The 98,057-nt window shown below is 37.5% G+C and carries 88 protein-coding genes, 1 tRNA gene and 1 other RNA gene (1 of these 90 cut by a window edge); 46 read left to right on the top strand and 44 right to left on the bottom strand.

Annotation, left to right across the window (positions count from 1 at the left end):
* A protein-coding gene (locus B154_RS0104830) for a hypothetical protein (RefSeq protein ID WP_018612194.1) crosses the window boundary here: on the bottom strand, positions 1–290 show its 5' portion. The gene continues 169 nt to the left of window position 1, outside the view; the window shows 290 of its 459 coding nt (coding positions 1–290); the start codon lies at positions 288–290; the stop codon falls past the left edge of the window.
* Positions 291–930: 640 nt separating this feature from the next.
* On the opposite strand from B154_RS0104830, the gene xth reads away from it, so the two are divergent.
* Both xth and B154_RS0104840 read left to right on the top strand, forming a co-directional pair.
* Complete coding sequence (gene xth / locus B154_RS0104835; RefSeq protein WP_018612195.1) at positions 931–1,707, top strand: exodeoxyribonuclease III; 777 nt, start codon at positions 931–933, stop codon at positions 1,705–1,707.
* A gap of 203 nt (positions 1,708–1,910) precedes the next feature.
* The gene (locus B154_RS0104840) at positions 1,911–3,212 is read left to right on the top strand and encodes an acetylxylan esterase (RefSeq protein ID WP_026259969.1); all 1,302 of its coding nucleotides are present in this window, start codon (positions 1,911–1,913) and stop codon (positions 3,210–3,212) included.
* A 549-nt stretch (positions 3,213–3,761) separates the two neighbouring features.
* Here the strand turns inward: B154_RS0104840 and B154_RS0104845 are convergent.
* Both B154_RS0104845 and B154_RS0104855 read right to left on the bottom strand, forming a co-directional pair.
* Positions 3,762–4,247 (bottom strand): BON domain-containing protein, encoded by a 486-nt coding sequence (locus B154_RS0104845; protein WP_018612197.1) that lies wholly within the window; start codon positions 4,245–4,247, stop codon positions 3,762–3,764.
* Positions 4,248–4,585: 338 nt separating this feature from the next.
* Positions 4,586–5,557: an ROK family protein gene (locus B154_RS0104855; RefSeq protein WP_018612199.1), complete on the bottom strand. Its 972-nt coding sequence runs from the start codon at positions 5,555–5,557 to the stop codon at positions 4,586–4,588.
* A 322-nt stretch (positions 5,558–5,879) separates the two neighbouring features.
* Between B154_RS0104855 and B154_RS0104860 the strand changes: the two genes are divergently transcribed.
* From B154_RS0104860 to B154_RS0104870, 3 genes are all read left to right on the top strand, one after another.
* Entirely contained in the window at positions 5,880–6,092 is a 213-nt protein-coding gene (locus tag B154_RS0104860) for a YgaP family membrane protein (protein WP_018612200.1), read from the top strand.
* Positions 6,093–6,325: 233 nt separating this feature from the next.
* Positions 6,326–6,547, top strand: a complete 222-nt coding sequence (locus B154_RS0104865) for a hypothetical protein (RefSeq protein ID WP_018612201.1) — start codon at positions 6,326–6,328, stop codon at positions 6,545–6,547.
* 95 nt (positions 6,548–6,642) lie between these two features.
* Positions 6,643–7,653: a metal-dependent hydrolase gene (locus tag B154_RS0104870; RefSeq protein WP_018612202.1), complete on the top strand. Its 1,011-nt coding sequence runs from the start codon at positions 6,643–6,645 to the stop codon at positions 7,651–7,653.
* A gap of 97 nt (positions 7,654–7,750) precedes the next feature.
* Here B154_RS0104870 and B154_RS0104875 read toward each other — a convergent pair whose 3' ends face one another.
* From B154_RS0104875 to B154_RS0104885, 3 genes are all read right to left on the bottom strand, one after another.
* The gene (locus tag B154_RS0104875; protein ID WP_018612203.1) at positions 7,751–8,200 is read right to left on the bottom strand and encodes a pyridoxamine 5'-phosphate oxidase family protein; all 450 of its coding nucleotides are present in this window, start codon (positions 8,198–8,200) and stop codon (positions 7,751–7,753) included.
* Positions 8,201–8,287: 87 nt separating this feature from the next.
* Positions 8,288–8,932, bottom strand: coding sequence for a dienelactone hydrolase family protein (locus tag B154_RS0104880; protein ID WP_018612204.1), 645 nt, complete (start codon positions 8,930–8,932; stop codon positions 8,288–8,290).
* A gap of 9 nt (positions 8,933–8,941) precedes the next feature.
* Positions 8,942–9,466, bottom strand: coding sequence for a YciE/YciF ferroxidase family protein (locus tag B154_RS0104885; RefSeq protein ID WP_018612205.1), 525 nt, complete (start codon positions 9,464–9,466; stop codon positions 8,942–8,944).
* A 246-nt stretch (positions 9,467–9,712) separates the two neighbouring features.
* Here B154_RS0104885 and B154_RS0104890 point away from each other — a divergent pair, with 246 nt between their 5' ends.
* The 4 genes from B154_RS0104890 (at position 9,713) to B154_RS0104905 (ending at position 12,646) form a co-directional block, all read left to right on the top strand.
* On the top strand, positions 9,713–11,050 hold the full coding sequence (locus tag B154_RS0104890) for an erythromycin esterase family protein (protein ID WP_018612206.1): 1,338 nt from the start codon (positions 9,713–9,715) through the stop codon (positions 11,048–11,050).
* Positions 11,051–11,153: 103 nt separating this feature from the next.
* Positions 11,154–11,336, top strand: a complete 183-nt coding sequence (locus B154_RS0104895) for a hypothetical protein (protein ID WP_018612207.1) — start codon at positions 11,154–11,156, stop codon at positions 11,334–11,336.
* A gap of 37 nt (positions 11,337–11,373) precedes the next feature.
* Entirely contained in the window at positions 11,374–11,838 is a 465-nt protein-coding gene (locus tag B154_RS0104900; RefSeq protein WP_018612208.1) for a YbhB/YbcL family Raf kinase inhibitor-like protein, read from the top strand.
* Positions 11,839–12,235: 397 nt separating this feature from the next.
* Positions 12,236–12,646, top strand: coding sequence for a hypothetical protein (locus tag B154_RS0104905; RefSeq protein ID WP_018612210.1), 411 nt, complete (start codon positions 12,236–12,238; stop codon positions 12,644–12,646).
* A gap of 104 nt (positions 12,647–12,750) precedes the next feature.
* Here the strand turns inward: B154_RS0104905 and B154_RS30545 are convergent, their stop codons facing one another.
* The 4 genes from B154_RS30545 to B154_RS0104925 all read right to left on the bottom strand — a co-directional run bounded on the left by B154_RS30545 (position 12,751) and on the right by B154_RS0104925 (position 16,612).
* Positions 12,751–13,368: a hypothetical protein gene (locus B154_RS30545; RefSeq protein WP_018612211.1), complete on the bottom strand. Its 618-nt coding sequence runs from the start codon at positions 13,366–13,368 to the stop codon at positions 12,751–12,753.
* Between the two features lie 32 nt (positions 13,369–13,400).
* Positions 13,401–14,576 (bottom strand): hypothetical protein, encoded by a 1,176-nt coding sequence (locus tag B154_RS0104915; protein WP_018612212.1) that lies wholly within the window; start codon positions 14,574–14,576, stop codon positions 13,401–13,403.
* A 127-nt stretch (positions 14,577–14,703) separates the two neighbouring features.
* Positions 14,704–15,249: a transporter gene (locus tag B154_RS0104920; RefSeq protein WP_018612213.1), complete on the bottom strand. Its 546-nt coding sequence runs from the start codon at positions 15,247–15,249 to the stop codon at positions 14,704–14,706.
* A 67-nt stretch (positions 15,250–15,316) separates the two neighbouring features.
* Complete coding sequence (locus tag B154_RS0104925; RefSeq protein WP_018612214.1) at positions 15,317–16,612, bottom strand: flavin monoamine oxidase family protein; 1,296 nt, start codon at positions 16,610–16,612, stop codon at positions 15,317–15,319.
* Positions 16,613–16,956: 344 nt separating this feature from the next.
* Between B154_RS0104925 and B154_RS0104930 the strand changes: the two genes are divergently transcribed.
* Both B154_RS0104930 and B154_RS0104935 read left to right on the top strand, forming a co-directional pair.
* Positions 16,957–17,964: an aldo/keto reductase gene (locus B154_RS0104930; protein WP_018612215.1), complete on the top strand. Its 1,008-nt coding sequence runs from the start codon at positions 16,957–16,959 to the stop codon at positions 17,962–17,964.
* A gap of 273 nt (positions 17,965–18,237) precedes the next feature.
* Positions 18,238–19,395, top strand: a complete 1,158-nt coding sequence (locus B154_RS0104935; RefSeq protein ID WP_018612216.1) for a sigma-54-dependent transcriptional regulator — start codon at positions 18,238–18,240, stop codon at positions 19,393–19,395.
* A 96-nt stretch (positions 19,396–19,491) separates the two neighbouring features.
* On the opposite strand, the gene B154_RS0104940 is transcribed toward B154_RS0104935, so the two are convergent.
* On the bottom strand, positions 19,492–20,367 hold the full coding sequence (locus tag B154_RS0104940) for a MerR family transcriptional regulator (protein WP_018612217.1): 876 nt from the start codon (positions 20,365–20,367) through the stop codon (positions 19,492–19,494).
* A gap of 305 nt (positions 20,368–20,672) precedes the next feature.
* Here B154_RS0104940 and lepB point away from each other — a divergent pair, with 305 nt between their 5' ends.
* From lepB to B154_RS0104960, 4 genes are all read left to right on the top strand, one after another.
* The gene (lepB, locus tag B154_RS0104945) at positions 20,673–22,178 is read left to right on the top strand and encodes a signal peptidase I (protein WP_018612218.1); all 1,506 of its coding nucleotides are present in this window, start codon (positions 20,673–20,675) and stop codon (positions 22,176–22,178) included.
* 73 nt (positions 22,179–22,251) lie between these two features.
* The gene (locus B154_RS0104950; protein WP_018612219.1) at positions 22,252–22,740 is read left to right on the top strand and encodes a cytidine deaminase; all 489 of its coding nucleotides are present in this window, start codon (positions 22,252–22,254) and stop codon (positions 22,738–22,740) included.
* A gap of 90 nt (positions 22,741–22,830) precedes the next feature.
* Complete coding sequence (locus B154_RS0104955) at positions 22,831–23,292, top strand: PA2169 family four-helix-bundle protein (protein WP_018612220.1); 462 nt, start codon at positions 22,831–22,833, stop codon at positions 23,290–23,292.
* Between the two features lie 430 nt (positions 23,293–23,722).
* Entirely contained in the window at positions 23,723–27,157 is a 3,435-nt protein-coding gene (locus B154_RS0104960; RefSeq protein ID WP_018612221.1) for a hypothetical protein, read from the top strand.
* 62 nt (positions 27,158–27,219) lie between these two features.
* Here B154_RS0104960 and B154_RS27730 read toward each other — a convergent pair whose 3' ends face one another.
* Positions 27,220–28,209, bottom strand: coding sequence for a hypothetical protein (locus B154_RS27730; protein ID WP_018612222.1), 990 nt, complete (start codon positions 28,207–28,209; stop codon positions 27,220–27,222).
* A 194-nt stretch (positions 28,210–28,403) separates the two neighbouring features.
* Between B154_RS27730 and B154_RS0104970 the strand changes: the two genes are divergently transcribed.
* Entirely contained in the window at positions 28,404–29,006 is a 603-nt protein-coding gene (locus B154_RS0104970) for a ribonuclease H-like domain-containing protein (RefSeq protein ID WP_245542554.1), read from the top strand.
* 184 nt (positions 29,007–29,190) lie between these two features.
* Here the strand turns inward: B154_RS0104970 and B154_RS0104975 are convergent, their stop codons facing one another.
* Both B154_RS0104975 and B154_RS0104980 read right to left on the bottom strand, forming a co-directional pair.
* Positions 29,191–30,210, bottom strand: a complete 1,020-nt coding sequence (locus B154_RS0104975) for an SDR family oxidoreductase (RefSeq protein WP_018612225.1) — start codon at positions 30,208–30,210, stop codon at positions 29,191–29,193.
* Between the two features lie 71 nt (positions 30,211–30,281).
* Entirely contained in the window at positions 30,282–30,530 is a 249-nt protein-coding gene (locus B154_RS0104980) for a hypothetical protein (RefSeq protein ID WP_018612226.1), read from the bottom strand.
* Positions 30,531–30,645: 115 nt separating this feature from the next.
* Between B154_RS0104980 and B154_RS0104985 the strand changes: the two genes are divergently transcribed.
* Positions 30,646–30,864, top strand: a complete 219-nt coding sequence (locus B154_RS0104985) for a hypervirulence associated TUDOR domain-containing protein (protein ID WP_018612227.1) — start codon at positions 30,646–30,648, stop codon at positions 30,862–30,864.
* A 192-nt stretch (positions 30,865–31,056) separates the two neighbouring features.
* On the opposite strand, the gene B154_RS0104990 is transcribed toward B154_RS0104985, so the two are convergent.
* A complete protein-coding gene (locus B154_RS0104990; protein WP_018612228.1) occupies positions 31,057–31,272 on the bottom strand; it encodes a hypothetical protein in 216 nt (71 codons plus the stop codon).
* Between the two features lie 360 nt (positions 31,273–31,632).
* On the opposite strand from B154_RS0104990, the gene B154_RS0104995 reads away from it, so the two are divergent.
* From B154_RS0104995 to rnpB, 5 genes are all read left to right on the top strand, one after another.
* On the top strand, positions 31,633–32,598 hold the full coding sequence (locus B154_RS0104995) for a polyprenyl synthetase family protein (protein WP_018612229.1): 966 nt from the start codon (positions 31,633–31,635) through the stop codon (positions 32,596–32,598).
* A 65-nt stretch (positions 32,599–32,663) separates the two neighbouring features.
* Positions 32,664–34,358 (top strand): amino acid permease, encoded by a 1,695-nt coding sequence (locus tag B154_RS0105000; RefSeq protein WP_018612230.1) that lies wholly within the window; start codon positions 32,664–32,666, stop codon positions 34,356–34,358.
* Positions 34,359–35,000, top strand: coding sequence for an HD domain-containing protein (locus tag B154_RS0105005; protein ID WP_018612231.1), 642 nt, complete (start codon positions 34,359–34,361; stop codon positions 34,998–35,000).
* 61 nt (positions 35,001–35,061) lie between these two features.
* Positions 35,062–36,087, top strand: a complete 1,026-nt coding sequence (locus B154_RS0105010; RefSeq protein ID WP_018612232.1) for a Smr/MutS family protein — start codon at positions 35,062–35,064, stop codon at positions 36,085–36,087.
* A 95-nt stretch (positions 36,088–36,182) separates the two neighbouring features.
* Positions 36,183–36,546, top strand: an RNA gene (gene rnpB, locus B154_RS30560) — RNase P RNA component class A.
* A 273-nt stretch (positions 36,547–36,819) separates the two neighbouring features.
* Here the strand turns inward: rnpB and B154_RS0105015 are convergent.
* On the bottom strand, positions 36,820–39,264 hold the full coding sequence (locus tag B154_RS0105015) for a sodium-translocating pyrophosphatase (RefSeq protein ID WP_018612233.1): 2,445 nt from the start codon (positions 39,262–39,264) through the stop codon (positions 36,820–36,822).
* A 111-nt stretch (positions 39,265–39,375) separates the two neighbouring features.
* On the bottom strand, positions 39,376–40,869 hold the full coding sequence (locus B154_RS0105020; protein ID WP_018612234.1) for a bifunctional ADP-dependent NAD(P)H-hydrate dehydratase/NAD(P)H-hydrate epimerase: 1,494 nt from the start codon (positions 40,867–40,869) through the stop codon (positions 39,376–39,378).
* Between the two features lie 228 nt (positions 40,870–41,097).
* On the opposite strand from B154_RS0105020, the gene B154_RS0105025 reads away from it, so the two are divergent.
* On the top strand, positions 41,098–41,583 hold the full coding sequence (locus B154_RS0105025; RefSeq protein WP_018612235.1) for a DinB family protein: 486 nt from the start codon (positions 41,098–41,100) through the stop codon (positions 41,581–41,583).
* 91 nt (positions 41,584–41,674) lie between these two features.
* Positions 41,675–41,851: a DUF6728 family protein gene (locus tag B154_RS32720; RefSeq protein ID WP_018612236.1), complete on the top strand. Its 177-nt coding sequence runs from the start codon at positions 41,675–41,677 to the stop codon at positions 41,849–41,851.
* Positions 41,852–41,964: 113 nt separating this feature from the next.
* Here the strand turns inward: B154_RS32720 and B154_RS0105035 are convergent, their stop codons facing one another.
* On the bottom strand, positions 41,965–43,032 hold the full coding sequence (locus B154_RS0105035) for a sodium:calcium antiporter (RefSeq protein ID WP_018612237.1): 1,068 nt from the start codon (positions 43,030–43,032) through the stop codon (positions 41,965–41,967).
* A 266-nt stretch (positions 43,033–43,298) separates the two neighbouring features.
* On the opposite strand from B154_RS0105035, the gene B154_RS0105040 reads away from it, so the two are divergent.
* Entirely contained in the window at positions 43,299–46,169 is a 2,871-nt protein-coding gene (locus tag B154_RS0105040) for a DEAD/DEAH box helicase (protein ID WP_018612238.1), read from the top strand.
* Between the two features lie 74 nt (positions 46,170–46,243).
* Here B154_RS0105040 and B154_RS0105045 read toward each other — a convergent pair whose 3' ends face one another.
* A complete protein-coding gene (locus tag B154_RS0105045; RefSeq protein ID WP_018612239.1) occupies positions 46,244–46,438 on the bottom strand; it encodes a hypothetical protein in 195 nt (64 codons plus the stop codon).
* Between the two features lie 288 nt (positions 46,439–46,726).
* Here B154_RS0105045 and B154_RS0105050 point away from each other — a divergent pair, with 288 nt between their 5' ends.
* Genes B154_RS0105050 through B154_RS0105060 form a run of 3 tightly spaced genes read left to right on the top strand, consistent with a single transcriptional unit; the run spans position 46,727 to position 50,520 of the window.
* Positions 46,727–47,578, top strand: a complete 852-nt coding sequence (locus B154_RS0105050; RefSeq protein WP_018612241.1) for a DUF1835 domain-containing protein — start codon at positions 46,727–46,729, stop codon at positions 47,576–47,578.
* A 29-nt stretch (positions 47,579–47,607) separates the two neighbouring features.
* On the top strand, positions 47,608–47,994 hold the full coding sequence (gene gloA2, locus B154_RS0105055; protein WP_018612242.1) for an SMU1112c/YaeR family gloxylase I-like metalloprotein: 387 nt from the start codon (positions 47,608–47,610) through the stop codon (positions 47,992–47,994).
* A gap of 15 nt (positions 47,995–48,009) precedes the next feature.
* Positions 48,010–50,520 carry a DNA gyrase/topoisomerase IV subunit A gene (locus tag B154_RS0105060; RefSeq protein WP_018612244.1) on the top strand — a complete coding sequence of 837 codons (2,511 nt, stop codon included), beginning with the start codon at positions 48,010–48,012 and terminating at the stop codon, positions 50,518–50,520.
* Positions 50,521–50,609: 89 nt separating this feature from the next.
* Here the strand turns inward: B154_RS0105060 and B154_RS0105065 are convergent, their stop codons facing one another.
* Entirely contained in the window at positions 50,610–51,122 is a 513-nt protein-coding gene (locus B154_RS0105065) for a DUF4251 domain-containing protein (protein WP_018612245.1), read from the bottom strand.
* Positions 51,123–51,361: 239 nt separating this feature from the next.
* Between B154_RS0105065 and B154_RS0105070 the strand changes: the two genes are divergently transcribed.
* The 8 genes from B154_RS0105070 (at position 51,362) to B154_RS0105105 (ending at position 60,767) form a co-directional block, all read left to right on the top strand.
* Positions 51,362–53,995, top strand: a complete 2,634-nt coding sequence (locus B154_RS0105070; RefSeq protein ID WP_018612246.1) for a DNA translocase FtsK — start codon at positions 51,362–51,364, stop codon at positions 53,993–53,995.
* Positions 53,996–54,320: 325 nt separating this feature from the next.
* Positions 54,321–54,953 (top strand): outer membrane lipoprotein periplasmic chaperone LolA1, encoded by a 633-nt coding sequence (gene lolA1, locus B154_RS0105075; protein WP_018612248.1) that lies wholly within the window; start codon positions 54,321–54,323, stop codon positions 54,951–54,953.
* A gap of 96 nt (positions 54,954–55,049) precedes the next feature.
* Positions 55,050–56,339, top strand: a complete 1,290-nt coding sequence (locus B154_RS0105080; RefSeq protein WP_018612249.1) for an aminopeptidase P family protein — start codon at positions 55,050–55,052, stop codon at positions 56,337–56,339.
* Positions 56,340–56,412: 73 nt separating this feature from the next.
* Complete coding sequence (locus B154_RS0105085) at positions 56,413–57,210, top strand: CDP-alcohol phosphatidyltransferase family protein (RefSeq protein ID WP_018612251.1); 798 nt, start codon at positions 56,413–56,415, stop codon at positions 57,208–57,210.
* Positions 57,211–57,379: 169 nt separating this feature from the next.
* Entirely contained in the window at positions 57,380–57,628 is a 249-nt protein-coding gene (gene purS, locus B154_RS0105090; protein ID WP_018612253.1) for a phosphoribosylformylglycinamidine synthase subunit PurS, read from the top strand.
* A 114-nt stretch (positions 57,629–57,742) separates the two neighbouring features.
* On the top strand, positions 57,743–58,408 hold the full coding sequence (rsmI, locus tag B154_RS0105095) for a 16S rRNA (cytidine(1402)-2'-O)-methyltransferase (protein ID WP_018612255.1): 666 nt from the start codon (positions 57,743–57,745) through the stop codon (positions 58,406–58,408).
* Positions 58,409–58,430: 22 nt separating this feature from the next.
* The gene (locus B154_RS0105100) at positions 58,431–58,874 is read left to right on the top strand and encodes a PepSY-like domain-containing protein (RefSeq protein ID WP_018612257.1); all 444 of its coding nucleotides are present in this window, start codon (positions 58,431–58,433) and stop codon (positions 58,872–58,874) included.
* A 33-nt stretch (positions 58,875–58,907) separates the two neighbouring features.
* Positions 58,908–60,767: a M1 family metallopeptidase gene (locus tag B154_RS0105105; RefSeq protein WP_018612259.1), complete on the top strand. Its 1,860-nt coding sequence runs from the start codon at positions 58,908–58,910 to the stop codon at positions 60,765–60,767.
* Positions 60,768–60,798: 31 nt separating this feature from the next.
* Here the strand turns inward: B154_RS0105105 and B154_RS0105110 are convergent, their stop codons facing one another.
* The 7 genes from B154_RS0105110 to B154_RS0105140 all read right to left on the bottom strand — a co-directional run bounded on the left by B154_RS0105110 (position 60,799) and on the right by B154_RS0105140 (position 67,969).
* Positions 60,799–61,533: an NAD(P)H-dependent oxidoreductase gene (locus B154_RS0105110; protein WP_018612262.1), complete on the bottom strand. Its 735-nt coding sequence runs from the start codon at positions 61,531–61,533 to the stop codon at positions 60,799–60,801.
* A gap of 108 nt (positions 61,534–61,641) precedes the next feature.
* On the bottom strand, positions 61,642–62,691 hold the full coding sequence (locus tag B154_RS0105115; protein WP_018612264.1) for an AI-2E family transporter: 1,050 nt from the start codon (positions 62,689–62,691) through the stop codon (positions 61,642–61,644).
* 152 nt (positions 62,692–62,843) lie between these two features.
* Positions 62,844–63,989, bottom strand: a complete 1,146-nt coding sequence (locus tag B154_RS0105120) for a hypothetical protein (RefSeq protein ID WP_018612266.1) — start codon at positions 63,987–63,989, stop codon at positions 62,844–62,846.
* On the bottom strand, positions 63,986–64,714 hold the full coding sequence (locus B154_RS0105125) for an ABC transporter ATP-binding protein (RefSeq protein ID WP_018612269.1): 729 nt from the start codon (positions 64,712–64,714) through the stop codon (positions 63,986–63,988). The genes B154_RS0105120 and B154_RS0105125 overlap by 4 nt, the downstream gene beginning before the upstream one ends.
* Before the next feature lie 10 nt (positions 64,715–64,724).
* A complete protein-coding gene (locus B154_RS0105130; protein WP_018612270.1) occupies positions 64,725–65,939 on the bottom strand; it encodes an ABC transporter permease in 1,215 nt (404 codons plus the stop codon).
* Positions 65,940–66,002: 63 nt separating this feature from the next.
* The gene (locus B154_RS0105135) at positions 66,003–67,220 is read right to left on the bottom strand and encodes an ABC transporter permease (protein WP_018612271.1); all 1,218 of its coding nucleotides are present in this window, start codon (positions 67,218–67,220) and stop codon (positions 66,003–66,005) included.
* 5 nt (positions 67,221–67,225) lie between these two features.
* Positions 67,226–67,969: an outer membrane lipoprotein-sorting protein gene (locus B154_RS0105140; RefSeq protein WP_018612272.1), complete on the bottom strand. Its 744-nt coding sequence runs from the start codon at positions 67,967–67,969 to the stop codon at positions 67,226–67,228.
* Between the two features lie 339 nt (positions 67,970–68,308).
* Here B154_RS0105140 and B154_RS30550 point away from each other — a divergent pair, with 339 nt between their 5' ends.
* On the top strand, positions 68,309–70,768 hold the full coding sequence (locus B154_RS30550) for an ATP-binding protein (protein WP_018612273.1): 2,460 nt from the start codon (positions 68,309–68,311) through the stop codon (positions 70,766–70,768).
* 299 nt (positions 70,769–71,067) lie between these two features.
* Complete coding sequence (locus B154_RS0105150) at positions 71,068–71,445, top strand: iron chaperone (protein WP_018612274.1); 378 nt, start codon at positions 71,068–71,070, stop codon at positions 71,443–71,445.
* A gap of 253 nt (positions 71,446–71,698) precedes the next feature.
* Here the strand turns inward: B154_RS0105150 and B154_RS0105155 are convergent, their stop codons facing one another.
* Together B154_RS0105155 and B154_RS0105160 are read right to left on the bottom strand one after the other, a co-directional pair.
* On the bottom strand, positions 71,699–72,052 hold the full coding sequence (locus tag B154_RS0105155) for a hypothetical protein (RefSeq protein WP_018612275.1): 354 nt from the start codon (positions 72,050–72,052) through the stop codon (positions 71,699–71,701).
* A 4-nt stretch (positions 72,053–72,056) separates the two neighbouring features.
* Positions 72,057–72,629: an RNA polymerase sigma factor gene (locus tag B154_RS0105160; RefSeq protein WP_026259979.1), complete on the bottom strand. Its 573-nt coding sequence runs from the start codon at positions 72,627–72,629 to the stop codon at positions 72,057–72,059.
* Positions 72,630–72,729: 100 nt separating this feature from the next.
* Here B154_RS0105160 and B154_RS0105165 point away from each other — a divergent pair, with 100 nt between their 5' ends.
* Positions 72,730–73,050 (top strand): hypothetical protein, encoded by a 321-nt coding sequence (locus tag B154_RS0105165; RefSeq protein ID WP_018612277.1) that lies wholly within the window; start codon positions 72,730–72,732, stop codon positions 73,048–73,050.
* Positions 73,051–73,112: 62 nt separating this feature from the next.
* On the opposite strand, the gene B154_RS0105170 is transcribed toward B154_RS0105165, so the two are convergent.
* On the bottom strand, positions 73,113–73,769 hold the full coding sequence (locus B154_RS0105170; RefSeq protein WP_018612278.1) for a cytochrome b/b6 domain-containing protein: 657 nt from the start codon (positions 73,767–73,769) through the stop codon (positions 73,113–73,115).
* 875 nt (positions 73,770–74,644) lie between these two features.
* On the opposite strand from B154_RS0105170, the gene B154_RS0105180 reads away from it, so the two are divergent.
* On the top strand, positions 74,645–75,889 hold the full coding sequence (locus B154_RS0105180) for a DUF4153 domain-containing protein (RefSeq protein ID WP_026259980.1): 1,245 nt from the start codon (positions 74,645–74,647) through the stop codon (positions 75,887–75,889).
* Positions 75,890–76,070: 181 nt separating this feature from the next.
* Positions 76,071–76,397, top strand: a complete 327-nt coding sequence (locus B154_RS0105185) for a hypothetical protein (protein ID WP_018612281.1) — start codon at positions 76,071–76,073, stop codon at positions 76,395–76,397.
* 88 nt (positions 76,398–76,485) lie between these two features.
* Here B154_RS0105185 and B154_RS0105190 read toward each other — a convergent pair whose 3' ends face one another.
* From B154_RS0105190 to B154_RS0105215, 6 genes are all read right to left on the bottom strand, one after another.
* Positions 76,486–76,674 (bottom strand): hypothetical protein, encoded by a 189-nt coding sequence (locus B154_RS0105190; protein ID WP_018612282.1) that lies wholly within the window; start codon positions 76,672–76,674, stop codon positions 76,486–76,488.
* A 59-nt stretch (positions 76,675–76,733) separates the two neighbouring features.
* Positions 76,734–79,007, bottom strand: coding sequence for a xanthine dehydrogenase family protein molybdopterin-binding subunit (locus B154_RS0105195; protein ID WP_018612283.1), 2,274 nt, complete (start codon positions 79,005–79,007; stop codon positions 76,734–76,736).
* Between the two features lie 18 nt (positions 79,008–79,025).
* Positions 79,026–79,481: a (2Fe-2S)-binding protein gene (locus tag B154_RS0105200; RefSeq protein WP_018612284.1), complete on the bottom strand. Its 456-nt coding sequence runs from the start codon at positions 79,479–79,481 to the stop codon at positions 79,026–79,028.
* Between the two features lie 91 nt (positions 79,482–79,572).
* Positions 79,573–79,959, bottom strand: coding sequence for a flavodoxin (locus B154_RS27740; protein WP_083934920.1), 387 nt, complete (start codon positions 79,957–79,959; stop codon positions 79,573–79,575).
* On the bottom strand, positions 79,937–80,338 hold the full coding sequence (locus tag B154_RS27745) for a putative quinol monooxygenase (protein WP_157580474.1): 402 nt from the start codon (positions 80,336–80,338) through the stop codon (positions 79,937–79,939). The genes B154_RS27740 and B154_RS27745 overlap by 23 nt, the downstream gene beginning before the upstream one ends.
* Before the next feature lie 19 nt (positions 80,339–80,357).
* Positions 80,358–81,209, bottom strand: coding sequence for an aldo/keto reductase (locus B154_RS0105215; protein ID WP_026259981.1), 852 nt, complete (start codon positions 81,207–81,209; stop codon positions 80,358–80,360).
* A gap of 154 nt (positions 81,210–81,363) precedes the next feature.
* Here B154_RS0105215 and B154_RS0105220 point away from each other — a divergent pair, with 154 nt between their 5' ends.
* Complete coding sequence (locus tag B154_RS0105220) at positions 81,364–82,263, top strand: helix-turn-helix domain-containing protein (RefSeq protein WP_018612288.1); 900 nt, start codon at positions 81,364–81,366, stop codon at positions 82,261–82,263.
* A 639-nt stretch (positions 82,264–82,902) separates the two neighbouring features.
* Here the strand turns inward: B154_RS0105220 and B154_RS0105225 are convergent.
* The 3 genes from B154_RS0105225 to B154_RS0105235 all read right to left on the bottom strand — a co-directional run bounded on the left by B154_RS0105225 (position 82,903) and on the right by B154_RS0105235 (position 84,193).
* On the bottom strand, positions 82,903–83,160 hold the full coding sequence (locus B154_RS0105225) for an NAD-dependent dehydratase (RefSeq protein WP_211217460.1): 258 nt from the start codon (positions 83,158–83,160) through the stop codon (positions 82,903–82,905).
* Positions 83,138–83,266: a hypothetical protein gene (locus tag B154_RS33580; protein ID WP_018612290.1), complete on the bottom strand. Its 129-nt coding sequence runs from the start codon at positions 83,264–83,266 to the stop codon at positions 83,138–83,140. Before B154_RS33580 ends, B154_RS0105225 begins: the two co-directional genes overlap by 23 nt.
* A gap of 84 nt (positions 83,267–83,350) precedes the next feature.
* Entirely contained in the window at positions 83,351–84,193 is an 843-nt protein-coding gene (locus B154_RS0105235; protein ID WP_018612291.1) for an SDR family oxidoreductase, read from the bottom strand.
* Positions 84,194–84,383: 190 nt separating this feature from the next.
* Between B154_RS0105235 and B154_RS0105245 the strand changes: the two genes are divergently transcribed.
* A complete protein-coding gene (locus B154_RS0105245; protein ID WP_018612293.1) occupies positions 84,384–85,283 on the top strand; it encodes a helix-turn-helix domain-containing protein in 900 nt (299 codons plus the stop codon).
* Positions 85,284–85,590: 307 nt separating this feature from the next.
* Here B154_RS0105245 and B154_RS0105250 read toward each other — a convergent pair.
* Both B154_RS0105250 and B154_RS0105255 read right to left on the bottom strand, forming a co-directional pair.
* Positions 85,591–85,663, bottom strand: a tRNA-Ala gene (locus B154_RS0105250).
* Between the two features lie 282 nt (positions 85,664–85,945).
* The gene (locus B154_RS0105255; protein ID WP_018612295.1) at positions 85,946–86,851 is read right to left on the bottom strand and encodes a sugar phosphate nucleotidyltransferase; all 906 of its coding nucleotides are present in this window, start codon (positions 86,849–86,851) and stop codon (positions 85,946–85,948) included.
* Between the two features lie 78 nt (positions 86,852–86,929).
* On the opposite strand from B154_RS0105255, the gene B154_RS0105260 reads away from it, so the two are divergent.
* Positions 86,930–87,835, top strand: a complete 906-nt coding sequence (locus tag B154_RS0105260) for a 1-aminocyclopropane-1-carboxylate deaminase/D-cysteine desulfhydrase (protein ID WP_018612296.1) — start codon at positions 86,930–86,932, stop codon at positions 87,833–87,835.
* Between the two features lie 43 nt (positions 87,836–87,878).
* Positions 87,879–88,718, top strand: a complete 840-nt coding sequence (locus B154_RS0105265; protein ID WP_018612298.1) for a hypothetical protein — start codon at positions 87,879–87,881, stop codon at positions 88,716–88,718.
* 123 nt (positions 88,719–88,841) lie between these two features.
* Here B154_RS0105265 and B154_RS0105270 read toward each other — a convergent pair whose 3' ends face one another.
* A complete protein-coding gene (locus B154_RS0105270; RefSeq protein ID WP_018612300.1) occupies positions 88,842–89,759 on the bottom strand; it encodes a sugar phosphate isomerase/epimerase family protein in 918 nt (305 codons plus the stop codon).
* Between the two features lie 350 nt (positions 89,760–90,109).
* Here B154_RS0105270 and B154_RS27750 point away from each other — a divergent pair, with 350 nt between their 5' ends.
* A complete protein-coding gene (locus B154_RS27750) occupies positions 90,110–91,660 on the top strand; it encodes an ADP-ribosylglycohydrolase family protein (RefSeq protein ID WP_051084279.1) in 1,551 nt (516 codons plus the stop codon).
* 45 nt (positions 91,661–91,705) lie between these two features.
* Here B154_RS27750 and B154_RS0105280 read toward each other — a convergent pair whose 3' ends face one another.
* The gene (locus tag B154_RS0105280; protein WP_018612305.1) at positions 91,706–93,283 is read right to left on the bottom strand and encodes a glycoside hydrolase; all 1,578 of its coding nucleotides are present in this window, start codon (positions 93,281–93,283) and stop codon (positions 91,706–91,708) included.
* Positions 93,284–93,536: 253 nt separating this feature from the next.
* A partial coding sequence (locus B154_RS30555; protein WP_051084280.1) for an Ig-like domain-containing protein occupies positions 93,537–98,057 on the bottom strand: 4,521 nt, incomplete at its 5' end.

Here is a 98,057-nt window from a genome sequence, read left to right on the forward strand (position 1 = left end):
TGATAACCTATACCTCCATAAAATTCAAAAGATTTAATCTTATATCCTACTCTTGGTTCAATTATTACTGGTATTGTAGGCTCTGTCATTTTGTTGTGTACCTTAAAGCTAAAAGGATAAATTACAAGATGTTCCCTTAGTTTCACAGCTACGAAAGCCTCACCAACACCGCAATTATAATTTGCATGACTGTAACCAGCAGTGATTGCTAATCCCAGAGGTACAACAGGGCAATTGTTTCTCTGCGCGAACGATAGTATCGGAAATAGGAGAATGAATATTGTTTTCATTTATTTTTTAATTGTATCCGTACGCTGCTTCCTGATCTGAAATAGCAATTTATCAAATGCTTACAGCCCACGCTATTGCCATAAATTTTATTATTCAAATATCTTATCGTAGGGCTTGGATCCTTTTCACTGCCAATTCCATCATTTTATTTAAAGAATTTTTCGGGCTTAGTACGATTTTGCCACCAGCTTACACAACCGTTTTTTGGAGTGGAGCAGGACGATAAGGTTATTAGAAGAATGAGGAAAAGTTTCATTGGAAAGTTCTGTTATAGATTAGGCTGAGGAGATGGATTAGAAAAGGTCTTTTGTTTCTGTTATAGACGAAACAATTTTCTTAATGGCTGCAAACAGTAGCTTTCTTACCACATCTGGCGTAACTAACAAGTATATTTAAGTAACAGTATTATTTATTAATCCGCTCAATTTCTAAATACTAAAAATGGAATTTATTGAGGATATTAAATTATCGTTGGTTTAAGTGTGTATGTAATATAAATTTAGCAGGGCAAATTTTTATGAGACAGGTATCAAGGAGTTTGTTTTTTTCAACATTCTAAAAGTGGAATAAATGTTGGACAAGCGACTAACAAAGACGAATTTCGCTTCACTAAAACTATAAAACCAGAAGCACTTTATTATGAAAATAGCTACCTACAACGTTAATGGAATTAATGGACGTCTCCCAGTGCTACTCCGATGGCTTGCTGAAACAACACCCGATGTCGTTTGCCTGCAGGAGCTAAAAGCGCCGCAGGAAAAGTTCCCTGAGAAAGCTATACAAGATGCCGGTTATCATGCCATCTGGCACGGCCAAAAAAGCTGGAACGGGGTTGCCATACTGGCACGTAACGAGCAGCCGCACGAAAGATGTAGGATACTTCCCGGTGACGAGGACGATACACATAGCCGGTATATAGAAGCCACCGTCAATGGCATCCTCGTTGGTTGCCTCTATTTGCCAAATGGCAATCCTGCTCCCGGCCCAAAATTCGATTATAAGCTACGGTGGTTTGAAAGGTTAACTTCACACGCAGCCGGGCTTCTTGCATCTGGTATGCCTGTAGTCCTGACGGGAGACTATAATGTGATGCCAACAGAAAAGGACGTTTACAAGCCCGAGCGTTGGGGCGATGATGCCTTGTTTCGGCCAGAGGTTCGGTCTGCTTTCCATACCTTGGTTGGGCAAGGATGGACTGATGCAATACGCAAACTCTATCCTAATGAAACGATTTACACATTTTGGGATTATTTCCGTAACGCTTTTGGCCGCAATGCAGGTTTGCGCATCGACCACTTCCTGCTCAGTCCACACCTTGACAGTCGCCTCATTGCTGCCGGTGTTGACACGTCTGTTCGAGGATGGGAAAAATCCAGCGATCACGCTCCCGTATGGATCGAGTTGGCCGACAATTAATAAGAGCTAATAAATTGATGGAGCAATACGTAATCATCCGTACATTTTCTTGTCTCGGGAAGATGTTCCAACTCGGAATGTATTGGTTAGTGCAAGAGCACTTGCACGTGCTCATATAGCTTGCAAAAATATAAACGCATTATTTGCAGACAGAACTGTTTAAAGGAAGAAAATATATATTTTACATTCCTAAAACAATGAAAATGCACCTACAACGACAACTTGCCTTCTTATTCTTATTTGTTTTTGTTTCTTTCTTTAATCTTAATGCGCAACCTACAGAACAATTTATTAAAGTAGTGGTTGCACCTGATCATACCAACTGGGAGTATAAAGTAGGGGAGCGGGTAAAATTTACAGTCTCTGTATTGCAAAACGATAATCTTCTTAAAAATACTATTGTTCGTTACGAACTGGGTCCCGAAAAATTGCCGGCTACAAAAAAAGATTCTTTGCTGGTGACATCTGGTTCACTCACGGTGCAGAGTGAAGGAATGAAGACATCGGGATTTTTAAGATTAATTGCTTACGCTTATGTAAATGGCAAGCAATACAAGGGTCTTGCTACTGCTGGTTTTGAACCAATGAAAATCAGTCCCACTGTTGCCTTGCCTGATGATTTTAATGCCTTTTGGGAAAATGCAAAAAATGAACTGGCACAAATACCTATTGATGCCACGATCACTTTGTTACCTGAGCGTTGTACAGAAAAAGTAAACGTATATCATGTAAATCTGCAGAATTATGGTAACTCCCGCTTATATGGTATTTTGTGTATACCAAAAGCAAACGGAAAATATCCCGCAATATTAAGGGTACCTGGGGCAGGCGTACGGCCCTATAGTGGCGATATAGCCACAGCGGAAAAAGGATTTATAACCCTGGAGATCGGTATACATGGAATACCTGTAACTATGGATCCATCTGTCTATACCAGCTTAGGACAAGGTGCGCTTTCCAACTACTGGAATTACAATATGGACAATCGAGACCGTTTTTATTATAAAAGGGTTTACCTGGGTTGTGTAAGAGCAAATGATTTTATTGACTCTTTGCCACAATATGATGGAACCCATCTTGGTGTAACAGGTGGAAGCCAGGGAGGTGCACTTTCAATTATAACAGCAGCCTTAGATTCCAGGGTAAAATACCTTGCTGCCTTCTACCCGGCGTTAAGTGATGTAACCGGTTATTTGCAGGGTAGGGCAGGAGGCTGGCCCCATTACTTCGATAAAACTAACATTACTTTTAATAATACAAAAGAGAAAATTGCAACTGTTGCTTATTACGATGTCGTGAATTTTGCAAAACAGCTTAAAGTTCCGGGAAATTACTCGTGGGGATTTAATGATGAGACTTGTCCCCCGACTTCTATGTATGCAGCATATAATCAAATTAAAGCTCCGAAGCAACTTTACTTGGCTTTGGAAACAGGCCATTGGTCGTATTCAGAGCAAAATGAAAAGTTAAGTGGTTGGCTACAGGAACAATTAAAAAATAAGTAAGGTTATCATGTAACCAAGTGCAAATTGTATCCTAGGAGTTACAAACGAAATTACACAGTATAATTGCTTCCAATTGCACTATGAGGGGATGGTTAAGTTTTGACATTACGCCCTATTAATTTAAAATTAGGAGCCGAATACTCAACTTATTTGGCTCCTATTAATATTCTCGAATGCAAGCTTTGTTCACGCTTTTAGGTTTCTTGTAATCATCCATGATTTTCATATGGAATTATCCATGTAAAAGTTATAATTTCTCTTACTAATTATTTAATTATCGTTAATCATTATTTCACGTCAAACCTTTTTATACAAAGCCCCCTTGGTTGGCGGCGCATTCTCTGCCAAAAATCTTCTCAAATCAAAAACACCCCGCCAACCTTGAAGCAAGTGCAAAAAAGATGTCTCATCTTAGTCCAGGGAATCCTAGATTTTAAAAATACTGTATGGAAGCGTTAAAACTAATAAATGAATTAGTGGGTTGGTGAAAAGTTTGCCTCAATTATAGGGTATAAGAAAAAGGATTTTCTCTTTGAAAAAAAGCAGCTTTTACCTAACAGCTAATTGATTATCTATCCTTTTAGGACGCAAGGAATTCAGATCGATCATCAACTGTTGCAGTTTATCTTTTTTAATTTCTCCTCTTAGTGTAATTATCCCATTGCTTACACCAGCTTCTACTCCTTTGTATTTTGAAACAATTTTGTCAGTCATTTCTTTTAAATCTTTGTCAGGCGTTATGTCTACTGATGCTTCAACTATTATGTTATTAGTTACGTGTTTTACGCCATCTATTTTTTTAATAGCTTTCTCAGCATTTTTACGGCAATCTTCGTCGGGGCATTGTCCCGTTAAGGTAACAACTCCGTTAACTACTGTTGCACTCACTCCTGCAAGGTTTGGATTGGTTTGTGTCTCTGAACCAATGGCGGTCTGAATATCAGCATCCCTGTTTTGTTTGCACGATTGTATTTGAAAGCTTAATATGAACAGCAGTAATACAAGGCAGCAATAGTTTAAAATTTTATTTTTCATCTTCTTTTTGTTTTTATCTTATAAACTTAAACAATAGACATCAATATGTCGGAAATATAAAATGGCAGCCACATTGCCACCATTTATATATCTTTTTAACCTCTTTCAACTTCCTATTTAATAGTTCAAACATAAAAAAGTGTTTAGTTATTAAATATGAAACACCTTTTTTATGCTAAATTATTGTACCACCAGTTGGTGCTAAAAGCAGTACTATTTATTGCAAAAGCATGGAAACGAATGAAGTGGAGCAACACAAATTCATTAAACGTTACTTTGTATAACTTAGATTATTTATAAGAAAATGAATAGTGTCATCGTAACCGCACTTGATTATTTTAGTGATTTATATTCCATGCTAATGTGCTTGCGCCAAGTATGGCAGCATCTGCTTCATTTAATTCACTAAAAATAATTTTTACTTTATTCTTATAAAGAGGAAGTACGTTTTTCTCCATATGTTCTCTTGTGGCTTTTAAAAACAAATCTCCTGCTTTAATCACTCCGCCAAACAAGACGATAGCTTCAGGTGACGAAAACATTACAAAGTTTGCCAGGGCTTCGCCAAGTATTTGCCCGGTAAATCGATAAACTTCCTGTGCGAGTGCATCCCCTTTTAGAGCACATTCATACACTAACCTCGAATTGATTTCATTCAAACTATACTGCCGCATCAGGCTTTCCTGCTGTGTATTTTGTAAAAGTTCTCTCGCTGTGAGTACTATACCTGTTGCTGAACAGTAAGATTCTAAAGAACCTTCAAGGTCGGTTTTCCAATGTTTTCTTCCACCATGTCTTATAATGGTATGCCCTAATTCTCCAGCATACCCGTCATGGCCATACACCATTTGTCCATTGCATACAATGCCGCTGCCCATGCCGGTACCTAAAGTAATCATAATAAAATCCTTAAAGCCTTTTGCAGCGCCAAAAGTCATTTCACCAATTGCAGCAGCATTGGCATCATTGGTTAAAGTGCACGGTAAATTAAATTTTTCGGTCAATAATCTTGCAAGTGGTATTACCCCGTTCCAACGCAAATTAGGAGCATATTCTATTAAACCTGTATAATAATTTCCATTAGGAGCTCCTACACCAATACCTACTATGTTGCCTGCTTTTTGCCATGCCTCGATAATTGGCATCAGGTTATCATACAACTCATCTAAGTAAGGTTCGATAGTAGGATAGGTGTTTGTCTTTATTCTACCTTTTTTTAAAATTTCTCCGCGATGGTTGACAATACCAAACTCAGTATTGGTGCCACCAATATCAATTCCGATTGCATAGTTGGGAGAATACTGATACATAATTTTAGCGCTTAAGGGAGGCAAATGTATAGAAGTTCTCACTATTTAAAGTTGATCTTAAAATATAATCAACCTAAACCTCATTGAAAATTAGAATGAGGTAAGTTTATTCTTATGTGCATGAATTTAATAACAACAATCATATTGTTATTTGATTGTAGTCAACTTCTCCGTTTATGCAAATTGTTAGGTTTACATGAGCAAGTTCCATAGCGACAAAAGAAAATAACATCAGCACATTCATTTCAGTATATAAACTATGGACAGCATTTGTATATGAAGCGCGTTGATTGTAATTTTTTAAAAACTAAAACTTCTTAATATGAAAAAGAATATGAGTAATGCCGACAGAATAATTCGTTTAGTACTGGCTGTCACATTTGCCATACTATGGTTTCAACATGTTGTTACGGGAATATTGGGAATTATTTTGCTAGTTCTGGCCGGCATTTTTGTAATAACTAGCCTGATCGGCTTCTGCCCGTTATATTCTTTGCTTGGTATTCACACTAACACAAAGGAAAAGGCGGTATAGCAGCACCTACGATTGCTAAGAACGAAGTAAAAATGCAATTTGTAAAAATGCTGACTGCACTCTTTAAAAGAAACAAAGTAAACAGCTTTCGATTGTAATTGCTGTATTAAATATCGTTTTTGTTCGAAACTTACGTATTGATCTAATCGTACGGGAAAGGTTTTTATGACAAATAATTTAGCTATTGGAAAGAGTTATGTTAATTGAAAAAAACTTATTTTAATTTACAAAGAATGGCAAACGATAAGAATGCATATGTAGATGATTATCAAAAAAGAAAGAACATAAGTGGGAACGGGGTGTCGGGCAGTGTTTATGGGCTGGCTTTTATTGGCGCGCTGATCTATTACATACAGCATGCCACTACATTTATTATGGGAGTTTTGGGTTTTTTAAAAGCACTTGTCTGGCCTGCCATATTAACTTACAAGTTGATGGAGTACTTGAAATTGTAGATACAATAATTATGGCCAGTTAATTCGAAATTTATACGAAAGGATTGTGAATAAGCTCTGATTGAATAAGCTTTAAAATATCGACCGTAACCAAATTGGACTCCCTCACCCATATTGCCCTCGGAGCTTGTATCGGTGAAGCTTTTTTTGAAAAAGGATTTGCTAAAAAAGCTATGGTGTGGGGAGCGTTGGCGCAAAGTATTCCTGATATTGATTTCATTGCGTCGTTCTGGTTAAATACATCTGAGAACTTATTAGCTCACCGCGGTTTTACACACTCAATTTTATTTGCGCTACTCATTATTCCACTATTTGCACTAATTGCCGATAAAATTCATCGGCCACACAATATTCAATTCAAAACCTGGCTTTTATTCTTTTCTACCGAAGTCTTTCTTCATTTATTCATTGATGGTTTTAATAATTACGGAATAGGGTGGTTGGAACCTTTTAGTCATGCCCGTTTTTCTTTTAATACCATTTATGTAGCCGATCCATTTTTTTCGATCTGGCCAGCCATTGCATTTGTCATGCTGCTTATTTTAAATAGAAACAGCCCAAAGAGAAAATTCTGGTGGAGGTTTGGAGTCTTTTTGCCATTTATTTATCTTGCCTATTGCAGTGTCAACAAAATAAAAATTGATAATGATGTAAGCGAAATTTTCGCAAGACAGAATATTCCTCATCAAAAATACTTTACTACACCAGCCCCCTTACAAAACTGGTTGTGGTACGTTGTAGCAGGAAATGACAAGGGCTATTACGTTGGCTTTCGTTCTTTGTTTGACACGAAGAAGCAAATGAACTTTCAATATTTTCCTCGCAACGACTCTTTATTAAAACCATTAAGGGATCATCGCGACTTACAAAACCTTCTGCGCTTTTCTCAAAATTTTTTTACGGTAGAGAAATCGGGTGATGGTTTAATTTTTAATGATTTACGTTTTGGACAAATTATTGGGTGGAAAAATCCGAAGGAGCAATTTGTATTTCATTATTACCTTCAGCATCCTGAAGACAACAAATTGGTAGTACAGCGTGGCCGTTTTGCTAAATGGAATGGGGATGTCATAAAAGCTTTATTGAAAAGAATAAAGGGGAACTAATCTTGTTGTTATAAAATCTGGTCGATCTTAATTATTACTCATGTATTACTGCACCCGCTATTTCATCCACTTTCACTAGTTGATGGGGAAGCACATTTTATCTTTTCTCAAACCGCCCCGAAACAGAGTCTATTTTAATTCTGTACATCACGTGCTTAACCCTGTTAGCGTCATCTAATTCTCCTGTTACTTCATGTTCATGTGCATGAATTGTACTGCTTGTTCTTAATGTAAATACCCGGTTAAAAAGAATATCTCTTGCCTTTTTTGCTTCTTCGTTTTTCAATTCTTCAAATTTTCCAAATACAAGCACGCTCTGCCAGTTGGCCATATCGATCATCATATCTACTTCAAAACATACATTTGGGTTTTTACGAAGTATTTTCAACTTTGTTCCTTCATTGGTTTGCCCGTAAATGTATTCTCCATCATAGGCATACGTTACCGGTACAATATAGGGTTGTTTACCATCGGTGCAAGCTAATCTTCCCAAAGCCTGGCTTGAAAGTATATTTCGGATTTGCATCTCATTTAGTTCCCCGAGCATAAATTTTATTTGTTGCAATAAAGAATTAATTATTACAATACATTTTTCTGACTTATGATCCTGCTCACCTTGCAGCGGCTATCAAACTTATATGACCTGCAAATATTTTCTAAACCATGCTGTTGCCAGTTCCGCTACTTTATCCAACTTTCCAGGTTCTTCAAATAAGTGCGAAGCGCCTTGTACTATTACCAAATCTTTGAGGCATTGTAGTTTTTTAAATGCCTGTTTGTTTAACTCTATTACTTCAGTATCGAGGCCACCAACAATTAAAAGTGTTGGTGCCTTTACATTTTCCAGATGCTCCATAGCGAGGTCTGGGCGGCCACCTCTTGAAACGACTGCATCAATTTCAGCTTTTTGGGCTGCAGCCTGCAACGCAGATGCAGCCCCCGTACTTGCGCCAAAATACCCAATTCGGCAATCTTTTGCAGCGGGCATTTTTTTCAGCCATTCTGTAGCATCAATTAATCTTTTTGCTAACAAATCAATATTAAAACGGTTGTAGTAATCTCTGTCTTCTTCTTCCGTAAGCAAGTCGAAGAGCAATGTTCCAAAGTTGTTCTCATGTAAATGTTCTGCTACCTTTTGGTTTCGTTTACTGAATCTGCTACTGCCACTGCCATGAGAAAAAATAACAATAGCGTTTGCATTTGCCGGAATAATTAATTCGCCTTTTACGGTTACTTTTCCCGCGGGAATGCTGACATCGCCATGAAACCGTTTATTCATTTTTAAGTTTTATCGTGGTAAAACAATTGGAGTTTTTGCATTGACATTGATCTCGTGTTCGGCTAATTGTGAGAGTCTGTCATCAATTTGTTTTTCGTTTATTTCTGCTTCATGAAAAATAGTTGCAGACTTTTCCATGTCAAGGGTATTGGCAAATGCGGCAGCAGTGCCATAGGTACTTATTTTAAAATGATTAATAGCTTGTACAGACGCCAGCAGGCTTGCATCTTTTATGGCTGCATCGGTGCAGTTACTTAATTTTTCTTGTGCTTCATCAATAAAAGCCTGCATAATCCTGTTCGTAAGGCTTAGAAAACCAATGTTTTCCTCGTCATAAAACCCTTCCATTTTTTGTACATGTTGTTGTACCAACTCAAGGTATTTCTGTAAGACGGTTTTAAGTTTTAGAGCGCTGGCTTTGTTTATCCAGTCTGGTAAAACATTTTTTAATTGTACTTCTGCACTGATAAATTTGCGAGCATCATAATCCAACAAGTCGTGCAGGGAAGCTATGTTTTGAATATTGTCTGCCATAATATTTGTATTTTAATTTTTACAAATTTAGCCGTCACTTTCAACTAAAGAAATGACTACAATCAGGTAATTGCATATTTTTTCTCATATGAAATGGATGTGAAATGATGTTGTTTTGATGAAGTGTTTTAAGATTTTTTAATACCATTATTGAAGTATAAGTATGCAACAATCCCGGCATTAATATTTTAATAATAGTAGTACAAGACAAGCAGTACAATAGCTGATTACCTAAAAATTACATTTATGCGACGCTATTTCACCAAAGAAGTAATGTTTAATGAAAATGAAGCCGTTAGTGCTATTAAACAATGGGCGTACCCATTAAAAAGTAAAGCGGACTTGCAGCCTTTGTTTGACCGGATAGGAGATGCAAAGATTGTAATGTTGGGTGAAGCAAGTCACGGAACGCATGAATATTATACCTGGAGAACAGAAGTTACAAAACGGCTGATTGAAGAAAAAGGGTTCAATTTTATTGCTGTAGAAGGAGATTGGCCAGATTGTTACCGGCTTAACCGATTTGTAAAAGGTTATGATTTTGAAAGTAAAAGCGCCTATAAAGTATTACATGATTTTAAGCGATGGCCAACATTTATGTGGGCCAACTGGGAAATAGTCGCCCTCGCCGATTGGTTACAAAAACATAATAAAGGGTTAATGGCTAATAAGAAGGTTGGATTTTATGGTCTTGATGTTTATAGCCTTTGGGAGAGTATGGAAAGTATTATGCAGTATTTAAAAAAAACGGATCCGGCCGCATTGAAAGTAGCCGAAGAAGCTTACCGCTGTTTTGAACCTTACCGTAAAGATGAAGGAACTTCTTATGCAAGGGCATCGCAATTTGTACCTGAATTGTGCCAAAATGAAGTAGTGGGGTTGTTGAAAGAAATACAGCAAAAACTTCCAAGTTATAATACGGATTATGAAAACGTATTTAGCGCGGAGCAAAATGCAATGGTTACGGTAAATGCAGAAAAATATTACCGGGCCATGATCGCTGGGGGCCCACATAGCTGGAATGTAAGAGACAGGCACATGGCCGATACATTGGACCGTTTATTACAATTTCATGGAGAAAACGCAAAAGTAATTGTATGGGAACATAACACACATGTTGGAGATGCAAGAGCAACAGACATGGTCGATGAGGGCATGTTCAACATTGGAGAACTTGCCAGGATGCAGCATCATGACAAAGGTGTGGTGCTGGTAGGCTTTGGCTCTTATAAAGGGTCGGTAATGGCAGGCAGAAGTTGGGGTGCACCTATGCAAGTCATGCAACTGCCGGAAGCAAAAAAAGGAAGCTGGGAATATTTATTACACAAGGCAGGCACCGAAAATAAATTACTGTTGATGGATGATTTTTCTGGCAATGATGTGCTTATGGAAAATCATATAGGTCACCGTGCAGTAGGCGTCGTTTATAACCCTGACTACGAGCAATATGGAAGCTATGTACCTACCATTTTGCCAATGCGTTATGATGCGTTTATTTACCTCGATCAAACAAAAGCTTTACATCCGTTACATATAGAACCAGATGGACAGCAGGTGCCTGAAACTTATCCTTTTGGTGTCTGAACTCGTTGTATTACGTAATTCAATTAACATGTTCGTTTGCTGTTTATGCTTAATTCTTTACTAAACTTTATTTTAATTTACTAAACTTTATTTTAAAATAGTTATGCTAAAAAAAACACAACAAAAAGAACCCATTAAAATTTCACCGGAAAATAATCCTGAAATATATCCTGAAGATATTCCTGAACCGGAACCACTACCTGAAGAGGAGGCAGATATTATTCCTGATGAAGAACTTTTTGAAACGCCCCCTTACGAACCCCCACCTCCTGGTGAAGGACCTTAAATGACAAGTATCCATATAGAAAAAAATACAACTAAATATGATACACGAAACAAAAGAAGTAGACTTCAAGCTATTAAAAATAACCAGCGATGAATTCATTGATAATGACTTTATTCCTGCAAAATATACTTGTGACGGATTAAACATAAGTCCGCCGCTGAATATTGAACACATTCCTGAAGAAGCAAAAAGTTTGGCAATTATTGTTGATGATCCTGATGCACCTTCTGGTACCTGGGTACATTGGGTAATGTGGAATGTTCCTGTCACGCACCATATTAAAGAAAATGAATCGCATGGCACCGAAGGTTTGAATGATTTTAAGCAAAATCGTTACGGAGGCCCATGTCCGCCATCGGGCACACACCGTTATTTCTTTAAAATATATGCTTTAGATACAATTTTGGACTTGCCTGCTAATACTAAAAAACTAGAATTAGAAAAAGCAATGAGCGAACATATTATCGCATTTGGTGAATTGGTTGGTTTGTATAAAAGATGATAATAATTTTTAGTGTAAAATGGTTAAGTTGTTATTTCCACTTTTATTCCCGAAATCATTGCATCCACTGATTTTTGTCATAAACTCTTATACTCTATAAGAATACTTTTGAAGTATTAATAACTAGATCGCAAAACACCTAAATACAGGAATAATTTACAATAGAAGATTTTCATCAATAAGTACTATGCATAACTGCAAAGAGAAGTAACTGCTATAAAAAAAGTGCAATGTTTATTCCGGCTTATAATATTGACAAAGTTAGTTTAACTACAATGTCGTCGTGGCTAGTAACAGTATTGCTGCTGATTATAGCTTTTAGATACTTGAAAGATATTATTGTTTTTGTACTGATTAAATTGTATGAACTCTTCATTCAACATAATACCTGAAATGTATGATTATTGAAATAGATGATACAAAAACACTTGAAGAAGTCAGTAAATCGTTTTCAGAAAGCTTCCCGTTTTTAAAGATGGAGTTTTATGATGAGGGGCATCATTGGCAGGAGCAATCTTCGCGTAAACATATGCTTCCACATAATAAAACAATTGGCGAGGTAAGAAAAAAACATAATCCTGGAGCGATGGAAATACACAACTGGCAAAAAACCGGAACGGTTGAGCAGGAATTTAGGAGATTATTTGGCTTAAACATCCAATTGTTCCGGCAGGAGGGAGACATGTGGATACAAACAGCGGGGACTGATGAGTTAACTATTGAGGAACAAAACCAAATAGGCCGAAATATGAGCGAGGATTTACTCCATGGTACAGATAGAAAATTTGAAGAAGAAAAACCGCTTTAAAACCGACAATATTGTGCACATGTGCTGGTATATCAGCGTAAATAAAAGCTCCCCGTTAAAAGGGAGCTTTTGAAATTAGGCTTTACAATGATAATTACCAGACTTTAAGGTGTTCCTTCTGTTACGTTGTCATTGCTATCGCTTCCAAGGCTATAAGGATTATTTTCTTCGTCTTCTTCTCCAATTTTTTCCATAGCGTCATCAGCATCTACTCCTGACATGTCGAGATCATCCCCTGAAACATTGGTTGCCAGGCTTCCTTCATTCAGCAAATCACCCTGGTTATCGGTTTTATCCAATTCGGCCCGTCGCAAAAGTGGGTCATCTTCTACAGGCATATCTTCATCTGCTCTTCTTAAAAGAGTTCTTTCAGTTGCCGATACATCTGCTTCGTTACCCATTACAAGATCTGTATCTTCATCAATCTCATCAGTTTCAAACAGCCCAAGGCCTTCTTCATCGTCCGAAGAGATGGTAGTATCCTGCATTTCGCCAAGATTTGGAACAACAATATTTTCTTGCCCGGGAATATCACTTACATCAGGAAGATCAATAACAAAAGTTTCAGATTTCATTTTCTCCAAATCCTTCGGAGAATCATGTATATCTTCTTCTTTTAGCTCTTCTTCTTTTAGCGCATTTAGTCTATTAATATTAATTTCATTGTTTTGCTGAGAGCTGCTCTCATCTTCAGCATTATTTGTATTATCGTTGGTAATCATAATTAAGTTTTTCGTTTTAAAATTTATACACTTCACGCTACTTCGAGACTTGCCTGTTTTAAAGCATCTCTTATCAGTTCCTGGCTTTCTAATAAAGCTTCTGCATAAGGTTCGTACAATATTCTTGCCGGCGGCTTATTTTCACGAAGCTCCGCATCCCACAAGCCCGCGTTGTGCCAGGGAGACAAGTGATCCCAATCCGGGCGATCAATAATAGGATAGAGGCATATACCATAAAAAGGGACTCCCTGCTCTATAACGGCCGCGGTTTCTTCTGCTATCATATTCATCCACAAAGGCCGGTCTTCTTTAGGATGACTGGTTTCAGTAAGCGCCAATGGTTTTTGATAACGTTCATATACTTCCAGGTACAAGTCCCGTAAAGGTATCCAGCGTGGGTCGGCGGGAGTTTGTTTCCAGTCAAGAGGTCGCCAAAGATCTATTTCCCACTGATTTCGATAATAAAAATTTAATCCGACGATATCAACATACTCTGGTTTTCCACCTAGTTCCGGACTCATGTACCCAGAAAGTATGTCTACCGCCTGGTATTGATAATTATGCCATATAGCAGCCTGTTCAAGTCTTTCCGGTAGTGCATCCAGTTCGGGAACCGCATTTATGAGGGGCTCTGTTGTTAAAATTACAATAGACGGGTCTTCTTCACGCATGGCAGCTACTCCTTCTATGTACGCCCGCATTAATGCGTATTTCACCTGCCATCCCGACCCTGTACAATAGGGAGATGTGCCACGAACATCGCCGCCTAGCCATGATAAAAAACTAACTTCATTGATAGGTGTAACTATTAAAGTTTCGTAAGGATTTATTGACCGGTAAAATTTTACAAAAGCACGGCAAAGCGCCGAGAACCGACGAGGAAACATGGGATGTAAGGGGGTGATATCGTCAGGAAAACCAAAGTGACAAATATCCCACAACTGTTGTATTTTATTTGCTTTTCCTCTCTCCAACATTACTTTTACCGTACTCCAGTCGTAATGATAGGGCCGTGTTTCTACATGACTCCATCTTATACCTTCCCGGACAGTTTTAATATTAAAAGGATTTAATAGCTGGTAATCGTGATCAATAAGCTCCAGGTGTCCTGTTTCATTTAAAAAGTCTACACGATTTCCAAACGCATTTAGTTTATCGGTACACTCATAACCCGCCATCCAAAACGAGCTGAAAGGATTATTCAACATAAGAATTCAAAAGGGTAATGCCTTATTTTATTATTAAATATTCTAGATATAAATGCTTTGATAAAAATATATTTTTATCAAAGCATTGCACAGTTAATTGTCATTTACCGTGTACTTACACGTAATATTATTTTCTTTTCAAGCCAAAGGTAATAACATATCTCGCCTGAAAAACTAGGCTGCTTAATCCACCTTGTGCGTAGTCATGATCCCATCTTGCTCCTAAATCTAAAAAGCCATTGAAATATCCGATACCAACAGCTTGAGAAACACTGGTTTTAGAAACGCCATAATGCACTGTTGACTCACCTACCTGTCCTGTTACATAAAAGTTGGGGCTCAGCTTATAATTTACACCTGCCCTAAGTGGATATATGGTAGCTCTTTTCAGTTGATCCTTTCCTCCATATGATCTAAATCCTGCATAAAAAACAAGGGAGAAACGACGCGCCAGCGGAACATCTAATAAAGCAGATCCACCTATTCCCAGGTTATGGGTTTTTCCGAAGTCACCTATCGGGATTCCTACCTCAGGGCCTATCCGTAAATTTAGATTATTTCTTTCCCAGCGAGAATACACAGTACGGGTAGTAGTCTTTACTATTGTATCCTGGGCATGTATGGTTGTGGCAGCAGCAAATAAGACAATTACAACTAATAAAATTCTTTTCATAAAATTTTTTTAAATACAGCTAACAAAGTTCGTTTAATAATGAGATAAAATCTTCAAACATAAATAATCAGGCCAAAATAATTTGTTCTGCTACTTTTAGTCCGCTTGTCAGGGCTGCTTCTACAGTTCCCATTTCCGGGCCGTCATACAATGCTTCTCCGGCAAAAAACAACGTATTATCTACAGGTTCTAATATAATTTTTCTCGCCCTTTGTGTATCAAGGGTAGAGTAGGAGTACGACCCCATAGTAAAAGCATCATTAGCCCAGTTAAAAACTTTGTGCCATTTTATTTTCTTTTGCAACTCATTCCTGTCGATCTTAAAAATATTGCTTAAGGAGGTAAGGGATAGCATTAGGATAACTTCATCTGTTTCATTCTTTATTTTTTCTGCCTGCGGACCTGAAAGCCAGCCTGTAAGTAAAGGTGTATGATTTGGTAATTGTGTCCACCAGGTAGGTAGGGCCATATCTGATAGCACCATATGCAGTCGAGATGTTTCTGTTTTTGTTTGCTGCTTTACTGGTAAATTTTCCCAAAACACGTCTCCAAATTCAATAAGAATTTTTATTACAGCGCCATAACCCATTTGTTTTGCAGCTATTTTTTTTGATGGTAATTGTGGAGAATACAGAATTGCTGCTTTTGAATCATCAGGTAAACCCCACACGCCTAAAGGCACTGTAACAATAACTTTTGATGCTGTAAACGCATTTCCTTGCTCATCACACACTTTTACATTTCCTTTTTGCCAGCTTATTTCTTTTACAACGGTAGACAACTTAATTATTGATCCTGCATTCCGGCAACTATCTGCCAGGTAATTTATCATTTCTCCATAGCCTCCTACAGGTCTGTATTGCTGCTCATCTTCACTCATCCATTCTTGCAAAAAAGCTTTTGCACTTGTTCGTTCTGTCTCACCTGAATAGTAACCCTCAATATAAGACGTTAGAGATTTTCTTAAATCAGTATATTTCTCTTCTTCAAAAAATTTATTTAAAAAATCAGCGATACTAATGTCTTCTTTTATATTTTTAAGATGCTTTATTACCAATTCCGCGTTTTCAAAAAAATCACTTTCCTGAGTCCACTCACCATTCTTAACATTCCAAAATTCGCCTTTTATTTCTTGCTTATCCAGTCCAGCTTTTTCTAATAAGTCAAGTGTTACTTCCAGGTTTCCATGTATAAATTCTGCGCCTCCTTCTACCGGCATTGACAAACTTGGATCCTTCAATGTGTAAATACGCCCGCCAACACGGTCTCTTGCTTCCAACAAACAAACTTCCAAACCTGCTTCAGACAGTTTTTTTGCTGCCATTAAACCTGCTGCCCCTGCACCGATTATAATTACATCCATAGATTCAATTAATGGAATTTTATCTCAGAAAAATAAAAAAGGAAATTTTTGTACCCATCAATATATTCACTGATAGTGCTTCTGTTGCGTCGCACACTTGTACAGTTTGTTCCCCGATAATTATCTTTTCAAATATCGATATAATTGAAACAACCATAGCTAAAATAAACTGAACGATAACCACTTTCACGTTCTCCTAAAATTACCTGTTAGTATAATTTGGGGGTGTAAAAAGCTTTTTTCGGGGTTTTAGGAAAATGCAAATAATGTAAATTATGAAAATTACCAGAGGCTTGGTTTTTGCAAAAATGCCAATGTAAATATTTATACAAAAACCAAGTAAAATGGAATTAAGAAAGTTAGGAAAATCAGATGTAATGGTTACCCCAATGGCTTTTGGTGCATGGGCAATTGGGGGATGGATGTGGGGAGGCGCTGAAGAAAAAGCTGCTATCGCCGCTATAAAAGCAGCCTACAATGCCGGCATTACCACTATAGATACGGCACCCGTTTATGGCTTTGGAAGAAGTGAAGAACTTGTAGGTAAGGCAATGGAGGGAATACCGCGCGATAATTATCAGATACTGACAAAGTTCGGTATGAACTGGCAGACTGAAGAAGGCGAGTACTTTTTTGATTCTGTAGATAATGATGGAAAACCATTTAAAATGTATAAATGGGCATCGAAGAAAAAAATTGTGCAGGAATGTGAGGATAGTCTGCGCAGGTTGAAGACCGACTATATAGACCTGTACCAGATACACTGGCCCGATGCTACAACGCCTATAAGTGAAACATTTGAGGCTGTACAACAATTGATAGACCAGGGAAAGGTAAGAGCCGCAGGAGTCTGCAACTATAATGTGCAACAGGTGGATGAAGCACTGAAAACTATTCAGATCACTTCTAACCAGGTACCGTATTCTATGGTTAACAGAAGTATAGAAATGAATGTAGTTGAACAGGCGATTGAAAAAGATTTAGGAATCATTGCATATAGTCCTTTGCAAAGAGGTCTGCTGACAGGAAAGATTAAGCCGGGACATAAATTTGGCGAGGGAGATACCAGAGAAGGCAATCGTTTTTATACCGGTGAAAATATTATGAGAACAAATAAATTGCTGGAAAAAATAGCGCCGATAGCTGAAAAGCATGATGCCACCCTTGCGCAAATAGTGATTAAATGGACCATTCATCGGCCTGGCGTTGCCTGTGTACTAGTGGGTGCGAGAGACGAAGACCAGGTAAATGATAATGCACAATCTCTAAGCATCAGCCTGACTGATAAAGAATTGCAGGAGATAACAAATGCTGCTGATGAGTTTAGTTTGGCAGAGGAAAAAGTTTCTTAATCAGTTTTTTCTCTGCAAATCATGCGTGAAAGTATGTGAAAATAAAAATGCATCATGTCTTTTTTTACTAACAAAATAATTTGTGGAAACAGCTAATTGAATAAGGAAAATCGGAGAATCCAGAGAAACGATAAGAGGTACAAGTGATTAACGGTTTAATTAATTTTTATCAGCTACCAGATCTTTCCACAAGCAATCATGTTTGCAGAATAACAACACTTGTGGCGAGGAATTCTGTAAACCCCTTATCTTAGCAACCTTTAAAAAAGGAATATGCCAACTATACTGATCATTGATGATGAGAGAGCAATACGAAAAACCCTGAATGAGATTTTGGGCTTTGAAGGATACAAAATAGATGAGGCTGCAGATGGCGAAGAAGGTCTTAAAAAGTTTCAGTCTGCAACATACGACGTGGTTTTGTGTGATATTAAGATGCCAAAACTTGATGGTATAGAATTTTTAAATAAAGCGTTTGCTATAAATCCTGATGTGCCGGTTATTATGATCAGTGGTCACGGAAATATTGAAACTGCTGTTGAAGCTGTGAAAAAAGGTGCGTTTGATTTTATCTCAAAACCTCCTGATCTTAACCGTTTGCTTATTACCATCCGCAATGCTATTGATAAAACTGATCTTGTTAAGGAAGCGAAAGTTTTGAAGCGGAGGGTAAGTAAGGTGCAGGAGATGATAGGAGAGAGTGCACCCATTCAAAAAATAAAAGAAACAATTGATAAAGTTGCGCCTACAGATGCAAGGGTAATGATAACAGGTGAAAACGGAAGTGGTAAAGAACTGGTAGCAAGGTGGATACATGAAAAAAGCAACCGGCATGAAGCGTCACTGGTGGAAGTGAACTGCGCAGCGATACCGAGCGAACTGATAGAAAGTGAATTGTTCGGACATGAGAAAGGTTCGTTCACGTCGGCCATTAAGCAGCGTATAGGAAAGTTTGAACTGGCTAACGGGGGAACATTGTTTTTAGATGAGATAGGAGATATGAGCCTTAGCGCACAGGCGAAAGTCTTGCGTGCACTGCAGGAAGGAAAAATAATGCGGGTAGGGGGCGAAAAAGAAATTCCGGTGGATGTTAGGGTAGTGGCGGCAACCAATAAAGATTTATTAAAAGAGGTTGAGAATAAAAATTTCCGGTTAGATCTTTATCATAGGTTAAGTGTTATTATTATTCATGTGCCATCATTAAACGAAAGAAGAGATGACATTCCATTATTGGTAAATAAGTTTTTAGAAGATATTGCTGAGGATTATGGCCAGGCAAAAAAAGAAATAGATGCACAGGCATTGGAAGCTTTAAAAAAACATAACTGGACAGGTAATATACGTGAATTGAGAAACGTAGTAGAGCGACTGATTATTCTTTCCGGCAAAACGATAACTATAGAGGATATATCAAATTACGTTGCAATTTAAAACAGTGCATAATTGCAGTCACATAGCCTTGGGTGTTAAAAAAAATTACAAAATTTAGAACTGGTAGGGCTATGGCCTGAAGCCATCAATATTTAATTACTCGTATGTAAATTCGACAACTTCTTTCATCGACTTTAAGAGGCGAACATTTCCGGGTATTTTTGTTACCTGGTACACTTGTACTCCTGACATTATAATTTGTTTGCCAGGAAATGCATAACTTATTTTTTGAAGATATTCATCGGGCGAGATACCGGCAAGATTTGTAATCAGGTGAAAATGGAGATAGGTAAAAGAATGGTTCTCCTGGTAAATTTCAATGCTCTTCAAAGAAGCATTGCTTCCAAAGTAAATAACCCTGTTCTTATTTTTTTTCAGCAGGTAATGTATGAATTGCAGGGGAATCTCGTGCCTTTCTCGCTCAGGCGTAAATAAAACAATTTCCTTTTTTGCAGTTGTTTTAACCAATGGCAGATCATCTATTGCTTTTGTCAGTTTTTGCCGTATTATATTGCTGGTAAAGTGCTCCTGTGCAGGAATAATATGATCCGTCAACCACAACACACCAATTCTTTCTTGAAAGGGATTAATTACATTAAGAATTGCCGATTCTATTCCCATTTTTTCCAATACTTCATTAAAAGTCTCTTCAAATCGCTCTTCGTTGAGGTCAATTGAAGATTCAATCAATTCCTTCACATAAAAGTCATTTTCGTTTTCTTTAGCAAGCTTTGTCAAGGTCATTTCATTCAACTCGTCAGGTCTGAGAGCAGCAATTTTTGAGATCTTGAAGCCGTTGTTGTATAAGTAGGAAATCCTTAAAATTTGTTTTAAATTCTCAGTATCGAAAAATCTGTGCTTGCTTTCTCTTCTTTGAGCTACGCCAATTCCGTAACGCTGTTCCCAAATACGCCACGTGTGTGCTTTAATACCGCTCAGATTTTCAATATCTTTTATCGTAAATTCATTCATACAGAAATAAAGTTATCTCTCTTTTATTTAATAAAACGAACGCCGTGAGATGTAAACACAGTTATTTACAAAATTTGACAAAATGGATGAAAGTCGTTACTACAACTGTGGCATATATTTCTATTTAAAAAAAACGATTTTCATGTTATATTATTATAAGTCATTAAATATAGCTTCCTGTTTCTTCTAAATGTTATAAAAGTAAGACTACAGAAAATAATATTTTTTTATTTAAGAAAACTTTTCGGTAAACCTCTTTTGTCAGATAGATTATAATGTACATTTGCCAACTTCAAAAGCTACTTATGGGTTGGATACTTTTTATAATTGGTACTCTTGGATGGCATATTGGTATGTATGGCATGTTTAAAAAAGCCGGTATAGAACCATGGAAAGCATTTATTCCGTTTTATAATACCTGGTGTATAGTTAACAAGACCAATATTCGTAAAGTATGGTTCTGGCTACAGTTTATTCCTATTGCGGGCCAGTTTATTACCATATGGATTACCATCATTTTTGTAATGCATTTTGCCAAATTTTCTTTACTTGATCATATTGCTACTGTACTTTTTCCTTTTATTTATTTTCCTTATTTAGGTTACTCTTCTAAAGTAAAATACGTAGGTCATGAAGTTGTAAAAAGGTATCACAAAAGTGCAACAAGAGAATGGATAGATGCTGCGGTCTTTGCCGTAGTTGCTGCAACTATCATTCGCACATTCGTTTTTGAAGCCTATACGATTCCTACAGAGAGTATGGAAAAGACTTTATTGGTAAACGATTTTTTGTTTGTAAACAAAATGAGTTATGGGCCGCGTATTCCTCAAACCCCCATTTCATTTCCTTTTGTACACAACATTATGCCCTTTAGCACGACAACACCATCTTATACCAAACTGGTTCAAATACCTTATACAAGGCTTCCGGGATTTCAGCAGGTAAAAAGAAATGAGGTAGTTGTATTTAATTTTCCGGCGGGGGATACTATTATTAACCTTCCCGAATTTGGTTCTAAAAATCCTTATTATGATGTTTTAAGAAATCAATTTAAGGGAAACAGGGATGCTTTGATGGCGGAATATCCCATATTGGTACATCCCATGGATAAAACAGATAATTATATCAAAAGATGTATAGCAATAGGCGGTGATACATTGTTGATTAAAGATGGAAAGGTGTACATAGATGGAAAAGCTTCGCCTATTCCAGCTGCTTCGCAAACAGAATATCTTGTTGAAACAAATGGCCAGCCTTTCAGCGATGAATTCCTGCAAACTCAACTGCATATAAATACTGAAAATGATAATGGCCAGATATACGCTTTTGAAGGTAAAGCGAATACATATGTTATTAATATGACCCCTGGAGAAGCTGAAATCGTAAAAAAACAGCCTAATTTCAAAAGTATTCAATTTGCTTTTAGTAACATGCCTGGTAGCACCTTTCCCTACAGCGACGATTATCTCTGGACTCCCGATAATTTCGGCCCTGTTTATGTTCCGGCAAAAGGAAGCACAATTACTCTTACCCCTGAAAACATTGCTATTTACCGCCGGCTTATTACCACCTATGAAGGAAATAAACTGGAAGAAAGAGGTGGCAAGTTTTTTATAAACGGCCAGCAGACAAATACCTATAAATGTAAATGGAACTATTACTGGATGATGGGCGACAACCGCCATCGCAGCCAGGACAGTCGTTATTGGGGATTTGTACCGGAAACAAATATTGTAGGAAAAGCATCACTTATTTGGTTTAGCTGGGAAAATGGCCCTCGCTGGAACAGGTTGTTTAAGACGATAAAATAATATATCTTTAATTTTTTTCAAGAGTCCTTCCCGATCTTCGGCGAAGGACTTTTCTATCTAAATTGCTTTCCGTATGATAAAAGAAGATTTTGCATTTTCTTACGAAGTATATGATTCAATAGAAGAATTAACCGCCGAAGATGCCTCACTGCTAAGTGAAGCACGAAAAGTAACAAAAAACGCGTATGCACCATATTCTCATTTTAGAGTGGGTGTTACTGCATTATTAGAAAATGGTGAAATTGTGAAGGGAACTAACCAGGAAAACGCGAGTTTTCCTATTGGACTTTGTGCAGAAAGAGTCATGCTCGCAGCAGCAGCATCTATGTTTCCTGATGTACCTATAAAAACAATTGCTATTAGCTACGATAATGAAAACGGTGAAAGCACTCATCCTATCTCACCTTGTGGCATTTGCCGCCAAAGTTTACTTGAGTACGAGACAAAGTTAAAGCACCCTATACGAATTATATTGGGGGGGCTACAGGGAAAGGTGTATATAATAGAACGTGCAGGTATGTTGTTGCCTCTAAGTTTTACAGCAAATGAATTGAATACGTAAAGAAAAAAAAATTGATTGTTATAAATTATTGCTATATAAAAAACTAACTGGCACAGATTTTTAGTGATAGACTATAAACAATTAAACATTATGGAAACTACAAAAGCGACAATAACCATTCTTAATGATCTTATTGAGATCAATAATGACCGTATTAAGGGTTACGAGAAAGCTATCGAAGAATTAAAAGATGGAGACCAGGATCTTAAAACTTTGTTTGCAGGCATGATAGATGAAAGCCGCGACGCAAGAAATGCAATTGGTAAAGAAGTTCAGGCACTGGGCGGAGAAATGGAATCTGGAGACGCTACCACAAATAGCGGAAAAATATACAAAGCATGGATGGATGTAAAAGCCGTTTTTACCGGTCACAACAGGCATACAGTCTTGTCTAATTGTGAATTTGGAGAAGATGCTGCACAAAAAGCTTATAAAGCTGCGTTGGCTGAGGAACATTTACCTGCTTATCTACATCAGATGTTAGAGCAGCAAAGATTAAAGTTCAAGGTTTCGCATGATAAGATTAAAGCTTTGCGTGACCAAGCAAAATAATAAAACAAGTAGTTTGCTTAAGAAGAGTTTCAAAAGGTACAAGTCTTTTGGAACTTTTTTTATGGTTGCTTTTACCTTTCAAAGATTTGTACGATAAAATTTAAAATTTTCGGCAATATCCGCAGGAAAAAAGCCGCAATTTCCTCGTTGAAAAATTATTCTTTTTTTATCTCCCTGGCAATTAATAAAGCAAAAAAGTAAAAGATTTACTATTCTTTTACTTTTGCTACCCTCGCTGCAATTCTTTTTGCTTTATGAAAAGAATAATGAAAAGTTTCTGCAGAAAAATCGGTCGTTTAACTGTTAAATCTGAAAACATTCTTTAGGTTTTACCTGACAATTAATCTTTAAGTCTCTTAATTTAGGGTTTACATTTACCCGAAGTTTTCTTTTGACACTATTTAAATATATAATTGTTCTATTTATCACAATGTTTGCAGTTGTAGCTGCCCGTTCTCAACCCTATAAATATTCTAACCTTCGTAATAAAAAAATTGTTGCTTCTTCTTCAATAATCATCGACACTGTCAGTATTGTGCCACGCACCTTTTTTATTAAAGGATATGATACTTCGTATTATAGTATAGATGATGTAAATGCTATTCTCACCTGGAAAAAATCTTTGCCAACAGATAGTATCCAGATTTTTTATCGCGTATTTCCTTATCGTTTAAACGCCATTAAAAAAAGATTTACATACGATAGTGTAATGAATAATTTTATTGCGCAACAAAAGGTTTTAAATACAAAACATGAAGGTGAAAACAGTTTATTCGATTTTGGAACAATGAATTATAACGGCAGCTTTGGTCGTGCATTAAGTTTTGGAAACAGCCAGGATGTTGTAGTTAATTCACAATTTAATCTGCAATTGAATGGATTGTTGGGCGACAGCATACAACTTGCTGCAGCTATTACTGACAACAATATTCCCATTCAACCAGATGGTACAACCCAACAGTTAAATGAATTTGATCGTGTCTGGCTTCAATTTAAGAAAAAAGGCTGGGAGGTTAACCTGGGAGATATAGACTTACGACAGAATCAATCTTATTATCTCAATTTCTATAAAAGGCTTCAGGGAATTTCCTACAGCAATGTTTCGAGGTTAGGAAAAAATGGTTCGAATAAAATACAGACAACGGGTGCCATCGCTAAAGGAAAATTTACAAGAAATGTTTTTCAGGGTGAAGAAGGAAACCAGGGCCCTTACCGGTTAAAAGGAGTAAACAATGAAATATTTTTTATAGTTCTCGCAGGAACAGAAAGGGTTTTTATTGATGGACAATTAATGCAACGGGGAGAAGACCAGGATTACGTAATCAATTATAATACTGCAGAGATCGCTTTCACTCCCCGCCGCATGATTACAAAAGACAGTCGTATACAAGTCGAATTTGAGTATGCGGAGCGAAGTTTTTTAAACTCAATGTTATATGCTTCGGACGAATTGACTGTAAATAAAAAACTTGCGATAAACATTGCAGCATACAGCAATGCCGACGCAAAAAACTCCCCTGTTAACCAGCAGCTTGATACAAAACAAAAACAATTTTTAAACAATATCGGTGACAGTATTCAAAATGCTTTTTATCCAACTGCAACACCTGATACTTTTTCTACGACAAAAATTTTATATGCTCAAATAGATACTTTTGATGATAGAGGCAGCCAGAAAATTTATGTTTACTCCACCAATAAAGACAGCGCAAAATATAGTTTAGGTTTTATAGAAGTAGGTCAGGGAAAAGGAAATTACGTACCGGATTTTAATGGAGCAAACGGAAAAGTATTTCGATGGGTAGCGCCGGTAAATGGATTGCCACAGGGAAATTTTGAACCTGCTACTTACCTCGTAACTCCAAAAAAGCAACAGGTTGTAACAATAGGTGCAGTGTATGCAATAAACGAAAAAACAAATTTATCTACAGAAGTTGCAATGAGCAACTATGATGTAAATGCTTTTTCGGCTAAGGATAAAGGAGATAATAAAGGATTCGCAGGAAAAATGAATATAGATCATTTAATTCATTTATATACTCATACTGGTAAAGTGCTGCTATTAAAAACAGTTGGCGGGTATGAAGTGACTGACCAAAATTTTCATCCTGTTGAAAGGTTGAGAACAGTCGAGTTTTACCGTGACTGGGGGCTTGAATTTCAACCTGGAGCTGCTACTGAACACTTACCCTTCGCTGAATTCCAATTATCGGATTCAGCCGGAAATTCTTTGCAATATCAATCATCTGCATATATTCGGAGCGATGGTTATAAAGGCCTTCGGCAGCTTATAAGCCACGAGCAAAAAATAAAAGGGTGGCAGTTAAGAAATATTTTTAACCTTACTAATTTTCATTCCCAATATAATAAAGGTTTTTTTCTACGGCCGTCAGTAGATGTCAGCAAAGTTTTTCACCAGCTAAATAACTATGTGCTTGGAGCAACTTATTCGCTGGAGCACAACGAAATACATGATAAGTTATCTGATACAGTTTCTTCTTCCAGTTTCGCTTTTACGACAGTTTCCGCATATATACGCTCAAACCAGGCGAGAAATAATCATTGGTCATTGACTTATTTTACCCGTAACGATCAGATTCCTTATTTCAAAAAACTTGAACGGGTCGACCGAAGCCAGAATATAACGCTTAACACCGAGTTGTTATCAAACAGCCATCACCAGCTGAGGTTAAATGTCACATACCGGCAACTGCAGGTTACTAACAAAACATTATCAAACCTCAAACCGGAGAATACAATTTTAGGTCGCGCAGAATACGCAATAAATGAATTTAAAGGATTTATTACAGGAAATGCTTTATACGAGGTGGGCGCAGGCCAGGAGCAAAGAAGAGATTTTATATACTTAGAAGTACCGCCGGGCCGCGGAGAATATGCATGGAACGATTACAACAAGGACGGCATTCCTCAGTTAAATGAATTTGAAATAGCCTTATTTCCTGACCAGGCAAAGTTTATCCGTGTTTTTACTCCTACCAACGAATTTGTAAAAGCTAATTATACTCAGTTTAATTATAGCATAACACTAAACCCTAAAACACTTAGCAATAAGTTTAGAAATAAAAAGTTTGGAAATTTTATTGGAAGAATAAATCTTCAATCTTCTTTACAAACAGCTAAAAAAGAACTGTCTAAAGGAGATATTGTTTTCAATCCTTTTAAGAAAATTTCCCTAAATGATACAGCATTGCTTACCCTTACAAATGTGTTTACTAATACGTTTTCTTTTAACAGGTTTAGCACAAAGTGGGGTTTCGATATCAGCAATGGAACGAATTACAACAAGTCTCTTTTGACCTATGGTTTTGAAAGCAGGAAACTAAACGACTGGACTTTAAAAGGTAGATGGAATCCATTGCGTAATTATACTTTTGAGCTTATTCAAAAAATTACAAATAATTCTTTGTTTACTCCCAAGTTTAATAACCGCAACTACGAAATTGAAACCATAAATAGTGAGCCTAGACTCACATTTACAAGTGGTACCAGTTATAGATTGTCAACGAGCTATGAGTTTAGTCAAAAGAAAAATAAACTTATATACGGTGGCGAAAAATCAACTAGTAATTCATTAAATGTGGAGGGAAAATACAACGCAGTAAACAACACAAGCCTGACAGGCAAGTTAACCTATGCAAATATTAGTTACACTGGTACGCCCAATACAACAGTCAGTTATATTATGCTGGACGCATTAATGCCGGGAAAAAATATGCTATGGAACTTTGATTTGACGAAACGGCTAGGCAACAATCTTGAGCTTACCTTTCAATACGAAGGAAGAAAACCGGCAGAAACAAGGACGATACATATTGGCCGTGCTTCTCTCAGGGCTATTCTGTAATAAAAAAGAGCAGGGAAATTTCCTGCTCTTTTTTATTTTTTATTATTATAAGGCATTATTCGTTAACCAAATATTCCGCCTTTCTTTAAAGTTTTTTTGCCTTCACCTATTTTAAATCCGTTGTGATAAACTTCAATTTTATATTCACCTAACTGGTATTTTCCTTCCTGTTTCCAATCAAAGCTTACTGTAGATTTTTTTCCCTGTTCGTAGGGTATCGTTACTTTATTAGTATAAGGCTTAGAACCTTCTTCACGTGTGTCAAAAGTTCCGCTTTCACTAGCCATTGTTACAGGTCTGCCATCTGGTCCTGTAACTGTTACATATAGATCTTTATTGCCTGTAGAGGCAACTCTATTTTCATCGACATCAAAAGAAACCCGAAGCAAATCAACTCTCTTAGCTGTTGTTGTTTCTTTCTCTTTACCATTGCCTTTTACATGTATAGGTGTAATATTTAAATTACTCGCATGAAGGGTAGAGGCAACATCTTCAACCTCTTTACGGGCAGTTTCTGTTGTGGTAAGATTTTCAGCCAACTGGGTTTTTTCGGTGCTTAATTGTTGTTTCTCAGTATTTAATCTTTTGTTAGTTGTTGCCAACTGCTGATTTTCGTATTTCAATTTCTGAATTTCAGCATACATATCATCAATACGCATGTTCAGTTGGTTAATAAGACCCCTTGCTCTATCCAGCTCGGCAGCAGTGGCATTTCTCTTACTTGTTATAGAAGATATTTGTTTTTTCAGATTATTGATTTCTGATTGTCTTTCAGCCAACGCTCCGGTAAGTTGAGTATTATTACCTGTCGCAGAGTCAAGACGTGCCAAAGCATCGTTATACTCAGCCTGCACTTCATTGCGGGCAGAATCTACATTAGAATACTGTGTCTGCAACTGATTAATTGATTCATTGGTTTTACTTTTATCGTAAATAATATAGCCCCACGTAACTAATAAGGCGGCAATTAAGATTCCGTAGATGATCTTCCTGTCATCTCTCTTGGGAGTGGGTTGAGGATTTGTTGCAGAGTATTCTGAGTTGTAAGCCATAGTTGGTTTATTTTGATTTTATAAGTTTAATTGTAAGATATTTATAGTTTTAAAAAAAGAAATTTAATTTGAATAGTATACAGTCTCTTTCTGAGTTGCTCCTAATTGATATAGAAACCGTACCACAAGTTTGCAATATTAATGAGTTATCCGCTGAAGGTCGCAAGCTTTTTTTCGACAAAATTTCAAAAACAATGCCAGAAAATTTTAATGAAGAGGAAGCATATCTGCAGAAGGCGGGTATACTGGCAGAGTTTGGTAAAGTAATCTGCATATCAGCAGGCTTTTTTTACAAAGATAAGGCGGATAGAACGTGTTTGAGAATAAAGAGTATTTCAGGAAATGATGAGAAAAAACTATTGACAGAATTTATTGAATTAGCCAATAACTTTTATAGTCATAAAAATAGAATTCAGTTCGCGGGACATAACATAAGAGAGTTCGATGTTCCTTTCTTATGCCGCCGAATGGTTATAAACCAAATACCATTACCGCCTTTTATGCATGTTCATGGTGCAAAGCCTTGGGAGATAAGTATGACCGATACGCTGCAATGGTGGAAATTTGGGGACTATAAAAATTACATTTCTCTTCATCTGCTTGCAAATATTCTGGACATCTCAACTTCAAAAGATGATATTGACGGTAGTATGGTACAACATGTGTATTATAAAGAAAATGATTTGCAGCGAATTGTAAATTATTGTCAGAAAGATGTTGTAGTAGTTGCACAAGTTCTTCTGCGCTTTAAAAATCTGCCACTTATTGAACCAGAAAATATTTTTATAGCTGAATAAAAAGCGGATTTTAGCGCACGATTTGCTGAGAAAGAAATTTTGTTTCGTGGAATTAGCTGAAAAAAAAGTTACAGAAGTTTTCTTGCTTTACTAATCTCTTGTTCCCTTTTTTCCATGCACAAAGACAATAGTAACATTTCGCACAAGTAGATCATTCTTTTTTGCTACCTGCCTTTTCTAAAATTTATAACTTCTTGAGCAGTTTTGCTCTCCCCAATAACAACATTCCTACCGTAACACCGCCAATTAATAGTGAACGGGTAACCGTTTTTTTACGAATTTCATAATCAGCAGGGGAGTTCCACCCACCATGTATACTTGTGCCAAATTTGACCGGTGCAAACACGTTACCACTTGATTCAGGAACGGGATCAGCTTTCTTTAAATAAGCCTCAATTGTTTTTACAGTAATGGCGCTAAAAACAGCCGGCATTATAGAATGAGCCAGCCTAAGAAAAGTTGCAACACTACCTACGGTCACTGCTTTTTTAGGTTGTTGTGCAACTGCAACCATTACTCTCGCAAGTCGCTGGGGATCATAAACAGGCGGAGCAGGTTTTAAATAATGTCCGGTATAATTTGCTGCGTGCTGTATGCCCGGGGAATCTAAAAAAGCAGGAAATAGATCACAAATATGAATATTCTTATAATTAACTAACTCACCCCTTAACGCCTGAGAAAAGCCGCGAAGCCCAAATTTACTCGCACTGTATCCAACTGCATAAGGCACCGGTATCCATCCGCCAACGGAAATATTATTAATAAGAATTCCATACTTCTGCGCTTTAAAATAGGGTAGTACTGCATAGGCACCATGAAGGTAGCCTAACAGGTTTGTCCTTATTACCTGGTCATGTACAGCAACAGGAGTTTCTGTAAATTCTCCTGCCGCTAAAACTCCTGCATTATTTACCCAAATGTCTATCGAACCGCCAAACTCATTTGCTGTTGCTGCCAGTTTTTGCATGGCAGCCGCGTCCGTCACATCTGCTTGAACGGCTAATGCCAATGCTCCCATTTCACGGCATTCAGCCTCTACTTCATCCAGCGCTTCCATACTGCGGGATGCAAGTATAATTTTAGCTCCGTGCCTGGCAAATTCCATTGCAGCAGCGCGGCCCGCACCACTTGAAGCCCCGGTTATAACAACTGTTTTTTTAAACAAATCGTGTTTTTTGTAAAACTCACGCTTATATCTTTCCATAGAATTAAGGTTACAAGCTAATCAGTAAATAAGTGTGCCACTAATTTTTGGTTGCCAATTGGTCGCTCCTTTTATAATTGGTTAGCGAGCTCCTGCAATCTTCTTTTAATGATCGTTTGCAGTTGAATGAGTCTTTTAAAATGCGGGTCTTCTTCAACAAAAGAAATCTTGTTTTTCCTGTTGATGTCAAAAATTAAATCCGGTGGTAGTTTTTGTGTGAGTTCCTTATCTGTTACCGTTACATATATGCTTCCGCCATTCTTCGGCCATGTCACTTCTGCCGTTCGTCTTTGTTCTTCAAAATCAAAATATATAGTCACTAAATACTTCTTTTTATGTTTTAAAATAACCTGTTGTTTACAATATAATTACCTCTAAAATTCATTTATTGTGGAACAATTTTATGTCGAAGTTGTTGAATGAAAAAAATAAGTTATGAAAAAAGGTGACAAAGTACATTGGAACTGGGGTAAATCACAGGCAGAAGGGACAATAAAACAGAAATCTGAAAAAACAATTGTGAAAAAGCTAAAAGGCACAGAGGTTAAAAGAAAGGCAAGCAAAGAAGAGCCGGCATATGTAATTGAGCAGCAAAACGGGACTGAGGTAGTTAAATCTGAAAGTGAACTTAAAAAGGGCGGAAAAGATGATTAAATGAATTAATAATCTTTTCCAATTAAAATAATGCAGGTCTTTATTATGAAATCTAAGAAATTATACAATTGAAGAGTTTCAATTTTTTATAGTAATATCTGTAATTATTTAATTAATGTTTATAACATACTGTTTACAACAGTTACGTAAATAAGAGACTGTCTCAAATTCTTTTGCATTTGCAGCACATTTTTAATTGTCGCTGTAATCATTTGAGGTGCGATACCTTTTTGTCCATGAGCCTTTGAGTGGATAGAGTATGTCTCCTGCTGTTTCGTACCCTTCCTCTGCAATTTTATCCAGTCTTTCCCACATTCTGTCTTTTTTCGTTTTGCTAATTAAATATATAGTTAAACCTATGGCAAGTACTGAAGTAACTCCGATTAATAGTTTTTCTCCGTTTCTCATTTTTACTTTTGTCTGTTAACAGCAAACTTACTGCCAGACAAAATTATGAATTTAGTTAAAAAGATTAGCATAGTTTACGGTAGTTTAACTTCAACAGCTATATATTTATGTAGAACGATGACCCATAGACCTCATGGCAAGAGTTGAATTAAGAATTTGCAGTACAAGTGAGTGACACAACGATGATGACTGAAGTTGTAAAGCCAGTAACAAAAAAGTTCTTAGTAGTTTTACATGTAAGAAAATTATTCTGATGATTATTTTACATAATTGCAAAAAATAAAAAAGAAGCTATTTGTGTTATGAATAAAGCTAAACTATTTTTTGCCGCTATATTTGCCCTCACAGAATATTATATTAATGCATTCGTTTGAGGAGTTAACCAACCAGTTTAGTGCTTTTTTCAATGTTCGTCATTTTCCTGAAGTGCCTGCATCTTTGTATGATCCTTGTGAATATTTTTTAGGATTGGGAGGAAAACGGATAAGACCTGTTATGTGCCTGATGGGCAACGAATTGTTTGATGCAATAACTCCTGAGGCTTTTGAAATTGCCACAGCCATAGAACTTTTTCACAACTTTACTTTGATTCACGATGACATTATGGACAACGCGCCGCTAAGAAGGGGAATGCAAACTGTTCATAAAAAATTTAACGAGAGTACGGCTTTATTAAGTGGTGATGTGATGGTTATACAGGCTTACGAATACATTAATAAAATAAAGACTAGTTATATAAATAAAGTTCTTGGCCTTTTTAATAAAACTGCAAGGCAAGTGTGTGAAGGCCAGCAGCTTGATATGGATTTTGAAAAGAAAAAAACAGTTGCGCTTGATGAGTATATACATATGATTGGTTTAAAAACCTCTGTATTAATGGGCGCCAGTCTACAACTAGGCGCAATTTTAGGCGGGGCAGGAGAGGGCAATGGAAAACACCTGTACGAATTTGGTCTTAACCTTGGCATCGCTTTCCAACTGCAAGACGATTACCTGGACGCCTTTGGAGATCCTGAAAAGTTTGGAAAGCAGGTTGGCGGAGATATTGTCGCCAACAAAAAAACTTTTTTAATGATACATGCATTAGAGGTAGCGACAAATGAACAAAAAGAAGAATTGCAAAATATAATGGCAATTAATCCGGAAGATAAAGTGAAAAAAGTGCTTTCAATTTATAAAAGTTGCGGTGTTGATGAATGGGCAAGAAGCCTGAAAGAAAAATATGTAACAGAAGCATTTCAACATCTTGAAGACATAGCAGTACTATCTGTCCGCAAAAAACCTCTACAGCAACTTGCCTCATTTTTGGTGCAGCGGGAGTATTAACCTCTTTTCTGATAAAGAACAAAAAATAACTGAATTCTAAAAAATTATCAAAAAACTTAGTATTAATGTCTCATCCCTTGCTGCGCAAAAAATCAATTGACAAGATATTGGCAGATGCCGAGGCAGGTCTACATGATGGGCATGGCGTTTTAAATAAAGTTTTGGGCGTAAGAGATCTGACTTTCATGGGTATTGCAGCGGTTATTGGCGCGGGTATTTTTAGCAGTATTGGCAAAGCATGTTACGATGGAGGTCCGGGTGTTATTTTCTTGTACATTTTTACTGCCATAGCATGTGGTTTCGCAGCTTTGTGTTATGCTGAGTTCGCTTCTACAGTACCTGTTTCGGGAAGTGCTTATACTTATTCTTACGTAGCCTTCGGCGAAATATTTGCCTGGATAATCGGATGGGATCTATTAATGGAATACGCTATTGGAAATATTGCCGTTGCTATTTCGTGGAGTGATTACTTTACCGGGCTACTTGATAAAGCAGGATTACATATTCCCGGGTGGCTTACAATGGATTATTTTACTGCCCATCATGGCTTTGGGGAAGTTAATGAGCTCGTCGCAAAGGGGCAAAATATTGCTTCAATAGATCCTGGCATTACTTATAAATACGATGCCTGGGTGCATGCCCCTCAACTTTTTGGTATTCATCTAATCATGGATTTACCAGCGTTATTGATAGTAGCATTTATTACTTACATTGTTTTTATCGGCATCCAGGAATCGCGCACGGCGAGCAACATTATGGTGATGATCAAGCTTGCAGTAATTTTTCTTGTCATTGTTTTAGGTGCATATTATATTCAGCCAGAAAACTGGTCTCCTTTTACCCCCAATGGCGTATCGGGTATTTTAAAAGGCGTATCTGCTGTTTTTTTTGCGTACATCGGCTTTGACGCTATTTCCACAACTGCTGAAGAGTGTAAAGATGCTCAACGCGATTTACCTCGGGGCATGATTTATTCTTTAATAATCTGTACTATACTCTATGTGTTGCTTGCATTGGTATTAACAGGTATGGTACATTACACAAAATTAAATGTGGGAGATCCGCTTGCACTGATTTTTGAAGCAAGAGGTATGAAATGGATCTCCGGAATTGTAGCAGTAAGTGCCATAATAGCAACCGCAAGCGTATTGCTTGTATTTCAGCTGGGCCAACCCCGCATTTGGATGAGTATGAGCCGCGACGGACTATTACCTAAAATATTTTCTAAACTTCATCCTGTCTATAAAACACCATCTTTTTCTACTATTCTTACAGGTTGCCTGGTTGCTATTCCCGCCTTATTTTTAAATCTCGATGTAGTACTTGCCCTTACGAGTATCGGTACATTGTTTGCCTTTGTATTGGTTTGCGGAGGAGTCCTGGTATTGCAAAAGCAAGCCAACAAACCAGCATCACGATTTAAAGTACCTTTTATAAATGGTAAATACATAGTGCCGTTTATGTTTATTGTAGCCGTCGCTATTGTTGCTTATTCAGTCCCATCGCACTTTAGTAATATTTTATCAAAAGAAGGTTTTCCTATGCTTCTTTTTTGGATTGTGGCTGCAATTGTTAGCATATTTTCGTTTAAAAATTCATTTTCATTAATACCGGTTCTTGGCTTGATTAGTTGTTTTTATTTAATGGCGCAGGAAAGTCATACGAACTGGATGCGTTTTTTAATTTGGTTAGCCGTTGGTTTGATAGTTTATTTCACTTATGGTTATCGTAAAAGTAAGCTGGCTTTAAATACAGAATAAATGGAAAATAGTGTAGAATATGTGAAAGAGAAATGGAAGAAATTGACATCTTTTTCAAAAAAAGAGGACTTAAAAGAGCAGATGTGGGAGGAAATTGTCTATCGCTATTCGGGACAGCACAGGCATTATCATACATTAAATCATATAGCACACCTCTATACTTTTTTAGATAATTATATCGGTAAGATTACAAATCCTGCTGTTATAGGCTTTGCAATAATGTATCACGATGTGGTATATGATACTTACAGTGAAGATAATGAAGAGCAAAGTGCAGCTTTTGCAGAAGCGCATTTGAGGCAGTTAAACGTAAGCGGCGCACTTATAGAAAATGTAAAAACTTTCATAAAGGCCACAAAAGACCACATAATGCCCGACGGAGTAATTTTACAAAAAGACCTTTCTTTTTTTCTCGATTTTGATATGGCTATTTTAGGGGTTGATGAAGATATGTATAAGCTGTATAGTGAAAAAATCAGGGAGGAATATGCAAAATACCCCGATGCTGTGTATAAAGAAGGGCGTAGGCTCGCGTTGCAAAAAATATTAGAAGCCAGCAATATTTTTTGCACAAATGAATTTAGGGAAGAAATGGAACAAAAGGCTCGCGAAAACATTAACAGGGAACTAGCCCTTTTGTAAAGCAATAAACATTCATGCAGTTTTTCTTATTCGTACCTTTGCCCATTAATTTTAGCTATAGATGAAGTACCAGGTTGGAGACGATATTATAGTTGTTCACAGCAATGACGAAGGAAAAGTAATTGAAATAGTGAATGACAAAATGGTGATAATTGAGGTAAAGGGAGTGAAATTTCCTGCCTACATGGATCAGATAGATTTTCCTTATTTCAAACGTTTTACTCAAAATAAGTTAGTCGCAGATAAACCAAAACCCAAGGTATATGTAGACCAGGTCGCCAAGGAAAAACGAAGAGATGAAGTTAAGGTAGCTGATGGTATTTGGTTAACTTTATTTCCGAAATTTGAAACTGACGTTTTTGGTGACGACGTCGTGGACAGGTTTAAAGTGTACTTAATAAACCGCACAGATTTGGCTTATGAGTTTACATATAAACTTAATTTTTTTGGCCGTACAGATTTTGAAATTACCAGTGACCTTGCATCGTTTAAGGATTTTTACCTGCATGATGTCGCATTTGAAAACCTGAATGATAGTCCTTCTTTCGATTTTGAATTCAGGTTGCTGCAACCCGATAAACATAAGGCAGACTTTTGCGAAGCTCATTTTAAGATAAAGCCTAAACAAATGTTTCAAAAGATAGAGGAACTGAAGGAAAAAAACCTTCCTTCTATTAATCACCGGTTAATAGAGAAGTATCCTGACAAGCCTTATGAAGACGATTTATTGGATTTATCGAAACTAACATCTGCAGGGTATAAAGTGTACGATGCAGGCAAAGCAAGGCAACACCTGGAGCCGGCGAGAAGTATAGTTGATCTTCATATTGAAAAGATTACCGACAATTGGAAGGGGCTTAGCAATTTTGAAATAATAAACCTTCAACTAAAAGAATTTGAAAAATGGTATTATTTAGCAGTCGCTCACCGCTTACCAGATTTTGTCGTTATACATGGAATAGGTAAAGGCAGGTTAAAAGAAGAAATACACGAAATTCTTAAAACTAAAAAAGAAGTAAAATATTTTATAAATCAATACGATCCTCGTTTTGGTTATGGGGCTACGGAAATATTTTTTCAATATTAGCCAGCAATGTAAATTGGGTAAATTTTAAACAGCATGAGGACCGGGCGACTAAATTCGCTTTCCGTAAAATTGTAAAGCCTCAAAGCAAACTTACTACTACCAACCGTGCTATCGCCTTTGTAAACAAGGGAGGAAAGTCTGGACAGCATAGGGCAATCTACCGGTGAATAGCCGGCTACTCTAAAAGGAGTAAGAGACAGTGCCACAGAAAATAACTACCCCGGCAATGACGGGGAAAAGGTGAAAATGTGGGGTAAGAGCCTACAGTGCCGTTAAGTGATTACCGGTGCGGGTAAACCTTAGATGCTGAAATGCCATGTATAGGATTGGTTGAGAACGGCTCGTTCAAGTTCCTTTCGGGGATACCATCCAGGGTAGGCAGAAACAGGTGTTCAGTAATGACCATCGCAGATAAATGATAGCCTCGAACAGAATCCGGCTTATGAGTTGGTAGTTTTTTTATTCCTGCCGTTTGTATAAACCGGCAGGATTTTTTATCTTACTTTTTCCTTTCTTTTAATAATTATGTTTGTTTTTCCTATCGGTATTCGGTGTTTTTGTCTCTTTTCGAAGTGCAACTAACTACAGTTGTAAAAAACAATAGTACAAAGAAATAGCTGTTCATTCATGACTAAAAGGAACAAAAAAGCTCCAGTACAAGGGTACTGGAGTTTTTTTGTTTCATAATTTACTTTGCTTCCTTTTCATTTACATCTTCTGAAAATTGCATTTTCACTTTTTTTCACCCAAAAACATTTCATATCTTTTGAGAATGTCTTCACTTTGTTCTTTGCCGTTAATGATTAATTTACCATTTATAAGTTCAATAGATACATTTTTTGCTGATGTCACGCCATCTATTTTTAGAGCAGCTAACAATGCATCTGAGTTTTTGGTACTATTATTTTCTGAGATATTTACGGCTTTAGCCAATTCTGCATTTGCAGAAATATTTATTGTTTTTTCTTTAATAATACTTGTATGGTTGCGGACGTTATCTTTTGTATGATAAACGTTTGCAAGGGTAGGAGCTATTACCAACGATACTATAGACATCAATTTAATAAGAATGTTCATAGATGGGCCCGAAGTATCTTTAAAAGGATCACCGACTGTGTCACCGGTGACAGAAGCTTTATGAGGCTCTGATTTCTTATAGTACATTGTACCGTTGATATCAACACCTTTTTCAAAACTTTTTTTGGCATTATCCCATGCTCCACCTGCATTGTTTTGAAATATTCCCATAAGAACACCACTTACTGTTGCACCGGCAAGAAAACCACCTAAGGCCTCAGGACCAAAAGCAAAACCAATAATCAAGGGAGAAACTATTGCAATACCTCCTGGCAACATCATCTTCTTTATAGATGCCTCAGTAGATATAGCCACACATTTGTCGTATTCCGGCTTGCCGGTTCCTTCCATTATACCCGGTATTGTTCTGAATTGCCGGCGTACTTCTTCAACCATTGCCATAGCGGCTTCACCTACAGCCCTTATAGCCAACGATGAAAATAAGAACGGAATCATTCCCCCTACAAATAAACATGCTAATACATCTGCTTTGTAAATATCAATTCCCCTGATACCTGCAATACCCACAAATGCAGCAAACAAAGCCAACGCTGTTAATGCAGCAGAAGCAATGGCAAAACCTTTACCAGTGGCAGCTGTGGTATTACCTACCGCATCAAGTATATCTGTCTTTTCACGTACTTCTTTGGGTAATTCACTCATTTCTGCAATGCCTCCTGCATTATCGGCAATAGGTCCGAAAGCGTCGATCGCCAGCTGCATGGCAGTGGTTGCCATCATACCGGCTGCAGCAATAGCAACCCCGTATAAACCGGCAAAATGGTAACTTCCAAAAATACCTGCAGCTAAAACAAGTATCGGTAAAAAAGTACTTTCCATACCCACAGCCAGACCACCTATTACGTTAGTGGCATGACCTGTTCCCGACTGCCGGATAATACTTTTTACAGGGCCTTTATGCATTGCGGTATAATATTCAGTAATAATACTCATTAAAGTTCCCACTACCAATCCTACGACAATTGATCCCATCACCCCATATTTTGTAAAATGCGCGATGCTTTGTAGTTCTTCGCCTGTTGGCCTGATATCTCTACTTAGATACATATCACCTTCAGGCAATATCCAGTTAACCAAAAAATAAGAAGCAATGGCTGTTAAAACAATTGACCCCCAGTTACCCATGTTTAAAGCTTTTTGCACAACCGCAGTATGTAAACCAGCTTTATCAGAAATACGAACAAAAAAAGTTGCTAAAATGGAAAACAAGATTCCCACACCAGCTATAAGCATTGGTAATAAAATAGGTGAAAAACCAGAATATCCATCTGCAAGAGCTTCTCCGGTATTGGTAGTCACTTCGTGACCGAGAACAATAGTTGCCAACACTGTAGCAACATAAGATCCGAAAAGGTCAGCTCCCATACCGGCAACATCACCTACATTATCCCCTACGTTATCAGCAATAGTGGCAGGATTTCGTGGATCATCTTCAGGAATTCCAGCTTCTACTTTACCTACAAGATCTGCGCCCACATCGGCGGCCTTGGTATAAATACCTCCGCCCACACGTGCAAACAATGCAATACTTTCTGCTCCTAAAGAAAAGCCCGTTAAAACTTCAATAGCACGTGTTACATCAGTTGATGTAGACAAAGCACCGGGAGCAAAAATTTTAATAAGTATAATAAACAATCCCCCTAAACCTAAAACTGCAAGTCCCGCGACGCCCATTCCCATTACTGCACCTCCTGTAAAAGAAACATTTAAGGCTTTTGAGAGAGAAGTACGAGCCGCCTGCGCGGTGCGAACATTTGCTTTTGTAGCAATACGCATACCTATATAGCCCGCCATTACACTAAAGAAGGCACCAAGAATGAAAGCTATTGCTATAGACCAATGAGAATCAGGATTTCTGCTTCCCATGAAGCCAAGAAGTATAGCAACTATAATTCCGAAATAAGCAAGGATTTTATACTCAGCTCTTAAAAATGCCATTGCACCTTCCTGGATATAATGGGCAATTTCTTTCATTCTGGGAGTGCCAGGATCTTGTTTTGAAACCCAGTTAAACTTAATAAATGTGTAGAGAAGTCCGATAATGCCCATGGCAGGGACGGCGTAGATCAATTTGTCCATATCAATCGTTTCTTTTGTTTTTAGAAGGTTTCAAAAATAGTATAAAACAGCTATATTAACACTTTATTAATACAATCATTATTTTTTTCAGAGTTTTATAAAAAAAGGTATTTATAGTGAAGAACTTACAGTAAGAAAAGCGTTACCTAAATTGTCAATAATATCTCCGGCAATCATTGCTTCCTGCGATATGGTTTTTACTGCAATATCCGCTGCGAGGCCATGAAGAAACATTCCCATGAGGCAAGTTTCTTTTGAAGAATAGCGCTGGGCAAGTAAACCTGTAAGAATGCCTGTAAGAACATCGCCACTTCCCCCAGTCGCCATTCCTGGATTGCCAGTACCATTAAAATAAACTTCACCATCAGGACAAGCAAGTACACTATTATGTCCTTTTAATATTATGTATATAAAAAACTTTTGAGCATGAGATCGGGCAACCTGTATTTTTTCCAACTGGTCTTTCGTCTTGCCAAATAGTCTTTCAAATTCCTTGGGATGAGGGCTAAGAATACTGCCTGGCGGCAACTCGCCCAGTAATTCCTGGTTTACGGAAAGAATATTTAAAGCATCTGCATCTATTACTAATGCATTATTAAAATGCGATAACACATTCTGAAAAAGTGCGCCTCCTTCCTTTTTTGTTCCAATACCCGGGCCTATACCTATGGTTGTATATTTAGTCCATTCAAGTGTTTCTATATCCGTATGTGCCATAGCCATTGCTTCCGGCACGGCTGTTTGAATAATAGTAAAGTGTTCTTCAGGTATCATTGCGCTCACCAGTCCGGCACCTGCTCGCAAGCATGCCTTTGAGCACATTACAGCAGCGCCCATTTTGCCTTTTTCTCCTGCAATAATCAGCGCATGTCCGTAAGTGCCTTTATGAGAAAATTTCTTTCTTGGCCTGTAAATTTTTTTTATTAATTCTAATTCTACAAGATTATAAACTGAATTAATTGTTGTTAAATAATCAGGATGTAAACCAATATCTAAAACATGTACGTCTCCAAAAAAGGGCTCGTTTTCAGGAAAGAGGAAGCATAGTTTTACAGTTTGAAAAGTAAGTGTAAAATCTGCTTTAATTACAGCGCCTGTACTGGTCGCCTTATCGCAAAACATACCGCTTGGCAGATCAATGGCAATAACGGTTGCAGCGGAAGTATTTATATGTTGAACCAAAGTTGCTGCTAATCCCTCAAGCGGGCGATTTAAACCTGAGCCAAATAAGGCATCTATGACCAGGTCATTCGGACTAATTTCAGGAAAAAAATCAGGATTCTGAACAAAGTGAATCCTGGCAGGCGAGGAGTGAAGGCGATGCAGATTTGCCCGGAAATCATCAGTTCCTAATGAACCTGTTTCCATTATATACACATCACAAAGAATATTTTCAGCTGAAAGTTGACGCGCAATTGCCAGACCATCGCCTCCATTATTTCCTTTTCCGCAAAAGATTTTTACCGGTTTGCTCATATATCTTTCTTCTATCCATGCAGTACATTTTGCGGCTGCTCTTTCCATTAAATCCAGAGAACTGACTGGTTCATTTAATATCGTAAACTCATCCCATTTATGTATTTGTTCTGCAGATAATATTTTCATATGTCATTAACCTTGATCAAATATACTACCCATGCTTTTTTAATATAGAAGAAATATTTAGATTAGTACTTTATTTCTCTGAGATATAATTATAATTGAAAAAACACAAAGAGGATTAATTATACTTAAGTAGGCACTACCGATTTTCTTTGGTAACATTTTAAATTTATTTTCATACTTTTTGCTTAAGAAAAAATATCATTATCTCAAACTTGTAAACTGAATTATATGAGCCAAACAGGACAATCTGCTAAGTCAATTATACAGCAACTTACAGAACTACTTACGGGAGGCAATGCGCATGTCACCCTCGAAGATGCTACTAATATGTCTTTTGAAAACGTTAGCAAAAAGCCTGACAATCTTCCTTATAGTATCTGGCAGCTTGTAGAACATATTCGCATTTCCCAATGGGATATACTTGAGTTTTCAAGAGATCCTAAATACCAGTCTCCGGAATGGCCTACAGGTTATTGGCCGAAGGAAGAGGCGCCTGCAGATGAAAAGGAATGGAAAAATACATTGGAGCAAATAAAAAAGGATCGCGAGGAGTTTGTTGAATTATTAAATGCACCGGGAGCGGATTTGTACACTCCGTTTCCTCATGGTAGCGGACAAAATCTTTTGCGTGAAGCACTGCTGATTGCCGACCATACCAGTTATCACCTGGGGCAAATTATCATCGTAAGAAGATTATTAAACGATTGGAAATAACACTTGATTAAATATTTATGCGTTGTCAAGCCTATCAATTTTTTAATATTTTGCCTGGCTGTTAGTAACTTTGTGTAAAGGAAAAATCATTATGGGAGTTTGGAGACAAATAGCAGAATATTTATACATAAAAAAACGAGATCCTAATGACACCCGCACGCAATGGATGAAATACATGCATGGCATGAACCGCATCTCTATTTTGGTTTTTTTAATTGCGCTTATTATTATGATTATCAGGTTAGTATTGATACCTCTTTTTAAATAATCCGAATTACTATTAAACTTTCCTGAGCAGATTTCTTCAATATTTATTTATTGGTCAACTCTTTCATAATTATTGCCACTGGTGTAAGCAGTACTAAAAAGCTTTAATCTTTTTTATTTTATTATAAATAGCCCCAGGATACCAATTACATACAAGAGTATGACAATAAATGAATCCATACCCATTTTAAAAATCTGTTTTTTGCTTCGGAAAACAATTCCACAAACGTAAACAGTTGTGAGTAGCATTGCCAAAGCTGTTAAATACACATCTGTTTTTTGAGCTTTTGGTAACACTGCCTTGCCGGTAATTAATGTTGCCACGAAAAAAAGTACCGGAAGAAAAGCGTTTCCTCCTAAAATGTCACTGATCGCCATTTCATAATCCTGTATTTTTAAAGCTGCAAGCCCGGTAGAGATTTCGGGCAAAGAAGTTATAGCCGCAAGAATCGTTGCTCCAAATATTACTCCCTGCATTCCAATATGTTTTGCAATAGCATCGCTGCTCAGTTCTGCTGCAAAGCCGGCAACTAATGTTACCATAGCGCAAGCAAGAAAAATAATGATATTCTTTTTAATGTTTTTTTTATCATTCGATTGATTGCCGTTCCTATTGCCATTAGACTTTTCGTCCTTACCAGGTGGTAACGTCGAGGACCTGGCTTTAGAAGTCCATGGCAAGTCGGTTTTGGCTTTATTGATAAGATAGATGCCAATTATCCAAAAAGCAAGAATAAACACATCCGCAGGAGAAATGCGTAAAAAAATGAAAGAATCCGGTAACTCATGACCCATTACGGCCATAGACAACACTGCAATTACCAAAATACCTTCCAAAACCGGCACTAAAGAATTGACCGAATTGGTCAGCGCCACCTTTTTCCCCAATCCCCAAAAATCTAAAACTGCAATAACCACAGTTTGAATGGCTATACCTCCCAAAATATTTCCTACAGCTATGCCGATATTATTAGTAAGAGCAGAACTTACAACAATTGCAACCTCAGGAAGGTTTGTAACAATTGCCAGGAGGATCATACCGCCAAGTGCTTCACCTAATTTAAAATGTTTTAAAAGTAGGTCAGTGGTTTTTGACACCTGTATGCCAGCAAACCAAATAGTAATGCCTGCAGCAGCAAAAACCGCTAGTAATAATGGAAAGGGAAGAAAAGAAATATCCATAAAATCTAATTCTCAAAATATCAGACCAAAACCAGTAAATGATGTTTACCTAATGAAGTCTCTCTTTCTTTTACTATCTGCTTTTTGCAACTTATAACAAGAATAATTTATTATACATTTCTTAAAACCATTCAAATAAAGTTAAAAAGTTCTCACCCTTTTTCCACAAAATTGCTATAATCTGTGTTTTTAAATTTTGTGTTTAGTTCAATTAATATGCATTTACCGGTCAAAACAGTAGGTTTGCCATAAAAAATATTTACAGAATGGTGGCGGCGAAAGTGGAATGCAAGGTTGCAATGTTGTTATCTCCTAACGAGTTGAGTAACAAATTTAGAATACTCGAGTCTATCAATATAGAGAAATCAGCTTTAAATATTAATTATAAGGTAAGCAGCTTAAATGCTAAAGAACTTTCTAAACATTATTCTAATCTTCCTGCATTTGCTCATGAATTATTTCTTCAGTTTAGTCCTGATGCTGTTGTTGCAATTCACCAAAAAATAAGGCAGCCTTTTGCAAAACAAAAAGTAGAAAAAGAAGGTGAGGCGCTAGTCAAAAAATCGATGCTGAGGCATTTTTATCAATTGTTTGAAAAGCTAAAGCCGTTTAGCAGCATCGTAAAATGGTATCATAAGATACCTGTCGGTAGTGGAAAAAGCTATAAAACTTCGCCCTGTATTTTTAGCGCCTACAAAACACAATTAACTTTTGAAGTACAAAAAACAAATAATTATTTGTTTTTGATGACCAATGTTTTACTAAATGGTACGGTGTATAGTTTGAATGAATTTAATCGCTACCATTTCCTTCTTGAAAGCAACAATGAATATTTCTTACTTTCTTATAAAGATTACCAGACTTTAGAATGGTTATCTGAATATAATCGCGGGCAATACAAAAGTGATGCTGAAGGATTTGCAAGAAATCTTTTGGCAAGGCTTGAGGCAGATTACGAAGTAGACCGAAATGATTGTTTTATTAAAAAAGAAATTAAAACTGTACCGGTAAACAGGGTAATGCTGAATGAACTGAACAACGCTTTTGTAATGCTGACTCCTCAGTGGATTTACGACGGATTTGTAGTGGAAGGTCCATGGAAAGAAATTCATGAAATAAAAGCAGATGGAGAGGTAATTACAATAATGAGGGACAAAGAAGTGGAAGAGAAGTTTCAGAAAATGCTCGTATCACTTCATCCAAATTTTTCGAACCAACGAAACGGCTATTACTATGTGTCGTTTGCTGATGCACAAAAAAAGCAATGGTTTTTAAAGACATATCATCAATTACTGGAAGCCGGAATTGAACTTGTGGGAATGGATCTGTTGAATCACTTCAGGTATTCTCAACACAAGGTGCAGACAACAATCGATATAATAAATGAAGCAAATGGAAAGGTTTTAATGAAAATGGCGGTGTTTTTCGGAAAGGAAGAAATCCGCCTGGCTGAACTTCAAAAGATGTTATTAGCGGGCCAGAGAGCTGTCATGCTAAAAGATACCAGCCTCGGCATTTTGCACGATGAGTGGTTGCAGCAGTATGCGGCGATTATAAAACACGGGAAAATCAACAAAGATGAAATTGAGGTGGCCAAATCAATGGCGCTTCTGGAGCAGCAATACAATAAAGAGAAAGAAGTTTTAAGGCCCTTAATAAAAGAGCAATGGTGGCAAAAATGGCAGCAATGGCAAAATGGAGACGAAAAGATTTATACCGTTCCCGATACTGTAAAAGCAACCCTTCGATCTTACCAGCAAAAAGGATTTGAGTGGCTCACTCTTCTTGCCGAGGCAGGTGCAGGAGCTTGTCTCGCAGATGATATGGGTCTGGGAAAAACGTTGCAAACAATTTGTTTCCTCGCTCATTATGTTCATAATAATCCAGCTTCAGTAAACATAATTGTTTGTCCTTCTTCTCTGATATACAACTGGCAGCAGGAATTACAAAAGTTTACTCCCGGCATTTCTTCGACCGTATATCATGGTAGCAACCGCAATATTGATGACATACAAAACATTAATTGCCAGATTCTCATAACCAGTTATGGAACGATAAGAGCCGACGCAGGCATCTTATTAAATAGGGAATACGGAGTAGCTGTAATTGATGAAAGTCATAATATCAAAAATCCCTCGGCACAGATTACTACTGTATTAAACATGCTGCAGGCAAGTATAAGAATAGCCCTTAGCGGTACCCCTGTGGTAAATAATACTTTTGATTTGTACGCTCAACTCAATTTTGCAATACCCGGTATGTTTGGCACACGGGAATTTTTTAAACGTGAGTACGCAGATGCGATAGACCGTAACCATGATGAAGACAAAATTAAATCGTTGCAAAGGTTAACAGCACCTTTTATTCTTCGCCGCACCAAAGAGCAGGTGGCTAAAGATCTTCCGGAAAAAACTGAAATGATACTTTGGTGCAACATGAACAACGAACAGAAGAACCTGTACAATGAAATAAAGGACCAGGTACGCAGCAACATTTTTCTCGATATAAAAAACAATGGTTTAAGCAAAAGTAAGTTTGCAGTTTTACAGGGTATGCTAAAACTGAGGCAGGTTTGTAACTCTCCTTTATTATTACCACAGGATGAGCGTCAGTCTTGTAATGTTTCTGTAAAAACAGAAGTGTTGTTGGGCGAATTGTCTAATATTTTGAAACATCATAAAGCGTTGGTATTTTCTCAATTTAGTACAATGCTCGATCTGCTGGCAAATGAGTGCGACAAGCAGGGAATAAAATATTATCATTTCGATGGGCAGACCCCACCTTCTAAACGTGTAGAAATGGTAAATGCCTTTCAGGATAAAGATGACTCTACCAATCTTTTTCTCATAAGCCTTAAAGCCGGCAATACCGGGCTTACACTTACGGCAGCAGATTATGTTTTTCTATTTGATCCGTGGTGGAATACTGCAGTGGAGCAACAGGCAATAGATAGAACCCACAGAATCGGGCAGACAAAAAATGTTTTTGCTTACAAAATCATTTGTAAAGACACTATTGAGGAAAAAATAATTCAGCTTCAACAGAAAAAGAAAAAATTAGCAGAGGATCTAATTGGTGAAGATGATGGCTTTATCAAAACACTGAGCGAAGAAGATATAGGCTACTTATTTAGTTAATAACCGGGGAAGTATTGAAATAAATGAATAATAATAAAAAAGTCCCTGTTTCTGCTTCAACAGAGACCATTTTACTAATTGTGATGGTCTTTTTTAAGTTTGTCTTTTTTGGTTTCCTTTTTATTATTTGTTAAATCATCACCCTTAGAGTCCTGTTCTTCATTTTTTCTACTGTCAAGGTTGTCCCGTTCATCGGGCCTTTTTCCAGTCTCAGAATTATGCGGATTTGTTCTCGCATTATTTGCCGGGTTATTATTAGCGTGTCCCATAAACAATAAATTTTAAATAAATATTAAAAAATTGTACCAATTTATACACTAGCACCTTTTAAAAAACAACTCCAATTAGATATTGCAAACGCACCGTTCGGAGTTATTTTTGCTTTTTAGGTCTAAAGTTAAAAATTATTGAAAGAAAAGAATCATTTTGATTTCATCATTTTTGCGACTATTCAACTTTTGTTGCGTCGCACACTTGTACACAATAACATTATTCATCAGCCTAAAGCCAGGTCGATTAGTGATTGGCTTATACAGTTTTAAAAGTTTTATAAACAAATGTTACACATAGTTTTTGAAGACGCGAATATTGAAGCATTAAGAAAAAGTTTTGAATTAGATTCATCTTTGCAGGGAGAAATGATATCTATACAAGATGATTACGCTGTCGGTCCGTTACTAAATATTTACTCGGAAGAAGGAATTGAAAACCGCCGTCAATGGTGGAGAGACGTTTTGAAAGACGGGCATTATGATGGAATTGTTGATGACGGTCACGTAGATGACAATAAAAAAGTAGCACAACTTAAAGCAAAGCTTTCTGAAGATCCTGAAGAGCTGATATGGATTTGGGCTGCACAAAACAAACATGATGTGTCTGGCTATTACTGGTTGATGAGCCAGTTGAAAGATTTTCAGGGACGAATTTTTATTTTGTACCTCAATAATCTTCCTTTCATAAATGAAAAGGGAAATATTTTTTACCCTACAAGCTTGTTTCAAATTCAACCAAAAGAGTTTGTAAAGGCTAAAAAACTTGCAAGGCCGATTACGCTAAGCGAGTTCGAGATTGACCCTGATGAATGGGCGAAAATATGCAGGGAAGGGAAAGGAGTACGACTACTGGAAGGTGGAAAAAAGCTGATACAAAAAGGATACAATTATTATGACAATGAATTACTGAATTTTATAGGAAAAGACTGGCAAAAGGTTTCGAAACTTTTTCAGCAGTACTTTGGAAAGGTAAAAGATACAACCGGCGATGCATTTCTGCTATGGAGAATAAGACTTATGATAGAGGGTGGAAAAGTGGAAATGCAGGGCAATATGCAAAATATGAAGGAATTTGAGGTACGCCTGGCCGGAGTTGCAAATGTTGAAGCCGAAGTGGCGGAAGCGCAAACAGCGTAAATGTTATTTTTGAATATTTATAAGAATAAATGAAAATTACCAGAATACATCATATTGCCATTCTCACCGATCGATATGAAGAAAGCAAAAAGTTTTATACTGAGATACTTGGTTTTAGTATTATAAACGAAACATACAGAAAGGAAAGAGACAGCTATAAACTCGATTTGGCTATAAATGGCGCGTATTGTATCGAACTTTTTTCATTTCCCGAATACAAAGAAAGAAATAGCTTTCCGGAATCAAAAGGTTTACGACATTTGGCTTTTTCGGTAGATAATGTAGAGGAATGGATTGAATTTTTGCGAAGCAAAAATGTTGATGTTCAAAATGTAAGAATTGACGAAATAACCCTTAAAAAGTTTACTTTTTTTTATGATCCAAATGGCCAGCCGTTGGAGTTGTATGAAGGGTAAGATTGAATAAATAGAATGAATACAGAAACAGCAAACGAACTTACAAACAACACAAGCGGGGTAACAGGACAGTATAAAAACTGGTTCCTCGATTATGCCTCGTATGTAATTCTTGAAAGAGCAGTTCCTGCCATTGAAGATGGGTTAAAGCCGGTGCAGCGACGAATCCTGCATGCCATGAAGGAAATGGATGATGGCAGGTTTAATAAGGTAGCCAATATCATCGGTCAAAGTATGCAGTACCATCCGCATGGCGATGCATCTATTGGCGATGCCTTGGTAAACATGGGGCAAAAGGAACTACTGATAGAGACGCAGGGAAACTGGGGCGATGTGAGAACCGGCGATGCGGCGGCAGCGCCTCGTTATATCGAAGCAAGGCTAAGCAAATTTGCTCTTGATGTTGCTTTTAATAATAAAACGACGGAATGGCAACTCAGTTATGATGGCAGAAAAAATGAACCTGTCACATTGCCAATGAAGTTTCCGATGTTGCTTGCACAGGGAGCTGATGGAATTGCAGTAGGTCTTTCCACGAAAATTTTACCTCACAATTTCTGCGAATTAATAGATGCTTCTATAAAATATCTCCGCGGTAAAAGTTTTACCATTTATCCGGATTTTCAAACGGGAGGAATGATTGATGTCGCAAATTATAACGATGGAAAAAGAGGCGGTAAAGTAAGGGTAAGAGCAAAAATAGAAGAACAGGATAAAAAAACATTGATAATTAAGGACGTACCCTATGGGGTTACTGTATCTACATTATGCGACAGTATAGTAAAAGCGAATGACCAGGGAAAAATAAAAATTAAAAAAGTTACCGACGCTACTGCTGCAGCTGTAGAAATTATAATAGATCTTGCGCCCGGTATTTCTCCCGATATTACTATTGATGCGTTATACGCCTTTACCGATTGCGAGGTAAGCATATCTCCCAATGCCTGCGTTATTATCGATCAGAAGCCGCACTTTGTGACGGTTAATGATCTGCTAAGTATTTCTGCAGATAACACTAAAAATCTTTTGCAGAAAGAACTCGAGATTAAGCTTGGCGAGTTGCAGGAAAAATGGCATTACACTTCACTCGAAAAAATATTCTTTGAAGAAAAGATATACAAGGAACTGGAGAAAAAGCACGACACATGGGAAAAGGTGTTGACAGCTATCGAAAAAGCGTTTGTGCCTTTTACAAGGCATATGAAGAGAAACGTGACACGTGAAGACGTATTAAAGCTAACGGAAAAACCTGTTCGCCGTATTTACCGGTTAGATATAGATCAACTAAATGAACAGATAAAGGGTATTGAGGATGAAATGGAACAGGTTCAATATAACCTTGACCATCTCACCGACTACGCGGTATCTTACTACGAAGGACTGCTTAAAAAATATGGAAGCGGCAGAGAGCGCAAAACCGAAATAAAACAATTTGATGTAATTACTGCAAGGTCAGTCGCAATTGCCAATACTAAAGTTTACATGAATCGTTCTGAAGGTTTCGTAGGTTTAAGTCTGAAGAAAGACGAACTTATAGCGGAATGTAGCGAACTGGATGATATAATCGTTTTTACCAAGGCTGGCAAAATGAAAGTGGTACGAGTGGCAGATAAAGTTTTTGTAGGCAAGGACATTATTCATGCAGCCGTATTTGTAAAAAATGATGAGCGGACGACTTATAATGTAATATATGTAGATGGAGCAAGTGGCGTTAGCTACGCAAAACGTTTTAATGTAACAGGTATTACTCGCGACAAAGAATATGACTTGACGAAAGGTTCGGAAAAAAGCCGGATACACTATTTTTCAGCAAACCTTAATGGAGAAGCTGAGATAGTGAAAATTATTTTAAGTCCTAACAGTACTGCCAAGAAAAAGGAACTCGATTTTAGTTTTGAGGAATTGGACATAAAGGGACGGGGCAGTATGGGTAACCAAGTGACCAAGCACCCGATTAAAACAGTTAAGTTTAAAGAAGCAGGAAGAAGCACATTAACGGGAAGAAAGCTTTGGTTTGACAGTAAATTTGGACGGCTAAATAATGAAGAAAAAGGAGAATACCTGGGAACTTTTGAAGAGGAAAAACTTTTGGTTATTTATGATGACGGCAACTATGAGATTACAGACACGGAATTAACCCAGAGATTTGAACCTGAAAAAATGTTGCTCATTGAAAAATTTGATCCTGAAAAAGTGATTACTGCCATTTATCTTGATGCCGAAAAAGAACAATATAATATCAAAAGGTTTAGAATAGAAACGAGTTCGGTCAAAACCAAATTTTTATTTATAAAAGAAGGTAAAGGAAACCGTTTGGAAGCCGTAACTACTGATGAAGATCCGGTATTAATATTACATACTGAAAAAGGGAAGCAAGTGGCAACTCAAAAAATACAGATCGGTGGTTTTGTAGAAGTAATGGGTTGGAAAGCTATTGGGAATAAATTGGTGGGCTATGATAAAGATGTAGAAATGGAATGGGAGACAAAAGCCGCTGAAGATGATAAGCAGGCAAAACTATTCTAGTTTGAAGTACAATATGTAAGCAAAAAAGGCAAGGAATTAAAACTTTCCTTGCCTTTTCTATAATCCTTTGAAACAGAAATAATAACTTATTACCTTTTTCCTTTTATTTCCTTAATATAACCATTGTAGCTAATTTGCTGCCTGTTGTTACTTATTACCTGCAAACTTCCATAGCCGCTTTCTGTAACCGTAAGAAGCATCTGTCTTACATCTTTTGCATCTTTAGGCGAAATTTCAATATCCCAGCCATCTTTTTTTCTTTCTTTTACAGTGTAATCAAAATTGGTAGAGGTGAAATGAAATCCTCCTTCGGACGGGTCTATAGGAGCTACATAAGCGCGACCAAAATAAGGCAAATCTGAAACAAGGGTATCACCAGAAACCGTTAAGTCAAATGAAGAAGTTGGATTTATGGCCCTTCCACGCAGTGGTAAAACGGTTTGCACCACAAAAACATATTTTTTGGAATTAACTAAATTTCGAACTTCTGTATATTTCTCTTGTTTTTTATCTTCCTTGTTTTGCTGCGCGAAACTTATCGTACAGCAACTCAAAATAAGTAAAGCTGTTATGAAAGCTTTATGATATAATTTAAATTTCATTTTTATTTGTTTGCAGACAATGTTTCAAAGCATATACCATACTGCGATCATATAACGGGTTTTAATAAACAAATAAGTTAAAGTAAGAGATGAGAAATGAATATTTGTTGTTGATAAAATACTGCGTTTAAAAATATTTGTTAACAATAGCCGTTTAAACTGTTACAATAAGGTTAGCTCAAGTAGTAGTTATAATGTGCGACTCCCAATTTTGTTATATTTGCATGCATAGTTGACACATGGCTAATACTATAAAAAAGAAAGGAAAACCTGCTCCAAATCCAAATAAATTATCGCCGGATAAGCAGGAGGAAGTGACTGTGAAGGAAATTGTGAAAGATGAACGCACGTACAAGATCGCTGGTACGGTAAGTCTTCTTATATCATTGTTTTTATTTGTCGCATTTGCGTCATATATATTTACCTGGCAAGATGACCAGGACAAAGTACACCAGTTCCACTTTTTTTCGGATAGTGCAGAGGGCGTAAATAATTTGCTTGGTTTTTTAGGTGCTTACATTGCAAATCGATTTATTTTCAAAGGTTTTGGCCTTGCTTCATTTCTTTTTTGTAGCTTTTTTTTCGTGCTCGGTCTTAACCTCTTGTTTGGACGTAAGGTCTTTTCTTTAAGGAGGAATGTTAAGTACGTCCTCACAGGCTTACTCGTACTCAGCGTTGCATTGTCCTTTATTTTTCGCGGCGCTCAATTTAGTTACGGCGGTGCTTTTGGAGATTTAATCACCGATTCACTCGTTAAATGGATTGGGGTGGTAGGTACTGCCGCGTTACTGCTTGTAACAGCTTTTAGTTATTTTATATGGAAGTTCAATCCAACATTCACTTTACCAAAACAAAACAGTTTTCCTTCGCCTCAATCTTTAGCAGAAAAGAAAGAAAATGTAAATCAAGTTATAACTGATGCTGAGGAACCATTGAAAAAAACGTCTGAAAGTGATGATGAGGCAAAGTTATACATCGACAAAGACGTTGCTGTATCAAGTAATAAACTTAAAAAAGAAGGTAAAGGAATTGTTGTTCTAATGCCTGAAGATAACGCTGATGAATATCCATTGCACGATCTAAGACTTGTAGAAAAGGAAGGAGAAAAACCGGCAGATGAAGATACTGCTGATACTGTAGAACAAAATAATGAACCTGCTGATCCTTTTAGATTAGAAATTAAAGAAGTAAAACAGGAAAGTCCTTTCGAAGCTGATGCAAGCCCGGGTGATCAAGAAATTCCGCTTCCTGTAATTAACGACATAGACGAAGAAACCATTGACGATTTGGATTTGGAAATAAAAGATATACCAGACCCGGATGAAGAAGATGAAGTCGAATCTATACCCGCAATTTCAAAAGTTAAGCTAGACCCTTATGAACCTACTCTTGATTTAAGAGACTATAAGAGTCCTTCTTTAGATTTATTGGAAACGCACGGCAGCGAAAAAATTGTACACGACCCGACGGAGTTGGAGAGCAATAAAAACCAGATTATAGCTACTCTTAAAAATTATGATATTTCTATTCAGCGCATAGCCGCTACAGTTGGTCCTACAGTTACTTTGTACGAGATCGTTCCTGCTCCGGGAGTTCGTATCAGCCGTATCAAAAACCTTGAAGATGATATTGCCTTAAGCCTTGCTGCCTTAGGTATACGCATTATCGCCCCGATACCTGGCAAAGGTACTATAGGTATAGAGGTTCCCAACGTTCGCAAAACAGTTGTCAGCATGAAAACTTTGCTAGCTTCTGAGAAGTTTCAAAACAATACCTATTCTTTACCGATCGCAATTGGTAAAAAAATAGATAATGAAAATTTTATTGTTGATCTTGCTACGATGCCTCACCTTCTTATGGCAGGGGCTACAGGCCAGGGTAAATCTGTAGGATTAAATGCAATATTGGTAAGCCTTTTATATAAAAAACATCCATCACAGTTAAAACTGGTTCTGGTAGATCCTAAAAAGGTGGAATTAAGCATTTATCGCTCTATTGAAAAACACTTTTTAGCCCGTCTTCCGGGAGAGGAAGAAAGTATTATTACTGATACAAAAAAGGTAGTTCATACGTTAAATGCGCTCTGTATCGAGATGGACAACCGGTATGATTTGTTGAAAGAAGCCGGTTGCCGCAATATAAAAGAGTACAACGAAAAGTTTATTGCACGCAGGTTAAATCCTGAAAAGGGTCATCAATTTCTTCCGTTTATTGTATTGGTGGTAGATGAATTCGCGGATTTAATTATGACTGCCGGCAAAGAGGTTGAAATGCCGATAGCTCGTTTGGCCCAGCTTGCCCGCGCCGTGGGTATACATCTTATTATTGCTACGCAACGTCCTTCGGTAAATATTATCACTGGTACCATCAAAGCTAACTTCCCTGCGAGGATTGCGTTTAAAGTTTCCAGCAAAATTGATAGTCGTACTATTTTAGATGCTGGTGGTGCAGAGCAATTAATTGGTAAGGGCGATATGCTTATAAGCTACAATGGTGAAATAACCCGTCTGCAATGTGCCTTTGTAGATACCCCCGAAGTAGATAGCATTACAGATTTTATAGGAGATCAGCGTGGCTATCCACAGGCATTTCTATTGCCGGAATATGTTGACGAAAAAGAGCTCGAAAGTAAAGACTTTGACAGCAGCAGTCGCGACCCTTTGTTTGAAGATGCTGCACGTCTTGTTGTAGGCAGCCAAATAGGAAGCACATCATTAATTCAACGTAGAATGAAACTTGGATATAACCGCGCAGGACGTCTTATGGACCAGTTGGAAGCTGCAGGTATTGTTGGTCCTAACCAGGGAAGCAAGGCAAGAGACGTGCAGGTACGAACAGAAATGGAGCTTGAAGAAATTTTATCTGCTTATTAACCTTTTTAGCTTATAAAACATTTACTTTCTTTTTTGATGCATGAGTGAGCGCATTTCGTCTAATAATATATCTTTTTTCAACTTTGCTTTAGCAGCAATTAATATTCGTTTTAAACTAAAAAAGAACCAAAACCGGATGTAGTTATACGATTTAACAAGAGTCTATGAAACATTCGGATTGAATTTTGCTTAGCAATAACTGTATGTTTTTTTGTAAGAATAATATTTGAAATACCAATACCTATTCTTTTAACAAAAGACCATTAAACAACGAAATAAGCAAAATGTCTTAAAGACTAATTCTTAATTTACTAATTAACTTAAAATGAAAAAAGTATACTATTTATTTATAATAGCCCTAAGCCTCGTTGCCGGTTCGGCTAAGTCTCAGACTGACGCCGGGGCGAAAAAAATTTTAGATGAAGTAACCGCGAAGTTAAAAACTTACAAAGGAATTAATGCCGGATTTACTTTAATCTCAAAATCTCGTACAGGGCAGATTAATAATAATGTAAATGGAAAGATATTTATTAAAGGAAATAAATATTACATAAAAGAAGGCACTACGGAAATTTTTAGTGACGGTAACAAAACATGGAACTACAATGGAAATGATGAAGTAACTGTAACGGCAGCAGATGCCGACGACCAGGCTTTTACTCCACAGAAATTGCTAACAGATTTTTATGATAAGGACTTTTCTTACAAGCTTGTATCTTCTGCCGGAAACTATAATCAAATTCAACTGGTTCCGGTTGATAAGCGTAAAAACTTTCAGAAGATCAATGTATTTGTCGATAAATCCAAAGGGATGATTACAAAGGCAAAGGTGATTGATAAAAGCAGCAACACAATTGATTTCAATTTAAAAAACATCAATACAAGGGCCGACATTGCTGATGATACTTTTGTTTTTGATCAGAAGAAATACAATAAAAATATAGAAGTAATAGAATAAAAATAATTTTATAAAAGCTTTAAAAAACCGTCTGCAACAGCACGACGGTTTTTTAATGTCCCAATCTTGTATCTTGCAGTTTGTCAAAAAAAGTGTATGAAACAACTTCCCGTAAAAAAGGACATTTTTATAAAAAACCGCGAAAGGTTTGTAAAAGAAATGGAGCCTTCGAGCATTGCCATTTTCAACAGTAATGATGAAATGCCTTCGAATGGTGACGCCTTATACCCGTTTGTTCAAAACAGCGATTTGTTTTGGCTTACAGGTATAGAACAGGAAGAGACAATGCTTATTTTGTTTCCCGATAATCCGGATGAAAAGTACAGGGAAGTGCTGGTACTGCTTCGTCCTAACGAAATGAAAGAAAAATGGGATGGAAAAAGATTAAGAGAAAACGAAGCAACCGCGCTTTCAGGTATAGAAACTATAGTATGGCTAGACAGTATTGACGCTTTATTACAACCATGCGTACATCTTGCAGATAATGTATATTTAAATTCTAATGAAAACGACAGGAAAAGTTCTTTGATCGAAACGCGGGATTATCGATATGCAAAAGAATTTATACAAAGGTACCCTCTGCATACGTATAAACGGGCTGCAAAAATTTTAAAGAATTTACGTGCAATTAAAACTCCTGAAGAAATCGAGGTATTACAAAAAGCTATAAATATTACGGAAAGAACTTTCAGAAGATTGTTATCATTCATTCGTGCTGGAGTAATGGAGTACGAAATTGAGGCAGAAATAATGCATGAATTTTTACGTAATGGCAGTCCGGGACAAGCTTATGGCAGCATTATAGCAAGCGGAGACAGAGCGAGAACTTTGCATTACATTTTTAACAACCAGGAGTGTAAAGATGGAGAATTGGTATTAATGGATTTTGGTGCTAAGTTTGGGGGGTACAATGCAGATTTAACTCGTACCGTACCTGTTAACGGAAAATTTACACAAAGACAAAAGGAAGTATACAATGCGTGTTTACATTTACACAATTTCTGCAAAGGCTTACTGAAACCAGGTATTTCAATTGTAGATTATACGGAAAAAGTTGGTGATGAAGCCACAAAGCAATTTATAGAAATTGGTCTATTGAATGAATCTGAAATAAAAAACGAGGACAAGCAAAACAAGGCTTATAGAAAGTATTTATATCATGGAATTTCACACCATCTAGGGGTAGATGTACATGATTTGGGAACACGTGTAGAACCCATAAAAGCCGGAATGGTTTTTACCGTAGAACCGGGAATTTATATAGAAGAAGAACAAATGGGAGTGAGGATAGAAAATAATGTTTGGATAACAGAAAATGGCAATATAGATTTAATGAAAAATATTCCCATTACCGTTGAAGAGATTGAAGAACTTATGAAAAAGTAGAACATCTCTTACATCTTAAATAATAAATAATCAACAGAAAGTGGTGGTATAGTTAGTAGTCTATGGTTAAAATATGAAACAGTTACCAAATATATTTACGCTTCTTAACCTTTTTTTTGGTTGTATAGCTATCGTTTATATTCTTCAAAATGACCTTGTCTCTCTAAGCAACCAGGAGGGTGAGTTAATGCTGATGCTGCCTGAGAAAATTTATTGGGCTTCCGTATGTATTGGTATTGCTGCTGTCATTGACTTTTTGGACGGCCTTTTAGCCAGGCTATTAAATGTGCATTCTGAGATGGGAAAAGAACTTGATAGTCTTGCAGATCTCGTAAGTTTCGGTGTTGCCCCCGCAATGATCGTTTTCCAGTTTTTGCGTTTGTCTTACGCTCAACAGGAGAATGGTTTGGATATTTCTGCTCTTTGGCTGCTTCCTGCTTTTATTATTCCCTGTGCGGGAGCATACAGGTTGGCAAGGTTTAATTTAGACAAAGAACAATCATATGGGTTTAAAGGTGTGCCCATACCAGCGGCAGGCTTGCTTATTGCTTCTTTTCCATTAATTTACTGGTACTCCTCTTTGCCGGTAGCCGTTAGCATTTTATTAAACTCCTGGTTTTGGTATGCTTTAATTGCAGTGGTTGCTTATCTAATGGTTTCAAAAGTGCCTATGATGGCTCTTAAGTTTAAAGAGCTTAATATAAAAAATGATCTTCCTAAATTTATTTTGGTTATTGTTGCCGTAGTTGCTGGAATACTTTTACAATGGTTAGCAGTGCCGGTGGTATTTGTTACTTATGTTATACTATCGCTTGCAATGCCAGCTTATGCTAAAGGTGATAAGGGAAAAATAGCAAAACAGGTTGTCTGACACATTTTTCTCATTCTCTATAAAAAATAATAGTTTTTTGTAAAGAGGATCTATGCTAATGCAGTACTGCTTTTCCAAATTGACCAAAGAATAAAATGCCTGACAAATAATAAAATCAATTGCAGGTTCTGTCTTCATCTTTTACCTTTGCCACCTCAAATTAAAACTCATGACTTATAACGTTCAGATAAAAGTGATGCCTCTTAAAGATTTACTTGACCCACAGGGAAAAGCTGTTTTGGGTGGATTACTAAACCTTGGTTTAAAAGGAGTTGAAGAAGTAAGAATCGGTAAACACATAACGCTGCAAATTGAAGCAGAAAGTGAAGAAGCTGCAAAACAGTTAGCTGACCAGGCAAGTAAAAAGCTGCTTGCTAACCCTGTAATGGAGTTTTATGAAATTGAGATGATTAATTAAGAACCAGGTAAATCAAAAGTTTATTTCTTAATTGATTAAAAAGTTTTTTGATTTAAAAATTGAGAAAACTTATTTTCAAAATCTTCAAGTAAACAAATTCTCACATTAACCCTAATGCTTTACATTGTTCCAACACCTTTAGGAAACTTAAAAGATATTACACTTCGATCTTTAGAAGTTTTAAAAAGTGTTGATGTTATTTTGGCTGAAGACACCCGAACATCTTCAAAACTTTTACAGCATTACGGCATATCAAAACCAATATCTCCCTATCATCAGCACAACGAACATAAAATTGTACAGCACATTACTGATCAGTTATTGTCGGGAAAAACATTTGCTTTAATAACTGATGCGGGCACGCCCGGCATATCTGATCCTGCTTTTTTATTAGTAAGAGAGTGTGCTAAGCACGACATCAAAGTAGAAACGCTTCCAGGCGCCACGGCTTTTGTTCCTGCGTTGGTCAACAGCGGTCTGCCAATTACTCGTTTTACTTTCGAGGGATTTCTGCCATTAAAAAAAGGCAGGCAAACCTTGCTAAAAAAACTTGCGGGGGAAGAAAGAACAATGGTATTTTATGAAAGTCCCATGAGACTGGTAAAGACACTTGAAGAGTTTATTGAGTATTTTGGAGCCGAAAGACAATGTTGTGTTAGCAGGGAGTTAACAAAGATGTTTGAAGAAAATAAACGTGGTAGTTTGCATGAAGTTTGCAATTATTTCCGTGAAAAAAATGTCAAGGGTGAAATAGTAATTGTTGTGCAGGGAACTTCCTAATTTTAAAAAAATAAATAATAATATGTCAAAGAAATCAGTGTTTTCATTCATTTTATTGTTGGTAATGTATTCAGCAAGTGCGCAGTTTAGAAAAATACCAGCAGTTGTTACTGACTCTTTTAAAGTAAAGTTTGAAAACGCGTCAGGTGTTTCGTGGAAAGATAAACTTACTTCATTTCAGGCTGATTTTAAACAAGGGGATAAAGAAATTAAGGCTTCCTTTTCTTCAAATGGAGAATGGATAAAAACCGAAACGAAACACACTTATCAAAGTCTTCCTGCAGATGTGAAAGACGGATTTAAAAAAAGTAAATTTGCAGACTTAAGTGTACTTGATGTATTACAAGTTGACGAAAAAGATAAAGACACTCAATACCGCATTATTGTAAAGAAAAATGATGTTGCAAAAAGATCTCTTGTTTTTTCTAAAACCGGGCAGTTAATAAGTGACAATGCTTTTTTTTAATAAAAACTAAACAAGAGGTTACTGGCTAATCCTATGAAGAAATTATTACTACCGGTTTTACTATTTATCTTATTTAATTCCTGTTTTGCTCAACCTGATCGCTGGCAGCAACGTATAAGTTACAACATACATGTAAAAATGGATGTCGCAACAAACAGATTTGCCGGCATAGAAAAAATTGATTATTTCAATAATTCTCCTGATACCTTATACAGGGTTTTCTTTCATACTTACTGGAACGCATTTCAGCCAAATAGCAGTATGGATGTAAGAAGTAGGGAACTGGGAAAGACAATTCTTGGAGTTGACAAGCAGGGAAAAGAAGTGCATGACTGGGACCCGCGTGTAAAGGATAGAATTTTAAATTTAAAGCCAGATGAAATTGGTTATCAAAAAGTGGCTTATGTAACTGTAAATGGTAAAGCACAAAAGCTGAAGGAGCATGAAACTATTCTAGAAGTTGTACTGGATAAACCAATATTGCCTAAGTCGAAAACCACTTTCGAGGTCAGCTTTCAGGCGCAGGTGCCGTTGCAGATACGTCGTAGCGGAAGAGATAATGCAGAGGGTGTGAAGTATAGTATGGCCCAATGGTATCCGAAAATGGCCGAGTACGATTACCAGGGCTGGAATGCCAATCCCTATATAGCAAGAGAATTTTATGGTGTATGGGGCGATTATAATGTAAAAATTGACATTGATAAAAGTTACATGGTTGCCGCTTCGGCCACACTCCAGAATCCCAATCAGGTTGGTTTTGGCTATGAAGAAACAGGGGCTAAAGTCGTAAAACCATCTGGCGCTACTCTGACATGGAATTTTATCGCAAATAATGTTCATGATTTTGTCTGGGCTGCGGATTCTAATTATGCTATGATTAAGCGAAAAGTCAAAAACGGGCCTTTGTTATATATTGTTTATAAAAACGTTGACAGCTTTCGAGTACCCTTTAAGAAACTTGCAGATACTGCAGAGCTTGCTTACCCCATCATGGCTAAAACGTTTGGCCCTTACCCTTATAAAAACTTCACTTTTATACAGGGAGGAGATGGAGGTATGGAGTATCCTATGGCTACGCTCATAAAAAATGCAGGCATAGGAACTGGCATCCACGAATGGATGCATAGTTGGTACCAGGGAATGATGGGCACGAACGAAAGTCTTTACCCCTGGATGGACGAAGGCTTTACAACTTATGCTGAAGAAAGAGTTATGGGTGAATTGCGTCAGAAAAAAACGTTTTTGCAGGAGGGGAGTTATTTGAGTTACTTCCGCCTTGTAAAAAGCGGTTTTGAAGAACCTATGAGTACACATTCTGATCATTACAACACCAACTATGCTTACAGTGTAGCAGCCTATTCAAAAGGCGCGGTGTTTATGACACAACTTGGCTACATTGTAGGAGACTCTGTAAGAGACAAGATTTTACTTGAATATTACCGGGAATGGCGCTTTAAACATCCTAATTCGAATGATTTTATAAGGGTTGCGGAAAAGGTAAGCGGTATAGAATTGGAGTGGTATAAAGAGTATTGGGTTTATTCTACAAAAACCATTGATTATGCTATCGATAGTTTATGGGAAGAAAACGGAAAAACCAACATTCGCATAAAAAGAATAGGAGAGATGCCTATGCCAATAGACGTTGAGTTAACCTTTAAAGATAGCACTAAAGAGCTTCACTATATTCCATTAGATCTTATGTATGGGCAGAAACCTGTTGAAAGTGATTCTGTTCCAAGAACCGTTCATGAAGAATGGAGATGGGCTCATCCCACATATACTTTTAGTACAGATAGAAAAATTTTGGATTTATCAGAGGTGCAGATAGATCCTTCGCAGCGTTTAGCGGATATAGACAGGCGAAATAATCTATTGAAGATACACTGGTAAGGAAAAAACCTGGAAGGAACGGACTCTAAAGCTAAAATTTGTTTCCTAACTGGTAGGCTCTTTCCAGATATCCTTGACGAGTTTTTTCATCGGCCATATTTACAGCGTAAAAGAATTCATGGTCAACCGCTTGAATTCCAGGGTAGTGAAGAGCAAACTCATCAATAAGTTTTTTCATCGCTTCACTTAACCCTGCCTCATATGCTTCTTTATTAAAAATTGTTGTACTAATTATCAAAGCTTTTGCATGCTTTAGAAGAGGAAGTCGCCCAGTGATGTCACCGTGCCAACCTGCAGAAGTTAATGAGAAAGCAAAGCCAAGCGTAAAAACACGTTCGATCCAACCTTTAAGAATGGCCGGAAATCCTACGAACCAAACGGGGGATATAAATACCAAAGCCTCTGCTCTCGCTACTTTCTCTTGCTGCTCCCGCACATCTTTTGGACCTTGTTTTCTTAGTTGCGTTACAATCTCAATTGGACTCTTTTTGCGAAACATCCACCAGGTAGCCATGCGCCTCAGCAATCCGGCATTGGTAGCGAAAACCTGTTCCTTTACCACTTTTTCGACTACGTCTGGTGCATTGTCATCAGGAAGCCAATTGGAAAAATCGCGCTGACTTAGAATCGGATTAAAACCGATTGCATAAAGGTCAATTACTTCGCTGTCGTGCCCAGCATCTTTCAGTCCTTTGGTGAACTGCTCCAATACTGCGTGACAAAAAGATTTTCGATTTGGATGTGCATACACTGTTAAAACTTTCATCACTCGCTTTTTTAAAATGATTTGATAACATGTTTAAAGGTGTTCAGGAAAGCACGTAGGATTACCAGCATACATATCCTGCTTGCATTTCAACGTCTCTTTGCTGTTCTAGTCCTTCTTTTCGGTGGATAAACCTGACCGGGCAAGTAAAATATTAAGCAGTTGCAATTCCGGTATATTATCAGAAACAATTTTTAATATTCCAACAAAAGGAATAAAGAGGATCATTCCAGCAACTCCCCACAAAATATTTCCGATAAGGATAGCAACCAGCGTAGCCCAGGTACTAACGTTTAGCTGTGAAGCTACCACCCTTGGGAAAATAACATTCGCCTCCAGGTATTGTACAAAAGAAAATACTGCAGTTACTCCAATAGGATACCATATTGAGTCTTTTGTTATCCACGCGACAGATATTGGAAGCAAAGCACTTATAAAAATGCCTACATAAGGAATAATAGTCATGATAGCTGTAAGAAAGCCAAAAAGAATAGCGTGTCTGATACCCAAGGCTATTAAGCCAATGCTATTAAGAATACCCACAATAATATAAACCAGTATCATACCCTTAATGAAATTGAAATAGGTATGGACCGTCTCATTAAGAATTGCTCTTATTCTTATATTGTTATCGGCGAAAAGTTTAGTAACAAATAAAACAAAATTGCTCCTGTTATAGAGAAATAACGCTGAAAAAACAGGCGTTAAAAACAAAATAAAAACAGTATTGAGTGTAGTTCTAAAAAGCAGGCCAATATTACTGGCAAATTGTTTTATGCTATTTTCAAGCCACTCGTTCTGCGAGGTGACCGCTATATTGAAATTATTTGTTAGCCATTGCTGCCACTTTTGCAAAAACGGTTCAAGTTTTATTTGAATCTGGGGAAGGTCTATAAGAAAAGCATCTACCTGTAAGACTAGTACAAATAATAAAGCCGAAAATAAAATAATAACAAGAAATAATCCAAACGCTATTGAAGCAGTTTTTGGCCATCCACGTTGCTCTAATTTTTTGCAGGCAGGGTAAAGCAATATTGCTATAAACAAGCCATAAAACATAGGAACAAATAATGTACTGAAAAAGTATAGTAGCAAAATAACCATTAAACTTAATGCAAGGTATTTTGTGACTTCGGTACTATCTGCTTTTGCGCTCATGTACTAAAATTTACAGCTCTATTACCACATCTATCAAAGAACCTGTTATTTATTAAGAAAATAGATGAGATCCGTCAAATCCTTCTATGATAGTTATCAACCTTGAAAATTGTAATGGAAGTTGTTGAAAATAAAAATTCTTCTTATTCTTATCAGAATGTCCATTTTAGTCTTACAAAGGCAGTATTTGAAACAGACTGGAAACTTTTTTCGAGTTGAGCAAAAAATGACTGACATACGAGATCAACATCGAGATTAGTCAACAGGTTATATTTAAACGAGGGAAAAAGTATAAGCATATGTACCTGGGGTGAATAGACTATGCTCATGCTGCCACTAAATAAAGGTGTAAATTCTTTCGAAGAGTTTAGAAGCAAACTCCATCTTGACGGCATAAGATTATGGGGAGATATTTGAAAGCTAATTTTTGACCAGTCATTGACAACATTGTGTAAGCCATTTTGATTATATAAAACCGCTCCCGACAAATACCATCCCTTTTGAAAAATGTAATCAGTTTCAATGGTAAGGTTAAAATAATTCAGAGAATCTTTCAAGCCCTTATAAAACTGAGTTTCACCTTTAAAACCCATGCCCGATATACTTCCAGCCCATCCGCAACCTGCAGTGATATAGTTTGCATAGAAGCCGGTAACAAGTTGAAAGTCATACCCCTTATAATTGGTAAAATACCTGGCAGCAGCAATTGTATTGCTTTTTATTGCTGCAGCGGCTATTTCTAACTTTGAAAGGTCGTTTATCAAATACTCATATTTTACCGCATCACTACCTGGTCTTTCTTCATAATCAAAATCAAGAAAGTTATAAGTATTAAAAATATCGTTGGGATTCCAGGTATTTGCCATTCCCCAGTTGATGCGCTGTCGTCCTGCGCGAATGTTCCATTTGTTTTGACGGTATTCCAACGATAGTCTTTCAATATTGCTATGCAAAATGGCATTTTTGCTGGTAACCCAGGTTTCGGAGAGGTTTATTGCCTCGTTCTGGTTTCTTAGCAGATCTTTAAAATTGTGAAACATCTCAAGTCCATCTCCTAAAAAAAATCTGTTTCGAATCTCCGCGCTTCCATTAATTTTTTTTGAGGGCTTCCACTTCAGATTGATTCTATTATGTACCAGGTTTGTAAATTCTACTTTAGTAAAGTCCTTATTGAAACTAAAAGATTGAAGATCTTTAACATAACCAGAAAATATTAGTTTTTTTTTAGCTTCTACACTGTCTTGTGCAATAGAATGTAGGGTAAAGAAAACAAGCCATATAAATAACGATTTTTTCATGACGTTACTTGACCTGTTTGTATTTCAGTGGTAGGTACTACTGCAGTATCAGAAGAGATTTTTCCATCAACTAATGTAATTACACGCCTTGCTCGTTCAATTACTCTTTGGTCGTGGGTTGAAAAAATAAAAGTCATATTCTCTTCCTTATTCAATTTAGCCATGTTGTCAAGCAGGTTAGAGGCAGAAGCAGAATCAAGGTTTGCTGTTGGTTCATCTGCTAGTATAAACTGCGGTTTTGATGCTAATGCCCTTGCAATCGCAACTCTTTGTTGCTGCCCACCCGATAGTTTTTCTGGTCTTACATCCATTTTGTCTTCCAAACCAATATCTTTAAAAAGCTGCATCATTCTTCGTTCTCTTTCTTTTCTTTTTACTCCCTGCAGTAGCATAATGAATTCAGCATTTTCTTTTGCCGTTAATACAGGTATCAGGTTAAAGGATTGAAAAACAAACCCAATATTGTGGAGGCGAAAGCTAATCAGTTCTCCTGCGGTTAGTTTGGTTATGTCTGTACCGTTAATGAAAATGTTTCCTTTGTCTGGCCTGTCTAGTCCACCGATAAGATTAAGCAGGGTTGTTTTACCCGAACCTGACGGCCCTACAAGTGCTGTAAATTCTCCTTTATTTATGTGAAGATGTACTTCGTTCACTGCATGTACAGGTATAGTTTTAGGATTATATACCTTGCTGATATTATGGGCATCAATTACAGTGGTATTCATAGTAACTGTTTTATCTTCTTAGTGCTTCTACAGGTTGTAACCTTAATGCTTTCATTGCAGGTAGTATGCAGGAAACAATGGCAGTGCTTACAATTAACAATAAGACTCCTCCTAATTTCTCCGAGGGGAAAGACGGATAAATAGTTGTACTATATCCAAAGCTCGCCATCATTTCTTTTCCCATTCCTGACAGATCAATTCCTGCTGTTTGATAATAATTGATCAGAAAATAAGCCACTAGTAATCCCAAAGGTGTTCCTGCAACAGTTAAAAAGATTGTTTCCAGCAAAATCAGTAAAAAAATTCTTTTTCGGGATGTTCCTAAAGCCTCCATCATTCCAATTTCCTTTGTACGTTCCAATACAGACATTAGCATAGTGTTTATAATGCCAAAAGCCAGTGCAAACAGAATGATGATTAAAATGATGTACGAGTAATCATCTATCGTTTTTACCATCAACTCTGTCTCAGGTGAAATGTCTTTCCATGTTTCAATGAGCAAGAAAGAATATTTTGTTTTCAACTGATTCTGTACCATTTGTAAATCATCATCATTGTTTAATAAGATAGCAACTTCATGAAACGAGTTACCTGTCAAAAGCAACTCGTTTAGTGTTTCCAATGGGACGTAAACGTTTACTTCGTCTAAAGGAGCATTATTTGATTGATAAATAGAGCTAACTCTAAATGCTCCTGATACTATGTTATCGGCTGTATCAGTAAATGTTAGCACAAGCTTTGAATTTAAATGTAGTTTCATTTTATCCGCCAGCTTTTTCCCTATAATAACCTCGTTTTTCTTGTCAGTATGAAATCCTTCTCCTTCAATAAGCTTTTCTTTTAGTTTCGAAAGTTTATATTCCAATTCGGGAACAACTCCATTAATGGTGACTCCTGAACTTCCTGTGGTAGTAACAAGCATTCCCTGGACAATACTTCTCGGGGCAGCAAGCTTAACGCCGCTAAATGAGCGGATACTTTTCAGGAGTTCATTTGAATTAGGTAATACGTAAGCAGGATGAAAATCTTTTTTGAATTCAGGATTGTGAATCTGAATATGTCCGGTTTCTGCATCTATGACTGTTCTTACCCTGCTTCTTAGCATTCCTTTGTATAATGCAAGCATTCCGATGCCCGCAAATAATCCAATAGCTACTGAAAGCATGATAACAATACTTCTCACTTTATTCCGCCATATATTTCGCCATGCCATTATGAAAATCATGACTAAATCTTTTAATAATTCAACAGCATCAAATAATCTCTCATAGGGTAATTTTATATCGATTTATCTCCTCAAAGCTGTTACAGCGTTCAACTGTAAAATTTTAATCATAGGGTACAGAGATAAAGCAAGACCAATCACAAATACAACAATTCCCTGTCTTATAAAAATAGAAGCATCGGTAGAAGTAGGAAAGACTGCTTCAAAGCCAAATCTCTCATAGGCTTTAGCTGTGTCACCGCCAATGCGGATGGGGTGTTTATTGAGAAAATAAATCACTGGTATGCTTGCCATTATTCCAGCTATACATCCAATAAGTACCGTTAAGACAGATTCTGTTATAAATAGCACGATCAGTTTTGCTTTTTTCATGCCAATAGCTACCAGCATACCCATTTCAAATTTTCGTTCTATCATCATCATTATCAGGGTGCTGAAAATGCCAAAGCAAATAAGAAGATACAAAATACCCTGTACCACCTTCATGTTGTTGGAATCAGTTGCAATATGTTGTTTAATCTCAGGTAATAATGCTTCCCAGGTCATCACTTCGTAATTTGTTCCTAGTGTTTTACGTACGGCGGAAGCTATTGGTTCAAGTTGTGTGTCCTCAGCAATGGATAAAATATAGGAGGTAATCATTCCATCTGCACTAAAAAAAGATTGGGAAGTTTGCAAGGGCATAAATAATATTTTGTCATTAAGCTGGGGCGATCCAAATTTAAGGATCCCTTTTACCTGGTATTTACCAGCTGCCGTTGAACCATGATACCCCTGTCCGATTAATACAATAGTGTCATTTACATTTAGTTGTAATCTTTCCGCCAGTCCCTGTGCAAGTAATACAGATTGATCTGTCTTTTCAATGTAAGAACCTTTTACAAGTTTTCTTTTAAGAGAAGTTATTTTATTTTCATTTTCCGGTAAAATACCGACAACCATGCAACCTTTGCTTAAGTTTTCTGATGAAGCAAGGGCAAATGATTCTAATCGTGGAGTAAGGCCGGTAACATTTTTATTGGCAAGAATTTTCTTTTCTATATCGTCAGCTTGCGAAAAACTATTATCAAGGATTTGCTCGTCCTGGTAACCGTTTTTATGTATTTGTATATATCCTGTATAAAAGCTCACTACATTTTTTACAAGGTTGTCAAAAATTCCCGTTTTTAAACTTTCTGCAGCTATGGACAAGATAACAGCAAAGAATATCGCCCCAACAGTAATAAGCGTCCTGCTTCTGTTGCGCCATAAATTCTTCCATGCGAGTCTGATTATCCACATACTTTTTATTGACTGAGCGTTTTCATTTGTTCCGTTGTAAAAAATCCCTCGTCCAATGGTTTATTATACCCGATGCTTTTATAAATCATAGCCGTTTTTTGATTTTTTTTGTCTGAGGGGATCATTTCAAAACGTGTTGGAATTAACCTTCCATCCATTGTCTTAACATCATAAGCATTCATTGTATTAATAAGTTCACCGTCCTCATCATAAAACCGGGTATGCAACTCGAGAAAATCCTTTTTGTCGATGCACACGACGAGCTTTCCCCAAACGACAGCGGCTTCAGCTTTTGGAATCATTTTAATAATATAGCAGTTACGATTATCAATGTTTGTATCGCCAATTATGCTATGATCGTAGTCATTGACCACAGAAGATTCCTTTACCAAGTCATCGTTTGAAAAGTCAGTGCCCATCCAAGATTGGCTCATCATTGACGGTGGCAGCTTGATTGTTTTTTCTAGTGAAGGCATCCAGTTCCATACTTCTTTTTTACGCTTTAAAAAGCCTATACCCCTGTCTTTTGCGGGGGATTCGATGAGGATCATAGCCAGGTTTGTTCCCTTCATCCATGTTTTCACGGTCATTTCACGCGACCATGATGGTCTTACTGTTTTAATAATGATTTCAGCCTGTGAGGTATTTCCCCGCATTCTTTCGTCAGCTCTTTGTACAATCTCTTTTGCATTCTGAGCATCTAAAAGAAATGATGGAAAATGCAGCAGTAGCAAAATCAAAAACTTCATTTGAGGTATTTTGAGAAGTAAAGATATTTTTAAGCTTAAGCATGAGATATGATTGTAATCAGTCAAAGAAGTGATAGCCATACATCTCTAACATAGGTGGGACAGCAAATCATTATTGATGAAAATCTATTTCTATCCAATTTTTTATTTACTTAAAAAAAAGTGCTTCCATGGGTTTGAAATCCTATTTTACGTCCTCTTTTTGCAGGAAACCTCCTGGAACTTTAATTAACAATAGTAGTTGTATGAGGTGGCTCTATTTTTGGTTCTATTGGTGAGCGTGGCAAATTTCTATTTTATCAATATTTTTGATACTAAATTATTGTCATATTAATTAAAATGGTATATCAAGAAGCAAATGTGCTTACTTTTTTACAAGGCGGAGGTGAAATGGGCCAGCTTGTTCGTTCAAAAGACTGGAGTAATTCAGCTATTGGGACTCCTGACAAGTGGCCACAAAGTTTGCGTTCTTGTATCAGCATACTTTTAAATTCTCAATTTCCAATGTTTATATGGTGGGGACCGGATCTCACTACAATCTACAACGATGCTTATCGTATTATAGCAGCTGAGAAGCATCCAAAAGCATTAGGAGAATCGGGAAGAAAAGTTTGGTCAGAGATATGGGATGTAGTGGGCCCTTTAGCAGATGCGGTTATGGTAGAGGGAGCATCTACGTGGGCGGAAGATCAAATCCTCTTTATCAATAGGCATGGTTACGTCGAGGAGAGTTACTTCACCTTTTCTTACAGTCCAGTTTATGATGAGGCAGGAAAAGTGGGTGGTGTATTTTGTGCTTGTACTGAAACGACAGCGAAGGTGTTAGCAGCCAGGAAAGTTGAAGAAAGTGAAAGAAACCTTCGCAACGTAATTCTGCAATCACCTGTAGCAATGTGTATTCTCCGCGGTCCTTCGTTTGTTGTAGAAATAGCTAATTCCCGAATGTTTGAACTTTGGGGCAGAGGGGCTGATGAACTAATGAAAAAACCAATATTTGATGGTTTACCTGAAGCTGCCGACAAAGGATTAGAAGAATTATTGATGCGTGTTTATACAACTGGCGAAACAATTACCGGTAGTGAACAGCCTATTACGGTACCACGAAATGGCAGTGCAGAAACAATATACGTCAATTTTGTGTATGAGCCATTTAGAGAAGGCAATGGAGTCATTTCAGGCATAATATCTATAGCGATTGATGTATCTGATCAGGTAGTTGCAAGAATGAGAATAGAGAAAAGTGAGGCTGAGTTACAAAGAAGAGTAGACGAAAGAACAGCCGAGTTGGAGCAACAAAAGGCGTTGTTGGATAACATTATGAAATATTCTCCGGCCGGCATTACCGTTACAGAATTTATTCGCGATGAAAGTGGGAAGGTTATAGACGGCAAAACTATAATGGCCAATTCCATATCAGAAAAACATACAGGAATAGGAATAGAGCAATCTTTAAAAAATAAGATTTCCGAAAACGATCCTAATATATTAACCAGTCCGCTTTTTCAACAAGCAATACTTACCCTTAAGACGGGAGAGCCTTTTATTACTCAATATTATTTTAATGAAGCAGCAAAATGGCTTGAACTTTCTGTAGCAAAAATGGATGAAAATCATCTGATTAACATTTTCACTGATGTAACGGTTTTAAAGAAAGTGCAGCTCGAAATAGAAGAATCCACCGAACGCCTGGCGGCAGTATTTAATACAACTCAATCAGGTATGTTTACTTTTGCTCCCGTAGAAGATAAAAATGGAGAAATCATAGATTTTCGTTTTGTAATTATCAATCCAACTCTTGCCGCGTATGTAGGACAAACGCCAGATGCACTAAAGGGCACTTTAGGAAGTACGTGGTTTCCCGGATATTTAACTAACGGAGTATTTGATATGTACAAAAGAACTTATCTCACGGGGGAAACTCAAAGAATAGATATTCACTATAATGTAGACCAGTTAGATATATACCTTGATCTTAAAAGTGCCAAGGTAGGAGGCGAGGTTCTTGTAACTTTTAGTGACTACACACCGCTGAAAAAAGCGCAGAATCAATTGGAGATATATGTACAAGATCTTAAACGTACAAATGCCAACCTGGAAGAGTTTGCATATACTGCCTCCCATGACCTTAAGGAACCGATCCGAAAAATTCATTTCTTTTCTACACGAATAAAAGAGCGTCTAAAGGAAAAGCTGGAAAAAGATGATATACAGGTTTTTGAACGAATGGAAAACGCCACTAAACGCATGAGCGCATTAATTGATGATTTGTTAGAATATTCTTATTTGACCAAAGGAAGCAGTTATTCAGAAGAGGTAGACCTTACGCAGAAAGTATATCAGGTACTCGAGGATCTCGAACTGGAAATTGAAGAAAAACATGCGAAAATAATTGTGGAGCCATTACCAGCAATAAAAGGACATAACAGGCAACTGCAACAGTTGTTTCAAAATCTTATAAGCAACTCTCTAAAATTCACTATGCCCGGTACTCCACCAGAAATTCGTATTTCTTCCACAATTGCAGATGGAAGTGAAACTTCATTAAAGCTTTCGGAAGAAGCTAAAAGCAAACAATATCACCAGGTAGAACTGACCGATAAGGGCATTGGCTTCGAACAAAAACATGCCGATCAGATTTTCAAAATGTTTCAACGCCTGCACGGTAAAGCAGAATATGCAGGTACGGGCATAGGACTGTCTATTGTTCGTAAAGTAGTTGAAAATCACCACGGGTACATATGGGCGGAAAGTCAACCAGGCAAAGGAGCTACCTTTAAAATCCTGTTCCCTGTTGAATAATTTAACCTGCTTGTATATTTCATACTAATTTTTTATTTTACTTTTATTAAAGTCATGTTTCAAAAGTTACACGTATAACTTTTGAAACATGACTTTAAAATTGTACTGACCCTACAAAACAGAACGATTTACTACAGCTTTTCTGTAAGTGAAATAGTTTGACATTAAAAAATCGAAGCAGTATTAAATAATATCTAGTCTAGGACTTAATGCTACAAATAGAGCCGTACTACAACTTTGCCGATTATCAGCGATGTAGAATAATACCTGTGAATCTTTGACAAGTAAATTCAATAATTATGACAACAACTACACCTAATAATATTGATGATTATATTGCTGGTTTTCCAAAAGACGTTCAAAAGATTTTGCAACAAATTCGTGCAACTGTAAAAAAGGCAGCACCCGAAGCAGATGAAACGATCAGTTATGCAATTCCTACTTTTACACTTAAAGGTAACCTTGTTCACTTTGCAGCATTTAAAAATCATATAGGCTTTTACCCCGCGCCTATAGGAATTGAAGCGTTTAAAAAAGAACTTTCCGTTTATAAAACAGGAAAAGGTTCGGTTCAATTTCCACTGGATAAACCAATACCTTTAGAATTAATAACTGAAATTGTACAGTTTAGAGTAATTAAAAACTTAGAAAAAGACAAGAAAAAGAAACAGAAATAGATGAAAAAGATCGCCCGCTCAACATAATTCTTAGCACCCTGCAACCTATTGTCATGCTACATCATCTTACATTAAAAGCTACCAAATTTTTTCGTTTTAAAATCCCCCAATGAAGCCTTTACTTATTGTAGGGGCTTCTTAATTTAAACTACTAAGGCTTCTTTTTGTTCCTCTGTCGATTGAAAAATAAGGCCGTGATAAAGGGGCTACGGTGCTATATTTATAGGCAGTTGTAAAAGCTGCACCTTCAAGACTATAAAAAGTATGAAAGCTTTTTCCTTTGTAACAGTTGATTAACAAGCATAACGATCCAGAAAACGATTAAAAAAGAAATTATTTGCGAAAAATAATTTTCGGGTAGCTTTACTGAAAAGTGTACCGGCAGTTGTGTGGACTGAATAAAAAAGCTCAATAGAAGTAGAGCGCCACAAATCGCCGCAAATAAAGCAGCTAACATTTGTGGCAATCTTAGTTTGAATAATGGCACTGTTTTTTGCCATAAATCAGCACATTGTAGCCGGCTCATTACAATATTAGTGAAATCTGCAGAGGTCTCTTCCATTGCATACTCTCTCAACAACTCCTTAAGTTTTTTATCTTCTAGCATATGCTCAGATTAAATTTTTAATTTCTGTTTTAAGCAAATCATGCAGCTTATCGTATAAATGCTTTCTTCCGCGGTGCAAAAGCACTTTTATATTTGCAGCAGATAATCCCGTAAGCTCATGTATCTCGGTTATCGATAGTTCATTTAAATAAAACATTGTTATGCAGATCCGTTCATCATCCCGCAATTCAAGCATAGCTCGCTGCAAATATTTTTTTTGATCCCTGCTTTCGTACAGTTGTAATAACGAACCTACACTTTCTTGTTCAGTATCTGTTATTTGTTCAGTTACATCATGGGTTGTAAATTTTTTCAACTTCTTTTTATTTAATGCCGCATTTACGACAATCCGGTAAAACCATGTTGAAAATGTCGATTGTTCTTTAAACGACTCCAGTGCATGAAATGCCTTTACGAAAGCATCCTGTGCAACCTCTTCTGCATCTTCTCTATTTGTAATAATATTATAAGCCAGTGTAAACGCCATATTCCTGTACCTGTTTACAAGTACAGCGTATACAACAGTGTCACCTGCCAACACTTTGCTTATTATCAGTTGATCAGCTTGATTGTTCACTTTTGTAAGACAAGGTGAGAAGTTGTAAAGGTTACAAATTAATATAATAAAATCTGTAACCATTTTCTTTAAGCCGTTGTCAAAAACTGAAACGAATAAAATGAATAATCAAGTTGTAAGCCCGTTTTTCTTTGTATTGCTTGTTGTGCTGGTACTCCTTACAATATTTGGTATGGTGTATCTCTATATTACTTCGAAGACCAAAGAACGTTTGGCTCTAATTGAGAAAGGTATGGATCCTAATCTTGCTAAAAGCGATTTCTGGGTGCAGGTTGGTATAATAGGCGGCGGTGCAGCACTCGGGTTAATTGCGGGAGATATAATGCCTGGCAAATACGGTCCCCTGGTAGCCATAATATTTGCAGGTGCAGGACTGGTAGTATATAACATGATGCGCAAAAGCAATGCAAGACGTAATTAAGAAATATGTGTGCATAACTCTTATATTTCTATCAATTCCACCACTTTCGATATGCTCTAATTTCAGCCTCCATTAATCATAGAGCTGACAATTCCCTTGTTATTAGTAACGTCAGCCTTTATTACGCCAACTATATGAGATAAAATGTAGAAGTAAATAAGATATTGAACAAAACTATGAACATTAGCAATGAGCTTATGGTTGCTTTTAAAAAAAGGAACATCTTCGTAAGCAAGTCCTAAGCCTGTTAAAGCCATAATAAGGAACAGTGAATAAAAAATAACATATCCCCATTTTACTAAGAGGTAATGAGCCTGATCGCTTTTTTGTTCCTGGTTCAGACTCTGAAAAGCCAACGCTTTTTTAATTTTACCCGCCAGTCTTTGTTGCTTAGAGTAAGCAACTTCTAATACCATTCTGCTTAATAGTAAAAAACATAGACCATATCCCACATACTTATGCAGCATCCAGAGTTTATCACTGTACTCATGAGCTACCGCCCGGGCCTGATCAGGAGTTACAGTACCGCCTTTCTGCTGAATTTGTTCCTGAACCATGGAAAGATTGCCTTTAATTGTAAACACCGTAGAAGCAAACAATACTAATATAATTGAAGCCGTTATGGTTAAAAATGTTATCCAATGCCAAAGGCGAATGGCCAAAGAATAAGTGGTCTTAAATAGGGAAGAAAAACTTTGATGAGTTGCAGTACCTACCATAGGTAATTATTTAGCTGGTTTAACTTATATATTTAAAAATGGAAATTACAATAATACTCCTATTCTTTTTCAGAAACTGTCAGTAAGTACATAAAAGACGCAAAGTGTCTCCGCTACCTATTTTGGTTGTTTCCCAACCATCAAAATAAGTGGCAGTAATTAAAACAATGAAATGGTAAAAAACAACAAAAAGCTTTTCAAATCTTAACTGATATTACTATTTGGTTTTAATATCACAGCCGAAGATTTACTTACAACTTATTGGCCACAAACTATTATTATTCTGGCCTTAGTTGGATATTCGATAAGCGTTTTTTTGATCACCGTCGCAAAAAGGAGGAAATAAAGTTTGAAGTTTATTATGACCATAAAATAGAAGTAATAAAAGAATATTATAAAGTTTATGGTTTTTAGACAAAGCTGTCAAAGATGCAAGATCTTATTTTTTAAATACAAGATTGACGTCCGAATTTATTAAAAATGACATCTGGCCTGCAATGACGGAAATTAAAAGCATTACGGATTATGATATCTACGCTTATTAAATTAAAAACCTCTATTTACTAAAGATTCGGCAATCAATGACTTCGGTTAAATTCAGATTGACTACTATGGGATGTCACATTCGAAATTAGAAACCGAATTCAATCTAACGATTGCATTAAAAAAAGGTTGGAATATTAAAAAACTTATATTTACTTTGTACTTCAAAGTACTTCGTGTATGGATAAAACACGCTAGAACTTTGAAACAACCGTTTTGTCGGCTTTTGATTGCATGGTCTTACTAGAAGCATAAATGGAGTTTTTGATCATGCTCCTGATTCTACTAATGGTAACGAAGAAAATTATGAACAAAATAGTTATAACGATTTTATGAAAAACGACATTCTATTAAACATTGACGATCCCCATCAGCTTGAGAAGTTGTACAGGCAGAACAAGTCTGCTTTCAGGCAACAGTTTAGTTTGGCATACCCCGAGTTGAAAGAAAACAAAGTTGCTGATTTCTGGAATGAAAGACTTAATTACGAAAGTGAGGAAGTGTATTGGGGAACGACCAAAGACATCACCTTTGTCATCATTGCCTCTATTCTCGCTGGGACTATTGCAAAACTACCTGCATTTTTTAATCTCGACGAAGCTTATTTCTACCAGAGAAACATTGGCTTTATAATCTTTCCAATACTGACGTTATACTTTTCACGCAAAAACAAGTTTAAAACTAAAGCAATTATTTTTATAGGTGTAGCAATGCTGGTTTCTTTGATCTTTATAAACTTTCTTCCCCATCAAAAGAAAAGTGACAGTTTGCTTTTATCGTGTATACACCTACCGTTATTTCTGTGGTGTATCTTAGGCTATGCTTTTGTTGGGGGAAGCTTAGGTAACTATGAAAAGCGACTTGGTTTTCTAAGATACAACGGCGACTTGGTTGTAATGACAACTGTTATTTTAATTGCAGGAGGTATTTTGACAGGTGTTACAATTGGCCTTTTTAAACTTATTGATTTGAAAATTGAAAAATTCTACTTTGAAAATGTGGTTATTTTTGGTGTTGCAGCCGTACCAATAGTAGCCACTTATCTTACGGACACTAATCCTCAAATAGTAAATAAGATCTCACCTGTAATAGCAAAAATATTCAGTCCCCTTGTTCTGATAACACTTATAGCTTACCTGGTGGGTATAGTCATATCAGGGAAGGATCCATACAATGACAGAGAATTTCTTTTGATTTTCAACGCACTGTTGATTGGAGTTATGGCTATTATTTTATTTTCCGTAGCCGGTACATCTAAGTCAATAAAAAAACATGCGGAAACTTTTGTTCTTTTTCTACTGTCGGTTCTTACAGTAATTGTAAATGGAATTGCTTTGTCTGCAATTTTATTCAGAATTTCAGAGTGGGGCATTAGTCCTAACAGAGTCGCTGTGCTTGGAGGAAATATATTAATGTTGACCAATTTAATTTTAGTAACAATAAGACTTCTTAAAGCGTTAACGAAAAAGAGTGATAAAACAGAAGTGGGAGCGGCGATCGCATTATTTCTTCCTTTTTACGCAATATGGGCCTTTCTCGTTACTTTTTTCCTTCCACTGATTTTCAACTTTAAATAATTTCCAGTTTCCCTCTAAACCTTTCACTATAATGTACGCCTTTAAATAATCCTCGAGAACCTTAATACATCCATCTCTACTTGTAAGATTGTTTTTGGCAGATTTACCGTTTACCGCTTTTACAAAGAGCGAATTTGAAAATTATGAAAAATTCTTTTGAGAAATGTGAAACGGGTAAAATTTGGCTAAGCTACGATATGAAGAAAATTTCTTGGGAAACGAGTTGAGTTATATTCGCTCAAAAAATAAGCACCGTTACCAGTTCCAGTTACATTCTAAAGGGCTTAGTATTGTTGAAATATTTCTTAACGACCGCCAACAAAGTGATTCCGGATTTTTATTTCCAATCCTTCATTCTATTCATAATACAGCTAAAAAAATTGATGCAAGAATAGATAGTGGCATTAAAGACCTGAATGAAGACCTTAAACAAATCGGACAAATGATCGGTGTTGAAAAAGCATCTGAAAAGGCGCTTGATAATAAGAAACGAAAGCTACCGCAGTAGCTTTCGTTTCTATTAATAAACAGGATACTAATGCTTCATTACGCAAGCGGCAGCAAAAATATCTGCAGCTTGGTTTGCTTGAGTTTACCTATTTTTTCAGACTGTCATTAATACCTATCGTTGTATCACCCATCATTATTCCAATTGGATTTGTATCGGGCTTTGGTGGCGGAGTGGTGCTACTTACATTGGTGTCAGAATCGGCAGCGCTGCCACTACCATCTGCGCACGCTACTAAGATCGCGGGTATAGCTACAATCAATAACTTTTTTTTCATGAGGAACTCATCGTTTTACTTTGTCAACTAATGCTGGATAAATAACGCGATATCATTGCTTACATCTGCGTAGCCGGCCGTGGGGTTTCCAATTGTTTCTGAAACGGTTGTTCATAAAAACGCTTGCCCGTTGCCTTGTGTAAAGCGTTTCCGAGTGCAGCAAAAATAGGTGGAAACAATGGTTCACCAAGACCGGTCGGATCCTTTTCATTTTTCACAAAGTGCACCTCGATAGACTTCGGCGCTTCACTATGCCTGATCATGCGATAGGTATTAAAATTATTTTTTTGTGGTACGCCATCCTGGAACGTCATCTCTCCAAATAAAGCATTTCCGATTCCATCCACAATCGCCCCTTCACCCATATTTGCTGCTGCGTCAGGATTTATCACAACCCCACAGTCAACTGCAGCATAAACTTTTTCGACAACGGGTTTTTCTCCCTTCATAGTCAGATCGATTACCTCAGCAACATACGTATTGTGGCAAAAGTAGGCAGCAACACCGCGGTGAACACCACTTTTTGCCGGCCCCCAGTTCGACTTTTCCTTAACCAATTTCAGTACTCCCGCATAACGCTCCGCGTCATAATCGTTGTCCTTTCCGACAGGGTTTTTGATAGCCCGGTCGAAAAGTTCGAGCCGAAACTCTATTGGATCCTTTCCCGCCAGTTCGGCCACTTCATCCATAAATGATTGCTCTGCGCCCCCAAGAAAATTTGACCGCGGTGCCCTAAATGCACCGATAGTAATGTTGGAGTCGATCTTCCATTCCTCTGCCAGGTAATTATCTACAGCACCTGCCGGAAAACGGTTTTGGGAAAAGCCAAGAGGACTTTCGGGAATGCCACCTGCCTTTATACTGTAAGCGATCAAGTTGTTATTTTCATCAAGCCCGGCTTTATAAGTCACGGTGTACGTAGGCCGATATATTCCGGCAGTCATATCGTCTTCCCGTGAATAAACCAGTTTAACCGGAGCATTCAGTTTTTGAGATATGACTACTGCCTCTACCAAATGGTGGCCGTATGCACGTTGACCAAATCCGCCACCCATCCGTGCCAGCCGGATTTGTATCTTTTCCCTTGGCATTCCTAACCTCGCAGATAGGGCTTGCATGATGAACTCAGGTGCCTGGATAGGACCATATAGGTCAGCTTTGTCGGCAGTAACATGTGCAAAACAATTACGCGGTTCCATAGTGTTATGCGCCAGGAACGGAGCAGTATAGGTTCGCTCAATTACTTTGGCAGCTTTTTTAAACGCACCTTCCGGATCTCCGTCTTTTCTAAGAAGTTTAGCCGGTCTTTTCGCCATTTCCGCCATCATTGCTTTATGCTTGTCCGTGCTCTCCAACCCAGCGGGAATATTAACCGTTTCTTTACCTCCCCACCCCTGTACTACCATATTGGTTTCCGGAGTTTTTTCCCATTCTATTTTCAGCGCCTTTTTGGCGTTCATTACTTCCCAGGTCGACTTGCCAACCACTACCACCAGATCTGTATAACTGGTTGTGTCAAAGCCATTTCTTTCGTACTTGTCATCAAGTGTCTTTATAGTAAATACATCAGTAATCCCAGGCATCGATCTCGCTGCACTGTCATCCACAGACCTCACTTTCAAGCCGAAGGCCCGTGGATGAGCGATCATCGCTATTAACATTCCCGGCTCTTTATAATCGAGGGTGAACAAAGGTTTACCTGTGACAATATTCAATCCTTCAACGTTCCTTTTAGAATTACCTATGACCTTAAAATCACCTACCTTTTTCAGCGGAACATCCTTTGGTACCGGAAGTTTTGCAGCTATAGAGGCCATTTCACCGTATCCCGCACTTTTACCGCTGCCCTTATGATGTAAAACACCGCCTTCGGTAGTTATTTCAGTGGCAGGCACCTTCCAGGTTTGTCCGGCTGCATCAACCAACATTTGACGTGCTGTAGCGCCTGCTGTACGAAGCGGTTTCCACGCCCTGCTCATGGCAGTGCTTCCTCCTGTAAACTGAAGGCGATCAAAATGTTGCGGAAAGAAATCGGCCTGCTTTACAATCACGTTTTTCCAGTCGATATCTAACTCTTCTGCAAGCATCATTGGAAGGGAAGTTTTTACGTTTTGCCCAAATTCCGGGTTGGGAGCCATCAGGGTGACTACCCCGTTGTCTCCAATTTTTATATAACTGTTTAGTTCAAACCACTCTTTAGGAAGGCTTAAAGTTTCTTCAGGGGAAGGCTTACAACCTGCTAGCCAGCTAAAGCTTAACATCATACCTCCACCTGCAAGTGCGGACACCTTTAGGAAGGATCTGCGGTTTATCGTTTTATTTGTTGGTTTCATTGATAGGAGGTTTAAAGGTTATGCTTTTGCGGCTGTTTTTATTGCAGCCCTGATACGAACATAAGTGGCACAGCGGCAAATATTACCATTCATCGCTGCTTCAATTTCCTCATCGGAGGGATGGGAATTGCTTTTCAACAGAGCGCTAGCATTCATAATTTGCCCTGCCTGGCAGTAACCGCACTGGGCTACGTCGTGCTCGAGCCACGCTTTCTGAACAGGGTGGTCACCTTTTTCAGATAATCCCTCGATCGTGGTGATAGTCTTATCACCAACTGCTGATACAGGAAGCTGACAAGAGCGCATAGCTACATCGTCGAGGTGAACGGTGCATGCACCACACTGGGCAACGCCGCAACCGTATTTGGTTCCGACCAAGTCAAGGTGGTCACGCAAGACCCACAACATTGGGGTAGCTGGATCAACATCCACTTGTTGTTTTTTTCCGTTGATGTTTAAATTAAATATGGCCATGATGGTAAAATTTATAAGAACTGTTGTAGAATATCCTTATTGGGTGAAGTACAATAAAGTTATGAATTAGTTATGTTGTAATTGCGCCACCTCATTTAATTATCTTGATTTTTTGCAACCATTGCTTCACTTTCACCTCAGCCTCTTTTGCCTTTTCATCTTTGATCACTAAATATACTCCGTCTCTTTCTATTCCGCCTTTCATTGTAAAACCTTCCAACACTTTACTATTTGCACATAATTCCTTCACCGTCTCGAAACTGCTACCCACACCGTAGCCTGCATTTGTATTGAAAGGAATAACTGTTTTCCCCCTTAAATCATATTGCTTTAAAAAGCTTTTCATTGGTGGCGGCAACTTCATACCCCAGGTAGGGAAGCCTACAAACACAACATCATAGTTTTGAATGCTATCAATTTTTGTTTTTAAAGGTGGCAGATAACCACTCTCATTTTCATTTACTACCTGCGGTGCAATAGCCTGGTAGTTTTGCTACCAGCTCAAGCGATTTCACCATATCTTTTGTGCCTGTTTTATACTTTGTAAAATGAGGCGTTTGTACATGTAATTGGTAGGCAGTTGTATCAGCATATATTTCGAGAATAGTGATGTGCGTAGGTTTGTCTTTTTCAGAAACCGCATAGAGCATTTTAACACCTGGCTCAACACGCATCGATGTTTCAATCTCTTCTTTCAACAAAGCTTTATAGCTTGTTAACTGGCTGGAATCAATGACTAGTTTTGCCAGGCGCACCATTTGATTTTTCTCCTGGGCTGACGTGATACTACAACAAAAAATAGAAAGCATAGCAGTTAGAACAATACGACAGGACTTGCTTGTTTGCGTTGTTTTCATTTTTTACTTCATTTTCGTTTTAAATATCCAATTTTCTTTCTCCTAACCATTTCACCATCTTCGGGTCACAGTGATCAAAGAAAAGACTTGCCTTGGTGTCTAATGTTTTGATGGCTTCCATATCTTCTTCACTCAATGTAAAATCGAAGATGTTGAAGTTCTCTTCCATTCGTTCCTTACGAACTGATTTTGGTATAGCAACTATCCCTCGTTGTGTAAGCCAACGCAATACTACCTGCGCTACTGACTTATTATACTTCCTGCCGATTGACGTCAACAGCTCGTTGGTGAAAAGGTTGTTTTTACCTTCTGAAAATGGTCCCCAGCTTTCTATCTGTACATTATTTTCCTGTAAGAATTTCTGAGTTTCGTTTTGCTGATAGAATGGATGCGTTTCAACCTGGTTCACTGCAGGAACGATCTCGTTATGAACAATCAAATCTATTAATCGGTCGGGCTGAAAGTTGCTTACACCAATTGCTCGAATTCTGCCTGCTTTATACAATTCCTGCATGGCTCTCCATTCACCGTACACATCACCAAAAGGCTGATGAATTAGGTATAAATCAAGATACTCCAGCTGCAAGCGCCTCATCGAATTTTCAAACGCCTTCTTAGTGCCTTCATAACCATTAGACTGTATCCACAGTTTTGTTGTTATAAAAAGTTCTTCTCTTGGCACTCCGCTGTTCTTAATCGCGCTGCCAACCGCTTCTTCATTCTCATAAGACTGTGCTGTATCGATAAGGCGATAGCCCGATTTAATAGCATCCATTACGCTTCTCTCACATTCCGCCAGGTCTTTCACCTGGAAAACACCAAACCCGAGGATCGGCATTTCAACACCATTATTCAGTTTTACTGTTTCCATATTTATCATTCTTGTTACCCAAAGGTCATATGAATAAATCGACGGCATGGTATACAGATTCCGGTTTTTACTACCAATATTGCTGATTCGAACATACGCTGTAACGGCAGGACGGATAAAGCAGTAATTTTGAACCAGGTAAAATATCAGCGATATGGATAATTTGAGAAGGTTTGAGACAATCAATGATTACAATGTATTCAACAATAATGAAACACTGCATCCGCTGGTGAGTGTTGTTGATTTGTCGAAGGCAGATCGGCGACAAGGTTCAAGGATGTATTTCGGCTTCTATACCATCTTCTTAAAGGATGTGAAATGCGGTGATTTAATGTACGGCCGGCATACATATGACTACCAGGAAGGCACATTGGTATTTCTTGCACCGGGACAGGTAGCAGGGGTGAACAGCAATGGAGAAACCTATCAGCCGAAAGGCTATGCATTAGTGTTTCATCCAGACTTAGTTCATGGCACTTCGCTCGGTCGGCTTATTCAAGACTACACTTTCTTTGGTTATCAGTCCAATGAAGCCCTTCATTTGTCAAATCGGGAAAGGAAAATTGTTTTGGATTGCTTCGAAAAAATCAAATACGAACTGGAGCATGCTATTGATAAGCATAGTAGAAGATTGATAGTATCTAATATTGAACTATTCTTAAATTATTGCATCCGTTTTTATGAGCGCCAGTTTATTACCCGTGATAATGTGCACAAAGGAATTTTAGAAAGGTTTGAGAATTTGTTGAATGAGTATTTTGAAACAGACAAGCCCCAAACAATTGGTTTACCTTCCGTAGCTTATTGCGCAAATGAATTAAATTTATCTTCAAGCTATTTCGGTGACCTGGTAAAAAAAGAAACAGGCAAAACAGCGCAGGAGTATATACAAACCAGGGTAATTGATGAGGCGAAAGAAAGAATATTTGACCACAGCAAGTCAGTTAGCGAAATAGCGTATGAACTAGGCTTTAAATATCCCCAACATTTTATCCGATTGTTTAAACAATGGGTAGGGCAATCGCCAAATGAATTTCGTAGTTCGTTGAATTGATGTTTGACAAAAAAACTTATGAACGGCTTGAATGGCAGTCATGGAACGTCCTTTCCCTTACAAATAGCGACAAAATGTAACGTTAATAGGTCTTGTTTTAGTCATATTGTTCCTGGCAACTACCTCTTAACCATTTTCAATGATACTCAGGAAACCTAAGACTTTACGGGCAATAGTTAGTATAAAGCATAGATTTCGTTGAGCATTTTTAATATGGGGAGAGGCTTTAATGGAAAAAGGGATGATAAACCGAAAATAGAGAAGTGGTTAAAACAGCTTAAATAAGTAAAGTGGTTCGAAGGCTCTTTTATGAGGCAGGCTCAATAGAGAATATTAAACTTCCCGTAAATTTATTTCAGTTTCAAATCTTGTAATCAATTATTTTAAGTGCTCGTTTTACAAAGGTGAGACTAAGTATCAAGCCGCCCTAATACAAGCACAATTCGGTAAGCTAGCCGAAGCTTGTTAGCTAGTAAGACCAGTCCGAGAATAATCAGGAGGAGGTAAACATATTGATGAAAAGGCTTTGCATGGGGTAGTTGTTATCATATAATTAAAGAAAGCCCGTGAGGGGCTTTCAATTGAAGGGTCTTTTAAGGATGTTGCAGTTTTAATTAAGTCAGAGGAATAATCAGGAAATTAGGGAATTAACCTGTCTTTCCTCAATTGTTCAAACAGGTCGAAAAAAGAGTCTTCCGTTTTCTGAAATACTGTAAAACCAAATTTGCGGCTTTTGGACATGTCGGTCATTACCTCAATTGGGCGACCAAGGTCTAGGTCTGTGTGCCAGGCAGACGCAAGTCGGTTTATATCAGGTTCAGCCAACCCGTATTTGTTGGCAATCTCCTTCCATTCAGAAGAGTACTCGGCTAATTCAGCTTCCAACGGTTTTGTCACCAGCGAAAAATTTGCCCGTACATTTTAGTACATCTGCCTCAGCATGAGACTGTCCAAAGCCTTGCAAGGCGATTAAAACAACTGCTATTGAAAAGATTGCTTTCATTTGTATTTCATGTTTTATAATTCGTCCAAGTAAAAAGAATCTAAAGTCTTGGTTAAATTTGAATGTCGTAAATATGGGAGTATTTTAAGCTTTAGAAGGTTGAAGCGGACCGTAGAAGTAAGATGCGGTGGCTCCGCCGTCAATCAGAAAGTCTGAACCTGTTATGAATGCTCCCTTTTCTAATAGTAACAACTCTGCAACATTTGCTACTTCATCCGCAATACCCGGACGACCAGCTGGCGATTTAGCAAACATATTTTTATAAAAATCGCCTCTCGGTCCGTTGATTTCATCTAAAGCCAATGGCGTGATGATGATGCCTGGAGAAATAGAATTTACTCTTGCGCCCCGCTCGCCCCATTTCACGGCTTCTGCCATCACCCGCTTTACGTTGCAACGCTTTGCCATTTGATAGGCGTGTAGCGTGTCTTTGATGTTTTCAGGTTTCAGCATTTCTAATTGCAATAATTCTTTTGTTGGAGTGGTTGCCAGCAATCGGTCTTCTTCAGTTGTGAGTGCAGGCATTCTATGACCGGATTGGCTGGAAATGGTAACACCAGTACCGCCCTCCTTTATCACTTTTCCAAATTCTTCCAGCAAAACTGCTGTACCATAGAGGTCCACCTTCAAAATCTGTTCAATAGAAGCCTGACTAGGTGATACGCCTGCCGCATTGATGAACATTGAAATTTCCCCTTCCTTTTGTGCTGCTTCAATTATCTGTAGGACCGATTGCCTCGAAGAAATATCAACCTTGAAAGAGACAACATCAAATCCTGCTTCTTCCATAGTTTTAGCAATGGCATTGGCATTTTCCAATTTCCAATCGCCAACGAAGATTTTCTTTCCATGACCCATTCTTCTGGCGATAGCCATTCCCAATTGACCTGCACCTGTCAGTACAATAACATCTTTATTACTATTCATTTTTTAATTTTTATGGTTACGCTGATCGGTTAAATAGCTTTTCATTTTCCAGAATACAAAGCTACCAAGGGCAGTTAGGCGGCCTATTACCTGAATTACTGATTTCCCTACCATTATTCCTGTTTTGGTTTTATGCATATTTATGGCGCTATTTGAATAGCTAATTTTGAACTTATAAATACAAACCGGTATGAATGAGATAGTAAAAATTGAAACTGTTGCCCAATACAATGCAATGAGAGGCGTTCCGACAAAGCATCCTTTAATAACTGTATTAGATCTATCTAAAGCCCAACCAATGGCTGCCAAGACTTTTAACTTTGGTTTATATGCCGTCTACCTGAAAGAGTTGGAATGCGGTGAATTGAAGTACGGGCGAAATCACTATGATTACCAGGAAGGCACTTTGGTGTTTATTGGACCGGGACAAGTTTTGGGAGTGCAGCCAAAGGTTACAACCTTTGACGCGAAAGGTTGGGCATTGCTGTTTCATCCGGATTTGATTAAGGGTACTTCGTTAGCAAAGCATATACAGGATTATTCTTTCTTTTCTTATGATGTTAATGAAGCACTTCATATCTCTGACCAGGAACGGCAAGTGGTGTTAGAATGTTTCAGAAAGATTGAGTTTGAGTTGCAACATGCAATTGATAAACATAGCAAGAAGCTAATAGTATCAAACATTGAACTCTTCTTAAATTACTGTCTACGATATTACGACCGTCAATTTATTACACGTGACTATGTCAATACCGGTATCATAGAAAAATTTGAAACGCAACTGCAGAACTACTTTAATTCAGAAAAGCCGCGGGAAATAGGTATCCCTTCTGTTGGCTTCTTCGCCAATGAACTTCACTTATCAGCAAAATATTTTGGTGACCTGATAAAAAAAGAAACAGGCAAAACGGCACAAGAATATATTCAAGCAAAATTAATTGACATAGCGAAGGAGAAAATATTTGACCCAACTAAGACTGTTAGTGAAATAGCTTACGAGTTAGGATTTAAATATCCACAACATTTTACAAGATTGTTTAAGCAGCATGTGGGGCATACGCCAAATGAGTATCGAAGTTTTCTGAATTAACCTGGTACCTAAGGTAAGATTTCGACCATCCTTTTGCCATTGATAATATCGCAAGAACAATTCTTTGTTTTATAGTGGTATTGCTTTTTTTTTAAGTAGTGGGCTAGCGAGGTACTCATTTGCAACAAATATTAGTCGTGCAGTATGGGCTAGAATTAGAAAATATTTTAAATATCACGTAAAAACGTTGTTATTACTTAGGTTTTAGTTTTACCTAAGTTTTACCTAAGTTTTACCTACAATTAAAAAAGCCTTATCTGCTACAGATAAAGTATTGGTTATTACAGATAAAGCTTGGTTAATCAAGTGGAGAATAGCGGGTTCGAACCGCTGGCCTCTTGCATGCCATGCAAGCGCTCTACCAACTGAGCTAATTCCCCATTGACTGCAAATGTATTGTTTGACACGTAATCCAACAAAAAGTTTTTAGAATATATCAGCCATCTTATTTATACTAACAATACTGCTTTTAAATCGTCATTTTCCTGTTCTGTAATTTACATTATCAGTTGATCGCTTATGACCGTTTTCTGTACGCTTAAAGTATTTCGCAAAGATGTATTTGATGCAGTAGCTATTCGGACTCAAACAGAAAAGAAAAAGGCTGTCTCTTTACTTTGAGACAGCCTTTTCTTTTATTTTTTTTTGATGAAAAATTGATATTACGCCCATAGATTCTTGGGATATTCTCCCGCCTCTACTTGCTTATTAATGTCAGCCAGTACAACAGGTGCATCTTCTTTATAGGTAACGCCAAACCATTGTGCGCTTGTAGGAATAACTTTTATAACTCCTTTGCCCGATTTTATAAATTCATCGCCCAATATTGGAATAAAGAATTCTGCTTTTGGATTATTGATGTTTTCATCCAGAAACTTTTGAAAAGACTCCTCGATTAACCCAAATACATTTGGAGCAAACGCCCAAAAATTCATACTTACAGGGCTGTCCTCACTTACTTCATGTAAACCACCATTGTCGTCTTCGTAAGTTATTTTGCCTTGTTCGTTGCGATAAATCTTTGTCCGTTCGTTTATTGCCGTCAAATTATTATTTTCGTCAACTTCACATACACCGCGGCTTACACTACCATTTTCACTCAATGTTTTTTTCAACTCGTAACCTATAATGCAATATGTTCTGTCATTAGCCTCTTTGGTTAAAAAGTCATACGCTTTTTTAAAGCTGTCTTTACCATAAAAATCATCTGCATTAATTACTGCAAATGGCTCTTTAACCGCATCTTTGGCACACAACACCGCATGTGCTGTTCCCCAAGGTTTTTTTCTTTCAGCAGGAACGGTATGTTTCCCCATGTATGCATCAAGGCTTTGATAAACATAATCTGTTTCAATTTTACCTTTAAGCTTTGGCTCAAAAATGCTTTTAAAATTCTCTGCGAAATCTTCGCGAATGATAAAAACAACTTTGCCAAATCCCGCACGAATGGCATCATAAATAGAATAATCCATAATAGTCTCGCCAGAAGGTCCAAACGACTGAATTTGTTTCATACTTCCGTAACGACTTGCCATACCTGCGGCCAAAATAACTAATGTTGGTTTCATATATATTTTTTAAACTTTGCTAAACTGATTTATATTGCTTAAACGTAAAACAGCTGCTAAAATTGCAAATATAATACCTTGAAGTTTTATAATACTTTCAACTTAAACACTGTTAACGTAGAGACAATACAGGCAGAATGGCTTTTTGATAAAAAGGTTGCATTAGATATTCTTAGATTAGATAAAATTCATTCTGTTGTAAGTGGAAATAAATGGTTTAAGCTGAAATACTACTTGTCAGAAGCTGCATCTTCGAATAAAACAACTATCGCTACATTTGGTGGTGCATGGTCTAATCATATTGTTGCGGTTGCATTTGCGTGCAAAGAAGTTTCTCTACAAAGTGTTGGCATTATAAGGGGAGAAAAACCCGCAGTTTTATCAGCCACATTAAAAAAAGCTGTAGAATATGGAATGGAATTACATTTTGTAACGAGGGAAGAATACAGGAGCAAAGAAACGATAAAACAAAAATTTGCAGACAACAGTTGGTACTGGATAAATGAAGGCGGCTATGGCAGATTGGGAGCAAAAGGAGCTTCAGAAATTTTAAAGGTTACTGATATATCTACTTATTCACATATAGTTGCTGCCGTAGGAAGCGGAACTATGCTGGCAGGTTTACTCCTAGCTGCAGGTTCTCAAAAGGTGATAGGAATTAGCAGTATGAAAAAAAATGTTTTGTTAGAAAAAGAGATATTACATCTGGTCGCAGCTGAAAAAATTAATTCGACACTTCAGATAATTCACGATTATCATTTTGGAGGATACGGAAAACATCCTTTACCACTTATTGATTTTATAAATGAGGTCTATTCACAACATAACTTGCCACTCGACATCGTTTATACAGGCAAAACATTTTATGCAATAAAAGATTTGACAGAAAAGGATTTTTTTGAACCAGGAAGCCGTGTATTGATGATTCATAGCGGCGGTTTGCAGGGAAATGCAAGTTTGCCTCTGAAAGTCTTAGCATTTTAATTATTTTTCAGCCATTATCTTTGCCGCCATAATCGATAAAAAGTTGAAAAAAATCATCAGCCTGATTGTTCTATTCTTTATTGGAGGCAATTTGTTCAGCCAGGATACGTTGCCTAAATTTACTTTAGTAGAACGAGGAGATAAGGTAATTATAAGCTGGACAAATCCTTTTCAAAACCTGGTCCAGTTAAATGTGCAAAGGTCTTTTGACAGCACAAAACGGTATTCTACCATTTTTTCCGCACCCTCTCCTGAGATTCCTCAAAATGGTTATACAGATACAAAACAACCTTCCAACAGGGTTTATTACAGAATCTTTTATGTTTTGCAAGGCGGCTCATATGCTTTTACAATTGTAAAAAGAGCTACTGGTTTAACTAACGATTATACACCTACTGCTGGCACTGATAATAATTCGAGAGATATTAATAATTCAAACCTTTTGAACGTTAGGCCTGGAGATAAAAGGACGGTAACAGTAAAAATTAAAGACGCTGTTTTTAAACAGTTGTCTATAAATGCTTTCCGCAATTTTCGTGATAGTATTTTACATCTGACCAAGGATACTCTGTTTGCTGTAAACGACTCGCTTGTTGGCTTAAATCCGTATACCGGGCCTCAAAACTTCAAGGCCTCTTCCTTTATTTATGTTAATAAAGATGGCTATATAAATATTTCTTTGCCTTTAACTTCAGAAAAAAAATATCGTATAAAATTTTTCGAAGAAAACGGCACATCTCTTTTTGAAATAAACAATGTGAAGGAATCTCCACTGATTATCGACAAATCAAACTTTGTTCATGCAGGCTGGTTTTTGTTTGAATTGTATGAGGACAATGCTTTGAAGGAAAAGAATAAGTTATACCTGCCAAAAGATTTTTAACGAATATCTTAGTTTGTCAGCTACGAGCTGAAAGCTTTTACTTCTACTACGAATATTCATTCGCTTTGTCATAAAAAGCTTCCAGCCGTACCTGGTAAAACTATTGTTTATTACTTTGGATAATTAATATCCCCAATTTTTCATAATAGTAAAGTCTTCCTTAGCACATTCCAGAGGTGTTTTGCCCTGGTAAGATTCCTGTTCTATAATAAATTGTGTTGTTCCACCTGATGATTTTGCCAGGTCTATTATTTGTTTAACCGGAATAACACCTTTTCCTAAAACAGTACTTTCATAGCCATCTTCCATTTCTCCTTTCTTGTCTACTTTTATTTCATCTTTTACATGTAGCAACTCAAATCTTCCGGGATGTTTTTTTATTATCTCGCCTGCTCTGCCGCCTGCGCCATACATGTTACCCATATCAAGCTGTTGCGCTACAAGAGAAGGATCTGTCTTTTCAAGAATAATATCATATATCAGCTTATTATCCAGCTTGTACATAAACTCAAAATTGTGATTGTGATACCCGAACTTCATTCCTGACTTTTTGCACAATTCACCGCATTTATTAAATAGCTCAAGAAAGCGAACAAGGTCATCATAATTTTTTCGAAGGCTTTCGTCCAGCCATGGGCTTACCACATATTGTTGCCCTGCTGTAGCAGCGTCCTCAATTGTTTGTTTCCATTTGTCTGTAAAGTCTTTTTTATTTTCATCCCAGTCTTTGCCCGACATTACCGTATGACCACTCGGCATTTTCAATCCAAGGTCATCCAATACCTTTTTAAATTCAGATGCGGCATATCCGTAAAATTTACGATCTACATAATTAGCATGTTCAACATTTTTGTATCCCATAGCTGCTATCTGCTTAAGAGAACCCAACGGGTCCTTTTGCATATCATCCCTTATCGAATACAATTGAATTCCCAACATTTCTCCACTCTTTTTTCCAGCAAAGATTTTGTTTGATAAAACCATTGATCCAGCAATTGTAAGACTGCTGTTTTTTAGAAATGTTCTTCTTGACGTAAGCATAAAAGTTAGAATTATTTAAAGATTTAAAATTAAAGGTTTAGTACAGGTAAATGACAAGATGATTAAAATAAATTGCTAAATAGTTTGTTTTAGAAAAATTATAGAAAGATGTTTTGAAACTTGACTATGGTTTTCATGGAAGTGATATTGTTTTAGACGCAAAGGCGATAGGAAGCATGAAACTAATTTTGTTCTTCTTTTAAACGTGAAACGTTTTATATATTCTTATCTTCAATTGTAGTCTTTCTAAATACAGGGAATAAGTTGTTACGCAATTTAAAAACATTTAAAAAAGTTTTTGAAAAATAAAAATAAATGTAACCTTAGCACTATTAATACAAAACGATTGCATGAAACAATTCTTCTTTTTAATGGCTTGCTGCACCCTTGTTATTAGCAGCTTTTCTCAAACAAATACAATTACACTTACTAAGCAGCAACTGCAAGATAAAATAAAAGGTGGTTGGGCGGGGCAGACCATTGGCGTTACGTTTGGCGGCCCGTACGAGTTTCGTTTCCAGGGCACATTTATCGGAGATTACCAACCGTTGTTGTGGTACAAGGGTTATTTGAAAGAAACAATGATTAATAATCCCGGCTTGTACGATGATTTGTATATGGATTTAACCTTTGTGGATGTATTTAATAAATATGGTTTAGATGCACCGGTCGATTCTTTTGCGAATGCATTTGCCAATGCCGGCTATATGCTTTGGCATGCTAACCAGGCGGCTCGTTATAATATTTTAAATGGTATAAAAGCACCCATGTCAGGCAATTGGATAAATAATCCTCACGCAGATTGTATCGACTATCAAATAGAATCTGATTTTGCCGGACTAATGAGTCCGGGAATGCCAAATGCAGCATCAACTATCAGTGATAAGATCGGTCACATTATGAACTATGGCGATGGCTGGTATGGAGGAGTGTATGTGGGCGCTTTGTATTCTCTTGCTTTCACTTCAAATGATATTAATCATATTGTAGAAGAAGCATTGAAAACAATACCGAAACAAAGTGAGTTTTATCAATGCATTGCTGATGTAATCGGCTGGCATAAAAAATTTCCCGACGACTGGAAACAAACGTGGCTGGAAGTGCAAAAGAAATGGGCAAATGATATTGGTTGTCCCGATGGAGTATTTGCTCCGTTTAATATAGATTCAAAAGTAAATGCTGCTTATGTGGTTATTGGCTTGCTGTACGGTGATAAAGATTTTACCAAAACGCTTGAAATTGCTACCCGCTGTGGGCAGGATGCTGACTGCAATCCGTCAAGTGCCGGTGGTATATTAGGTGCTGTTTTAGGTTATGATAAAATTCCGGCTTATTGGAAAATGGGCCTGAAGGAGGCTGAATCAATCAACTTTAAATATACAACCATGTCGTTGAATAATGTATACGAAATAGGGTTGAAGCATGCGCTTGAAAATATTAAACGCAATGGAGGCCAGGTTAATGGTGACAAAATAAGTTTAAAAACTCAGGCACCAATAGCTGTAAAGTTTGAAAAGAGCTTCGAAGGAATCTACCCGGCTGTAAAAATGCCTGTTAAATGGTCAGACAGTAAAGATGCTATCAACTTTGAATTTGAAGGTACTGGTTTTGTTTTACGTGGCGATGCATCTAAATGGGAAAGTAAATCTGGCTATATATTCAATACAGAATTATACCTCGATGGAAAACTGGTGGAATCGCCAAAACTGCCTGTAAGTTTTACTTCTCGCCGCCACGAGCTTTGTTGGAAATATGGACTATCTAAAGGGAAACATACTGTTCAATTAAAAATTTTAAATCCTTCGAAAGAAGAAGAAGTAAAATCAGGTGAAGCTATAATTTATACAGATAAAATGGTCAACGGTTTAGAAGCAAACCAGGTAGCAGCAAAAAATATGTAAATTAACCATTAGTCAATAGCGTAAATACTAATGGAAGATGTTGGATTAGTTCATTACAATAGTTGATATTGACCTGGACGGCAATGCGATACTGCTATCAATGCTTCTTGCCAGCGAAGCTTTCATGTTTTCATCCTTTGCCGCTGTTGTTACATATGCCCTTACTGTTTTTATTGGTTTAAAATTTTTTACTTTTATCGAAATACTTTGCTCTTTGGTGGTATAATTAATAGCCACTATTACCATTCTTCCGTTATCATCTTTATAAGCAGATATCATTGTTTTTTGAGCTGCTTCAATATCGTTGAGGTTGTCACTCCTTTGTACCTGTAAACGCTGCATTCCGGGACGAATAAACAAACTATAATGTCCGAGTGCCCATAGGTTTTTTGTTTCGGCATAAGAGCCATTTTTAAAATCGGGATCAGGTTGCAGCGCTATCAAATAATAACGGGTATCAAAATCAGCCTTTCCGGGTTCGTACGCGTTCCAATACTGCCAGGCTGAAGCATTGCCAGCTACAAGATCGTTATGAATCACTTTAGCTAAAAATAAAGCGCAGTCCATCGCGCTGCGCTTTATTTTGGAACCTTCTTTATATCCATCACCCAGCATGGAATATTCCGACTGCCAAAATTCTACACCATACTTTTTAGCAGTGTCAGCAACATGCTTTCGTACACTCACCAAACTACTATCATTAGAATCTGTGAAATAACTATGACCGTCAATTATTGGTGGAACACAGGTTAAATTTCTAAAGTTCAAATGGCTTGTATCTGCAAAAAAACGTTGAATTTGCCGTGAAGCTGCTGTTTTGTTGTCGTATAAAAAAGCAAGCATTCCTGCTTCAGTTGCCAGTATTTTCGTTTTCAACTTTTTTGCTGTTAAAAAACTATCCAGCGGTTTTATCACATTATAAATCTCCTCGTTAGTCCACGGCGAACCTTCCTGCTTAGCTTCGCCAAATTTGCCTGCCCAGTCCCACTGTGGTTCATTGACAGGGCTTATATAATTAAAATGTAATCCTTCTTTATCAAAGTGCTTTACTACTTCTGTTAAAAAATCTGCATAGGCAGCATATTTTGCAGGTTTAAGGTTTGCAAAGCCGTCTTTGGAGGTTTTATACCCCAGACCATTTTGAGTAAATTGAATGGGGGGAGTATTGGAAAAAGCTACGAGGTTTTCCACCCCATACTCTTTTGCTTTTGTAAGAAACCAACGATAACCGGGCTGCTTGCTCCAATCGTATGTTCCGTTAGAATTTAAAAAACATTCCACCCTGTGGTTAACGTCTTTAATGCCACTGCCATCACCTTGTTCCGCGGTACCGCCACCTATATTAAAGCGCCACGCGGACAATCCAATGCCCCTTGGGTTACCCGCATTATCCAACTCACGGCTAAAAAGCAACTCTGCTATGTGTTCCCGCTTCGGACTGGGCCAGTATTTGCCAATAGGTTCTGAAAACCAACATCCTGAAGCACCGAAATTGTGAATGATTTGTACGCGGTCATTTCCATCGATGGTAATAATGATGTTTTGATCCTTGTGCTTTTGTGCGCGTGCAAACTGTAAAAAACCAAATACACACACTGTGAGTATAACAATTTTTATAGCCATTCTAAACACTATTGATTGATTTTAAGGTTTACCGGTTGAAAAGGAAAAGACAATAAAAAGTAACAACCCTCTTTATAATTTTTTCCTATTTCTAAGATTCCTGAACTTTTGCCTGTACAACATTCTTTAACCGTGTTATATAATAAAGCCGCAAAGATTAAAGTTAAACGGTTTTTTAAAAAGGGTATACATTCCTTTTTTATCTTAACCGGTTTTCTTCGTTCTCTGCGGCTTCTGTATAACTTGTAATATCTTATTCAACTATAACCCTTTCATTCCTGGTTATACCTCCTTTACTTATGTGCAATGTATAAGTTCCTTTACTTATCAACCTGCCTAATGAAATTGTATAAGTTCCCGATGTTGTAGTATGATCGATCGTGCTGCTATACAACTTTTGACCCAAAGTATTGTATAGAACCGCAAAATACCTGCCTTTTTCCATGTTATTAAACTGAACTTTTACCAGGTTATCTTTTATCGGGTTAGGAAATACGGTAATGCTGCTATTAACCTCTGCTATATTTACTCTCACTACATTGCTATATTTTATCGCACCTGATTTCTCGACTACTTTAATGCGGTAAAAGTTACTGCCCAAGTTTGGAATTTCATCAAGCCAACCATAATTTTCGGTAACTGAATTGTTGCCTTTCGCATTTATCGAAGTCGCTTTGATAAAATCTTGCCCGTTTACTGATTTTTCAATCTCGTACTGTGCAATATTCGTTTCTGCTTCTGATGTCCAATCTACCTCGATGCCATTGTTTTTCTGGTAAGCCTTTACATTAGTTAGGGTTACAGGTAATGCACTTCCTGCTTTGAATACAATGCTAAACCTGTCTTTTGCAAAAGAAGCAGCGCTTGTATCAATGCTAAAAGGAAATAAAGTAACTGAAGACAAGTCAACAGGGGTCTGTTTGTGCAGGTATTCGTCTTTTATAAAGGCTGTAACATCAGGTGAAAAATTACTACCCGCTAATCTCAGATAGTAGTTGCTTTGCCTGAACTGCCATATTTTTAATGGTATCGTATCGTCAGCAGTGATAGTTGGTCGGCCTTCTATGCTTAAAGCAGTTCCATTGCGGTTAATAGCAAGGTTTTCATCGAGGTTGGTGAATTTATAAGAATCATCACTGCCTATAGCTGATGAGTAATCCTTATCAAAAAAAGAAACTACTCCGTCCGCTTTGTTCTCCAATCCTGCATTTAAATTAAGCAGTAGTTGTATAGAAAGCTTTGTAGTATATCTTGGGTCTCTGAAGACAGCAGTATTTCCTGTCGACTTATAACTTTCTTTAAATGATAGTGAAGCTGAACCGCCAGATATTGTTTGTACAAAAAAAGCCTGTCCAGATTGTATGTTTTTGTCAACTTCTGAAACACCGGGTAAACTGTTTGAATTATTTAAAGCGTCATATACAACGTATTGACCACGCCTTGATACTCGTGGATCCCACGCCCAATATCTTGCTCCAACATTATTAGCGTTAGCTAGAATTTTCGTAAAATCAACAGGTGAAGCATAAGGGTTACCAATGAAAGTATACTTACTTGCCTTATTTGTCAGAGTAGGAGAATAGTCTCCGGTGAAAAGCTTACCCGAGGCTCGTAAAATAGTATTGGTAGGTGTAGGAGTATTTGTTCTCATATCTATACTTCTGTCGCCCCTTACCATCAGCGAGTATGCATCTCCTGCAGACAGAGAGCCTTTTGTATTTGGAACAGAGTCCCACTGTTGAGTTGATATATTAAAAGTGAACAGTGAAGGGTTAGAGGTTATGGTCGGATCAAAACCATTAGTGTTAGGATTTGGACCTGTAATATTGGTTCCATAACCATGATTAGGATTATAGGGAGGAGGATCGATACTTGAATTATGTCCGCCTTCCATCCAGTTGTCCATGATACTTGTAGTAGTGCTAACTGAAGGAGAGATAAAACGATAAGCTCTCCTTGCAGGAATAAATCTTTCAACAGTCACATCTCCGCTTATGGTACCAGATACCGATGCAACGCGGGCAGTATTTGCAATGCTGGTTGAACGTATTGTAAGATGGTCGCCAGTATTAAGCGTACCTTTTGTAGAAGTTAAGGTACCAGTAATATATAATTTATTACTTAAAGTGACTGTGCCAGTAGTATTAATTATTAAGTCACTTAAAACGTTACTTACTGCATCAGGCGATTGGAGAAAGTTTACTGTTGATGTGCTTGTGCCGTTTACAATAAGACCTGAAGTAGGACTTCCAACAAATTCACCGGTTCCGGTAAGAGCGCCATTTACGGTAAGTGTATTACCATTAAGAGAAACTTTAGCCCCCGGTTGAATTTCCAGCGACCTCACTTGAGATGCGTTGGATAACTGAGGGAAAAGAACAGCATTAGATGGTATAATAGCATTCGTTGAGTCTGTCGGAACTTTACCGGAACACCAATTAGCGTCAGTGTTCCAATCGGTAGTGCCAGCAGCGGCGGTCCATGAACTGGTAATAAATGATATATCAGTTGCAGGCGATGTACCAGAGCATCCGGAAGAGTTAGTTACTACAACAGTATAGCGTCCGGGAAGAGCAGCAGTATAGCTTTGTTGTGTTGCTAATGGAATTGCTACTCCGTCTTTGTACCATTGATTACCTGAAGCACTATCGGAAGTAAGCTTTACGGATCCAACACATGAAATAGTTGGACCATTAGCAGTGATCTTAGGGGCTGGGCTTGGATTTACGGTCACAGGTGCAGTAGTACTGTTTGTACAACTCTGTGCATTAGTAACTGTATAAGTAATAGTTGCAGTTCCTGTAGCAAGGCCTGTTACCAGACCGGTTGTGCTATTTACAGTTGCAACGGAGGTATTTGAGCTGCTCCATGTTCCGCTTGCTGTGGCATCGCTTAAAGTGGTTGTGCTGTTTACACAAACACCGGTTGTGCCAGTAATTGCAGCAACAGTCGGTGATGCGTTCACGGTAACTGGTGCAGTAGCACTGTTTGTACAACCGTTTGCATTTGCCGCAGTTGTATAAGTAATTGTTGTACTACCTGCAGCTACTCCTGTTACTACACCTGTTGCGCTGTTTACTGTAGCAACTGCTGGATTTGAACTGCTCCATGTTCCGCCTGATGTGGCATCGCTTAAAGTGGTTGTGCTGTTTACGCAAACACTCGTTGTGCCGGTAATTGCAGCAACAGTTGGTAATGCGTTAACGGTCACTGATGCAGTAGCGCTGTTTGTACAACCATTTGCATTTGCAGCAGTTGTATAAGTGATTGTTGCACTACCTGCAGCTACTCCTGTTACTACACCTGTTGCACTGTTTACTGTAGCAGCTGCTGTATTTGAACTGCTCCAAGTGCCTCCAGAGGTGGCATTGCTTAAAGTGGTTGTTTTGCTTACACAAACTGATGTTGTTCCCGTGATTGGCGAAACAGTAGGTAATTGATTTATGGTAACAGTTGCACTACCGGTCATGTTTTGTGTGCAAGCAGTCGTTGCATTTGTTGCTTTTACCGTATACGTGCCCGCCGCCGTTTGAAACCCAAAATTTAAAGCAGCCCCGTTACCAGGTTTAGCGGCACCAACAGCAGTTGTACCATTCAGTAATTGATAATTGACACCTGTTTGGGAATTTGATAACCCAACAGAAACACCTGTTCCTCCTGCACAGTAGCTGCCTCCACCTGTTACGTCATATTGGGTAGGAAGTGGATTTACATTTATGGTTATAGTTGTCGTAGTTCCCGTGCAACTGCCATAGCTAGTTGACAAGCTATAAGTCGTAGTGGGAACAGTGGTTGGTATTACTGTTATTGACGAACCGGATCCCGCAGAACCCCAGCTATAATTTAAAGCTTGATGAGGGCCTACGATAAAAATATCATCTACCGCCCAATTGCTTCCGGAGGTACTACTATACGTGCCAAGATAATAAAAGCGAACTTTTAAATTGGTCTTACCTAAGTAAGCCTTAAGGTCAATAGACGTCTTTTTATTAAAATTATTCGCAGGACCTAACGTTGATGGCCCCTGGTATTGTGCGAGTGTAGTATAAGACGTTCCTCCATCGGTAGAGATTTCAACTTTTGCAACGGCATTAGCTTCTAAATTGTAGCCTTGAATATATTCTAAGGCAGCGGACGGCATCCCAACCAAGCTGAAAATCGGGGTGGATAGAATGGCTGGTCTAGTGCCTCCAGCATTTCCAGTAACTATCATAAATTTTCCCCCGCCCGAAGTCCCACCGCTACTATATTTAAATCCGTTAACGGTCTTTCCACCTGTTGTTTGTCCCCAAAAAGAATTTTCATTACCGTTACTGTTACTAGCATCTGCACCGCTCCATCCTGGATTATTAGATCCACTAAAATCTCCGCCTGATAATACTCCTAAAGATTCGAAACCACTAGCAGTAAGGGTTACTGGGGTTCCGGAACATACTGCTGAAGCAGGAGAAGCAGTAATGGTTGGGATAAAAGGCTCATTTACTACAATCACTGCTGTGTCAGAAAATACTGAGCCACAAGTTCCGCTTACAACGGATGCTCGAAATAAAGTAGTTTGTGTAAGATTAGAGTAAGTATTTGTCGTGTTAGACCAATTAGCGCCTTGATCTATTGATTTTTGCCAAGTAACAGTGCCTACTGAATTGTTTAATGTAAGCGTGCCGCTGTTTGATCCCGAACATGCTATTGTCTGAGAAGGTGTTATATTGCCTCCGGCTGAAGGTGGACTTACAGTTACTGACTGTTGCGCTGTTTTTGTTCCACCACAAGCACC

This window comes from Segetibacter koreensis DSM 18137 (assembly GCF_000374045.1).
Taxonomy (GTDB): domain Bacteria; phylum Bacteroidota; class Bacteroidia; order Chitinophagales; family Chitinophagaceae; genus Segetibacter; species Segetibacter koreensis.

Coding starts and splice junctions, on each gene's coding strand:
- xth (WP_018612195.1), top strand. CDS start 931: ATGAAAATAGCTACCTACAACGTTAATGGAATTAATGGACGTCTCCCA.
- B154_RS0104840 (WP_026259969.1), top strand. CDS start 1,911: ATGCACCTACAACGACAACTTGCCTTCTTATTCTTATTTGTTTTTGTT.
- B154_RS0104845 (WP_018612197.1), bottom strand. CDS start 4,247: ATGAAAAATAAAATTTTAAACTATTGCTGCCTTGTATTACTGCTGTTC.
- B154_RS0104855 (WP_018612199.1), bottom strand. CDS start 5,557: ATGTATCAGTATTCTCCCAACTATGCAATCGGAATTGATATTGGTGGC.
- B154_RS0104860 (WP_018612200.1), top strand. CDS start 5,880: ATGAAAAAGAATATGAGTAATGCCGACAGAATAATTCGTTTAGTACTG.
- B154_RS0104865 (WP_018612201.1), top strand. CDS start 6,326: ATGGCAAACGATAAGAATGCATATGTAGATGATTATCAAAAAAGAAAG.
- B154_RS0104875 (WP_018612203.1), bottom strand. CDS start 8,200: ATGCTCGGGGAACTAAATGAGATGCAAATCCGAAATATACTTTCAAGC.
- B154_RS0104880 (WP_018612204.1), bottom strand. CDS start 8,932: ATGAATAAACGGTTTCATGGCGATGTCAGCATTCCCGCGGGAAAAGTA.
- B154_RS0104885 (WP_018612205.1), bottom strand. CDS start 9,466: ATGGCAGACAATATTCAAAACATAGCTTCCCTGCACGACTTGTTGGAT.
- B154_RS0104890 (WP_018612206.1), top strand. CDS start 9,713: ATGCGACGCTATTTCACCAAAGAAGTAATGTTTAATGAAAATGAAGCC.
- B154_RS0104895 (WP_018612207.1), top strand. CDS start 11,154: ATGCTAAAAAAAACACAACAAAAAGAACCCATTAAAATTTCACCGGAA.
- B154_RS0104900 (WP_018612208.1), top strand. CDS start 11,374: ATGATACACGAAACAAAAGAAGTAGACTTCAAGCTATTAAAAATAACC.
- B154_RS0104905 (WP_018612210.1), top strand. CDS start 12,236: ATGATTATTGAAATAGATGATACAAAAACACTTGAAGAAGTCAGTAAA.
- B154_RS30545 (WP_018612211.1), bottom strand. CDS start 13,368: ATGATTACCAACGATAATACAAATAATGCTGAAGATGAGAGCAGCTCT.
- B154_RS0104915 (WP_018612212.1), bottom strand. CDS start 14,576: ATGTTGAATAATCCTTTCAGCTCGTTTTGGATGGCGGGTTATGAGTGT.
- B154_RS0104920 (WP_018612213.1), bottom strand. CDS start 15,249: ATGAAAAGAATTTTATTAGTTGTAATTGTCTTATTTGCTGCTGCCACA.
- B154_RS0104925 (WP_018612214.1), bottom strand. CDS start 16,612: ATGGATGTAATTATAATCGGTGCAGGGGCAGCAGGTTTAATGGCAGCA.
- B154_RS0104930 (WP_018612215.1), top strand. CDS start 16,957: ATGGAATTAAGAAAGTTAGGAAAATCAGATGTAATGGTTACCCCAATG.
- B154_RS0104935 (WP_018612216.1), top strand. CDS start 18,238: ATGCCAACTATACTGATCATTGATGATGAGAGAGCAATACGAAAAACC.
- B154_RS0104940 (WP_018612217.1), bottom strand. CDS start 20,367: ATGAATGAATTTACGATAAAAGATATTGAAAATCTGAGCGGTATTAAA.
- lepB (WP_018612218.1), top strand. CDS start 20,673: ATGGGTTGGATACTTTTTATAATTGGTACTCTTGGATGGCATATTGGT.
- B154_RS0104950 (WP_018612219.1), top strand. CDS start 22,252: ATGATAAAAGAAGATTTTGCATTTTCTTACGAAGTATATGATTCAATA.
- B154_RS0104955 (WP_018612220.1), top strand. CDS start 22,831: ATGGAAACTACAAAAGCGACAATAACCATTCTTAATGATCTTATTGAG.
- B154_RS0104960 (WP_018612221.1), top strand. CDS start 23,723: ATGTTTGCAGTTGTAGCTGCCCGTTCTCAACCCTATAAATATTCTAAC.
- B154_RS27730 (WP_018612222.1), bottom strand. CDS start 28,209: ATGGCTTACAACTCAGAATACTCTGCAACAAATCCTCAACCCACTCCC.
- B154_RS0104970 (WP_245542554.1), top strand. CDS start 28,404: ATGCCAGAAAATTTTAATGAAGAGGAAGCATATCTGCAGAAGGCGGGT.
- B154_RS0104975 (WP_018612225.1), bottom strand. CDS start 30,210: ATGGAAAGATATAAGCGTGAGTTTTACAAAAAACACGATTTGTTTAAA.
- B154_RS0104985 (WP_018612227.1), top strand. CDS start 30,646: ATGAAAAAAGGTGACAAAGTACATTGGAACTGGGGTAAATCACAGGCA.
- B154_RS0104990 (WP_018612228.1), bottom strand. CDS start 31,272: ATGAGAAACGGAGAAAAACTATTAATCGGAGTTACTTCAGTACTTGCC.
- B154_RS0104995 (WP_018612229.1), top strand. CDS start 31,633: ATGCATTCGTTTGAGGAGTTAACCAACCAGTTTAGTGCTTTTTTCAAT.
- B154_RS0105000 (WP_018612230.1), top strand. CDS start 32,664: ATGTCTCATCCCTTGCTGCGCAAAAAATCAATTGACAAGATATTGGCA.
- B154_RS0105005 (WP_018612231.1), top strand. CDS start 34,359: ATGGAAAATAGTGTAGAATATGTGAAAGAGAAATGGAAGAAATTGACA.
- B154_RS0105010 (WP_018612232.1), top strand. CDS start 35,062: ATGAAGTACCAGGTTGGAGACGATATTATAGTTGTTCACAGCAATGAC.
- B154_RS0105015 (WP_018612233.1), bottom strand. CDS start 39,264: ATGGACAAATTGATCTACGCCGTCCCTGCCATGGGCATTATCGGACTT.
- B154_RS0105020 (WP_018612234.1), bottom strand. CDS start 40,869: ATGAAAATATTATCTGCAGAACAAATACATAAATGGGATGAGTTTACG.
- B154_RS0105025 (WP_018612235.1), top strand. CDS start 41,098: ATGAGCCAAACAGGACAATCTGCTAAGTCAATTATACAGCAACTTACA.
- B154_RS32720 (WP_018612236.1), top strand. CDS start 41,675: ATGGGAGTTTGGAGACAAATAGCAGAATATTTATACATAAAAAAACGA.
- B154_RS0105035 (WP_018612237.1), bottom strand. CDS start 43,032: ATGGATATTTCTTTTCTTCCCTTTCCATTATTACTAGCGGTTTTTGCT.
- B154_RS0105040 (WP_018612238.1), top strand. CDS start 43,299: ATGGTGGCGGCGAAAGTGGAATGCAAGGTTGCAATGTTGTTATCTCCT.
- B154_RS0105045 (WP_018612239.1), bottom strand. CDS start 46,438: ATGGGACACGCTAATAATAACCCGGCAAATAATGCGAGAACAAATCCG.
- B154_RS0105050 (WP_018612241.1), top strand. CDS start 46,727: ATGTTACACATAGTTTTTGAAGACGCGAATATTGAAGCATTAAGAAAA.
- gloA2 (WP_018612242.1), top strand. CDS start 47,608: ATGAAAATTACCAGAATACATCATATTGCCATTCTCACCGATCGATAT.
- B154_RS0105060 (WP_018612244.1), top strand. CDS start 48,010: ATGAATACAGAAACAGCAAACGAACTTACAAACAACACAAGCGGGGTA.
- B154_RS0105065 (WP_018612245.1), bottom strand. CDS start 51,122: ATGAAATTTAAATTATATCATAAAGCTTTCATAACAGCTTTACTTATT.
- B154_RS0105070 (WP_018612246.1), top strand. CDS start 51,362: ATGGCTAATACTATAAAAAAGAAAGGAAAACCTGCTCCAAATCCAAAT.
- lolA1 (WP_018612248.1), top strand. CDS start 54,321: ATGAAAAAAGTATACTATTTATTTATAATAGCCCTAAGCCTCGTTGCC.
- B154_RS0105080 (WP_018612249.1), top strand. CDS start 55,050: ATGAAACAACTTCCCGTAAAAAAGGACATTTTTATAAAAAACCGCGAA.
- B154_RS0105085 (WP_018612251.1), top strand. CDS start 56,413: ATGAAACAGTTACCAAATATATTTACGCTTCTTAACCTTTTTTTTGGT.
- purS (WP_018612253.1), top strand. CDS start 57,380: ATGACTTATAACGTTCAGATAAAAGTGATGCCTCTTAAAGATTTACTT.
- rsmI (WP_018612255.1), top strand. CDS start 57,743: ATGCTTTACATTGTTCCAACACCTTTAGGAAACTTAAAAGATATTACA.
- B154_RS0105100 (WP_018612257.1), top strand. CDS start 58,431: ATGTCAAAGAAATCAGTGTTTTCATTCATTTTATTGTTGGTAATGTAT.
- B154_RS0105105 (WP_018612259.1), top strand. CDS start 58,908: ATGAAGAAATTATTACTACCGGTTTTACTATTTATCTTATTTAATTCC.
- B154_RS0105110 (WP_018612262.1), bottom strand. CDS start 61,533: ATGAAAGTTTTAACAGTGTATGCACATCCAAATCGAAAATCTTTTTGT.
- B154_RS0105115 (WP_018612264.1), bottom strand. CDS start 62,691: ATGAGCGCAAAAGCAGATAGTACCGAAGTCACAAAATACCTTGCATTA.
- B154_RS0105120 (WP_018612266.1), bottom strand. CDS start 63,989: ATGAAAAAATCGTTATTTATATGGCTTGTTTTCTTTACCCTACATTCT.
- B154_RS0105125 (WP_018612269.1), bottom strand. CDS start 64,714: ATGAATACCACTGTAATTGATGCCCATAATATCAGCAAGGTATATAAT.
- B154_RS0105130 (WP_018612270.1), bottom strand. CDS start 65,939: ATGATTTTCATAATGGCATGGCGAAATATATGGCGGAATAAAGTGAGA.
- B154_RS0105135 (WP_018612271.1), bottom strand. CDS start 67,220: ATGTGGATAATCAGACTCGCATGGAAGAATTTATGGCGCAACAGAAGC.
- B154_RS0105140 (WP_018612272.1), bottom strand. CDS start 67,969: ATGAAGTTTTTGATTTTGCTACTGCTGCATTTTCCATCATTTCTTTTA.
- B154_RS30550 (WP_018612273.1), top strand. CDS start 68,309: ATGGTATATCAAGAAGCAAATGTGCTTACTTTTTTACAAGGCGGAGGT.
- B154_RS0105150 (WP_018612274.1), top strand. CDS start 71,068: ATGACAACAACTACACCTAATAATATTGATGATTATATTGCTGGTTTT.
- B154_RS0105155 (WP_018612275.1), bottom strand. CDS start 72,052: ATGCTAGAAGATAAAAAACTTAAGGAGTTGTTGAGAGAGTATGCAATG.
- B154_RS0105165 (WP_018612277.1), top strand. CDS start 72,730: ATGAATAATCAAGTTGTAAGCCCGTTTTTCTTTGTATTGCTTGTTGTG.
- B154_RS0105170 (WP_018612278.1), bottom strand. CDS start 73,769: ATGGTAGGTACTGCAACTCATCAAAGTTTTTCTTCCCTATTTAAGACC.
- B154_RS0105180 (WP_026259980.1), top strand. CDS start 74,645: ATGAAAAACGACATTCTATTAAACATTGACGATCCCCATCAGCTTGAG.
- B154_RS0105190 (WP_018612282.1), bottom strand. CDS start 76,674: ATGAAAAAAAAGTTATTGATTGTAGCTATACCCGCGATCTTAGTAGCG.
- B154_RS0105195 (WP_018612283.1), bottom strand. CDS start 79,007: ATGAAACCAACAAATAAAACGATAAACCGCAGATCCTTCCTAAAGGTG.
- B154_RS0105200 (WP_018612284.1), bottom strand. CDS start 79,481: ATGGCCATATTTAATTTAAACATCAACGGAAAAAAACAACAAGTGGAT.
- B154_RS27745 (WP_157580474.1), bottom strand. CDS start 80,338: ATGAAAACAACGCAAACAAGCAAGTCCTGTCGTATTGTTCTAACTGCT.
- B154_RS0105215 (WP_026259981.1), bottom strand. CDS start 81,209: ATGGAAACAGTAAAACTGAATAATGGTGTTGAAATGCCGATCCTCGGG.
- B154_RS0105220 (WP_018612288.1), top strand. CDS start 81,364: ATGGATAATTTGAGAAGGTTTGAGACAATCAATGATTACAATGTATTC.
- B154_RS33580 (WP_018612290.1), bottom strand. CDS start 83,266: ATGAAAGCAATCTTTTCAATAGCAGTTGTTTTAATCGCCTTGCAAGGC.
- B154_RS0105235 (WP_018612291.1), bottom strand. CDS start 84,193: ATGAATAGTAATAAAGATGTTATTGTACTGACAGGTGCAGGTCAATTG.
- B154_RS0105245 (WP_018612293.1), top strand. CDS start 84,384: ATGAATGAGATAGTAAAAATTGAAACTGTTGCCCAATACAATGCAATG.
- B154_RS0105255 (WP_018612295.1), bottom strand. CDS start 86,851: ATGAAACCAACATTAGTTATTTTGGCCGCAGGTATGGCAAGTCGTTAC.
- B154_RS0105270 (WP_018612300.1), bottom strand. CDS start 89,759: ATGCTTACGTCAAGAAGAACATTTCTAAAAAACAGCAGTCTTACAATT.
- B154_RS27750 (WP_051084279.1), top strand. CDS start 90,110: ATGAAACAATTCTTCTTTTTAATGGCTTGCTGCACCCTTGTTATTAGC.
- B154_RS0105280 (WP_018612305.1), bottom strand. CDS start 93,283: ATGGCTATAAAAATTGTTATACTCACAGTGTGTGTATTTGGTTTTTTA.